103 protein-coding genes, 4 tRNA genes, 1 pseudogene and 1 riboswitch (1 of these 109 cut by a window edge) are annotated in these 113,542 nt (G+C 64.1%); of the genes and pseudogenes, 41 read left to right on the top strand and 67 right to left on the bottom strand.

Annotated features, from left to right (window positions below; genetic code table 11):
- The 10 genes in view from DVH29_RS07405 to DVH29_RS07360 are tightly spaced (at most 48 nt apart) and all read left to right on the top strand, a layout consistent with a single transcriptional unit that may run on beyond the window.
- Positions 1-723, top strand: partial view of a LysR family transcriptional regulator gene (locus DVH29_RS07405; protein WP_114645530.1) — the 3' portion only. It extends 252 nt beyond the left edge of the window; only the last 723 of its 975 coding nucleotides appear in the window; its start codon lies beyond the left edge, outside the window; it ends in the stop codon at positions 721-723.
- Complete coding sequence (locus tag DVH29_RS07400) at positions 720-2,183, top strand: NAD(P)-binding domain-containing protein (RefSeq protein WP_114645529.1); 1,464 nt, start codon at positions 720-722, stop codon at positions 2,181-2,183. Before DVH29_RS07405 ends, DVH29_RS07400 begins: the two co-directional genes overlap by 4 nt.
- Positions 2,180-3,022, top strand: a complete 843-nt coding sequence (locus DVH29_RS07395) for an alpha/beta fold hydrolase (RefSeq protein ID WP_114645528.1) — start codon at positions 2,180-2,182, stop codon at positions 3,020-3,022. Before DVH29_RS07400 ends, DVH29_RS07395 begins: the two co-directional genes overlap by 4 nt.
- Positions 3,019-3,939, top strand: a complete 921-nt coding sequence (locus DVH29_RS07390) for an ABC transporter permease (protein WP_114645527.1) — start codon at positions 3,019-3,021, stop codon at positions 3,937-3,939. Before DVH29_RS07395 ends, DVH29_RS07390 begins: the two co-directional genes overlap by 4 nt.
- A 1-nt stretch (position 3,940) precedes the next feature.
- The gene (locus DVH29_RS07385; RefSeq protein ID WP_114645526.1) at positions 3,941-4,798 is read left to right on the top strand and encodes an ABC transporter permease; all 858 of its coding nucleotides are present in this window, start codon (positions 3,941-3,943) and stop codon (positions 4,796-4,798) included.
- Positions 4,795-5,979 carry a M24 family metallopeptidase gene (locus DVH29_RS07380; RefSeq protein WP_114645525.1) on the top strand — a complete coding sequence of 395 codons (1,185 nt, stop codon included), beginning with the start codon at positions 4,795-4,797 and terminating at the stop codon, positions 5,977-5,979. Before DVH29_RS07385 ends, DVH29_RS07380 begins: the two co-directional genes overlap by 4 nt.
- A 2-nt stretch (positions 5,980-5,981) precedes the next feature.
- A complete protein-coding gene (locus DVH29_RS07375) occupies positions 5,982-6,989 on the top strand; it encodes an ABC transporter ATP-binding protein (RefSeq protein WP_114645524.1) in 1,008 nt (335 codons plus the stop codon).
- The gene (locus tag DVH29_RS07370; RefSeq protein ID WP_439331617.1) at positions 6,986-7,894 is read left to right on the top strand and encodes an ABC transporter ATP-binding protein; all 909 of its coding nucleotides are present in this window, start codon (positions 6,986-6,988) and stop codon (positions 7,892-7,894) included. The genes DVH29_RS07375 and DVH29_RS07370 overlap by 4 nt, the downstream gene beginning before the upstream one ends.
- A gap of 30 nt (positions 7,895-7,924) precedes the next feature.
- The gene (locus DVH29_RS07365; RefSeq protein ID WP_114645522.1) at positions 7,925-9,424 is read left to right on the top strand and encodes an ABC transporter substrate-binding protein; all 1,500 of its coding nucleotides are present in this window, start codon (positions 7,925-7,927) and stop codon (positions 9,422-9,424) included.
- Between the two features lie 48 nt (positions 9,425-9,472).
- Entirely contained in the window at positions 9,473-11,725 is a 2,253-nt protein-coding gene (locus tag DVH29_RS07360) for a molybdopterin-dependent oxidoreductase (RefSeq protein ID WP_114645521.1), read from the top strand.
- Here the strand turns inward: DVH29_RS07360 and DVH29_RS07355 are convergent.
- A complete protein-coding gene (locus DVH29_RS07355) occupies positions 11,711-12,823 on the bottom strand; it encodes a PLP-dependent cysteine synthase family protein (RefSeq protein ID WP_245944912.1) in 1,113 nt (370 codons plus the stop codon). The two genes, DVH29_RS07360 and DVH29_RS07355, sit on opposite strands and share 15 nt — an antisense overlap.
- Positions 12,824-12,922: 99 nt before the next feature.
- Between DVH29_RS07355 and DVH29_RS07350 the strand changes: the two genes are divergently transcribed.
- Positions 12,923-13,408 carry a CMD domain-containing protein gene (locus tag DVH29_RS07350; RefSeq protein ID WP_114645520.1) on the top strand — a complete coding sequence of 162 codons (486 nt, stop codon included), beginning with the start codon at positions 12,923-12,925 and terminating at the stop codon, positions 13,406-13,408.
- Positions 13,405-13,971, top strand: coding sequence for a peroxidase-related enzyme (locus DVH29_RS07345; RefSeq protein ID WP_114645519.1), 567 nt, complete (start codon positions 13,405-13,407; stop codon positions 13,969-13,971). The genes DVH29_RS07350 and DVH29_RS07345 overlap by 4 nt, the downstream gene beginning before the upstream one ends.
- 15 nt (positions 13,972-13,986) lie before the next feature.
- Here the strand turns inward: DVH29_RS07345 and DVH29_RS07340 are convergent, their stop codons facing one another.
- From DVH29_RS07340 to DVH29_RS07300, 9 genes are all read right to left on the bottom strand, one after another.
- Positions 13,987-14,289, bottom strand: a complete 303-nt coding sequence (locus DVH29_RS07340) for an alkylphosphonate utilization protein (RefSeq protein ID WP_147276032.1) — start codon at positions 14,287-14,289, stop codon at positions 13,987-13,989.
- Between the two features lie 68 nt (positions 14,290-14,357).
- Positions 14,358-14,433, bottom strand: a tRNA-Val gene (locus DVH29_RS07335).
- A gap of 143 nt (positions 14,434-14,576) precedes the next feature.
- A complete protein-coding gene (locus tag DVH29_RS07330; RefSeq protein ID WP_114645517.1) occupies positions 14,577-14,849 on the bottom strand; it encodes an HU family DNA-binding protein in 273 nt (90 codons plus the stop codon).
- A gap of 313 nt (positions 14,850-15,162) precedes the next feature.
- Complete coding sequence (lon, locus tag DVH29_RS07325) at positions 15,163-17,598, bottom strand: endopeptidase La (RefSeq protein ID WP_114645516.1); 2,436 nt, start codon at positions 17,596-17,598, stop codon at positions 15,163-15,165.
- A gap of 207 nt (positions 17,599-17,805) precedes the next feature.
- On the bottom strand, positions 17,806-18,222 hold the full coding sequence (locus DVH29_RS07320) for a hypothetical protein (protein WP_147276031.1): 417 nt from the start codon (positions 18,220-18,222) through the stop codon (positions 17,806-17,808).
- Entirely contained in the window at positions 18,206-18,592 is a 387-nt protein-coding gene (locus tag DVH29_RS07315) for a hypothetical protein (protein WP_147276030.1), read from the bottom strand. The genes DVH29_RS07320 and DVH29_RS07315 overlap by 17 nt, the downstream gene beginning before the upstream one ends.
- A 161-nt stretch (positions 18,593-18,753) precedes the next feature.
- Entirely contained in the window at positions 18,754-20,031 is a 1,278-nt protein-coding gene (gene clpX, locus DVH29_RS07310; protein WP_114645513.1) for an ATP-dependent Clp protease ATP-binding subunit ClpX, read from the bottom strand.
- Positions 20,032-20,203: 172 nt separating this feature from the next.
- Positions 20,204-20,833 (bottom strand): ATP-dependent Clp protease proteolytic subunit, encoded by a 630-nt coding sequence (locus DVH29_RS07305; protein ID WP_114645512.1) that lies wholly within the window; start codon positions 20,831-20,833, stop codon positions 20,204-20,206.
- Positions 20,834-20,994: 161 nt separating this feature from the next.
- Positions 20,995-21,222, bottom strand: a complete 228-nt coding sequence (locus tag DVH29_RS07300; RefSeq protein ID WP_114645511.1) for a hypothetical protein — start codon at positions 21,220-21,222, stop codon at positions 20,995-20,997.
- A gap of 131 nt (positions 21,223-21,353) precedes the next feature.
- Here DVH29_RS07300 and DVH29_RS07295 point away from each other — a divergent pair, with 131 nt between their 5' ends.
- Positions 21,354-22,607: a cytochrome P450 gene (locus DVH29_RS07295; protein WP_114645510.1), complete on the top strand. Its 1,254-nt coding sequence runs from the start codon at positions 21,354-21,356 to the stop codon at positions 22,605-22,607.
- Between the two features lie 11 nt (positions 22,608-22,618).
- Here the strand turns inward: DVH29_RS07295 and DVH29_RS07290 are convergent, their stop codons facing one another.
- From DVH29_RS07290 to DVH29_RS07275, 4 genes are all read right to left on the bottom strand, one after another.
- The gene (locus DVH29_RS07290) at positions 22,619-24,094 is read right to left on the bottom strand and encodes an NAD(P)H-hydrate dehydratase (protein ID WP_245944911.1); all 1,476 of its coding nucleotides are present in this window, start codon (positions 24,092-24,094) and stop codon (positions 22,619-22,621) included.
- 130 nt (positions 24,095-24,224) lie between these two features.
- A complete protein-coding gene (tig, locus tag DVH29_RS07285) occupies positions 24,225-25,613 on the bottom strand; it encodes a trigger factor (protein WP_114645588.1) in 1,389 nt (462 codons plus the stop codon).
- Between the two features lie 257 nt (positions 25,614-25,870).
- Positions 25,871-26,272: a hypothetical protein gene (locus tag DVH29_RS07280; RefSeq protein ID WP_147276029.1), complete on the bottom strand. Its 402-nt coding sequence runs from the start codon at positions 26,270-26,272 to the stop codon at positions 25,871-25,873.
- A gap of 22 nt (positions 26,273-26,294) precedes the next feature.
- A tRNA-Leu gene (locus DVH29_RS07275) sits at positions 26,295-26,379 on the bottom strand.
- Between the two features lie 388 nt (positions 26,380-26,767).
- Here DVH29_RS07275 and DVH29_RS07270 point away from each other — a divergent pair.
- Positions 26,768-27,106: a P-II family nitrogen regulator gene (locus DVH29_RS07270; protein ID WP_014130680.1), complete on the top strand. Its 339-nt coding sequence runs from the start codon at positions 26,768-26,770 to the stop codon at positions 27,104-27,106.
- Positions 27,107-27,161: 55 nt separating this feature from the next.
- The gene (glnA, locus tag DVH29_RS07265; protein ID WP_114645507.1) at positions 27,162-28,571 is read left to right on the top strand and encodes a type I glutamate--ammonia ligase; all 1,410 of its coding nucleotides are present in this window, start codon (positions 27,162-27,164) and stop codon (positions 28,569-28,571) included.
- A gap of 65 nt (positions 28,572-28,636) precedes the next feature.
- Here the strand turns inward: glnA and DVH29_RS07260 are convergent, their stop codons facing one another.
- Positions 28,637-29,530 (bottom strand): sulfotransferase domain-containing protein, encoded by an 894-nt coding sequence (locus DVH29_RS07260; protein WP_158541597.1) that lies wholly within the window; start codon positions 29,528-29,530, stop codon positions 28,637-28,639.
- A 513-nt stretch (positions 29,531-30,043) separates the two neighbouring features.
- Between DVH29_RS07260 and parE the strand changes: the two genes are divergently transcribed.
- Together parE and DVH29_RS07250 are read left to right on the top strand one after the other, a co-directional pair.
- Positions 30,044-32,053 (top strand): DNA topoisomerase IV subunit B, encoded by a 2,010-nt coding sequence (parE, locus tag DVH29_RS07255; RefSeq protein ID WP_114645505.1) that lies wholly within the window; start codon positions 30,044-30,046, stop codon positions 32,051-32,053.
- A 243-nt stretch (positions 32,054-32,296) separates the two neighbouring features.
- Positions 32,297-33,694: a DEAD/DEAH box helicase gene (locus DVH29_RS07250; RefSeq protein WP_439331616.1), complete on the top strand. Its 1,398-nt coding sequence runs from the start codon at positions 32,297-32,299 to the stop codon at positions 33,692-33,694.
- Positions 33,695-33,721: 27 nt separating this feature from the next.
- Here the strand turns inward: DVH29_RS07250 and sufA are convergent, their stop codons facing one another.
- The 9 genes from sufA to DVH29_RS07205 form a co-directional block, all read right to left on the bottom strand.
- Entirely contained in the window at positions 33,722-34,108 is a 387-nt protein-coding gene (sufA, locus tag DVH29_RS07245) for a Fe-S cluster assembly scaffold SufA (protein ID WP_114645504.1), read from the bottom strand.
- Between the two features lie 4 nt (positions 34,109-34,112).
- On the bottom strand, positions 34,113-34,478 hold the full coding sequence (locus tag DVH29_RS07240) for an SUF system Fe-S cluster assembly protein (RefSeq protein ID WP_114645503.1): 366 nt from the start codon (positions 34,476-34,478) through the stop codon (positions 34,113-34,115).
- A 12-nt stretch (positions 34,479-34,490) separates the two neighbouring features.
- The gene (locus DVH29_RS07235) at positions 34,491-35,708 is read right to left on the bottom strand and encodes a cysteine desulfurase (RefSeq protein ID WP_114645502.1); all 1,218 of its coding nucleotides are present in this window, start codon (positions 35,706-35,708) and stop codon (positions 34,491-34,493) included.
- The gene (gene sufD, locus DVH29_RS07230) at positions 35,708-36,919 is read right to left on the bottom strand and encodes a Fe-S cluster assembly protein SufD (RefSeq protein ID WP_114645501.1); all 1,212 of its coding nucleotides are present in this window, start codon (positions 36,917-36,919) and stop codon (positions 35,708-35,710) included. Before sufD ends, DVH29_RS07235 begins: the two co-directional genes overlap by 1 nt.
- A 12-nt stretch (positions 36,920-36,931) precedes the next feature.
- Positions 36,932-37,696, bottom strand: a complete 765-nt coding sequence (gene sufC / locus DVH29_RS07225; protein ID WP_114645500.1) for a Fe-S cluster assembly ATPase SufC — start codon at positions 37,694-37,696, stop codon at positions 36,932-36,934.
- Positions 37,693-38,211: a cupin domain-containing protein gene (locus DVH29_RS07220; protein ID WP_114645499.1), complete on the bottom strand. Its 519-nt coding sequence runs from the start codon at positions 38,209-38,211 to the stop codon at positions 37,693-37,695. Before DVH29_RS07220 ends, sufC begins: the two co-directional genes overlap by 4 nt.
- A complete protein-coding gene (locus DVH29_RS07215; RefSeq protein WP_114645498.1) occupies positions 38,208-38,723 on the bottom strand; it encodes a cupin domain-containing protein in 516 nt (171 codons plus the stop codon). The genes DVH29_RS07220 and DVH29_RS07215 overlap by 4 nt, the downstream gene beginning before the upstream one ends.
- 61 nt (positions 38,724-38,784) lie before the next feature.
- The gene (gene sufB, locus DVH29_RS07210; RefSeq protein ID WP_114645497.1) at positions 38,785-40,317 is read right to left on the bottom strand and encodes a Fe-S cluster assembly protein SufB; all 1,533 of its coding nucleotides are present in this window, start codon (positions 40,315-40,317) and stop codon (positions 38,785-38,787) included.
- A 16-nt stretch (positions 40,318-40,333) separates the two neighbouring features.
- Entirely contained in the window at positions 40,334-41,476 is a 1,143-nt protein-coding gene (locus DVH29_RS07205; RefSeq protein ID WP_158541596.1) for a cysteine desulfurase family protein, read from the bottom strand.
- 250 nt (positions 41,477-41,726) lie between these two features.
- Here DVH29_RS07205 and DVH29_RS07200 point away from each other — a divergent pair, with 250 nt between their 5' ends.
- A complete protein-coding gene (locus tag DVH29_RS07200; RefSeq protein ID WP_114645495.1) occupies positions 41,727-42,389 on the top strand; it encodes an alpha/beta hydrolase in 663 nt (220 codons plus the stop codon).
- Positions 42,390-42,533: 144 nt separating this feature from the next.
- Positions 42,534-43,787 (top strand): tyrosine--tRNA ligase, encoded by a 1,254-nt coding sequence (tyrS, locus tag DVH29_RS07195; protein ID WP_114645494.1) that lies wholly within the window; start codon positions 42,534-42,536, stop codon positions 43,785-43,787.
- Between the two features lie 45 nt (positions 43,788-43,832).
- Here the strand turns inward: tyrS and DVH29_RS07190 are convergent, their stop codons facing one another.
- A complete protein-coding gene (locus DVH29_RS07190) occupies positions 43,833-47,294 on the bottom strand; it encodes a hypothetical protein (protein WP_147276028.1) in 3,462 nt (1,153 codons plus the stop codon).
- Positions 47,295-47,445: 151 nt separating this feature from the next.
- On the opposite strand from DVH29_RS07190, the gene DVH29_RS07185 reads away from it, so the two are divergent.
- Both DVH29_RS07185 and DVH29_RS07180 read left to right on the top strand, forming a co-directional pair.
- On the top strand, positions 47,446-47,907 hold the full coding sequence (locus DVH29_RS07185) for a peroxiredoxin (protein ID WP_114645492.1): 462 nt from the start codon (positions 47,446-47,448) through the stop codon (positions 47,905-47,907).
- 143 nt (positions 47,908-48,050) lie between these two features.
- Positions 48,051-49,184, top strand: coding sequence for a M23 family metallopeptidase (locus tag DVH29_RS07180; protein ID WP_114645586.1), 1,134 nt, complete (start codon positions 48,051-48,053; stop codon positions 49,182-49,184).
- Here the strand turns inward: DVH29_RS07180 and prfB are convergent.
- The 3 genes from prfB to DVH29_RS07165 form a co-directional block, all read right to left on the bottom strand.
- A protein-coding gene (gene prfB, locus DVH29_RS07175; protein ID WP_114645491.1) for a peptide chain release factor 2 occupies positions 49,129-50,248 on the bottom strand; the annotation gives its coding sequence in 2 pieces (ribosomal slippage) (positions 49,129-50,178 and positions 50,180-50,248; 1,119 coding nt in all). The two genes, DVH29_RS07180 and prfB, sit on opposite strands and share 56 nt — an antisense overlap.
- A 73-nt stretch (positions 50,249-50,321) precedes the next feature.
- Positions 50,322-52,736: a penicillin-binding protein 1A gene (locus DVH29_RS07170; protein WP_114645490.1), complete on the bottom strand. Its 2,415-nt coding sequence runs from the start codon at positions 52,734-52,736 to the stop codon at positions 50,322-50,324.
- Positions 52,737-52,873: 137 nt separating this feature from the next.
- Positions 52,874-54,127: an N-acetylmuramoyl-L-alanine amidase gene (locus tag DVH29_RS07165; RefSeq protein WP_114645489.1), complete on the bottom strand. Its 1,254-nt coding sequence runs from the start codon at positions 54,125-54,127 to the stop codon at positions 52,874-52,876.
- Positions 54,128-54,651: 524 nt separating this feature from the next.
- Here DVH29_RS07165 and DVH29_RS07160 point away from each other — a divergent pair.
- Positions 54,652-57,339, top strand: coding sequence for an Rne/Rng family ribonuclease (locus tag DVH29_RS07160; RefSeq protein WP_114645488.1), 2,688 nt, complete (start codon positions 54,652-54,654; stop codon positions 57,337-57,339).
- A gap of 51 nt (positions 57,340-57,390) precedes the next feature.
- Here the strand turns inward: DVH29_RS07160 and DVH29_RS07155 are convergent, their stop codons facing one another.
- The gene (locus DVH29_RS07155; RefSeq protein ID WP_114645487.1) at positions 57,391-58,530 is read right to left on the bottom strand and encodes a pyridoxal phosphate-dependent aminotransferase; all 1,140 of its coding nucleotides are present in this window, start codon (positions 58,528-58,530) and stop codon (positions 57,391-57,393) included.
- 170 nt (positions 58,531-58,700) lie between these two features.
- Between DVH29_RS07155 and DVH29_RS07150 the strand changes: the two genes are divergently transcribed.
- From DVH29_RS07150 to aat, 5 genes are all read left to right on the top strand, one after another.
- Positions 58,701-59,567 carry a DsbA family protein gene (locus tag DVH29_RS07150; RefSeq protein ID WP_114645486.1) on the top strand — a complete coding sequence of 289 codons (867 nt, stop codon included), beginning with the start codon at positions 58,701-58,703 and terminating at the stop codon, positions 59,565-59,567.
- A 123-nt stretch (positions 59,568-59,690) separates the two neighbouring features.
- A complete protein-coding gene (gene aroQ, locus DVH29_RS07145; RefSeq protein ID WP_114645485.1) occupies positions 59,691-60,128 on the top strand; it encodes a type II 3-dehydroquinate dehydratase in 438 nt (145 codons plus the stop codon).
- Between the two features lie 38 nt (positions 60,129-60,166).
- Complete coding sequence (gene accB, locus DVH29_RS07140) at positions 60,167-60,652, top strand: acetyl-CoA carboxylase biotin carboxyl carrier protein (protein ID WP_114645484.1); 486 nt, start codon at positions 60,167-60,169, stop codon at positions 60,650-60,652.
- Between the two features lie 10 nt (positions 60,653-60,662).
- Entirely contained in the window at positions 60,663-62,009 is a 1,347-nt protein-coding gene (gene accC, locus DVH29_RS07135; RefSeq protein ID WP_114645483.1) for an acetyl-CoA carboxylase biotin carboxylase subunit, read from the top strand.
- A 41-nt stretch (positions 62,010-62,050) separates the two neighbouring features.
- Complete coding sequence (aat, locus tag DVH29_RS07130; protein WP_114645482.1) at positions 62,051-62,692, top strand: leucyl/phenylalanyl-tRNA--protein transferase; 642 nt, start codon at positions 62,051-62,053, stop codon at positions 62,690-62,692.
- On the opposite strand, the gene DVH29_RS07125 is transcribed toward aat, so the two are convergent.
- Genes DVH29_RS07125 through DVH29_RS07115 form a run of 3 tightly spaced genes read right to left on the bottom strand, consistent with a single transcriptional unit; the run spans position 62,693 to position 63,918 of the window.
- Positions 62,693-63,067 carry a hypothetical protein gene (locus tag DVH29_RS07125; RefSeq protein ID WP_147276027.1) on the bottom strand — a complete coding sequence of 125 codons (375 nt, stop codon included), beginning with the start codon at positions 63,065-63,067 and terminating at the stop codon, positions 62,693-62,695.
- Between the two features lie 19 nt (positions 63,068-63,086).
- Complete coding sequence (locus DVH29_RS07120; protein ID WP_114645480.1) at positions 63,087-63,506, bottom strand: DUF2155 domain-containing protein; 420 nt, start codon at positions 63,504-63,506, stop codon at positions 63,087-63,089.
- Positions 63,507-63,519: 13 nt separating this feature from the next.
- Complete coding sequence (locus DVH29_RS07115) at positions 63,520-63,918, bottom strand: NADH:ubiquinone oxidoreductase subunit NDUFA12 (RefSeq protein ID WP_245944910.1); 399 nt, start codon at positions 63,916-63,918, stop codon at positions 63,520-63,522.
- 602 nt (positions 63,919-64,520) lie between these two features.
- Between DVH29_RS07115 and DVH29_RS07110 the strand changes: the two genes are divergently transcribed.
- Positions 64,521-68,210 carry a vitamin B12-dependent ribonucleotide reductase gene (locus tag DVH29_RS07110; protein WP_114645478.1) on the top strand — a complete coding sequence of 1,230 codons (3,690 nt, stop codon included), beginning with the start codon at positions 64,521-64,523 and terminating at the stop codon, positions 68,208-68,210.
- A gap of 58 nt (positions 68,211-68,268) precedes the next feature.
- Here DVH29_RS07110 and DVH29_RS07105 read toward each other — a convergent pair whose 3' ends face one another.
- On the bottom strand, positions 68,269-69,489 hold the full coding sequence (locus tag DVH29_RS07105; protein ID WP_114645477.1) for a TIGR03862 family flavoprotein: 1,221 nt from the start codon (positions 69,487-69,489) through the stop codon (positions 68,269-68,271).
- 90 nt (positions 69,490-69,579) lie between these two features.
- On the opposite strand from DVH29_RS07105, the gene DVH29_RS07100 reads away from it, so the two are divergent.
- Positions 69,580-70,833, top strand: coding sequence for an aminopeptidase (locus DVH29_RS07100; protein ID WP_114645476.1), 1,254 nt, complete (start codon positions 69,580-69,582; stop codon positions 70,831-70,833).
- Between the two features lie 44 nt (positions 70,834-70,877).
- On the opposite strand, the gene DVH29_RS07095 is transcribed toward DVH29_RS07100, so the two are convergent.
- From DVH29_RS07095 to DVH29_RS06995, 21 genes are all read right to left on the bottom strand, one after another.
- Positions 70,878-71,123, bottom strand: coding sequence for a DUF1467 family protein (locus DVH29_RS07095; protein ID WP_114645475.1), 246 nt, complete (start codon positions 71,121-71,123; stop codon positions 70,878-70,880).
- 4 nt (positions 71,124-71,127) lie between these two features.
- Positions 71,128-72,780 (bottom strand): ribonuclease J, encoded by a 1,653-nt coding sequence (locus DVH29_RS07090; RefSeq protein ID WP_245944909.1) that lies wholly within the window; start codon positions 72,778-72,780, stop codon positions 71,128-71,130.
- 86 nt (positions 72,781-72,866) lie between these two features.
- Positions 72,867-73,700, bottom strand: a complete 834-nt coding sequence (locus DVH29_RS07085; protein WP_114645473.1) for a biotin--[acetyl-CoA-carboxylase] ligase — start codon at positions 73,698-73,700, stop codon at positions 72,867-72,869.
- Positions 73,701-73,759: 59 nt separating this feature from the next.
- Complete coding sequence (gene nuoN, locus DVH29_RS07080; RefSeq protein ID WP_114645472.1) at positions 73,760-75,205, bottom strand: NADH-quinone oxidoreductase subunit NuoN; 1,446 nt, start codon at positions 75,203-75,205, stop codon at positions 73,760-73,762.
- Between the two features lie 9 nt (positions 75,206-75,214).
- Positions 75,215-76,777: an NADH-quinone oxidoreductase subunit M gene (locus DVH29_RS07075; RefSeq protein WP_114645471.1), complete on the bottom strand. Its 1,563-nt coding sequence runs from the start codon at positions 76,775-76,777 to the stop codon at positions 75,215-75,217.
- Positions 76,774-78,732: an NADH-quinone oxidoreductase subunit L gene (gene nuoL / locus DVH29_RS07070; RefSeq protein WP_114645470.1), complete on the bottom strand. Its 1,959-nt coding sequence runs from the start codon at positions 78,730-78,732 to the stop codon at positions 76,774-76,776. Before nuoL ends, DVH29_RS07075 begins: the two co-directional genes overlap by 4 nt.
- Positions 78,733-78,739: 7 nt before the next feature.
- Positions 78,740-79,054 (bottom strand): NADH-quinone oxidoreductase subunit NuoK, encoded by a 315-nt coding sequence (nuoK, locus tag DVH29_RS07065; RefSeq protein ID WP_114645469.1) that lies wholly within the window; start codon positions 79,052-79,054, stop codon positions 78,740-78,742.
- Between the two features lie 10 nt (positions 79,055-79,064).
- Entirely contained in the window at positions 79,065-79,673 is a 609-nt protein-coding gene (locus DVH29_RS07060; protein WP_114645468.1) for an NADH-quinone oxidoreductase subunit J, read from the bottom strand.
- A 9-nt stretch (positions 79,674-79,682) separates the two neighbouring features.
- Complete coding sequence (gene nuoI / locus DVH29_RS07055) at positions 79,683-80,171, bottom strand: NADH-quinone oxidoreductase subunit NuoI (protein WP_114645467.1); 489 nt, start codon at positions 80,169-80,171, stop codon at positions 79,683-79,685.
- Between the two features lie 11 nt (positions 80,172-80,182).
- Positions 80,183-81,217: an NADH-quinone oxidoreductase subunit NuoH gene (gene nuoH, locus DVH29_RS07050; RefSeq protein ID WP_114645585.1), complete on the bottom strand. Its 1,035-nt coding sequence runs from the start codon at positions 81,215-81,217 to the stop codon at positions 80,183-80,185.
- 72 nt (positions 81,218-81,289) lie between these two features.
- Positions 81,290-83,383, bottom strand: coding sequence for an NADH-quinone oxidoreductase subunit NuoG (gene nuoG, locus DVH29_RS07045; protein ID WP_114645466.1), 2,094 nt, complete (start codon positions 83,381-83,383; stop codon positions 81,290-81,292).
- 4 nt (positions 83,384-83,387) lie between these two features.
- A complete protein-coding gene (locus tag DVH29_RS07040; protein ID WP_114645465.1) occupies positions 83,388-83,618 on the bottom strand; it encodes a hypothetical protein in 231 nt (76 codons plus the stop codon).
- Between the two features lie 6 nt (positions 83,619-83,624).
- Positions 83,625-84,932: an NADH-quinone oxidoreductase subunit NuoF gene (gene nuoF, locus DVH29_RS07035; RefSeq protein WP_114645464.1), complete on the bottom strand. Its 1,308-nt coding sequence runs from the start codon at positions 84,930-84,932 to the stop codon at positions 83,625-83,627.
- A 12-nt stretch (positions 84,933-84,944) separates the two neighbouring features.
- Positions 84,945-86,150, bottom strand: a complete 1,206-nt coding sequence (gene nuoE / locus DVH29_RS07030; RefSeq protein ID WP_114645463.1) for an NADH-quinone oxidoreductase subunit NuoE — start codon at positions 86,148-86,150, stop codon at positions 84,945-84,947.
- Complete coding sequence (locus DVH29_RS07025; RefSeq protein WP_114645462.1) at positions 86,150-87,352, bottom strand: NADH-quinone oxidoreductase subunit D; 1,203 nt, start codon at positions 87,350-87,352, stop codon at positions 86,150-86,152. The genes nuoE and DVH29_RS07025 overlap by 1 nt, the downstream gene beginning before the upstream one ends.
- A complete protein-coding gene (locus tag DVH29_RS07020; protein ID WP_114645461.1) occupies positions 87,349-87,951 on the bottom strand; it encodes an NADH-quinone oxidoreductase subunit C in 603 nt (200 codons plus the stop codon). The genes DVH29_RS07025 and DVH29_RS07020 overlap by 4 nt, the downstream gene beginning before the upstream one ends.
- Before the next feature lie 10 nt (positions 87,952-87,961).
- The gene (locus DVH29_RS07015; RefSeq protein ID WP_114645460.1) at positions 87,962-88,540 is read right to left on the bottom strand and encodes a NuoB/complex I 20 kDa subunit family protein; all 579 of its coding nucleotides are present in this window, start codon (positions 88,538-88,540) and stop codon (positions 87,962-87,964) included.
- A complete protein-coding gene (locus DVH29_RS07010; RefSeq protein WP_114645459.1) occupies positions 88,531-88,896 on the bottom strand; it encodes an NADH-quinone oxidoreductase subunit A in 366 nt (121 codons plus the stop codon). Before DVH29_RS07010 ends, DVH29_RS07015 begins: the two co-directional genes overlap by 10 nt.
- 435 nt (positions 88,897-89,331) lie before the next feature.
- Positions 89,332-89,835, bottom strand: coding sequence for a hypothetical protein (locus tag DVH29_RS07005; protein ID WP_147276026.1), 504 nt, complete (start codon positions 89,833-89,835; stop codon positions 89,332-89,334).
- A gap of 197 nt (positions 89,836-90,032) precedes the next feature.
- On the bottom strand, positions 90,033-90,584 hold the full coding sequence (locus DVH29_RS07000; protein ID WP_114645457.1) for an outer membrane protein: 552 nt from the start codon (positions 90,582-90,584) through the stop codon (positions 90,033-90,035).
- Between the two features lie 223 nt (positions 90,585-90,807).
- On the bottom strand, positions 90,808-91,374 hold the full coding sequence (locus DVH29_RS06995; protein WP_114645456.1) for an outer membrane protein: 567 nt from the start codon (positions 91,372-91,374) through the stop codon (positions 90,808-90,810).
- A 365-nt stretch (positions 91,375-91,739) separates the two neighbouring features.
- Here DVH29_RS06995 and DVH29_RS06990 point away from each other — a divergent pair, with 365 nt between their 5' ends.
- Both DVH29_RS06990 and DVH29_RS16365 read left to right on the top strand, forming a co-directional pair.
- A complete protein-coding gene (locus tag DVH29_RS06990) occupies positions 91,740-92,342 on the top strand; it encodes a helix-turn-helix domain-containing protein (protein ID WP_114645455.1) in 603 nt (200 codons plus the stop codon).
- Positions 92,343-92,628: 286 nt separating this feature from the next.
- Positions 92,629-92,892 carry a DUF2798 domain-containing protein gene (locus DVH29_RS16365; protein WP_158541595.1) on the top strand — a complete coding sequence of 88 codons (264 nt, stop codon included), beginning with the start codon at positions 92,629-92,631 and terminating at the stop codon, positions 92,890-92,892.
- 53 nt (positions 92,893-92,945) lie between these two features.
- Here DVH29_RS16365 and DVH29_RS16360 read toward each other — a convergent pair whose 3' ends face one another.
- From DVH29_RS16360 to DVH29_RS06975, 3 genes are all read right to left on the bottom strand, one after another.
- The gene (locus DVH29_RS16360; protein WP_158541594.1) at positions 92,946-93,104 is read right to left on the bottom strand and encodes a hypothetical protein; all 159 of its coding nucleotides are present in this window, start codon (positions 93,102-93,104) and stop codon (positions 92,946-92,948) included.
- A gap of 285 nt (positions 93,105-93,389) precedes the next feature.
- Positions 93,390-93,848, bottom strand: coding sequence for a GNAT family N-acetyltransferase (locus DVH29_RS06980; protein ID WP_147276025.1), 459 nt, complete (start codon positions 93,846-93,848; stop codon positions 93,390-93,392).
- Positions 93,849-94,309: 461 nt separating this feature from the next.
- A tRNA-Cys gene (locus DVH29_RS06975) sits at positions 94,310-94,383 on the bottom strand.
- 148 nt (positions 94,384-94,531) lie between these two features.
- Here DVH29_RS06975 and DVH29_RS06970 point away from each other — a divergent pair.
- From DVH29_RS06970 to metE, 4 genes and pseudogenes are all read left to right on the top strand, one after another.
- A complete protein-coding gene (locus DVH29_RS06970) occupies positions 94,532-94,813 on the top strand; it encodes a hypothetical protein (RefSeq protein WP_114645452.1) in 282 nt (93 codons plus the stop codon).
- 112 nt (positions 94,814-94,925) lie between these two features.
- The gene (gene mobA / locus DVH29_RS06965; RefSeq protein ID WP_114645451.1) at positions 94,926-95,543 is read left to right on the top strand and encodes a molybdenum cofactor guanylyltransferase; all 618 of its coding nucleotides are present in this window, start codon (positions 94,926-94,928) and stop codon (positions 95,541-95,543) included.
- 60 nt (positions 95,544-95,603) lie between these two features.
- A tRNA-Asn gene (locus DVH29_RS06960) sits at positions 95,604-95,678 on the top strand.
- 179 nt (positions 95,679-95,857) lie between these two features.
- Positions 95,858-96,047: riboswitch (cobalamin riboswitch) on the top strand.
- A gap of 192 nt (positions 96,048-96,239) precedes the next feature.
- A pseudogene (gene metE, locus DVH29_RS06955) lies at positions 96,240-98,512 on the top strand (5-methyltetrahydropteroyltriglutamate--homocysteine S-methyltransferase).
- 60 nt (positions 98,513-98,572) lie between these two features.
- Here the strand turns inward: metE and DVH29_RS06950 are convergent.
- Positions 98,573-99,022, bottom strand: a complete 450-nt coding sequence (locus DVH29_RS06950; RefSeq protein ID WP_114645450.1) for a universal stress protein — start codon at positions 99,020-99,022, stop codon at positions 98,573-98,575.
- 154 nt (positions 99,023-99,176) lie between these two features.
- Here DVH29_RS06950 and DVH29_RS06945 point away from each other — a divergent pair, with 154 nt between their 5' ends.
- On the top strand, positions 99,177-100,004 hold the full coding sequence (locus DVH29_RS06945; RefSeq protein ID WP_158541593.1) for a pentapeptide repeat-containing protein: 828 nt from the start codon (positions 99,177-99,179) through the stop codon (positions 100,002-100,004).
- A gap of 6 nt (positions 100,005-100,010) precedes the next feature.
- Here the strand turns inward: DVH29_RS06945 and DVH29_RS06940 are convergent, their stop codons facing one another.
- The 8 genes from DVH29_RS06940 to DVH29_RS06905 all read right to left on the bottom strand — a co-directional run bounded on the left by DVH29_RS06940 (position 100,011) and on the right by DVH29_RS06905 (position 108,782).
- Positions 100,011-100,715, bottom strand: coding sequence for a hypothetical protein (locus tag DVH29_RS06940; protein ID WP_114645448.1), 705 nt, complete (start codon positions 100,713-100,715; stop codon positions 100,011-100,013).
- Positions 100,712-102,316, bottom strand: coding sequence for an outer membrane protein assembly factor BamB family protein (locus tag DVH29_RS06935; protein ID WP_158541592.1), 1,605 nt, complete (start codon positions 102,314-102,316; stop codon positions 100,712-100,714). Before DVH29_RS06935 ends, DVH29_RS06940 begins: the two co-directional genes overlap by 4 nt.
- A 136-nt stretch (positions 102,317-102,452) precedes the next feature.
- On the bottom strand, positions 102,453-104,114 hold the full coding sequence (locus DVH29_RS06930; protein WP_114645446.1) for a PQQ-dependent dehydrogenase, methanol/ethanol family: 1,662 nt from the start codon (positions 104,112-104,114) through the stop codon (positions 102,453-102,455).
- A gap of 306 nt (positions 104,115-104,420) precedes the next feature.
- Positions 104,421-105,023 carry a QcrA and Rieske domain-containing protein gene (locus DVH29_RS06925; RefSeq protein ID WP_147276024.1) on the bottom strand — a complete coding sequence of 201 codons (603 nt, stop codon included), beginning with the start codon at positions 105,021-105,023 and terminating at the stop codon, positions 104,421-104,423.
- Between the two features lie 245 nt (positions 105,024-105,268).
- On the bottom strand, positions 105,269-106,144 hold the full coding sequence (locus tag DVH29_RS06920; RefSeq protein WP_439331615.1) for an ABC transporter permease: 876 nt from the start codon (positions 106,142-106,144) through the stop codon (positions 105,269-105,271).
- Positions 106,116-107,306 carry an ABC transporter substrate-binding protein gene (locus DVH29_RS06915; protein ID WP_114645444.1) on the bottom strand — a complete coding sequence of 397 codons (1,191 nt, stop codon included), beginning with the start codon at positions 107,304-107,306 and terminating at the stop codon, positions 106,116-106,118. The genes DVH29_RS06920 and DVH29_RS06915 overlap by 29 nt, the downstream gene beginning before the upstream one ends.
- Entirely contained in the window at positions 107,293-108,306 is a 1,014-nt protein-coding gene (locus DVH29_RS06910; protein ID WP_245944907.1) for a PQQ-dependent catabolism-associated beta-propeller protein, read from the bottom strand. The genes DVH29_RS06915 and DVH29_RS06910 overlap by 14 nt, the downstream gene beginning before the upstream one ends.
- Positions 108,307-108,356: 50 nt before the next feature.
- Complete coding sequence (locus DVH29_RS06905) at positions 108,357-108,782, bottom strand: cupredoxin domain-containing protein (RefSeq protein WP_114645443.1); 426 nt, start codon at positions 108,780-108,782, stop codon at positions 108,357-108,359.
- 126 nt (positions 108,783-108,908) lie between these two features.
- Between DVH29_RS06905 and DVH29_RS06900 the strand changes: the two genes are divergently transcribed.
- The 5 genes from DVH29_RS06900 (at position 108,909) to DVH29_RS06880 (ending at position 113,338) form a co-directional block, all read left to right on the top strand.
- On the top strand, positions 108,909-109,691 hold the full coding sequence (locus tag DVH29_RS06900) for an ABC transporter ATP-binding protein (RefSeq protein WP_114645582.1): 783 nt from the start codon (positions 108,909-108,911) through the stop codon (positions 109,689-109,691).
- A gap of 83 nt (positions 109,692-109,774) precedes the next feature.
- Positions 109,775-110,347, top strand: a complete 573-nt coding sequence (locus DVH29_RS06895; protein WP_114645442.1) for an NADPH-dependent FMN reductase — start codon at positions 109,775-109,777, stop codon at positions 110,345-110,347.
- 226 nt (positions 110,348-110,573) lie between these two features.
- The gene (locus tag DVH29_RS06890; RefSeq protein WP_114645441.1) at positions 110,574-111,611 is read left to right on the top strand and encodes a TerC family protein; all 1,038 of its coding nucleotides are present in this window, start codon (positions 110,574-110,576) and stop codon (positions 111,609-111,611) included.
- 92 nt (positions 111,612-111,703) lie between these two features.
- A complete protein-coding gene (locus DVH29_RS06885) occupies positions 111,704-112,900 on the top strand; it encodes an MFS transporter (protein ID WP_114645440.1) in 1,197 nt (398 codons plus the stop codon).
- 3 nt (positions 112,901-112,903) lie between these two features.
- A complete protein-coding gene (locus tag DVH29_RS06880; protein WP_114645439.1) occupies positions 112,904-113,338 on the top strand; it encodes an SRPBCC family protein in 435 nt (144 codons plus the stop codon).
- Positions 113,339-113,347: 9 nt separating this feature from the next.
- Here DVH29_RS06880 and DVH29_RS06875 read toward each other — a convergent pair.
- On the bottom strand, positions 113,348-113,542 hold a 195-nt coding region (locus DVH29_RS06875; RefSeq protein WP_114645438.1), incomplete at its 5' end, for an adenylyl-sulfate kinase.

The following is a 113,542-nucleotide window of genomic DNA, read 5'->3' as shown; positions in this document are numbered from 1 at the left end:
ATTGCCAATTCCGCGCCGCTGGCCATCGAGGTCGCCGCCATCCCGGCCCTCGCCACCGGGCTGCTGCCCCGCGCCTTTTCCTGCGTCCATGATAGCCTGATGCCGCAGACGGCCCATATCCGCTCTGCGCCCGCCGAACAGGTCGTGCAATCGGTCCTGGCGCGCAATGCCGACCTTGGGGTCGCCTCGCTGCCGCTCGATCACCCCGGCATCGAGATCATCCGCCTTTACAAGGCAAATTGCGTCGCCGCCATACCGGCCTCCCATCCGCTGGCCCGGCGCGATGTCATCGCCATCTCCGATCTGGGCGGCCTGACGCTGATCGGCATGGCCAACCCGTTCCGCCTGCGCCATAGGGTCGAAGCGGCCCTGGCGGAGGCATCGGTCAGCGTCGGACGGGTCATCAGTACCAACGCCACGGTCACCGCGCTCCAACTGGTCCGGAACGGGGTAGGCGTCGCCGTCGTCGAGCCGGTGACGGCCCTCGGCCTGCCGCTGGACGGCGTCGTCATCCGGCCGCTCGATGTCGGCATTCCCTTTCTCTGGGGGGCGGTCACCGCCCTTCACGCACCGCGCTCGGAAACCGTGTTCGCGCTGCTCGCCAGTCTCGATGCGGCGACGCGCGACCTGCTGCCCGATGCGGAAATCCTTGATCCCGGAAACGATCCGCAGCGCCTCGCCGAGGCGAGCGAAAGCGTTTCCCAACCCGCGAGCCGAAGATGACTTCAACCGCCGCAGGACTGTCTGCGCTCGAACACAAGCTCAACCACGACCTCAGCCTGCTTGAACTGCCGAGCAAGAGCTGGGTGCCCCAACGCATGGTGGACGGTCGCCCGGTCTATGACACGGTGGTGGTCGGGGGCGGCATGTGCGGCCTTGTCGCGCTCGCCTGCCTCAAACTGCTGGGAATCGATAACATCATCGCCTTCGACCGCGCCGAGGAAGGCCGGGAAGGCCCCTGGGTGACTTTTGCGCGCATGCGCACCCTGCGCTCTCCCAAGCAGCTCACCGGTCCGGCCCTGGGCCTGCCCGCTCTGACCTTCCGGGCCTGGTTCGAGGCCCAGTTCGGCGAGGAGGAGTGGGAAAAGCTCAACAAGATCCCCCGCATCATGTGGATGGATTATCTCGTCTGGTATCGCAAGGTGCTCGATCTGCCGGTGCAGAACCGCACCGAAGTGCTGTCGGTGACCCATCACGCCGAGGGTATTCTCGCCCTGCGGATTGCCCGCCATGGCCAGGACGGGGAAGAAACGGTCTATGCTCGCCACGTGGTTCTGGCGACCGGCCGCGACGGCCTCGGCGCGCCCTTCGTGCCGCCCTTCGTCCAGTCGGTCGACAGGAAGTTCTGGGCCCATTCGGCTGAAAACATCGACTTCGAAGCCCTCAAGGGCAAGCGCGTCGGCGTGGTCGGGGCCGGCGCATCGGCGATGGACAATGCCGCGACGGCGCTGGAAGCGGGCTGCGGCTCGCTCGACATGTTCGTCCGACGGGCCGATCTGCCGCGCATCAACAAGTTCACCGGCATTTCCAGCCAGGGTGTGGTCAACGGGTTCGCCGGCCTGCCGGACGAATGGAAGTGGCGTTTCCTGCACCATACGATCGGCGCGCAGACCCCGCCCCCGCGCGATTCGACCCTGCGCGTGTCGAGCCATGCCAATGCGCGCTTCCACCTGGCCAGCCCGGTGCTCGCATTCGAAGCGGCGGGGGACGAGGTCCAGCTCACCACCCCCAAGGGTACGTACACGCTCGATTTCGTGATCTTTGCCACGGGTTTTAACGTTTCGCTCGAAGCGCGGGCCGAACTTGAAAGTTTTGCCGACAACATCGCCTATTGGTCGGACCGCTACGCGCCGGAGCCGGGCACGGAAAATCTCGAACTGAGCAGCTCGCCCTATCTGGGGCCCGGATTCGAGTTCCAGGAAAAGGTGCCCGGAGCGACGCCCGGGCTGAACCATATCCATTCCTTCAACTATCCGGCGACGCTGAGCCATGGCAAGCTCTCGGGCGATATTCCGGCGGTCAGCGATGGTGGCAAGCGCCTGGCGCGCGCCATCGCGCGGAACCTGTTCGTGGAGGATCGGGAAATTCACTTCCAGAACCTGGTCGCCTATGACGTCCCCGAGCTTCAGGGGGATGAATGGGTCGATTTTGATGCATCAGCCGCCGAGGAGCAAAGCGCATGAAATCCATCCAGTTGAACGGCGCCGAGTTCGTCTACGACATCGCCGGCGAGGATCATGACCAGACGATCATCTGCCTGCATGGTGGACGCGGCATCGGCGACCATCGCGGCGATTTCGCGGTGTTCCGGCCCCTCGCCGACCGCTATCGGCTGATCGCCTACGATCAGCGCGGCTGCGGGTCGTCCTCGCTCACCCCGCCCTTTACCTTCGACCAGTTCGCCGACGATCTGGAGGCGTTTCGCCAGCATTTCCTGGGCGATCGCAAGCTGATCCTGATCGGCGGCTCGTTCGGCGGCATGATCGCCCTGACCTATGCGGTCAAATATGGCGACAAGCTCAGCCACCTGATCCTGCGCGGGACGGCCGCCAGCCACCATCACGAAGCCGAGGCGATCGCCAATTTCAACGCACGCATCCACAAGGCATCGTCGGCCTCGATCGGCATGATCGACAAGCTGTTTTCGGACAAGGTGGTCGATGATACCGAGCTGCGCCTCATCTGGCTGGCCCTGCAACCGCTCTACTACGAGGATTTCGACCCCGACGCGGCGCTGGAAAAGACCCGCACGCTCAAGCTGCACGCCGAGACCCACAATGCCCTCTTCAAGGACAAGAGCTATGATTTGCTCGACAAGCTCGAGGCCATAAAGGTTCCCACTTTCGTGGTGTGCGGCGGCAATGACTGGATCTGCCCACCCTCCCAGTCGCGCATTATCGCCGAGACCGTTCCGGGTGCCGAATATCTGGAGGTCGAGGGCGCCAACCATCCGGTGCACGCCGAAAAGCCGGAAATCGTGCTGCCGGCCATTCGCGACTTCATCGCGCGGAGAGCCCCATGATCCGCTTCATGGCCGGAAAGCTGCTGGAGGCGGCAATCGCCATCTGGGGCGTGGTCACCATCGTGTTCTTCGTCTCGCGCGTCCTTGGCGATCCGGCCGTGCTGCTGCTGCCGCTGGGCGCCACCGATGCCCAGCTCGAGGCGCTGCGTGCCTCGCTCGGGCTCGACCAGCCCATCCTCGTCCAGTATTTCTCGAGCCTGGGCGCCATGCTGCGCGGCGATTTCGGCATATCCTTCCAGCACATGCGCCCTGCCCTTGACGTTGTGCTCGAACGCATGCCCGCCACCGCCATACTGGCCTTCTCGGCCCTGGTGCTGGGGGTGCTGATCGGGGCCGTCGCCGGAACCATCGCCGCGCTCAATCGCGGCAAGCTGGCCGAGCTGATCGTCATGTCCGCCGCCCTGCTCGGCCAGGCCACGCCAGTCTTCTGGCTCGGGCTCATGCTGATCCTGTTCTTTTCGGTGCAACTGGGCTGGCTGCCCTCGGCAGGCTCGGGCACCTGGTGGCATCTCATCCTGCCCGCCATCACCCTCGCCGTCTTCGTTTCCGCCTCGATCGCGCGGCTGCTGCGCTCGTCGCTGCTGGAAATCCTCGGCGAGGACTATGTGCGCACCGCGCGGGCCAAGGGGCTCCTGCCGCAAACCATCTTTACCTGGCACGTGGCGCGCAACGCGCTCATCCCCGTCGTCACCATGATCGGCATCATCGCCGGCGAACTGCTGGGAGGCTCAGTGGTCACCGAAACCGTGTTCGGCTGGCCCGGCGTGGGCCGACTCATCGTGCAGGCCATCCAGAACCAGGATTTTCCGGTGATCCAGGCCGGCGTCGCGGTAGTGGCCATCATCTTCGTCTTCATCAATCTGGCGATCGACCTGCTCTACGGCGTCCTCGATCCACGCATCAGGGGGGAGCGCTGACATGGGAGACTTCTTCGCGTCGCTGGTCAAAAGCCGGTCGGGCCTGTTCGGCTTCGTGCTGCTGACGCTGCTGGTGCTCGTGGCGATCTTCGCGCCGCTGCTCGGCCTTGCTAGCCCCATTCGCGGCGACCTGCTGGCCCGCCTGTCGCCTCCCACATGGACCGGCCCGTTCAACCCGGGCCCGCACCCGCTGGGGACCGACGAAGTGGGCCGGGACGTGCTGTCCCGCATCGTCCATGGCAGCCGCCTGACGCTGATGATCGCCGCGACGGCGGTGGTGCTGGGCGGCGTCGTAGGCACGCTCCTGGGCATCGCGGCCGGCTTTTACGGCGGCATCGTCGATCGCGTGCTGATGCGCCTGGTCGACATCCAGCTCGCCCTGCCGCTCATGCTGCTGGCGCTGCTGGTCGTGGCGGCGCTTGGGCCCTCGTTCAACAATCTGATCATCGTCCTCGCGCTCACCAGCTGGATTCGCTATGCGCGCATCATCCGCGGGCAAGTGCTGTCGCTGCGCGAGCGCGAATTCGTGCAATCAGCGCATGCCATCGGCGCGTCGACCGTGCGCATCATGCTCCGGCACATCCTGCCCAACGTGCTCACGCCCGCGCTGGTCGTGGCCACGCTGGAGCTGGCCCGCATCATCATCATGGATGCGGCCCTGTCCTTCCTCGGCCTGGGGGTTCAGCCGCCCAGCCCGAGCTGGGGCCGCATGCTGGCCGATGGCCGCGTCTATATCTCCACGGCCTGGTGGATCGTCACCTTCCCCGGCCTCACCATCCTGCTCACCGTCCTGTCGGTAAACCTTCTGGGCGACTGGCTGCGGGATTATTTCGACCCGAAATTGAGGACTTCACGATGAACGCCGCCCGCCCCCTGCCCGACCGTGTCCGCCGCATCCAGGCCGAAATGGCCGAACGCGGCATCGACGCGACCATCGTCTTCAAGCCCGAGAACAGCTTCCTGCTGACGGGCTTCAACCCCATCATCTATTCGCACCCGGTCATCGCCATCGTGCCGGCCGAGGGCGAGCCGATGATGCTGGTCCACGCCCTGCGCGACGACCACGGGCGGGCCAGCGCCTTTGTCAGCGATATCCGCCTTTATGGTGCCTGGTCCACCAAGGTCACCATGGGCCCCAACTGGCTCGACGCACTGGTTTCGATCCTCGGCGAGCTCGGCGTCGCCTCCGGGCGGCTGGCGCTCGAAGAGGAATTCGTGCCGCTGCAGCGCTATCGCCAGATCACCGAGCGCCTTTCGGACGCCGATTTCGTCGATGCGAGTCATTTCATCGACACGGTGCGCCTGATCAAGGACCCCGACCAGATCGAAATGGCGCGGCTCGCCGCCAAGCTCGCCGATACGGGCATGGACGAAGCGGTGCGCCAGATCGCCCAGGGGGTCAGCGAGCGGGAAATCTCCATCCAGTCCATGCATGCGATGAACCGATACTGGACCGAGAACCTTCCCGATATCGAGGTGGCCGATTTCGGCACGCTGGAAGGCGGTGCCCAAAACGGGTTGTGGACCTGGACGCTGGTCGGCGACCGCATGTTCTTCAACTGCGACAACCCCACCCTGCGCAGACCGCAACGGGGAGAAGCCGTAAGCGTGTTCATCTGGGCCAATGCCAATGGCATCCATGCCGAGAACGAACGCACGGTGGCCTTCGGTCCGCTCCCCGATGTCAATCGCCGGGCCCTCGATACCATTCTCGACATCCGCGAGACCCTGCGCCCCATGCTGCGCCCGGGCACCCGCTATGCCGATCTGTTCCTGGCCACCAAGGCGGGGCTGGAAAAGGCGGGCTATCCCGACAATATCCCCGGCCGCATCGGCCACGGCATCGGGCTGGGCGCCCATGAGCACTCCTCGCTCGATGCGAAAAGCGAACTGGTGCTCGAGCCGGGCATGATGTTCACGCTCGAACCGAATCTGCGCGTGCCGGGGGTTTGCGCGACGCAGATCTCCGACACCATCCTGATCACGGACACGGGCTGCGAATATCTCACGCAATCCCGTGGCGGCTATATAGAGGTCTAGTCATGGCACCGCTGTTGCAGATCAGGAATCTGACGGTGGAATTTTCCACGCGGGCGGGCACGCTGCACGCGGTCAATGACGTGTCCTATGCGCTCGAGGCCGGGGAAACCCTCGGCATTGTGGGGGAGTCCGGCTCGGGCAAATCCGTCCATGCCCTGGCCATGGTCGGCCTCATCCCCACCCCACCGGGGCGGATCGTATCGGGCGAGGTCCTGTTCGAGGGCGTCGACCTGCTCAAGCTCCCCGAACGCGAGCTGCGCGACATCCGCGGCCGCAAGATCGGCTTTGTGTTCCAGGACCCGATGACCAGCCTCAATCCCGTCCTTACGGTCGGGCGGCAGATCATGGAGCCGCTGCGGCGGCATCTGGGGCTGTCGGCGGCCAAGGCACGGGCGCGGGCGATCGAACTGCTCGATCTGGTCGGCATCGTCGATCCGGCCCGCCGGATCGACCAGTTCCCCTTCGAATTCTCGGGCGGCATGCGCCAGCGGGTGATGATCGCCATCGGGATCGCCTGCGACCCGAAACTGCTCATCGCCGACGAGGCGACCACGGCGCTCGACGTCACCGTGCAGGCCCAGATCCTGGAACTGGTCCGCGACCTCAAGAAGAAGATCGGCACCACGGTGATCTGGATCACCCATGACATGGGCGTGGTGGCCGGGCTCGCCGACACCATCCAGGTCATGTATGGCGGGCGGATCATGGAACGCGGCCCGGTGCGCTCGGTCTTCAAGGACCCGCGCAGCGCCTATACATGGGGCCTGCTGCGCTCCCTCCCCGGCAAGCTCACCGCGGCGGACCAGCGACTTTACCAGATCCCGGGCAGTCCGCCCAACATGATCCATCCGCCGGCCGGAGACCCCTTCGCCCCGCGCAACGAATTCGCCACCGAACGTTGCCTGCGGGAGGTCCCTCCCTTGCTGCAGGTGGGAGCCGGCGCGCCCGGCCACATGGCCGCCGCCTGGTACGACCTGCCCGCCGCCCTCGAAAACAAGGGGTATGCATGATGAGCGCCACCACCCTGCTAAAGGTCAGCGACCTGCAAAAGACGTTCGGCGGCAAGGGCGGACTGCTGGGCCGGGGCCGCCCGGAGGTCCGGGCCGTGGACCATGTGAGTTTCGAGGTCCGGCAAGGCGAGACGCTGGGCCTTGTGGGCGAGTCGGGCTCGGGGAAAAGCACCACCGGCCGCGTATTGCTGCAACTCGAACACCCCACGGGAGGCGAAATCGAATTTGAGGGCAACCGGCTGACCGGATTGTCGAAATCGGCCCTGAAGCCCTTCCGCCGCAAGATGCAGATCATCTTCCAGGACCCCTATGCCTCGCTCAATCCGCGCATGACGGTCGGCGATTTCGTCGAGGAGCCGATGATCGTTCATCGGCTGGTCGGCGGCCGCGCCGAACGGCGGGCCCGGGTCGCCGAACTGTTCGACCTGGTGGGGCTCGACCCCAGCTTTGCCCGGCGCTACCCGCACGAATTCTCCGGTGGCCAGCGCCAGCGTATCAATATTGCCCGCGCCCTGGCGCTCGAACCGTCCTTCATCGTCGCGGACGAGCCCATCACCGCGCTCGACGTCTCGATCCAGGCGCAGATCGTCAACCTGTTCCAGGACCTGCAAGAGCGCCTGGGGCTGACCTATCTGTTCATCGCGCACGACCTGTCGATGATCCGCTATCTCTGCCACCGCGTGGCGGTGATGCTGCGGGGCAAGATCGTCGAGATCGGCCCGACCGAGGCGATTTTCGCCAATCCGCAACACGCCTATACGCGGGCCTTGCTGTCGGCCATTCCCGTTCCCGATCCGGATGTCGAGAGCCAGCGGCACGCCATCGCCTTCGACTACGAAACCCAGAAATCCCCCGATGGGGCCGAAATGCGCCCCGTCGGGCCAGATCACTACGTTCTGGCTTGATCAGCCATATCCACAGGAGGAACACTCAAAATGATGAAGCTCATGAAATCGGCGCTTGCCGGAACGACGGTCCTTGCAGGATTGTCCTTCTCGCTCGCCGCAAGTGCGGCCGATCTGACGATCGCGCTGTCCAATCCGGTCAATACCTTCGACCCGCATATGACGGCGTCGGTCGGCAGCGACCTTTCGGTCCTCAGCCATATCTATCCCTCGCTGATCCTGCGCGGGCCCGATCTCGCCCTGCAGGGCAATCTCGCCACCGAGTGGACCCTCGTTGACGACACCACCTGGCACTTCACCCTGCGCGAAGGGGCGACCTTCGCCAATGGCGAGGCGCTCGACGCCGAAGCGGTGAAGTGGAACCTCGACCGGGTGCGCGATCCCGAATTGCAGGCCCGCGTGGCGAGCTGGTTCTCGCTGGTGTCGGAGGTGAACGTCATTTCCCCGACCGAGCTCGAGGTCAAGACCAGTTCGCCCTATCCGGCCTTTGCCGACCAGCTCTCCATGTTCCTGCTGCTGCCGCCGCAATGGACCGAGGAGAACAACCCGGTGACCGCCACCATGGCCGGCGGCCCCTATCAGGTGCGCAACATCGTGCCCGGTGAATCGGTGATCCTCGAGCCCAATCCCGAATATTTCGGCGATCCGGCCGAATTCGACACTGTGACCTTCCAGGTCATCCCCGAGACCGGCGGGCGCATCGCCGCGCTTCTGGCCGGCGACGTCGATCTCGTGACCGGCATTCCGGTGACGGAAGTCGACCGCATCAACCAGTCGGGCAATGCCACGGCCGGTGCGGTGGATTCGACCCGCAACGTGATGATCAAGTTCAACACCACCGTCCCCCCGCTCGATAACGTCACCGTGCGGCAGGCGCTCAACTATGCCATCGACAAGGAGGGCATCGCCCAGGCCCTGTTCAACGGCCTCGCCCAGCCGGCCCAGTGCCAGGTGCTGTCGTCCAACTATTTCGGCTTCAATCCCGATCTCGAGCCCTATCCCTACGATCCGGAACGGGCCATCCAGTTGCTCGCGGAATCGGGCGCCGATCTCAGCCAGCCGATCGTCTTCGACGTCCCGGCAGGCGTCTATCTGCAGGGCACGGAAGTGGCGCAGGTCGTCGCGTCCCAGCTCACCGATATCGGACTCAACATTCAGATCACCGAACTCGAATTCTCGGTGTACATGAACAAATACCTCCAGTCCCGCGAACTGGCCCCCCTGTCGCTGCTGGCCCAGGCCTGGCCAACCATCGACGCCGATGGCCTGTTGACGCTCTTCGCCCCCGGCAACAACTACGCCTATTGGGACGATGCCGATTTCGGCGCGGCGCTCGACGAAGGGCGGTCGAGCACCGACCCTGCGGTGCGCGAGGCGGCCTACAAGACCGCCACGGAAGTCATGTGCGAGCAGGCTCCGGCGATCTTCCTCTATACCCAGCCGGCGACCTATGCCTATTCCAATGACGTGACCTGGACGCCGCGCGGCGACGACTGGGTGCGTGCATTCGATATGCACCCGGCCGAGTGATTACTTCAGGAGGGCGGTTCGCCGCCCTCCTTTCCCACGGGTCCGACAATGCATCTTTTTGCGAGCCATCTGGGCACTTTCGAGGTTGAATACGGCGCCGATGGCCCGCGGCTTCTTCCGTTCCGGCACGATCCCGACCCCTCTCCGGTCGGATTGGCCTATCTGGACCTGGTGCGTCACCCTGCCCGCGTGCTCTCCCCCATGGTGCGGGCGGGCTGGCTGGAAAATCCCCACGATCCGCAGGCGCGCCGCCTGCGCGGACGGGACCGGTTCGTCCCCATGCCGTGGCCCGAAGTCGCCAGCCTCATTGCCGATACCCTCGTCCGCACCCGCGACCAATACGGCAATCAGGGCATATTCGGCGGCTCCTATGGCTGGGCCAGCGCCGGCCGGTTCCACCACGCGCAAAGCCAGCTCAAGCGCCTGCTCAACCTCTCGGGCGGGTTCACCTCGGCGGTCAATACCTATAGCTACGGCGCCGCCGCGGTGCTGCTGCCCCATGTGCTCGGGCCCGACTACAAGGACGCCTGCGACACGGCACCGTCCTGGAGCGACATCGACCAGGGCTGCGAGCTGCTGGTGGGGTTTGGCGGCTTCCGGCTCAGCAACGCCCAGGTCGAGGCGGGCGGCACGGGCGCCCATCGCGCCGGCCCCGCCTTGCGGGCGATGGCGGCGAAGGGCAAGCGGATCGTGGTCTTCTCCCCCAGCGCCGCCGACGCCCCCGCCGGCCCCAATGTGACGCATCATTTCGTGCGCCCCAACACCGATGCGGCGGTGATGCTGGGCCTCTGCCACACCATTCTCGCCTCGGGCGCCCTCGATCGCGGCCTCGTCGACCGCTGCACCAGCGGCTTTGACGCATTTGCCGACTATCTCACCGGCTCGACGGATGGAATCGTCAAGTCGGCGGCCTGGGCCGCGGCGATCTCCGGCGTCTCCGAAGACGCCATTCAGGCCCTCGCCCGGTCGCTGGTCGCCAGCCCCAGCCTTGTCCATGTGAGCTGGTCGCTGCAGCGGGCCCGGTTCGGCGAACAGCCCTATTGGGCGGCGATCGCCCTTGGCTGCATGGCGGGGCATGTCGGCAAGCCCGGCTGCGGCTTTGCGTTCGGGCTCACCGCGGTCAATTCGGCCGGGCAGCCGGTGCGGCGCCTCAAGGGCCCGGCCTTCGACCAGGGCAGGAACCCCGTCCGCCACCATATCCCGGTGGCCCGCATCACCGAATTGCTAGAGGGCGAGCACGAGACGATGGATTATGACGGGCAAGTTCTGCTCCTGCCGAAAATCGGGCTGGTCTGGTGGGCGGGCGGCAATCCGTTCCACCATCATCAGGATCTCAATCGCCTCGCCGATGCGTTTCGCCGCCCCGAAACCATCATCGTCACCGATTCCCTGTGGACGGCGACGGCCCGGCACGCCGATATCGTGCTGCCCGCCGCCCTGCCCTTCGAGCGCAGCGATATCGCCGCCTCCTCGCGCGACAACTGGCTCATCCATTCGCGCCGGATCATGGCGCCTCCGCCGGGCGTCCTGACCGATCACGACGGCCTTCGTCATGTGGCAAGCGCAATGGGGCTGGACGCCGCCTTCACCGAAGGCCGCAGCGAAAGCGAATGGATCGCGCATCTCTATGAGGGCTATCGCGCCCGCTATCCGGAACTGCCCGATGCCGAGACCTTTTTCGAGTACGGCTATGCCGGGCTCGACCTCTTCGACGCCGCGCCGGCGCCGGCCGATCACTTCCGCGCCTTCGTCGCCGATCCCGCCGCCCATCCCCTGCGCACGCCTTCCGGGCGCATCGTGCTGAGCTCGCCGGCCATCGCGGGGTTCGGCTACAACGACCACCCCGGCCATCCGAGCTGGATGGAGCCTGAGGAATGCCTTCTGAGCGACGCCGCGGCGGCCTATCCCTTCCATCTGCTGTCGCCGCAACCGGCGACGCGCCTGCACAGCCAGCTCCAGCATGCCGGCCCCAGCCAGGGGAGCAAGCGCCATGGGCTCGAAGTGGTGGAGATCAATCCCGGCGACGCGGCTCACTACGGCATCGCGGACGGGGCAATCGTCGAAATCCACAATGAGCGCGGGCGTATCCTCGCCACGGCGCGCTTCGCTTCCCATCTGATGCGGAAGGTTCTGGTGCTGCCCACCGGCTCGTGGTTCGAGCCGCATGAGGACAATCGGGGCCGTGTGGATCGCGGCAGCAATCCCAATACGCTCACCTCCATCCGCCCCACATCGACCCTTTCCCAGGCCACGGCGCCCAATTCATGCCTCGTGGCCATCCGGCCGTCACTGGGCCCGTAAATGCTCCCGGAACGCGCCGCCTTTCAGGAAATCTTCGATCATCGCCTCGAAAGGGGCGATGTCGAGACCGTTCTCGATGAGCCAGGCGTCGTTGTAATAGGTCTGTTCATAGCGCTCGCCACTGTCGCAGATCAGGGTGACGAGCGAGCCGCTTTCGCCCCGAGCGCGCATGCCGTCGGCGGCCCAGCACATGCCGAAGAAATTGGTGCCGCTCGAGCCGCCCACGCGCCGGCCGAGCAGCCGCGAAAGCACCCGCATGGCGGCAAGCGAGGCCGCGTCCGGCACCTTGATCATTTCATCGACCACTTCCGGGACGAAGGATTTTTCCACCTGCGGGCGCCCGACCCCCTCGATGCGGGTCGGCGTCGGACAGCGGGCCTCGGCATTGCCCGATATCCAGCCCTCGAAAAAGGCCGAATGCTCCACGTCCGGCACCAGCAGGCGCGTCGCATAGCTGCGATAGCGGATATAGCGGCCGATGGTGGCCGAGGTTCCGCCGGTGCCGGCGCCGACCACGATCCAGCTCGGGGTATGGAAGGGCTCGCTCTCCATCTGCCGGAAGATCGACTCGGCGATGTTGTTGTTGCCGCGCCAATCGGTGGCACGCTCGGCGAAGGTGAACTGGTCGAGATAATAGCCGCCCGTCTCCGCCGCGATGCGGGCCGCCTCGTGATAGATGGTGGCGCCATCCTCGACGAAATGGCACGTGCCGCCCTGCTGCTCGATCGCCTCGATCTTGCTGCGGCTGGTCGTCGCCGGCAGCACCGCGACGAAGCGCAGACCCAGCAGCCGCGCGTAATAGGCCTCGCTCACCGCCGTCGACCCGGACGAGGCTTCCGTCAGGGTGATCCCTTCGGTAATCTTGCCGTTGCAGATGCCGTAGAGAAACAGCGACCGTGCCAGCCGGTGCTTGAGGCTGCCGGTCGGATGGGCCGATTCATCCTTGAAATAAAAGCCGAGGTCGGGAAAGGCCGGCATCGGCACGGACACCAGATGGGTGTCGGCGGAGCGCCGCCCTTCGGCTTCCAAAAGGGCAATCGCCCGCTGGGCCCAGCGCCGATCCGCCGAGCGGGTCCTGCAAGGTATCGCGCAGCTCATTCGCACCATCATTCTACATATTTGCCACATATGAGCATATCATGCTAAGTTTCAGCACAATAAAAGATCACAGTTCTATTATATGAGGAACAGTTAGAAATGGCAACCGATACGCTGAATGCGGTGCTGGAGGTGGGACCGGCGCTGGCCGAGCTTCGCGCCCGGCGCCCCGAATTCGTGGGCGGCACCGAGGACTGCCGCGCGGCGGTGCTAGCGCCGGAGGTCGATGTCGGCCTGGGCCGGCCCTTGCGCGCCGCCCTTGCGGCGCGGATGGCGCGGCTGAACGGCGACGAGCCGCTTGCCGCCCATTACCGCCAGCACCTCGCGGAAGCGGGCGGCAGCGATGATCTCGATCTGATCGTCGCCGGCGGATATCCCTCGGACGATCCCCGGCTGCGGGCCATCCTCAGGCATGTGGATTTCATCACCGTCGCCCCGCGCGCCTGCACCCGGGCCGACACGCTGCGGCTCAACGCGGCCGGGGTCAGCGTGCCCGAGGTGGTGGCTCTGTCCGAACTGATCGGATTCGTCAATTTCGAGGTTCGCATCGCCGCAACGCTGCGGCTGCTGGAGGCTGGACAATGAGCAAGGTCAGCAATTTCAAGGTCAAAACCCTGGTCTGGGAGCCCTATATGCCGCCGGTCGAACTGGCCGACGCAACCCCCGAGCAATTGGCCGCCATGCAGGTAACGCCGTCGAGCGGCAAGGTTTCCCCCTATGTCCGCACGCTGGCGCACGATCCGGATTCCTATGTGACGCGCACACGGCTGTTCAACGACATCATGTATGTCGAAGGCGGTCTCGACCGGGCGGAGCGGGAACTGGGCGCGCTGATCGCGTCGTGCATCAATGGCTGCGTTTATTGCGCCTCGGTCCATGCGCGGCGTTTCATCCAGTTGACCGGCAACAGCGACACGATAGAGCGCATCTATCGCTTCGGGCTGCACGAACCCGACAGCCCCAGGGTCCGGGCCATCATCGATTTCTGCGAGGCGCTGTCGATCACCCCGCCTTCGGCAACCCCCGAGCACGTGGCCGCCCTGCGCCGGGAAGGCCTGGACGATGCGCAGATTCTAGACCTCGCCCACTCCGCCGCCATTTTCGGCTGGGCCAATCGCCTCATGCACACGCTCGGTCATTCCCATTGACCGGGCGTGGGGGGCCTAACGCTTGCGGACAAACTCGGTGCGGAGGACCAGGCCCTTGATGGTGTCGTGGCGACAGTCGATCTCATCGGGATTGTCGGTGAGGCGGATAGACCGGATCACCGTGCCTTGCTTGAGGGTCTGACCCGCGCCCTTGACCTTGAGGTCCTTGATCAGAACAACCGAGTCGCCATCAGCGAGCACATTGCCCGACGCGTCGCGGACCTCGTTCCCGGCCGCGCTTTGCACAGCAAGTTCCGAAGCCGGACGCCACTCGCCGGTGGCGTCGTCGTACACATATTCATCATCTGAGTTTGCCATGCCCCCATATCGCAGGTAGGCGACGGCTTTGCAACCGCGGGCCGCCGAGGGCCACACAGCAGGAAAAATGGTGGGCGATGACAGACTCGAACTGCCGACATCCTCGGTGTAAACGAGGCGCTCTACCAACTGAGCTAATCGCCCTCGCACAGCCCAGCGTCAGGGTGCGAATGAGGGGCCTGATTAGGGGCAAACCTCGGCCCCGTCAATAGCAGGCCCGCCCCGAGGCCGGAAATGGAAAGACCCCGGATCCGATCCGGGGCCGGTCCGAAAACCAAGCAGAATGCTTAGTTCAAAGCATCCTTGAGACCCTTGCCGGCCTTGAACTTGGGCTGGGTCGAAGCCGGGATGTCGATTTCGGCGCCGGTTGCCGGGTTGCGACCTTTGGTGGCCTTGCGCTGGGAGGCAGCGAACGTGCCGAAACCCACCAGGCGCACTTCATCGCCATTCTTGAGTGCCGATGTGATGGCATCAAAAACCGCATCCACAGCCGCTGCCGCCTGGGCCTTGGTGAGATCGGCCTTCTCGGCGACAGCCGCGCTCAGATCGTTCTTGTTCATAGCGTTTCCTCACAATGATATGCCCATCCGGAAATAAGGGACGAGCGGAAGCGGCACCACCCTTTTACGATTCCGGCGCAAAAGCAAGGAAAACCGCCGGTTTTGCGCGGTTCCCCGTACCAAATTGGGGATAATTCCGCTCGCTGAAGGCAATTGCGGCGGCAATGAGTCCCCTTCGCCTTCTTTGACGATTCCACGCACGGCGCCCGCCGATATCCGGGGCGAATCAGCAGGCGATCCCCTGCAAACAAATACGGCGCCCCGAGGGGCGCCGTATGGTGTGAGCGTTCACGCGCTTGGGCGCTGCGCGCCGTCAGTGCGGCAGAGCCGCGCCGGCGTCGTCGCCTTCGGCAGGCTTTTCGGCCAGGGCCTTGGCGTCGGCTTCCTCGAAGTTCCATTCGATCGGCTCGGGCATTTCCACAAGGGCGTGCTTGAGCACCTCGCCCATGCGGCTCACCGGGACGATCTCCAGCCCCTGCTTGACGTTGTCGGGGATCTCCTTGAGATCCTTGACGTTCTCTTCGGGGATCAGGACCTTCTTGATCCCGCCGCGCAAAGCCGCCAGCAGCTTTTCCTTCAGCCCGCCGATGGGCAGCACCCTGCCCCGCAGCGTGATCTCGCCGGTCATGGCAACATCGTTGCGAACCGCGATGCCGGTCATCACCGAGACGATGGCCGTAGCCATCCCGATGCCGGCCGAGGGGCCGTCCTTGGGGGTCGCTCCCTCGGGAACGTGGACGTGAATGTCCCGCTTCTCGAACAGGGGCGGCTTGATGCCGAACTCGATGGCACGGGCGCGGACATAGGTCGCGGCCGCGGAAATCGACTCCTTCATCACGTCCTTGAGGTTGCCCGTGACGGTCATCTTGCCCTTGCCGGGGCTCATGATGCCTTCGATGGTCAACAACTCGCCCCCGACCGAGGTCCAGGCCAGCCCCGTGACGACGCCCACCTGCGGCTCGGTCTCGCTTTCGCCATAGCGGAAGCGTGGCGCACCGAGATAGTCTTCGACCACATCCTGGGTCACGACGATCTTCTTCTTGTCGGTCAGGAGGATCTCCTTGACCGCCTTGCGCATCAGATTGGCGATCTCGCGCTTGAGGCTGCGGACGCCCGCCTCACGCGTATAGCGCCGCGTGAGCAATTGCAGGCTTTCGTCCGGCAGTTCGAACTCCTCGGCGCGCAGACCGTGCTCCTTGAGGCTTTCCGGGATGAGGTGACGGCGGGCGATTTCCCACTTTTCCTCGTCCGTATAGCCCGAGAGACGGATGATCTCCATGCGGTCGAGCAACGGGCCCGGAATATTGAGCGTATTGGCCGTGGTCACGAACATCACGTCGGACAGGTCGAAATCGACCTCGAGGTAATGGTCGTTGAAGCTCGAATTCTGCTCGGGATCGAGCACTTCGAGCAACGCCGAAGACGGATCGCCACGGAAGTCCTGGCCCATCTTGTCGATCTCGTCGAGCAGGAACAGGGGATTGGCTTTGCCTGCCTTCTTGAGCGACTGGATGACCTTGCCGGGCATCGACCCGATATAGGTCCGCCGGTGGCCGCGGATTTCCGCTTCGTCCCGAACCCCGCCCAGGCTCATGCGCACATATTCGCGCCCGGTCGCCTTGGCGATCGAACGGGCCAGCGAGGTCTTGCCGACGCCCGGAGGGCCGACCAGGCACAGGATCGGGCCCTTGAGCTTGCCGGTGCGGCTCTGCACGGCGAGATACTCGATGATGCGCTCCTTGACCTTCTCGAGCCCGTAGTGATCGGTCTCGAGCACGTCCTCGGCATATTTGAGATCGCGCTTGACCTTGGTCTTCTTGCCCCAGGGCAGGTTGAGCATCCAGTCGAGATAGTTGCGCACCACGGTCGCTTCCGCCGACATGGGGCTCATCTGCTTGAGCTTCTTGAGCTCGGCATCGGCCTTGGTCCGGGCTTCCTTGGACAGCCGGGTCTTGGCGATGCGCTCCTCGAGCTCCTGCAGCTCGTTGGTGCCGTCCTCGCCGTCGCCCAGCTCCTTCTGGATCGCCTTCATCTGCTCGTTGAGGTAATATTCGCGCTGGGTCTTCTCCATCTGTCGCTTGACACGGCTGCGGATGCGCTTTTCCACCTGCAACACGCCGATCTCGCCTTCCATCAGGCCGAGCACGCGTTCCAGCCGCTCGGTCACCGAAGGCGTCGATAAAACGTCCTGCTTGTCGGCAATCTTCACCGCCAGATGGCTGGCGATGGTGTCGGCCAGCTTGGAATGATCCTCGATCTGGGTAACGGCCGCCACGACCTCGGACGAGATCTTCTTGTTGAGCTTGACGTAGTTTTCGAACTCGTTCATCGCCGAACGCGCCAAGGCCTCGGCCTCGACGGCATCGTGCCCCTCGACAGGCAGGGGCTCGGCCTGCGCCTCGAAATAGTTCTCGGTCTGAACGTATTGATCGATCCTGGCGCGATGCAGGCCCTCAACCAGAACCTTGACGGTCCCGTCCGGCAGCTTGAGGAGTTGGAGCACGGACGCGATGGTCCCGATCTCGTAGATGGCGTCAGGCGCCGGATCGTCTTCCTGGGCGTTCTTCTGGGTGACGACCAGAATATGCTTGTCCTCGCGCATGACCTCTTCGAGCGCCCGCACGGACTTTTCGCGGCCCACGAACAGCGGGACGATCATCGAGGGGAAAACCACGATGTCGCGAAGCGGCAGAACCGGATACACCTTTTCACGGTCAAATTCGACGGCCTGGTTGGGTGTCTCGGACATGTATTATCCTTTCGCGTTGCCGGAACGGGGGAGGAGGAGGCCGGCAACTCTAGTAGTGTTGTCGTTCAGTGTGCGCCCAGTCCGTTAGGGATTGGCTAACCGAAGCGACTCTTCGCTCTCTAAGATAGGGCAATATCGCTGCACCACAAGCTCGGCATCCCCGATTTCCTCCACCGAAGGCGGCAGAGGCGGCGCCTTGGCCTCGGGTCAGCTCTTGGGAGCGGGGGTCAGGTGGCCGTGTGCGTCCTCGCAGGCTTCGAGCTGGGCCAGGAAACCGGCCTCGTCGCTTTCGCTCAAGGCCATGGCGGCATCGTCGAAAATCGCCCAGGCCTCGTCGATCTCGGCCTCGCCGAGCCCGGCCTCCATGAGGCCGTCATGGAGGTCGTTTTCGAGGATATAGGCCAGATCGTCATAGTAATACGACCAGTCCGATCCCTCGTCGTGCCAGAACGACTCCTCGAAGAACAGCGCGCTACACCACATGGCGGCAATGGTCGGCTTGTCCAGCCCGCGGACGAGCTTGCTCTCGGGCTGGCCGAACGCGGCGGCGGGCCACGTCGCCCCGACAAGCAGGGCGGCCACGAGGATCGGGCGTGCTGCCTGCGGCCTAAAGCAGCGCGGCATAGCCATTCTCGCAGGTCTGCAACTGCGCGTCGAAGCTCGCCTGGTCGTCGACGTTGAGGGCATAGGCTCCGTCGTCGAACAGGGACCAGATCTCGTCGATCTCTTCCTTGCGGAGATTGTGATCGTCGCGCAATATGGTGTCGATGCGCTCCCCGAGATCGAAGGCCATGTCCTCATAATTGAGGGCTTCGTCGCTGCCTTCGTCAAAGAAGAACGAGTTCTCGAAGAACAGCGAGCTGCACCAGATTGCCTGGACGGTCTGCTTGTCGAGGCCCGACACCAGCTTGGACTGGGGCTGGGCCGCGATGGGAGATGCCGCTCCCATTGCCATTGCGAACACGAGAGGCAGCGTCACGGTCAAACGTCTCATCGATTTCCATCCCCTTTTGGCGCCCGGGCCTTTTCCAGCTTAGCAAGGGACGGGACGGCAAACAATGTGCAGAAGCGCCCTCGCCGCACCCGTTCCACATCCCGGCCGCAACAAAAAAGCCCGGCGTTTCCGCCGGGCCCCGTTTTTGCCGATCCGAAGCCTCAGGCTCCGGACTTCATGTCTTCCTTGGCGCGCTCGGAGTAGATGTAGAGCGGTCGCACGTCCCGGTTCTCGACCACTTCCTGGCTGATCACCACTTCCTCCACGCCTTCCAGCATGGGCAGGTCATACATGGTGTCGAGCAGGATGGCCTCGAGGATGGAACGCAATCCGCGCGCGCCGGTCTTGCGGGCGATCGCCTGGCGGGCGATAGCCTTGAGCGCGTCCTCGTGGAAGGTCAGCTTGACGTCTTCCATCTCGAACAGCCGGGCATACTGGCGCACCAGCGCGTTCTTGGGTTCGGACAGGATCTGCACCAGCGCATCCTCGTCGAGGTCTTCGAGGGTCGCGATCACCGGCAGGCGGCCGATGAATTCCGGGATCAGGCCGAAGCGGACCATGTCCTCGGGCTCGACCTCGGCCAGCACATCGCCCACGCGCCGGTCCTGCGGGTCCTTGACCGCCGCCGTAAAGCCGATGGACGACCCTTCACCGCGCGCGGCGATGACCTTTTCCAGCCCCGCGAACGCACCACCGCAGATGAAGAGGATATTGGTGGTGTCCACCTGCAGGAATTCCTGCTGCGGATGCTTGCGGCCGCCCTGGGGCGGAACCGAAGCGACGGTGCCTTCCATGATCTTCAGAAGCGCCTGCTGCACGCCCTCGCCCGACACGTCGCGGGTGATCGAGGGGTTGTCGGACTTGCGGGAAATCTTGTCGACCTCGTCGATATAGACGATGCCGCGCTGCGCCTTGTCCACATTGTAGTCGGCGGCCTGCAAGAGCTTCAATATGATGTTCTCGACATCCTCGCCGACATAGCCCGCTTCGGTGAGCGTCGTGGCGTCGGCCATGGTGAACGGCACGTCGAGGATGCGTGCCAGCGTCTGGGCCAGCAGCGTCTTGCCGCAGCCGGTCGGACCGATCAGCAGGATGTTGGACTTGGAGAGTTCCACATCCTGGTTCTTGGTCGCGTGGTGCAGGCGCTTGTAGTGATTGTGCACCGCCACCGAGAGCACCCGCTTGGCGCGGCGCTGGCCGATGACGTAATCGTCGAGCACTTTGCAGATATCGGCCGGGCTCGGCACGCCATCTGCGGACTTGACCATCGAGGTTTTGGATTCCTCGCGGATGATGTCCATGCAAAGTTCCACGCATTCATCGCAGATGAATACGGTGGGTCCGGCGATCAGCTTGCGGACTTCGTGTTGGGATTTCCCGCAGAACGAGCAGTAAAGCGTGTTCTTGGAGGATTCTCCGCTCGAATTTTCCTTGGACATCTAGCAACTCCAGAAGCGTTGCAAACGCTTGGTTCTTTTTCGCCGATTTCAAACGCTAGCCGAAGGCGCGTGAAAAAATTGTAATCCTCTTCGACCATAATGATCGATTCGCTAGCGTGCAATCGGCACGGGCGCTTGTCCAGCGCCCGCTTTTGCTTGCATTGGTATGGCGTTACGCGCCCGTATCGGGCACGTCCCGCTTCTCATGAACGTGGTCGATCAGGCCGAGTTCCTTGGCCTGTTGCGGGCTGAGGAACCGATCGCGTTCCAGCAGTTCCTCGACCTTGGCGTATTCCAGCCCGGTATGCTTCACGTAGATTTCATTGAGCCGGCGCTTGAGGTCTTCCGCCTCGCGGGCGTGGATCATGATGTCGGTCACCTGGCCCTGGTAGCCGCCCGAAGGCTGGTGCACCATGACGCGGGAATTGGGCAGGCATCCGCGCATATCCTTCTCGCCGGCCGCCAGCAGCAGCGAGCCCATCGACGCCGCCTGCCCCATGCACAAGGTCTGCACCTTGGGCCGGATAAACTGCATCGTGTCGTAGATCGAGAGGCCAGAAGTGACCACCCCGCCGGGCGAGTTGATGTACATGGCGATTTCCTTTTTCGGATTCTCCGATTCAAGGAACAGCAATTGCGCCACGATCACCGAGGCCATGTTGTCTTCGACCACCCCGGTGACGAAGATGATGCGCTCGCGCAACAGGCGCGAATAGATATCGAAGGCCCGCTCGCCCCGATTGGATTGCTCGACCACCATGGGCACGAGGGTATTCATGTACAGATCTACGGGATCCCGCATTGTTTTTCTCCCTCGGGGAATCGAATCATTTGGATCGATCAGATTGCAGGCGATCGCTGCTTAAAGGATGGTAAAGGCTCACATAGGCTTGGCGGCGTTCGCATTCAATAGCAAGCCCGGCATGGCCCAATTATGGCGCATGCTTAACGCCGAGGGGGCCGTCACACGAAGTCGACGGCCACGCCCTTCTTGCGGAAATAGGACTGCATGAGCTTGCGCCCCTGCCGGTTTGGCTGGGCGAGCTTGGCGTTTTCGAACTCGGCCACCTTGACGCCCTCGCGTGCCATCGCGGCCTTGAGATTGGCGATATGGAGGTCGAGTTCCTCATTGTCGTTGCGGATGGAAGTGTAGATGGCCTCGATGGCCTGGGGAACGGTCAAATCGCTCACGATGGCAAACTCCGGTTCTTCTGCGCCCTTCCCTAAAGAATTTTGGCGCGTGGGCAAGGCTCGACCATAGGCAGCACGATTTTCCCGACATAGGCTGGGCCGCGTCAAGACCATGTTGCGGGGCAGGACCAATGGCAGCCATTCTCCAGGTGAGACCGATAACCGGCGTCCCCGACGCCATGCGCGCCAGCGCCCGCCCGTCCGACCCCACCTTCTACCAGGACCCCTATCCCTTCTACGCCGAGCGCAACACCAGCCAGCCGGCCTTTTTCTGGGAGGAGTACGGCCATTGGTGCTTTGCCGATTTCGGGGCGGTGAGCGCGCTGCTGCGCGATCGCCGTTTCGGCCGCGACATCCTGCATGTGGCGACCCGCGAGGAGATCGGCCTGCCCGAGCCCAAGCCGCACACGGCCGATTTCGATCTCACCGAAAAATATTCCCTGCTCAATCTCGAGCCTCCGGCCCATACCCGCCTGCGGACCCTGGTCAATCGCGCCTTCGTGTCGCGGCAGGTCGAGCAGCTCCGGCCCCGCATCGCGATGCTGGCCAACGGGCTGATCGACAAATTCGAAAATGAGGGAGAAGCCGAGCTCATCAAATCCTATGCGGCGCCGCTCCCGGCCATCGTCATTGCCGAGATGATCGGCCTTCCGGCCGAAATGGCCCCGCAACTGCTCGACTGGTCGAACCGCATGGTGACCATGTACATGTTCAGCGTCACGCCCGAAACCGAGCGTGACGCCAACCAGGCCGCGGCCGATTTCACTGCCTATCTGCGCGCGGTGATCGCCGAACGGCGCCGGGCTCCGCGCGAGGACCTGCTCAGCCATATGCTGGGCGCCGAGCAGGATGGCCAGCGGCTGACGGAAGACGAGGTGCTGTCGACGGCCATTCTCCTGCTCAATGCCGGCCATGAAGCGACGGTCCACACCACCGGCAATGCCGTCAAGGCCGTTCTCGAAAGCGGCTTCGATCCGCGCAGCCTGTTCGGGTCGCCAGAGCAGACCGCGGCCACCGTGGAGGAGGCGCTGCGCTTCGACGGACCCCTGCACCTCTTCACCCGCTACGCCCTCGCCGATACCGAAATCGATGGCATCGCGCTGCGAAAAGGCGACGTGATCGGCCTCATGCTCGGGGCCGCCAATCGCGATCCCAAGCGCTTCCTCAACCCCAATACATTCGACCCGTTCCGGACCGATGGCGCACATGTGAGCTTTGGGGCCGGAATCCATTTCTGCATCGGCGCCCCGCTGGCGCGGATCGAGATGCAGATCGCGCTCGGGGTCCTGTTCGATCGCCTGCCCAAATTGCGCCTCGCGTCCAGGCCCCGCTATGCCGACGTCTATCATTTCCACGGCCTGGAGCGGCTCGACGTCGCCTGGTAGGCGGCGCCCGCTCAGTCGAAGGCCACGGCCAGGTCGGCGAGGATGGCCGGCACCATGGCCGGCAGGTCGTCGGCGATCATCCCCGGCCTGCCATGGGCCTGCGCGGCGCGCCCGTGAATGTAAGCGGCGGCGCATGCCGCCTCGAAGGCCGGCATGTGCTGCGCCAGCAATCCGCCGATGAGGCCGGCCAGCACATCCCCGGCTCCGGCCGTGGCCAGCAGGGGCGTGCCGGTGGTGTTGATCACCGCCCTGCCCTCGGGATGGGCGATCACCGTATCGGCCCCCTTGAGCAGAATGACGGCGCCCGAAATCCCTGCGGCCGAGATGGCCTTTTCCGTCTTGGCGCCGCCGCCCGCGCCGAACAGCCTGGCGAATTCGCCCATATGCGGGGTCATCACGGTGGAACGTCCGTCCCGCTGCCTTATGGCCTCGAAAAGCGCCGTCGGCCGTTCGGCGAAGCTGGTCAGGGCATCGGCGTCAAGCACAACCGCCGCCGCGCTCGCCAGCGCCGCGAGGACCATCTGCCGAGCCGGCTCACCGACCCCCAGCCCCGGCCCCAGCACCACGCAATTCTTGCGCCGGTCCTCCAGCATTTCGGCAAGCGCCGCGCCATCGTCGCATGTCTCGAGCATGATCGCCGTCACATGGGCCGCGTGAACCATGAGGGCCGGCGCGTTCCCGGCCAGCGTCACGAGGCCGGCACCGGCCCGCACGGCGCCCCAGGCGGAGAGGCGCGCGGCGCCCGTATGCAGATTGTCCCCCGAGATCACCACGCAATTGCCGGCATCGAATTTGTGCCCATCGGCGCGCCGGCGCGGCAGCGACCACAGATGCGGGTCGTTTTCGTGGAGCGTGATGTTGAGCTCGTCCAGCACACTGTCGGGAATGCCGATATCGGCCAATAGGACATCGCCGCAGAACCGGGCGCCGGGATAGAGAAGATGGCCCGGCTTGTGCCGGAAGAAGGTGACGGTGAGGTCGGCCTCGATCGCGGTTCCGCGCACGGCGCCGGTTTCGCCGTCGATCCCGCTGGGGATATCGATTGCCACCACGTGGCCCGCCGACGCATTGATGGCCGCCACCAGATCGGCCAGTTCGCCCTCGATGTCGCGGGACAGACCCGAGCCGAACAGGGCATCGACGATGATCCCGAAATCGCCCCAGGTCTCCGAGCCGATCCGTTCGACCGGGCCGGTCCACATGCGCGCCATCATGGCGGCATCGCCGGACAGGTCGGATTTGGCGCAGGTCGCCCCCACCCGCACCGGCCAGCCACGTTCGGACAGGAGGCGCGCCACCACGAACCCGTCGCCGCCATTGTTCCCCGGCCCGCACAGAACCAGAACCGGCTGCAGCGGGAAGCGCTGGGTCACCTCATAGGCAACGGCCTGCCCTGCATTTTCCATGAGGGTCAGGGATGCGATGCCGCCGTCCACGGCCAGCCTGTCGGCCAGCGCCATTTGCCTGGGGGTCAAGAGATCCTGCACCGGCCACTCCAAAACTGATCGTCCCGACGGAGCCCCCCCCCCGCGTCCCGCCAGGATAAAACAAAAAGGGTCCCGCAACGTTGCGGGACCCATTCAAATAATCAGGTCTGTGTCGATAACGTGGCCGTGATCAGTGCTCGTGATCGTTGTCGATATCGAAGCTGTCCTCGCCTTCGCGAACGAGCTTGACCAGGTCCTCGCGGCTGATGGGCTTCTCGGCCACATCGGCGAGTTCGACGACATAGTCGATGACCTTGTTTTCGAAGATCGGCGCGCGCAGGCCGGCAAGAGCGTTGGGGTTCTTGCGGTAGAAGTCGTAGACCTGCTGCTCCTGCCCCGGGAAGCGGCGCACTTCGGCGATCAGCGCCTGCTGATGCTCTTCGTCGCTGACATTGATCTCGTTCTTGTTGCCGATCTCGGCAACGACGAGCCCCAGGCGCACGCGGCGCTCGGCGATCTTCTGATAGTCCTCCCGGGCCTTTTCCTCGGTCGTGCCTTCGGATTCGAAGGTCTTGCCGTGGTGCTCGACCTCGTGCTTGACGCGATTCCAGATAGCATCGAACTCGGCGGTGACCAGCTTTTCGGGCACGTCGAACTTGTGGCCTTCATCCAGCGCATCGAGCACCAGGCGCTTGAGGCGCTGCTGGGACAGGTCCTTGTTCTGGGCTTCGATCTGGTCGCGGATCGCCTTCTTGAGGGCCGCGAGGTCTTCGAGACCCAGGGTCTTGGCGAACTCGTCATTGAGCTCGACATCCTTCTTGGGGCCGTCCACATGCAGCATCTTGACGTCGAACTCGGCTTCCTTGCCGGCCAGTTCGGCGTTCTGGTAGTCCTCGGGGAAGGTGACCTTGATGGTCTCTTCGCCGCCCTTCTCGATGCCGACGAGCTGTTCCTCGAAACCGGGAATGAACTGGCCCGATCCCACGACGAGGTGGGTGTGGTCGGCCGAACCGCCCTCGAAGGGCTCGCCGTCGATCTTGCCGACGAAGGAGAGGCCGACCCGATCGCCGTCCTCGACCTTGCCGCCGTCGCCCTTGTCCTCATAGCCGCGGTTCTGCTTGAAGAACTTCTCGACTTCTTCCTCGACCTGGGCGTCGGAGACTTCAACCACGGGCTTTTCGAGCTTGATGGTCTTGAAGTCCATCAGGTCAACCGGCGGCAGGATCTCATAGGAAACGGAGAACTGCAGGTCGCCTTCGCCGTCCAGCACGCGGTTGATCACCGCCTGATCCTCGGACAGATCGATCTCAGGCTGGGTCGCAGCCTTCTCGGAGCGGTCCTCGAGGGTCTTGGAGACGGTGTCGTTGATCGAGTCCTGAAGAACTTCGCTCATCAGCGACCGGCCATAGACCTTCTTGAGATGGCTGGTCGGCACTTTGCCCGGGCGGAAGCCCTTGAGCTGCACCTTGCCCCGAACCTCGTCGAGCTTTTCGTCGAGCCTGGATGCGAGCACCGTCGCCGGAATGGTCACATCGAGCTTGCGACGCAGCCCTTCGTTCAGAGTTTCAGTCACGTTCATTTGCTTGTCGATCCCGTCTTTCATAAAACATGTCTGGAATCCGGCGCGGAACTCTGGCCCGAAGGGGTGGAGTGCGTCTGGCACCCTGCCCCGTCGACCGCCATCGAATCAGCTGGTCCGGTTTGCGGTCCTGCGTGACATCCTCGAAAGATACCGGTCGCGCCGCTTTGGCGGCACTTCCTAAGGCATTTGCAGGTCCTAAACAACCCCGAATTGCCCGGCAGCGCGGCGGTTGCGGCCACAGGCGCTCCGGCGCCTCAGGCCCGCCCCTCCACGAACCCCGCACCTTCTTTGTCGGCAATGCCGCCCAGCGTCTCGACAAAGGCGGTCGGGCGCACGACCATGAAGGTATAGGTGGTGCCGTCGCGTTCGAGGATCAGGCGCTCCGAGGCCATCGCCTTACGCAGGCAAATCGTGAGATGCTGGTCGATCGGGACCGACACCGTTCCCCCATTGCGCCCCGAAAAGGTGAAGCGAAGCTCCTGGGCAAAGAGATGGATCGTGCCGCTGGCCCAGGTGCCCCCATTGCGCCTGATCATATAGGTCACCGCCGGCAACAGAATCCAGCGCCAGACGGCGAACTGATAGTCCTTCGGCAAGGGCCGCAATATGGCCGCGGGCAATGTGGCAAGGGGTTCGGCCGATCCTGAAGCGGTCATGAATCCTGCATCGCTGACAAAATGGTGCGGGTGAGAGGAGTCGAACCTCCACGCCTTGCGGCGCTGGAACCTAAATCCAGTGCGTCTACCAGTTCCGCCACACCCGCATACCAGGTAAGATACTGATTATCCTACCAATTTCAATTCTACCGTTCTAGTTCCCGATTGTCACGGTGACGGTGGCTTTGCCACAATTTGTCACCGCTTTCGTTACATCTTTCAGCACTAGATATTCAATTTCCCGCTTGCGCGGAACGCGTGCTCCCTAGCTCAAACCGGCCCGCCAGTCAAAGCGTAGTTGCGGGCGCAGGCGCGCGGCGCAATATTGACCGCCATGCCTAAATTTTAGACATCCACTCCGATGCCCCTCCCGGCGACGCCATGATCTCTACGCTCCAACCATATGAAATATATTCATATTTCTATTTTTCCCTCAAGTGGCACGCGCCGTGCTTTCCAATGCGCAGCCAGTCCCAACCATGAGGAGACATGGAGATGAAGAAGATCGAAGCCATCGTCAAACCGTTCAAGCTCGATGAGGTCAAGGAGGCCCTGCAGGAGGTCGGCTTGCAAGGCATTACGGTGACCGAAGCCAAGGGATTCGGCCGCCAGAAGGGGCACACCGAACTCTATCGCGGCGCCGAATATGTGGTGGATTTCCTTCCCAAGGTCAAAGTCGAGGTGGTCGTGCCCGACCAGTTGGCCGACAAGGCGATCGAAGCCATTCGCAACGCCGCCCAGACCGGCCGCATCGGGGATGGCAAGATTTTCGTCTCCACGGTCGAGCAGGCCATTCGCATCCGCACCGGCGAAAGCGGGGACGAGGCTCTCTAGAGCCCGTTTCCGGACGCCGTCAAAAATCCCAACACCATTATATGGACCCCCAGAAATGAATTCATCGGAAGACCTGATAAAGCGGATCAAGGACGAGGGCATCAGGTATGTGGACCTGCGCTTCACCGACATGCGCGGCAAGCTGCAGCACGTCACCATGGACGCATCGGTCGTCGATCTGGACATGTTCGAGGAAGGCGTCATGTTCGACGGCTCCTCGATCGCCGGCTGGAAGGCCATCAACGAATCCGACATGGTGCTGATGCCCGATACCGCCTCGGCCTATATCGATCCGTTCTTCTCGGCCCCGACCCTGTGCGTCAATTGCGACATTCTCGAACCGGCCGACTACCAGCCCTATAACCGCGACCCGCGCTCCATCGCCAAGAAGGCCGAGGCCTATGTCGGCACCTGTGGCGCTGGCGATTCCGTGGGCTTCGGTCCCGAACCCGAATTCTTCCTGTTCGACGACGTCCGCTATTCGACCTCGACCTACAAGGTCGGCTTCCAGGTCGATGCGTCCGAACTGGGCACCAATTCGGACTCCGAATATGAAGGCGGCAATAGCGGCCATCATATCCCGCTCAAGAAGGGGTATTTTCCGGTCCCGCCGATCGACAGCGCCCAGGATATCCGGGGTGAAATGCTCGAAGCGCTGGCCGCGATGGGCGTCGTCGTGGAAAAGCACCACCACGAGGTGGCGTCGGCCCAGCACGAACTCGGCATCAAGTTCGCGCCGATGATCACCGCCGCCGACCATGTGCTGCTCTACAAATACGGCGTGCAGCAGGTCGCCCAGTCCTATGGCAAGACGGCGACCTTCATGCCCAAGCCGGTCTATGGCGACAACGGATCGGGCATGCATGTGCACCAGTCGATCTGGAAGGACGGCAAGCCGCTCTTCGCCGGCGACGAATATGCCGGGCTCTCGATGGAATGCCTCTATTACATCGGCGGCGTCATCAAGCACGCCAAGGCCGTCAACGCCTTCACCAACCCGACCACCAATTCCTACAAGCGCCTGGTTCCCGGGTTCGAGGCGCCGGTGCTGCTGGCCTATTCGGCCCGCAATCGCTCGGCCTCATGCCGCATTCCGTTCGGCCAGAGCCCCAAGTCCAAGCGGGTGGAAGTCCGCTTCCCCGATCCGCTGGCCAATCCCTATCTCGCCTTTTCCGCCTTGCTGATGGCCGGTCTCGACGGGATCAAGAACAAGATCCATCCGGGCGAGCCCATGGACAAGGATCTCTATGAACTGCCCAAGGAAGAGCTCAAGAACATCCCGACCGTGGCCGCCTCGCTGCGCGAAGCGCTCGACAGCCTCGACAAGGACCGCGACTTCCTCAAGGCCGGCGGCGTGATGGACGACGATTTCATCGACGCCTATATCGCGGTCAAGATGGAGGAAGTGATCCGCTTCGAGCACACGCCGCACCCGGTCGAATACGAAATGTATTATTCGGCCTGAGACCGGCTCCATCCCATACGAAAAGGGGTCGCCTCGGCGACCCCTTTTTCACGTCTCCGGCCGGATCAGCTCGTCAGCCTCGGCGCATAGCGTTGCGCCAGGGTCAGCGCCGCCTCGCGATCGATATTGGCATAATCCAGCACCCGCTTGGTGAGATAGCCATGCGCGTCCATCTGCACCCCATGGGCCTCGATGATCGCCCGCGCATGGACGGGCTGCAGCGTGGCGCGATAGTCGCGCGGCGTCGTCGTGCGCGCCTGCTTCTTGTGGGTTTCGGCGAGCAGGCCGGCCGCCGTGGCGATGGCCTTGTCGCCGGCCGGAATGCGCATATGGGCCGCCAGCCCCTTGAACTGGCCGGCTGGATCGTCGCGCAGTTCCTCGAACCTGATCACATGCACCTGCGGTTGGCGCTGCGCCGTCCAACTCGCCACATTCTGGCTCCACGAGCCCTGCGGCTCGGACACGAAGGCCGGCCCGGCCTTGACGCGCCGGTCCACCGTCATCATCGCCTCAATGATCCGCATGGGCGGCAGTCCCGTCGCCTCGACCAGCGCCGCCGCCACGTCGAGCGGGGACCGCACGATATAGGTGCCGCCGGCCGAAACCTTGGTGTTGAACGTGGGATGGCCGTAAAACGTCCCGCGCACCGCGTGGGTCCGCACCACCGGAAAGCCCTTGGGATTGCGCGCCAGATATTCATGCACCTGGGGGCGCGCCGCCGCGATCTCTTCCTCATCGAGCGCCTTGGCGTCCTTGCCGGTCACCTCGGCATAGTAGCGTCCCATGGAATCGAGCGGGATGATGTTGTCGATATTGCGCATATCGATCTGCTTGGGCGGATTGGGCTGGCTCAGCGCCACCATCAGGAAAACGCCGGCCCGGACCCACTGGCTGCCCGAGCGCGGATAGGAGGCAACGAAATAGAGCGGGCGAATGGGTTTTTGCTGCGGGTCGGACACGCTGAGAACTCCGGCTTGGAGCGCTCTAGTTATCGCCCGGCGCCAGCCCGCGCAACCGCCCGAAAAGAGTTAGATGACGAAAAACAGGGCGGAGAGCAGGGAAACCATCAGGGGTTTCGGGAGCGAAAGGTGGGCAAGCCGGTACGCAGAACTCTTCAATCCGGCTTGCACCCACCTGAACGGGTCGCGAGAAGATCCAGCCCGGCAATACGCAGCCGAAACGTCCGGTATCTCGCGCATACGGCAACTCCAAACACATGAACCGTATGCACAAACCACTATCCCATGGCGTTTAAGAAAGTGCTGACGAGTGGCAAACCGAAGGTAAACCCCACCCCGCTCCATCCCGCCGCAACTGTTCCATATCGGGATCGCATTCGCCGCCGCCGCGCCGGGGTGCCCGCCCGGAACTATTGAAAAACCTTGGGTTCTGTGGTGTTTCGCGGCATACGGACATTCTATGATCGGCGCGGACGGCTTTCTGATTCGCGTCGGAAAAAAATTCAAGGTCATATGACAGACGATAGCGATCTCTTCGGCGACACCTCCCCCTCTGTGGCACGGCCCGCGCGGCCGGAGCCGGTGCGCGAGACCGTACAGCCGACAGGGTCGTATTCGGCGGCCGATATCGAAGTGCTGGAAGGCCTCGAGCCCGTTCGCCGCCGCCCCGGCATGTATATCGGCGGCACGGACATCAATGCGCTGCATCACCTCTTTGCCGAGGTCATCGACAATGCGATGGACGAGGCGATCGGCGGGCATGCCACGCGCATCGAGGTGCATCTGGGCGCCGACGGCTATGTCTCGGTGGCCGACAATGGCCGCGGCATCCCCGTCGACAGCCATCCCAAGCGGCCGCATCTTTCGGCGCTCGAAGTGATCATGACGACGCTGCATGCGGGCGGAAAGTTCGATTCCAAAGCCTATGAGACCTCGGGGGGCCTGCATGGGGTGGGCGTGTCGGTGGTCAACGCCCTCTCCGACGACCTGATCGTCGAGGTGGCCCTCGAACAGACGCTTTACCGGCAATCCTATTCGCGCGGAAAATCGGCGTCCGCGCTGGAAACTGTCGGCCGCGTCAACAACCGGCGCGGCACGACGGTGCGGTTCCATCCCGATCCGCAGATCTTTGGCACGGCCAAGTTCACCCCGGACCGGATTTTCCGCATGACGCGGGCCAAGGCCTATCTGTTCGGCGGGGTCGAGTTGCGCTGGTCCTGCGACGAGGAACTGGCCGGTGACGCGGTCCCGGCCAAGGCCGTCTTCCATTTCCCCGGCGGGCTCAAGGACTTCATCGAGCGCCGCATCGAGGGCAAGACCCGCGTCGTAGACGAGGTGTTCGCGGGCAAGACCGGACGCCCCGGGGGGCGCGGCTCGGTCGAATGGGCGATCTCCTGGTATCTGGGCGACAGCTTCACCTCCTCTTATTGCAACACCGTGCCCACGCCGGATGGCGGCACCCATGAGGCCGGGCTGCGCACCGCGCTTCTGCGCGGCCTCAAGAACTATGCCGACCTGGTCGGCAACAAGCGGGCCTCGGTGATCACCTCCGAGGACGTGCTGAGCTATTGCGGCGCCATGCTTTCGGTCTTCATCCGCGAGCCCGAATTCGTCGGCCAGACCAAGGACAAGCTGGCGTCCGGCGAAGCCACGCGCATCGTCGATACTGCCATCCGCGACGCCTTCGACCATTGGCTGACCGCGGCGCCCAACCAGGCCAACAAGCTGCTGGACTGGACGATCGAGCGCGCGGAAGAGCGCGTGCGTCGCCGCAAGGAAAAAGAGATCGACCGCAAGTCGGCGACCCGCAAGCTGCGCCTACCCGGCAAGCTCGCCGATTGCAGCCAGGGGGCCGCCCAGGGCGCCGAACTGTTCATCGTCGAAGGCGACAGCGCCGGCGGCAGCGCCAAGCAGGCCCGCGACCGCGCGAGCCAGGCCGTCCTCCCCTTGCGCGGCAAGGTGCTCAACGTGGCCGGGGCCAGCCGCGACAAGCTCGCCGCCAACCAGCAGATCGCCGATCTCGTGCAGGCCCTGGGCTGCGGCACCCGCGACAGGTATCGCGAGGACGATCTACGCTATGACAAGATCATCATCATGACCGACGCGGACGTCGACGGGGCCCATATCGCCTCGCTGCTGATGACCTTCTTCTTCCAGGAACTGCCGCAATTGATCGAGGGCGGGCATCTTTATCTCGCCCTGCCCCCGCTCTACCGCATCTCCCAGGGCGCCAAGACCGCCTACGCCATGGACGACGCGCACCGGATCAGGCTGCTCGAGGAGGAATTCACTGGCCGCGGCAAGGTGGAGATCACCCGCTTCAAGGGCCTGGGGGAAATGCCCCATGCCCACTTGAAAGAAACCACCATGAACCCCAAATCCAGGACATTGCTGCAGGTGCGCGTGGCCAGTGACCGGGGCGCGACGTCCGACACCGTCGACCGGCTGATGGGCAACAAACCTGAGGCGCGTTTCGAGTTCATCTCCGAAAAAGCAGCCTTCGTCACCGATGTGGACGTTTGAACCCTCTATTTGGCGGGCCCATTAATCTTTACGGCCAAATCGAGATTGACTCGAACCTTGAGTGGTTTATGGTCCCGCTCGTCAGAGGCCACCCTTTGCCGGATATCGATCACCGACCAACCGGCCCTAACAGTGTTTGGACTAGTCGCGTACCGAATATCGATTGGCGTTTCGACAGACCTCGATCATCGCGATCTGTCACCTGCACCAGAACTCTCTGACCAAAGATGATGGACATCTAATTTGACGATTGAATTTTCCCAGCTCGGCTTGGGCGACAAGGTAACCGATGCGGTCGCCGCGGCTGGCTATACGACACCTACCGAAATCCAGGCCCAGGCCATCCCCGAAGTCCTTCAGAAAAAGGACCTGATCGGCATCGCCCAGACCGGCACCGGCAAGACGGCCTCCTTCGTGCTGCCGATGCTGACGCTGCTGGAAAAGGGCCGGGCCCGCGCGCGCATGCCGCGCACGCTCATTCTCGAGCCCACCCGCGAACTCGCGGCGCAGGTGCATGAGAATTTCGAGAAATACGGCAAAAATCACCGGCTGACCGTCGCATTGCTGATCGGCGGCGTGTCCTTCGAGGACCAGAACAAGAAGCTCGATCGCGGCGCCGACGTGCTGATCGCCACGCCCGGGCGCCTGCTCGACCATTTCGAGCGCGGACGCCTGCTGCTCACCGGCGTCGACATCCTCGTCATCGACGAGGCCGACCGCATGCTCGACATGGGCTTCATTCCCGATATCGAGCGGATTTGCGGCCTGTTGCCGTCGCGGCGCCAGACGCTGTTCTTTTCCGCCACCATGCCGCCGGAAATCCAGAAGCTCACCAAGCGCTTCCTGCGCGATCCCGTGAAAGTGGAGGTCGCCCGGCAGAATTCGACCGCCGAGACCATCACCCAGGGTCTCCTGCGGGTCGGCAGGACACCGGCCGAGAAGCGGGCCGCCCTGCGCGACCAGATTCGCGCCGCCAGCGAGCTGAGGAACGCCATCGTGTTCTGCAATCGCAAGCGCGACGTGGCGACCGTGGCGCGCTCGCTCGAACGCCACGGCTTTTCCGCCGGTGCCCTGCATGGGGACATGGACCAAAAGAGCCGCATGGACACCCTCGACCGTTTCCGCGCCGGCGACCTTCCGATCCTCGTCGCTTCGGACGTGGCGGCGCGCGGCCTCGATATTCCGGCGGTGAGCCATGTGTTCAATTTCGACATACCCACCCATGCCGAGGACTATGTCCACCGCATCGGGCGCACCGGCCGCGCCGGCCGTTCGGGCGTCGCCGTCACCCTGGTGAGTTCGGGCGAGGACAAATATGTCGACGCCATCACCAAGCTGATCCAGCGCGATATCGAGTGGCTGAAATCCGAGACCGCCCCGGCGCAGAGCGCTGAAAAGGCGGAAAGCAATCGCGGCGGGAACCGCAGGCCAAGGCGCGAAAAGCCGTCAGAGCCGGAGGCCGCTCCCCAGCAGGCGGCGGCTCCCCAAGCAGCGGCGCCCAAAGCGCCCCGCCAGGAGAGAAAGCCCAGCCAGCCCCGTCAGGAACGCCGCCATTCGAGCCATGACGATGGTCCGGCGAGCTTTGAGAGCGAGGGGCATATCCCCGCCTTCCTGCTGCGCTCGGCCGTCAAGCGGGCCTGAAGTCCAGACCGGGCCCGGCGGGAGCGCTCAGGCGGTCGCTTCCGACCGCGCGCGCGCCAGTTCGGCGAGATCGGCGGGCTTGAGCTGCACGCTCTCGCCGCACCCGCAGGCGCCTTCCTGATTGGGATTGTTGAAGGTGAAGCCCGAGGACATCTTGGTTTCCTCGAAATCCATGACCGTCCCCAGAAGGAACAGGGTCGCCTTGGGCTCGACCCAGACATCGACGCCCTTGTCGCGCACATGGTCGTCGCCCGGCACGGGCTCGCTGACATAGTCGAGCGTATAGGCCATGCCGGCGCAGCCGGCGTTCTTGACGCCGACGCGCACGCCGGACACCGGCTTGTCGCTGTCTTCGATGATCTCCCTGATCCGTTCCGCCGCAGCGTCGGTCAGTTGCATGATCGCGAAAGCCATTCCGTCACCACCAGTTGAGCGCAACCTGCGCTTCCTCGCTCATCCGATCCGGTCCCCAGGGGGGATCGAACACCATATTGACGTCCACGTCCTGGATGCCTTCCACCGAGCGGGCGGCATTTTCCACCCAGCCGGGCATTTCGCCGGCCACCGGGCAACCGGGCGCGGTCAGCGTCATGTCGATCTTGAGGTTGCGGTCATCATCAAGATCGACCTTGTAGATCAGGCCGAGCTCGTAGATATCGACCGGGATTTCCGGGTCGTAGACCGTCTTGAACGCGGCGATCAGGTCGGCGGTGATGCGTTCGACCTCTTCGGGCGGCAATGCGCTGCCGCTCTCGACAAAGCCATTGGTTGCGGTATCAGTCATGACAGTCCCGTTTCAAAAGAATGAGCGCGCCTTTTCGATCGCCTCGACCAGCACGTCCACATCGTCCTTGCCACTATATAGGGCAAACGAAGCCCGACATGTAGAGCTCGCGCCAAATCTGTTGAGCAGCGGCATGGCGCAATGGGTCCCGGCCCGCACCGCAACTCCGTAGCGGTCCAGGATGGTCGCCACATCGTGGGCATGGGCGTTTTCGAGGGTGAACGAGAAGATGCCCCCCTTGCCCGCCGCATCGCCGATCAGCCGCAGGGAATTGATGGCCGACAGGCGCTCGAGCGCATAGGCCGCGACCTCGCGCTCATGGGCTTCGATCGCGCCGCGCCCAAGGCCCTCGACATAGTCGATCGCCGCGCCGAGCCCGATGGCCTGCACGATGGGCGGCGTTCCCGCCTCGAAGCGGTGCGGGGGCTCGTTATAGGTGACCATGTCCTCGGTCACCTCCTCGATCATCTCGCCGCCGCCCATATAGGGCTGCATCTCCGCCAGCAGATCATGCTTGCCGTACAGCACGCCGATGCCGGTGGGCCCATAGAGCTTGTGGCCGGTAAAGACGTAGAAATCGGCGCCGATCTCCTGCACGTCGACCCTGGTATGAACCGCTGCCTGGCTCCCGTCGAGGAGAACGGGGATGCCACGCGCATGGGCGATCTCGACGATCTCCCGGGCCGGATTGATCGTCCCCAGCACGTTGGACATATGCGTGATCGCCACCATGCGGGTGCGGTCGGAAAGCGCCGCGGCAAAGGCATCGAGATCGAAGGTGCCGTCCGGCTGGACGTCCACCCATTTGATGACGGCGCCCTTGCGCTCGCGGTGAAAATGCCAGGGCACGATATTGGAGTGATGCTCGGCGAGGGAGATGACGATCTCGTCCCCCTCCCCGATGCGCGGCCCGCCAAAGGCAGCGGCGACCAGATTCATCGCCTCGGTCGCCGAACGGGTGAAGATGATTTCCTCGACCCGCCGGGCGTTCAGAAAGGCCCTGACCTTCTCGCGCGCGCCTTCATAGGCCGCCGTCGCCCGGTTGGCGAGCGTATGCAGGCCGCGATGCACATTGGCATATTCATGCCGATAGGCGTGGTCCATCCGGTCCAGCACCTGCACCGGCTTTTGCGCCGAGGCACCGGAATCGAGATAGACCAGCCGCTGACCGTGGATGTCCTCACTGAGGATCGGAAAGTCGGCGCGGACCGTGGCGAGATCGAATGCCATCAGGCGCCTTTCTGCAGCCAGCGCTCGACGACCCCGGACAGGGCCTCGGCCACATATTCGTTCTCCACGGCCTCGGTGATCTCCTCGAGGAAGGCCCGGATCAGCAGCGTCTCGGCTTCCGCGCACGGAATGCCGCGGCTCATGAGGTAGAACAGCGAGCTCTCGTCGAGATCGCCGCAGGTCGCACCGTGGCCGCACACCACGTCGTCGGCAAAGATCTCAAGCTCCGGCTTGGCGAGAATTTCCGCCTCGTCCGACAGCATCAGACCCTGGGTCATCATCTTGGCGTCGGTCTTCTGCGCGTCCTGGGCGACATTGATCTTGCCCTGGAACACGGCCTTGCCGCGCCCGCGCGCGATCTGCTTGTAGAGCTCGGCCGAGGTCGTGTGGGGCACCCCGTGCGTCACGTCGAGGGTGATGTCGCGGTGCTCCTCCGTATCCACGACGTTGAGGCCGAGGAAATCGCCATGGGCGCCCTCGCCCACGAAATCGGCGAACACATTGACCCGCGCCAGATGCGCGCCGGCATTGACGACGATCGATTTCAGCCTGGCGTCAGCCGCGAGCCGATATTCGAGCGTGGCGAAATTGACCGCCTGGCGCGCCGAGAGATCGACCACGATATGGGTTACCTCGGCGCCGGCGCCCACGGACACATAGCTGCCGGCATTGCCGATATGGGCCGCATCGCTGCCCGAAATCGTCTCGATGATCGTGGCGGTCGTGCCGGATCCGATATTGATCTTGGCGCCCGACTGCACATGGGCACCGGGGCCTTCCATGCGCCGGTCCACATGGATCACCGGATCGACCGAGCCGGACAGTTCGAGATTGAGCGATTCCTTGACCAGTGCCGCGTTGAGACGCACCAGCACATCGTCGCGCGTCGTCAACACCGAACCGGTGGCCTTGCCCACGATGATGCCCGCCGGGGCCGTTCCCGCCGGCTGGACCACGCCATTGGCGATCACGATGCGGTAGGCGCCGGCAATATCGATGGCCGGGGCGCTGACGTCATTGGCCGGCGCCGCCAGCGGCGGCACGGCGCTCAGCAGCGTCTTGAGGTCGGTATAGTGATAGCTCTCGACCCGGCGGGTCGGCAGCCCGGCCACCCGCAACCGCTCTGCGGCGTCCCGGGCTCCGGCGTTTTCGAGCTGGGCGACGAGGCTTTCCTCGGCCGCGCTCAGCCGTACAGGAGTTTCAACATGCATGGATAACCGTCCTTATGCCGCGTGGGTCTCGTCGAAATCGGCATAGCCCTTGGCTTCCAGTTCCAGCGCCAGGGATTTGTCGCCGGTTTCCACCACCCGGCCGGCCGAGAACACGTGCACCACGTCGGGCACGATATAGTTGAGCAGGCGCTGGTAGTGCGTGATGACCAGCATGGAGCGATCCGCCGAGCGCAGCTTGTTGACGCCCTCGGACACCACCTTGAGCGCATCGATATCGAGGCCGGAATCGGTCTCGTCGAGGATGCAGAGCTGCGGCTCGAGCAGCGCCATCTGCAGGATTTCGGCGCGCTTCTTCTCGCCACCGGAGAACCCGACATTGAGCGGACGCCGCAGGAATTCCTGCTTGATCTCAAGCAGGTTGGACGCGTCCTTGACGGCCTTCATGAACTCGGGCGTCGTCAATTCCGCTTCGCCGCGCGCCTTGCGCTGGGCATTCATCGCCGCCTTGAGGAAGGTCATGGTGGCGACGCCGGGGATTTCGATGGGATACTGGAAGGCAAGGAACAGCCCGGCCGCGGCGCGCTCGTCGGGGCCCATCTCCAGCAGGTCCTCGCCGTTGAACAGCACCTGTCCTTCGGTCACTTCATAGTCTTCCTTGCCGGCCAGCACGTAGGACAGGGTCGACTTGCCAGAGCCGTTGCGTCCCATGATGGCGTGCACTTCACCGCGATTGAGCGTCAGGTTCACGCCCTTGAGGATTTCATTGTCCTCGACGCGAACGTGCAGGTTCTTGATCTCAAGCAACGGAGTGCTCATGTCTCGTCTCCAATATTTTCGCCGTCGAGATAATCGAGGCTCGTTTCTTCTCTTCCGATATAGCGCAGGCGGTGCCGCGCTGTGCCTTGGACCGGACGGCTCGACACCATGAACTTCCCGCTATCGGGATATTCGCAGACGTCGATGTCCGCCTTGGACGAAAACACCAGATATTTCAGCGTTTCCGTCCCCGTATTGATCAATTGGTGGGCATAGGCGGGGCCGCCCACCGGTGCGCCGAGCACGTCGCCGCCCCGCACCTTGTATGTCTTGTCCCCGAACCGGTAGTCGCCCTCGCCCGAGAGGATCACCAGCATTTCGTCCTCGCCGTGGTGCACATGGTGCGGGCAGGCGGTCTTGCCCGGGGCAACCTCGGTATAAGAGCACCCCAGCCGGGTGAGCTGGAGGATGTTGCCGACATAGGCGTCGTAGGATTCGAACCAGCCGCGATCGGCATTGCGGTCGAGCGCGGCGTCCGACAGCCGTAGAACGGGATTGTAGTGCGCTTGCGTCATGGGCGGCGCTCCGTGACTTCCCCGTCGTAATCATCGGCCATGTCGGCCGTGCGACCCTTGAAGAAGAAGCGCGACCTGGCCGTCCCGGGGATCAGCCGGCTCGAGACGAGGAACTTGCCGCTGTCGGGAAATTCCAGGACGTCGAGATCGGCCTTGGAGGACACCACGAGATATTTCAGCGTCTCCGGCCCGGTATTGAACAGTTGGTGCGCATAGTCCGGCCCGCCCAGCGGCGCCCCCAGCACGTCCCCCGCCCGCACCGCATGCAGGCGTCCGCCGAACCGGTATTCACCTTCGCCGGCCAGAATGACCAGCACTTCGTCCTCGGCATGGTGCACGTGATAGGGACAGGCGGTCTCGCCCGGTGCCACCTCGGTATAGACGCAGCCCAATCGCGTGAGCTGCAACAGGGTGCCGATCGCTGCATCCATCGACGCCATCCCGCCCTCGCTGGACGGCTCCAGCGCGAGTTCGGAAATCCGGGCGACGGGAGTGTAGGAAATGTCGGTCATTCCTCTTCTCCGTGCCCGAGATTCTCGGCGTTGTTGACGATGGAACGCAGCGGGAAATTCATCAGCCGACGCTGCCTTCGAGCGAAATGTTGATGAGCTTCTGCGTCTCGACCATGAATTCCATGGGCAGGTGCTGCAGCACGTCCCGCACGAAACCGTTGACGATCAGCGCCACGGCTTCTTCGTCCGACAATCCGCGCTGCAGGCAGTAGAACATCTGGTCGTCGGAAATCTTCGAGGTGGTCGCCTCGTGCTCGAACACCGCCGAGGAATTGCGGCTCTCGATATAGGGGATGGTGTGCGCGCCGCAGCGGTCGCCGATCAGCAGGCTGTCGCACTGGGTGAAATTGCGCGCATTGGTGGCCCGGCGGTGCGCCGAGACCTGGCCGCGATAGGTGTTGTCGGACCGGCCGGCGGCGATGCCCTTGGCGATGATCCGCGAGGACGTGTTCTTGCCCAGATGGATCATCTTGGTGCCGGAATCGACCTGCTGCTTGCCGTTGGAAATGGCAATCGAATAGAACTCGCCACGCGAGCCGTCGCCGCGCAGGATGCAGCTCGGATATTTCCAGGTGATCGCCGAGCCGGTCTCGACCTGGGTCCAGGAGATCTTGGAATTCTTGCCGCGGCAATCGCCACGCTTGGTGACGAAATTGTAGATGCCGCCCTTGCCGTCCTTGTCGCCCGGATACCAGTTCTGCACCGTCGAATACTTGATCTCGGCGTCGTCGAGCGCGATCAGTTCCACCACGGCGGCGTGGAGCTGGTGCTCGTCGCGCATGGGCGCCGTGCAGCCCTCGAGATAGCTCACATAGGAGCCTTCCTCGGCGATGATCAGCGTGCGCTCGAACTGGCCGGTATTGCGCTCATTGATGCGGAAATAGGTGGAGAGCTCCATCGGGCAACGCACGCCCTTGGGAATATAGACGAACGAACCGTCGGTGAAGACCGCCGAATTGAGCGTGGCGTAGAAGTTATCGGTCACCGGAACCACGGTGCCCAGATACTTCTTCACCAGTTCGGGATGCTCACGCACCGCTTCGGAAATCGAGCAGAAGATGATGCCGTACTTGGCCAATTCCTCGCGGAAGGTCGTGACGACCGAGACCGAGTCGAACACGGCATCGACGGCGACATTGCCGCTGAACGGGGTTCCCGTTGCGCTGTCCTCGTCCTGGACGCCGGCCAGGATCTTCTGTTCCGAGAGGGGAATGCCCAGCTTCTCATAGGTGCGCAGCAGTTCGGGATCGACCTCGTCGAGCGACTTGGGGCCGGTGACGTTCTTGGGCGCGGCATAATAATGCTGGTCCTGGAAATCGATGGCAGGATAGGAGACGCGCGCCCAGGTAGGCTCCTGCAGCGTCTGCCAGCGCCGGAAGGCTTCCAGCCGCCATTCGAGCATCCATTCCGGCTCGTTCTTCTTGGCTGAGATGAACCGGACGGTATCCTCGTCCAGGCCCTTGGGCGCCTTTTCGGTTTCGATCACCGTCTCGAAGCCGTATTTGTACTTATCGACGTCGAGCGCCCGTACCTTGTCGACCGTTGCGCGGTCGATATTTTCCTTCAGCGTCGGGATGTCGGCATAATCTGACATGGTCGTCTCCAAAACTCTAAGCAGCCGCGCCTTTGCGGCGGTGGCGACTCAGCACCGTTTCATAGGCCTCGAAAAAGGCATCGATATCCCGGGCGGTGGAACTCCAGCCCAGGCTGACCCGAAGGCCGCATTCACTTAAGTCGGGCGCGACGCCCATCGCGGCAAGCACGTGAGAGCGTCCCACCTTGCCCGAGGAGCACGCCGAACCCGACGAAACCGCGATCCCCGCCAGGTCGAGGCTCATCATCGCGACAGTGTTCCTGATCCCCGGAACCGCGAAATTGACCACCGTGCCGATCCGTTCCGCACCCTGGGAGAAAACCACCACATCGGGAGCCAGCGCCCGCAGTCGCGTTTCGAAATCGCTGGCCAGCGCGCATGCACCCTTGAAATCCAGCGCCCTGCCGATCTCGGCGCATGCCGCGCCGAAGCCTGCAATCAGGGCCGCCGATTCGGTGCCGCCCCGCCGGCCCTGCTCCTGCCCGCCACCGGGCACGAGCCGCACGACATCGGCGTGCCCCTTGACCAGCAGCGCGCCGATTCCGGCCGGGCCACCGATCTTGTGGGCGGACACCGCCATCATATCGGTAGCCGAAGCGGCAAAGTCCAGACTGCGCTTGCCGAAAGCCTGCACCGCATCGATGACGAGAATATGAGGCGTCGGCCCCACCATCGCCTCGATCCGCGCGCGCGGCTGCACCAGCCCCGTCTCATTGTTGACCCAGGAGACGGCCACCAGCAGCTTTTCGCCGGCCTCGCCGGCCCTGTCGATCTGCTGCCGCAGGACGTCCAGATCGATCGTTCCCTGCGCATCGACCCCGATCACCTGCACGGGAACCCCGCTGGCGTCCGCCGCCTTGAGGGTCGCGGCGTGGTCGGTGGCGCACACCAGCACGCGGTCGATGCCGAAGGCCTTGACCCCGCCGACGATCGCCTGGGTGATCGCCTCGGTCGCCGAACCGGTAAACACCACCTGCCTGGCTTCGGCCCCGGCCAGGGCCGCCACCTGTTCGCGGGCGCCATCGATCACGGCGCGCAGCGCCCGGCCCTGGCCATGCACCGAAGACGGGTTGCCAACCAGATCCAGCGCGTGCAGGATCGCATCCCGCGCTTGCGGGAGAAGCGGCGCCGAAGCGTTATGATCGAGGTAAACCGTCATCGATCCGTCAACTCGCATTGGCAAGACCCAGGCGGGGCCCTGCCGAAGCAAACAATCCTTGAAATCCGACTCGCTCCTTAAGTAAAAGGAGCGCTCACAAGCCGGGCCAGAACCCGGCAAACCCGTTTGGAATTATTCTAAACTGGTTTATTGGTCAGTTTTATGGACACCCGGACCATTCGTCAAGCCGGGCTCCCCGCTTGCATGGCACCCATGCGTTGCGCGATTTCAAGTGTAAAGGTCTGTGTCGATGCCTGAAGTGATTTTCAATGGTCCCGAAGGGCGGATCGAGGGACGCTACCAGCCCGGCAAGGAACCCAACGCTCCGGTGGCGATCGTTCTGCATCCTCATCCCCAGTTCGGCGGGACGATGAACAATCAGATCGTCTACAATCTCTTTTACATGTTCGTGCAGCGCGGCTTCGCCGTGCTCCGCTTCAACTCGCGCGGGGTCGGACGGTCCCAGGGCGTGTTCGACCATGGCATTGGCGAGCTTTCGGACGCCGCCGCCGCGCTCGACTGGCTGCAGGCGCTCAACCGCGAGAGCAAGGGCTGCTGGATCGCGGGCTTTTCGTTCGGCGCCTGGATCGGCATGCAGCTCCTGATGCGCCGGCCGGAAGTCGAGGGCTTCATTTCGGTTTCCCCTCCGGAAAACCTCTACGATTTCTCCTTCCTCGCCCCCTGCCCCTCCTCGGGCCTCATCATTCACGGCGACCGCGATCGCGTGGCGCCCCCTGAATCGGTGCAGAAGCTCGTGGACAAGCTCAAGACCCAGAAGGGCATCACCATCGAGCAGCAGATCGTCGAGGGTGCCAACCATTTCTATGAGAACAAGGTGGACGAATTGATCGAGGCCTGCGGCGAATATCTCGACCGTCGCCGGGCCGAGATCGCCGCCGGCGGCGGACGTTAACCCTTGCGATCGATCCGGAGGCGGTCGAGCCAGCCTCCGGCGAAGCTCATCCTGGGCGTCAAGGGCGCCTGCACAACGGGATGATTTCGAGCCAAGCCTGCCCGGTTCCGGCCGGGTCGTTTCATCGCTCTGGAATCAAGACCAATGACTCAGTTCAAATCCGAATTCCTCCACACGCTCTCCGAGCGCGGCTTCATCCATCAGATTTCCGACCCCGAGAGGCTGGACAAGAAGTTCTCCACCGAGATCGTCTCGGGCTATATCGGCTACGATCCCACGGCCGCGAGCCTGCATGTGGGGCATCTGATGCAGATCATGATGCTGCACTGGATGCAGAAGACCGGCCATCGGCCCATCACCCTGATGGGCGGCGGAACCGGCATGATCGGCGATCCCTCCTTCAAGGACGAGGCGCGCAAGCTGCTGACCGTCGAGGGCATCGCAGCCAATATCGAGGGCATCAAGCAGAAGTTCTCGAACTTCCTCACCTTCGGGGACGGTCCGCAGGACGCCGTGATGGCCAACAACGCCGATTGGCTGCTCGAGCTGGGCTATATCGCCTTCCTGCGCGACGTGGGCCGGCATTTCTCCGTCAACCGCATGCTCAGCTTCGATTCGGTGAAGCTGCGGCTGGATCGCGAACAGTCGCTGTCCTTCCTCGAATTCAACTACATGATCCTGCAGGCCTACGACTTCGTCGAGCTCAACCAGCGCTATGGCTGCACGCTGCAGATGGGCGGTTCGGATCAGTGGGGCAATATCGTCAACGGGCTCGATCTCGGGCACCGCATGCTCGATACCCAGTTCTATGCCCTCACCTCGCCGCTGCTCACCACGGCGTCCGGTCAGAAGATGGGCAAGTCGGCCACCGGTGCCGTCTGGCTCAATGCCGACATGCTCTCGGTCTATGATTTCTGGCAGTACTGGCGCAACACCGAGGATGCGGACGTCGAGCGCTTCTTCAAGCTCTTCACCACCCTGCCGCTGGACGAGATCGCCCGGATCGTGGCGGGCAATGGCTCGGATATCAACGAGGCCAAGAAGATCCTCGCCACCGAAGTCACCGCCATCGTCCATGGCCGCGAAGCGGCCCAGGACGCCGCCGCGACGGCCGTTGCGGTGTTCGAGGCCGGCCAGATCGACCTTTCGCTGCCCACCATCCAGATCGGCTGGTCGGCGCTGCGCGGGGGGCTGGGCATCCTCGCCGCCACCGTCACGGCCGGGCTGGCCGGCTCGAACGGCGAAGCCCGCCGCCACATCCAGGCCGGCGCCCTCAAGGTCAATGACGAGACCGTCACCGACGAAAAGCTCAGCCTGGGCGAAGCCGACGTGCTGTCCGAAGGGGTGATCAAGCTCTCCATCGGCAAGAAGCGCCACGTCCTGCTCAAGCCGGTCTGACCCCGGAAAACCGAAGCCGCGGCGCGTCCCGCGGCTTCGGCCTCCTCAATTGGCCTGGTTCTGCGCCTTGTACTCGAACAGGGTGCGGAACACGCCGGGCGCGAGGATCGACACGGGGTTGATGAGGAGGTCCGGCTTGTCCAGCGGCCCACGCACCGCGAAGGTGACGCCGATCAGCCCTTCCCCCTCACGCCCGCCGAAAATGGGCCCCAGCAGGGGAATCTGCTGAAAGAAATTATTGAGCCCGAACAGCGGCACATAGGTGCCGGCCAGATCGTAGCGCCCGCCCTCGGTCAGCACATTGCCGCGAATCGTGCCCCCCACCGTATCGCCATAGACGGCGGCCTCCACCACTTCGACCCGATCGGGATAGCGGATGAACTCGGCGCGGCCATAATCGAATTCGAGGGTCGATGCGCTGCCGACCAAGCGCCGGGACTGTTCGTGCTCGCCGACGATCGCCTCGAGGTTCTGCTCGTCCGCAACGGCGAAATTGCGCACCTCGAACACGCCGGTATCGCTGCCGCTCCCCTCGTCATAGCGCATGACCATGCTGCCCGTGCCGCCCAGCAGCCGGGGATAGATGCCAATGAACCGCAGCATGGCGCCCAGATCGTTGGTGGCGTAGGTGATGACCCGGCCCGAAGGCAGGGCGTTCGTGGTCGCCGATGCCGAGCGGTTGCCGGCAAACTGCGCCGAGAGGTCGACGGTCTGGAGCTGGTCGCCGCGCACCGCAAGGTCGAGATCGAGGTTGAGAATCGCCTCGCCGTAATAGCCCATGGCCCGGTCGAGATTGACGCTGACGGCGAAAAGCTGGTTCTGCAGGTCCTCGCTCGCGCCGCTGCTGGAATCGCCTTCGAGATTGAAGAAGCGCTTGAGGACCGGCTTGATATCGAGCTGGCGGCCGGTGACGGCAAAGGCGTATCCGCCCTCGATCGGGGTCATCGAAACCCGGGCGTCGTCGCCATTGCTGATGCGGAAGGTCGAAAAATCCGCCGAGCGGACCTCTCCTCCCGGCGCAAGGCTCATGGCGCCGGCCAGTTGCACGGTGCCGAAGGCAAGCTGGATATCGGACACCGCCACCCCCTCTTCGCCCATGGCGACATTCGCCGTCAGCAGGCCCGGCGCCCCCTGCGCCTTGGTAATGCCGATATCGCGAATGGTCAATGCCGCGTCGGTGAGATCGGTATTGATGGCGAACGTGCCATCCGTGCCCGGCCGGGCCGCCACCCGCACCGTGCCCTCCACGAATTCCGACAGGTCGATGCCGAATCGCGCCGCATCGGCCACCCCCAGCGTGGCCCCGACGAGGATTTCCGGATCGCGGCCGCGTGCCTGGATGGCCTGCACATTGACGTCGATGTCCTCGACCGCGCCGCTGCCCAGCACCCGGAATCCTTCCTGCGAGGCGGTGAAACTGACCGTGCCGCCGGCGAGGTTGAGCCCGGCGATCGGCTTTTTCGTCGCCAGGTCACCGATCGAGCCGTTGAGGACATAGTCGGTCCGGGCCAGGTCTCCCGCCTCGTCGGTGGCGATGGTCGCGATGACCGTGGTCTCCACCCGCCCGTCGATCGCCGTGACGATCTCATCGAGGTCGATGCCGAAATCGACGTCCTCCAGAAGGTTCAGCGCCTCGCTGTCCGCCAGCCGCAAAAGGGCGTCGGCGCTGCCGGTCACGTCGCCGGAAATCTCGAAGATCTGCGCTTCCGCCGAAGTGTCCTGGTTGATATAGGCCGCGTTCTCGATGGCGATCTCACCGAATTCGGGCAGATGGGCCCGTTCGGCCGCGACGGTCAATTGGTTGTCGCGCATGGTGAGGCGGGTCTGGCCCTCGACCTGGAATTCCGGCAACCCATCGAACGCCAGCATTTCCACGCTGTCCCCGACGAGGTCGATGGTCAGCGCGCCTTCGGGCACCGGGCCCGGCGCTCCGGCCATGTCAATGCTGCCGACCGGGAAAGCGAGATGCATCTCGGCGGTCGAGACGCTGCCATCGTTCACATAGTGCGTAAACCAGTCGCGGCCTTCGGGCGCGAACAGATAGGGCCAGAGCCGCTTGATGTCGTCGGCCGACGCGCCGCGGCCCGAGACGTGCATATCGAGGCCTATGCCTTCGCGCACCATGTCGAGCCGTCCCCGCATGAGTACCGAGACGCCGTCGCGCCCACCCACTAGGCGGTCGATGCCCACGGCGCCATAAAGCGGCGCCGACCAGCCGTCGAAGCTGAAGTCGAAGGGCTCGGTCGGCGCGTCGAGATCGTCGGGATGCAGCCACACCTCCTCGGCGCGGATCGAGAGGCCCAGGGTCGGACCGAACTGCTCGTCGAAACCCATGACGATATCGCCGCTCAGGGCGCCCCGGCTCTGGCCGATGGTCACTTCGGCATTGGCGATGGAGAAACGCGATTGCGACGGAATCCAGTCGACGATGATGGGCTCGGCGGCTATAGCGAAGCGGTCCTCGTTGAGGCGAAGATAGGTGCCGGCGAGATCGACCGAGAACGCGCCGCTTTCCACCCGCCCGGTCGCGCTGTCGAGGGTCACGGCCAGTTTCAGCGCTCCCCGGCCTCGCAGGGCGGCAATACCCGTCGCGTCGTCGAGAAAGGGAACGATGGTCGAGAAATCGATATTGTCGATATCGGCCTCGATCCGCGCCGCGTCGTCCTCGATCTGGCGCACGATGGAGCCGGTCATGGTCTCGCCGGCGATGGTCGCGGAAAAATCGGCGGCGACCCGGCCATTCAGCCGCCCCGACCGCACCTCGAGGTCGACCGAATCGAACGATTTGTAGAGCCCGTAGACGGTATCGAGCACGTCCACCGTGCCGTCGCGGATTTCGAGGCGGCGCACCTGCCCGCGAATCGCCTGGTCGGCCAATTGGGCGAGCGCCTGGTCCAAGGCCTCGATATTGAGCACCATCCAGTCATTGTCCGACCGCAGCCCGATGGCGGTGCCGCCGGCCTCCGATCCGAGGGACAGCCCGTCGTCGCCGATCCGCACATTGTGCGCGGCCGTCTCGCCTTCGAAGATGTGGACCACGGTTTCCCCGGTGCCTTCGGCCTCGATGAACTGGAATCGCGCCAGCCTCGGGCCCAGCAGGTCCTGCAGCATGCGGATTTCCGGACGGATCAGGACGACGCGCGCGTCGGGCCGTCCCACCAGGGCGCTGAACGGGGAGACGCCGATTTCCAGCGCTTCCATGGTGATCGCCGCATTGGCGGCGCGATCGGTGAGGGTGACGTCGGAAAGGTGGAAGCCGAGGCTGACGGGGCCGGTCAGTGACAGGCCGAAATCGGTCCAGGCGATGTCGTAGCTGTCCTCGACGATCCCCGCCACCGCCGCCTGAGCGCGCTCGGAAAGGAAATTGAGCGATATGGGTCCGAACAGCAGACGCACGTAAAAGAGCGCCAACAGGACGAGCACGCCGAGGCCCACCCAGGCGAAGAGGCGGACGGCCAGACGTTTCGTCCGGCTCCCGGACGCCTTGGACGGCGGCGTATCAGTCACAGTTTGTCGCGGGTCCCATGCAAGCGCCGTGCGTCCACAAGGTTGAGAATCGGCTATAGGCGATGTCTGTTGCCGACCATATCGGCTGGAATATGGCACCAAAACCGGTTTCGGCGTCTGCGTCGGCGGTTGGTTCAGCAAAGGTTGCCCAATGGCAGTTCTCAAGATCGGAGACCCCGCACCGGATTTCACGCTGAGCGACGATAGGGACGAAGCGTTTACATTGTCCAACTATCGCGGGCGCCGGGTGCTGCTTTATTTCTACCCCCAGGCCGATACGCCGGCCTGCACCGATCAGAACCTCGCCTTCACCGCCAATGCGGCCTGGTTCGAGGCCAAGGGCATCACTCTGGTCGGCATCAGCCCCGACAGCATCGAAAAGCTCGCCAGGTTCCGCTCAAAGTACGATCTGAGCCCCATCCTGCTTTCCGATCCGGACCACAAGGCGATCGGTCCCTATGGCGCCTGGGGCGAAAAGCGCAATTACGGCCGCACCTATATGGGCCTGATCCGCAGCACCATCGTGGTCGAGCCCGATGGCACCATCGGCCAGGTCTGGCCCAATATCCGCGCCAAAGGGCACGTCGAACGGGTGATGAAAGCCCTCGGTTAGCCGCGCATTAACCATGACCGGCCATACTTGCTCCATTGATAGTGTATCTTGGGGGCAAAGCGGTGCAGGCGAGCGAAAGCGCCATTTCGCTGGGAAGGCGGGCGAATTCGCGCCCTGCCCGGCATCCGCGTACCGCCATCGCCATGCTCTTTTGCGTCGTCGGCCTCTTGCTGGCCAGCAATGTCACGACCGGGATCGCGCTTTATTTCGCGCCTGAGATCAATTCGCTGTTCCGCGAGGACAATGGCACGCTGGTGACTGCCTATGAGCAGCGCATCACGCAATTGCGCCTGGAAGTGGATCGCCTGCATTCGCGCCAATATGCGCAAATGGGCGACATGAACCTGCAAATGCATGATCTGGTCAATCAGCAGGAAGTGCTGTTCGAGCAGCACGAATATGTGCGTGCCCTCACCGAAATGGCGCGCGAACTGGGCATTACCCAGCACGCCGAGACCGATCCGCTGGTGACCTCGAGCATCTCCTCGGCCCCCGCCACGCCCCCGACCGACACCGCGCAACTGGCCGCCTCGCTTCTCGCCATGCAGGAGGAAACGAGGATGGCGCTGGTTTCGCTGTCCGACGCGGCAACCCTCTCGGCCAATGAAATCGCCGCCGAACTCGACACCATCGGCATCGCCGCTCCCCTGGAATCAAGCGGGATCGGCGGTCCCTTCCTTCCGGCGCGCGGCTCCGGCATCTCCATCGTCGAGGAAGCCAACGCCGTCGCCGATGCCCTGGGCCGCTACCAGACGGCGCGGCAGATCCTGCTGACGGCTCCCGTTCGCTCCCCGATCGCCGGGGCCTCCAGCGTTTCGTCGAACTTCGGCAATCGCATGGACCCGTTTCTCAAACGCACCGCGTTTCATTCGGGTATGGATTTCCGCGCAACCACAGGCACGGCCGTCCTTTCGGCCGCGCATGGCGTCGTCACCTTCGCCGGCACCAATGGCGGCTATGGCAAGATGGTCGAAATCGACCATGGCGGCGGGCTGATCACCCGCTATGCCCATCTCAGCCAGATCCTCGTCGGCAAGGGCCAGAAGGTCACTGGCGGCGAACGGGTCGGGCTTTCGGGCTCGACGGGGCGGTCCACCGGCCCGCATCTGCATTTCGAGGTGCGCCGCAACGGGGCGGCCATAGAGCCGGCCCACTTTCTCAGCGCGGGCCGGGCTCTGTCACGCTACCTGCAACAGCCGGAAGCGCGACAAAGCATGCGTTCTAGGCGTCGTCTGCCGTCTCGGCCCCGACACGCTGGGAGAGCGAGGCTTCCATGAAGGCATCGAGATCGCCGTCGAGCACATCGGAGGGTGCGGTGCTTTCCACCTGGGTGCGCAGGTCCTTCACGAGCTGATAGGGCTGCAGGACGTAGGAGCGGATTTGATGGCCCCAGCCGATATCGGTCTTGGAGGCCGCCTCGGCATTGGCCGCTTCCTCGCGCTTTTGCAGCTCGAGCTCGTAGAGACGCGCCCGCAGCATGTCCCAGGCCTGGGCCCGGTTCTTGTGCTGGGAGCGTTCGTTCTGGCACTGCACCACGATCCCGGTCGCGATATGGGTGATGCGCACCGCGGAATCGGTGGTGTTGACGTGCTGCCCGCCCGCGCCGGAGGCGCGATAGGTGTCGATGCGGACATCGGATTCGCTGACATCGATGTCGATCGAATCGTCGATCATCGGATAGACCCAGACGCTCGAAAAGCTCGTATGGCGGCGAGCCTGGCTGTCATAGGGCGAAATCCGCACCAGCCGGTGCACGCCGCTTTCGGTCTTGAGCCAGCCATAGGCGTTATGGCCCTTGACCAGAATGGTCGCGCCCTTGATCCCGGCCTCTTCGCCGGCGCTGTATTCAATGGTCTCGACCTTGAACCCGCGCCGCTCGGCCCACCGCGTATACATGCGGAACAGCATCTGCGCCCAGTCCTGGCTCTCGGTGCCCCCGGCCCCGGAATGGACTTCGAGATAGCAATCGTTGGAATCGGCCTCGCCGGACAGCAGCGTCTCGATCCGCTGGCGGGCCGCGCTCGCCTTGAGTTCGGTCAGTGCCTCCACCGCCTCGGCGACGATCTCGTCATCGCCTTCGGCTTCGCCCAGTTCGATCAGTTCGAGATTGTCGGCCAGCCCGCCCTCGAGGGTGCGCACGGCGACGATCGCGTCTTCAAGCGCCTGGCGCTCGCTCATCACCTTGCGCGCCGCTTCGGGATCGTTCCACAGATCCCCCGACTCGGACTGGGCGTTTAGAGCGTCGAGGCGTCTTTCGGCTGTATCCCAGTCAAAGATGCCTCCTCAGCAGGCTTAGGGCCTGCTTGATTTCGTCAACCGTCTTCTGAACGTCTGCGCGCATAACTCTCTTGGCTCATTGTTCTTTCTTGGCGCTGACTTAAAGGCATTGGCCGCCACAATCAACTGCCGGCTGCTCAGAACAGCCCTCCGGTGCCGAAGCTGGGCTGCCCGGTCGCCCCGGTCTGGATATTGTCGAAGGCTGCCGAATCGAGGCCGATCACCGATGTCCTGGCATTGGGGCCGGTCCCCGGCTTGAAGGCCTCCTGGATGCCCGACCCGCCGGCGACGATCTCGACGCCAGAGCGCGGATCGATCCAGTCCCGGTGCATGCCCTGCGGCATGGTGAACTGCGAGGCCGGCACTCCTTCGAGCGCCGCAGCGAGGAAATCGGCCACGACGGGCGCCGCCAGTTCGCCCCCGGTCGAGGAACTGCCCATGGAGCGCGGCGTATCGTAGCCGACATAGACGCCCACCGCCAGTTCGGGGGTGAACCCCACGAACCATGCGTCCTTGTAGTCGTTGGTGGTGCCGGTCTTGCCCGCCACCGGGCGTCCCAGGGCCCGCAGGGCGGTGCCGGTGCCGCGCTGGACGACGCCTTCCATCATCGAGGTGATCTGATAGGCCGTCATTGGATCGAGAACCTGCTGGCGGCTGTCGATCAGCAGAGGCGCCCCCTGCCCGTGCCAATCGGGCTGGTCGCAGCCATCGCATATGCGCTCGTCATGGCGATAGATGGTGTCCCCATAGCGGTCCTGGATGCGGTCGATCAGCGTGGGGGTGATCCTGCGCCCGCCATTGGCCATGGTCGCATAGGCGGCGGTGAGGCGGAGCACGGTGGTTTCCCCCGCCCCCAGCGCCATGGCGAGCACGTGGGGCATGTCTTCATAAACCCCGAACAGGCGCGCATATTCCTCGATCATCGGCATGCCCAGGTCCTGGGCCAGCCGCACCGTCATCACGTTGCGCGACAATTCGATGCCGCGCCGCAGGGTCTGCGGGCCATAGAACTGCCGGGCATAGTTTTCCGGCTGCCACACCGAGCCGTCCGCATTGACCACCCGGAGCGGGGCGTCGAGCACCACCGAGGCCGGGGTATAGCCATTGTCGAGCGCGGCGGCATAGACCAGCGGCTTGAAGGCCGAGCCCGGCTGGCGCATGGCCTGGGTGGCGCGGTTGAATTCGCTTTCGGCAAAGGAAAACCCCCCGACCAGCGCGAGGACGCGGCCGGTGCGCGGGTCCATGGCGACGATGCCGCCCTCGATCTCGGGCACCTGGCGCAGGGTATAGATGCCCTCCTGCCCGGCCACCGGCTCGACATAGACCACGTCGCCGACGCTCAGCACCTGCCCGAGCGGCTGGCTGATCCATGAGACGGCGGAACCGGGCACCTGACCCGTTATCCGCGCGCTGTCGACGCGTCCATCGACATCGATGATCGGCCGCAGGCCGATGCGGGCGCTGTTGCTTTCCGTCGCCAGTATGACGGCGAGGGTCCATTCGGGCACGTCGGTGAGCGGCTGGATCTGCGCCAGGTTCAGCCCCCAGTCCTCGCCCAGTTCGATGGTCGCCTCGACGCCATGGAAGCCCCGGCGCTGGTCGAAGGCGATCAGCCCCTCCATCAGCGCCCGGCGCGCATGAAGCTGCATCTGGGGATCGAGCGAGGTCCGCACCGACAGCCCGCCCTCATAGAGTTCGCTGCTGCCATAGAGCGAGGCGATCTGGCGGCGCACTTCCTCGGTGAAATATTCCGCCGAATAGAGTTGCGAGCCCGCCTGCCGGGGGATGACGTTGAGGTTTTCCGCCTTGTAGGCGCTCGCCGCCTGGGCGGTCAGCGCGCCCGTCTCCACCATGCGGTCGAGCACCCAGTTGCGCCGCTCGATCGCCGCTTCAGGGCGGCGGAAAGGATGGTAGTTGGTCGGCCCCTTGGGCAGGGCGGCGAGATAGGCGATCTCGGCATAGTCGAGCTCGTAAAGCGCCTTGTCGAAATAGTTGAGCGCCGCCGCCGCGACGCCGTAGGACCCCATGCCGAGATAGATCTCGTTGAGATAGAGCTCGAGAATCTCGTCCTTGGACAGCGTGTCCTCGATGCGCAGCGCCAGGATGGCTTCGCGAATCTTGCGATCCCAGGTCTGGTCGGAGGTGAGGAGGAAGTTCTTGGCCACCTGCTGGGTGATGGTCGACGCGCCCACCAGCCCCGAGCCGCCATCGACCGCCTCGAGGACGTTATCGCGCATGGCGCGCACCACGCCGCCCAGATCGATCCCGAAATGGTCGTAGAAATTGGCGTCTTCCGCGGCGAGGAAGGCATCGATCACCTTGGGCGGGATGGTTCCGATGGGCTGGAACAGGCGGCGCTCGATCGCATATTCCGCCAGCAGCGTGCCATCGGCCGCATGCACGCGCGTGGTGACGGCGGGCTGGTAATCCTGCAGCACCGTGTAGTCGGGCAGATCGCGGCTGACCATCCAGACATAATAGGACACGCCACCCAATGCGACGAGGCCCGCAAAGGCGCCGAGACCGAACAGCCAGCTCAGTAGTCGAAACATAAAGGTCTCACCTTGCCGAGACGCCCCGCCGCGAAGTGAATCTGCCGAATCCTGAAAATAGCAGACTTGGCGCCGATTGTGGCGGCAAACCCGCTTCGCCGTGTCAAAACGCCGTGTGCCGGCGCTGCGCCGGCCTTCTAGCTCTGTCCGTCGACGTAAACCGCGATGCCGCGCGCCAGCGCCGCCGCCACCCGGTCGAGCCAGGCGTCGGTGGTGAGGTTTTCGGTATCGTCGGCGTTGGAAAGGAAACCGAGCTCGATCAGCACCGAGGGCACATCAGGCGAATTGAGCACGAAGAAATCCGCCTGGCGCAGCGGGAACCGGCGCAATTGCACCGAAGGTTCGAGCTGGTCGATGAGGGCCTGGCCGGCCAGATAGGACTGCCGCCGCGTCGTGCGGCTCATGAGATCGAGCAGCGCGCTGACGGCCGCCGCCTCCTCGGGCGGATTGAAGCCCGCGATGAGGTCGGCGCGGTTCTCGTTTTCGGCCAGAACCCGATCGATCTCGCTAGTTGCCAGGTCGCCGCGCGTATAGATGCTCGCGCCGCGTACGTCCGGCTGGTCGAAGGAATCCGCATGCAGCGAGATGAAGAGATCGGCCCGGTTCTGCCGCGCCAGGCTGACCCTTTCCGAGAGGGTCAGGAAAACATCGGTGTCCCGGGTCAGGGCCACGTCGAACTGTCCGGTCTCCACCAGCAGGCTCTGGAGTTTCAGGGCGAAGGCGAGGACGATATTTTTTTCTTCCAGCCCGTTGGAGGCCCGCGCGCCACCATCCACCCCACCATGCCCCGGATCGATGACGATGAGCGGCCGCACATCGGAGGCCGCCGTGGTCGTCTCCCCGGGCGCAGTCTCGGGGGTCGCCAGTTCCGCCGTCGACACTGTGGTCTCCGCGTCGGGCCGCTGCACATTGGCGAGGAAGTTCGCCTCGCTATCGGGCACGAGATCGATCACCAGCCGCGCCGGCTGGTCCTCGAAGGCCTCCAGGATATAGGATTGCTGCACCTGGACCGGGGCGGCGAGGGCCAGTTCCACCCGCACGCGATCGGTGCCAGCGGGGCCTTTCGAATAGCCCGAGACCAGCCCCTCGCCGCTGGGCGCGGTCGGGGTGGCGTCATCCTCGCTCTGCGCCCGCAACTCGACGACGACCCGCATGGGATCGGCAAGTGTGTGCACGCCGAACTCGGTTGTCCCCGTGAGATCGAGCACCAGCCTTGCCCGGTCCTGCGTCGTCGTCACGCGCGAGTCGAGCAGCGTGGGGATGTCGCCGGCCTCCACCAGAGTCGCCTCGGGCTCGGGCGGAACCTCCTGGGCCGCGGCGAGGCCAGCGGTCAGGAAAACCACGATCAGGAATGGCACGATCAGCCGGGCGCGGGCAGCCAGAAAGGTCATCGAATACTCCAGTTGTCGCGCACCTTATGCGATTCTTGGGCGAAAATAGGCAAGGGACAGCTTGAACTTATAGAGGACGCCCGCCACATCTGCGGCACGGTGGGTCTGCGACATTGACTCTTGCCAAGTCCTGGCAACACTCGTAAGGACTGTAATGCGGTGCTCTTTAGAGTCTGCGGCGATGTCCACCCGGCCCTTTGGAAACGGCCAGCGGTGACAAGGACACATGACGCGCGACTGCACCGACTAGGAATCTTCGGATCACCGCGTTTTCGGCGATCCGATTGGACGCGGCGACAGCGCGCGTCCGCAAGGACGAGGTCGAATGGGTTCTTCTCTGACAAGCGGCAGCATGGATCGTCCGGCACGCCGCGGGTTGGGCAGCAATCTCCTCTCGGCCCCTTTCCCCTCCGTACCCGACGCCTGCGGCGTCGATCCCATACTGTCATTCGCCTCGCATGGCGCTGGCCAACCGCCCGAATGGCGGTTCGGACGCGGCGCGCGAGTGCGCGGAGTAATTTTTTATGGCCACAAAAAGAATGTTGGTGGATGCCACCCACCCGGAAGAAACACGGATCGTTGTCACTAGCGGCAACAAACTCGAGGAATTCGATTTCGAATCCGCCGAACGGCGGCAATTGCGGGGGAATATCTATCTCGCCAAGGTGACGCGGGTCGAGCCCTCATTGCAGGCCGCCTTCGTCGAATATGGCGGCAACCGCCACGGCTTCCTCGCCTTCTCCGAAATCCATCCCGACTACTACCAGATCCCTGTCGCCGACCGCGAGGCCCTGATGCGCGCCGAAGAAGAGGCGCAGATGGAAGAGGCCGAGGAGGAAGAGCAGGAGGACAGCGCCCTCGACGATTCCGCCGATGGCGAGGACGAGGACGGCGAAGACAACGGCGATAACGGTGACAATGGCGCGCCGCGCGAGACCAAGAAGGTCGAGCAGATCGGCGAGGGCGATGCCCTCGAAGACCTGCAGGAGCGCCCGCGCCGCAATCAGCGCCGCTACAAGATCCAGGAAGTGATCAAGCGCCGCCAGGTGCTGCTGGTCCAGGTCGTCAAGGAAGAACGCGGCAACAAGGGCGCCGCGCTCACCACCTATCTGTCTCTGGCCGGCCGCTATTCGGTGCTGATGCCCAACACCGCCCGGGGCGGCGGCATTTCGCGCAAGATCACCAGCGCCGCCGACCGCAAGCGGCTGCGGGAAATCGCCACCGACCTCGAGGTGCCGCAGGGCATGGGCGTCATCCTGCGCACGGCCGGCGCCTCGCGCACCAAGGCCGAGGTCAAGCGCGACTTCGAATATCTGATGCGCCTGTGGGAGAACGTGCGCACGCTGACGCTGGAATCCTCTGCCCCCTGCCTCGTTTATGAGGAAGGCAGCCTGATCAAGCGCACGATCCGCGATCTCTACAACAAGGACATCAACGAAGTTCTCGTCGCCGGCGATGCTGGGTATCGCGAAGCCAAGGACTTCATGCGCATGATCATGCCGAGCCATTCCAAGAATGTGCAGGCTTATCGCGATGATGCGCCGATCTTCTCGCGCTTCAATGTCGAATCCCAGCTCGATTCGATGTTCCATCCGCAGGTCACCCTGCCCTCGGGCGGCTATATCGTGATCAATCCGACCGAGGCCCTGGTCTCCATCGACGTGAACTCGGGCCGCGCCACCAAGGAACACAATATCGAGGACACCGCGCTCCAGACCAACCTGGAAGCGGCGGAGGAAATCTCGCGCCAGTTGCGCCTGCGCGACCTCGCCGGCCTCATCGTTATCGACTTCATCGACATGGAGGAGAAGCGCAACAACAGGGCGGTGGAGCGCAAGCTCAAGGATTGCCTCAAGAACGACCGCGCGCGCATCCAGGTCGGCCATATCAGCCATTTCGGCCTCTTGGAAATGAGCCGCCAGCGCATCCGTTTCGGCGTTCTGGAAAGCTCGACCCATACCTGCCCCACCTGCGCGGGCACGGGGCTGGTGCGTTCGGTTTCCTCTCTGGCGCTGATGATCATGCGCGCCGTCGAGGATCATGTGCTTCGCAAGCCCGGCCAGTCGATCAACGTCAACATGCCGACCGATGTGGCGCTCTATATCCTCAACACCAAGCGCGATACGCTGACGGCGCTCGAAGCCAAATACGGGCTGTCGATCACCGTTTCGGCGCAGTCGGGATTGGTGGGCAACCAGTTCAATATCGAGCGTGGCGAGACGCGCGCGCCGGTCGTTGCAGCGCCGGTCCAGCATATTCGCGCCGACGCCGCCTCGATGGACGATTATGACGAGCCCGAAGTCGAGGTGGAAGAAGAGGAAGCCGATTCCGAACCCGAAACCGTAGAGGAGGCATCGGGCGAGCGCGAGAACGGACGCAACAGGCGCCGCCGGCGCCGGCGGCGGGGCGGCAATGGCAGCGAGCAGCCGGTGGAAGCCAGCGAAGTCGCGACGCCGGATGCGGAATCGGGCGATACCGAGGACGAGTTGCACGCCGATGCCACCGCCGAGTCCGAGGATGACGACGACCAGCCGCGCAAGCGCAGGCGGCGTGGGCGCCGCGGCGGCCGCCGCAACAAGCGCCCGCAGGACATGGTCGAAGCCGGCGCCGAGGCGGACGAATCCGACAGCGAAAGCGCCGACGATGTCGCTGTCAGCGATACCGATGCCATGACGGCGGTCGAGGAAAGCGCGCCCGAAGCTCCGGCCGAGGCAGCGGCCATCGAAGCCGAGCCGGTTGCGTCCGAGCCAGAGGCCGTTATTGCGGACGCGCCCGAGCCCGAGGAAAAACCGCGCCGGCGCCGCACCCGCAAACCCGCCGCCGCCAAGGAGGTCGAAGCGGAAGCCGTGAGCGAAGCGCCGGCCCAGTCCGAGCCGGAGAAGGCCGAGGAAACCGAAGCCAAGGCTCCGGTCAAGCGGACCCGCGCGCCGCGCAAGAAGGTGGTCAAGGCCGAGCCCGAAGCCATAGCGGAGGCCATCCCTGCCGCGCCGGCCGAGCCCGAGCCGGCCCCTGCCCCCGAAGCGGCTGCTGCCGTCGAACCCGCGCCTGCGGCAGACAGCACCGTCGCCGAGCCGGAGCCCGAAGCCGCCCCCGCACGGGCCAAGAAATCCGTGCCGGCCGACGAGATCGTGGTTTCGTCGTCGGGCGAGCAGGAAGGCGAGGCCAAGCCCAAGAAGGCCGGCTGGTGGCAGAGGCGGCTCGGCCTGGGCTGAGTTGCGCGCCCATAGCGAACAAGGAAAAGGCGGCCCGTGAGCCGCCTTTTTTCATGCCTTGAGGAATGCGCCCAGGCGCTCGAGGCCGCGTTCGATGGTCTCGCGCGTTCCCGCATAGGAAAACCGCACATATTTGTGCCCGTCGGTGCGGTCGAAATCGATGCCGGGAGTGGCGGCGACGCCGGCGGAATCGAGCATGCGGAAACAGAAATCCATCGTGTCATTGGTGAAGGCCGACGCATCGACATAGGCGTAGAAGGCCCCGTCCGCAGGCTGGGCGGCCTTGAAGCCGAGGGCCTGCAGGCCTTCTGCGAGGATCAGCCGGTTGGTGGCATACTCATCGCGGCGCGCATCGTAATCGGCGCGGGCATCGAGCGCCGCCAGGGCGGCGTATTGGGAAACGCTCGAGGCGGAGATGAACAGGCTCTGCGCCATCATCTCGGCCCTACGGATCAGGTCCTCGGGCATTACCAGCCAACCGATGCGCCAGCCGGTCATGCAGTAATATTTCGAGAACGAGTTGATGACGATATGGCCGTCGCTGAATTCGAGCGCGCTGGCGTCCCCGCCGACATAGTTGAGGTTGTGATAGATCTCGTCGGAAATGAACCGCACGCCCAGGCGGTCGCAGCAGGCGATGATCGCCGCCAGGTCCTCGCGCGCCAGCACCGCCCCGGTGGGATTGGCCGGGCTGGCCAGCAACAGGCCGTCGAAAGGTGCCCTGGCATGAGCCGCCTCGATGTCGCCCACAGTCAGCCGCCAGCCATTGGCGGGGGAAACGGGGATTTCGACGCTGGCGAGGTTGAGCGAGGCGAGGATATTGAGATAGGCGGGATAGCCCGGACGCGTCACCGCGATCCGCGCGCCCGGCCCGAACCCGGCCAGGAAGCTGAGGATGAAGCCCGACGAGGAGCCCATGGTGACCATGATGCGCTCGGGGGATAGCTCCACCCCGTGCTGCTCGGCATAATAGCGCGCCAGCCGCTGGCGCAGTTCGGGCATGCCCTTGGCGGAGGTATAACCCATGGGGCGCTCGAGACAGTCGGCGACCGCTGCGAGCACCCGAGGGGCCGGGCGACCACCCGGCTCGCCGATTTCGAGATGACACACCTCGCGCCCCTGGGCCTCCAGCGCTTGCGCGCGGGCAAGGATTTCCATGGCATAGAAAGGCTGGATGGCGTCGGAGCTCATTGCGATCCCGTTCGAATTCTCATGGCGTCGACGGGCTTATATCGACCTTCTCCCGAAAAGGCCAAAGCGTGAGTCCATAAATAGGCCACGCCATCGTCGTTGCAGAATGCCGCACTGGCCGCGCTCCCTGGAGTGCGCTACACCCGATCCATCGCGAATCGGAGTGAGAAATGCAAAAGGCCATCAATATCGCTCTTGGTCTGGCGGTCGTGGTGCTGGCCGCCGGCCTTGGCTATGCCATTGCGACGCGCCCTGCCCCCGGCCCCGACGCGGCGCAAATCCGCAGCCTTGTCGCACAGGCCATGGCCGACACCGCCGTCGCGCAAACCGCCGGGACGGCTACGGCCCAGTTTGATGGCGCAACGCTCGGCCCGATGATCAAGGACTATCTGCTTGCCAATCCGGGCCTGCTCGAAACCATGTCGATCGCGCTTGAAACCGAGCGGCGGACCGAGGAGGCGGAGCGGTCGCGCATAGCGCTCGACGCCTTGCATGACGATATCTACAACGACCCCTTCAATGTCGTTCTCGGCAATCCCGATGGGGATGTGACGCTGGTCGAGATGTTCGACTACAATTGCGGCTATTGCCGCCAGGTGGTCGCCGATGTCATGGCGCTTGTGGACGAAGATCCAAACCTGCGGGTCATCCTCAAGGAATTCCCCATTCTTTCGCAAGCGTCGATCGACGCCGCCCGCATCGGCATTCTGGTCAATCGCGAGGATGCCGACTACCAGGCATTCCATACCGCGCTCTATTCGGGCCGCGGCACCGTGGATACGGAAGCGGCGCTGGCCGCCGCCGAGTCGGTGGGGCTCAATCGCGTCCTCCTCGAACTCGACATGAACGCCCAGGACGTGACGGCTGCCCTCCAGCGCACCTACCAGATCGCCCAGGGCCTCGGGGTGTCGGGCACGCCGACCTTCATCATCGGCAATGAGGTGATCCCCGGCGCGGTGCCGAAGGCGGAGCTGACCCGCCGCATCGCCAGCATGCGCGAATGCGGATCGACGGTTTGCGGGCCCGAGGAGGGCTGATGGCCGGAAACGCACGCATCGCCGACAGCACCCCATAACCGCCATCTTTCTTTGCGTTTTCGGTGCAATTCGTATAACGCCAGCTTGCGCCCCCCACCCCCTTGTGGAAAACCTTGAAAGACCATGGCCAAACGCGTACTGATCCTCAACGGACCAAACCTCAATCTCCTGGGCACGCGGGAGAAGAGCATCTATGGCGCCGACACCCTCGCCGATATCGAGGCCCTCTGCCGCGCCGCCTGTGAGAAGGCCGGTCTCGCCTGCGATTTCCGCCAGTCCAATCACGAGGGCGAGCTGGTCGACTGGATTCAGTCGGCGCGCCGCACCGCCGATGCCATCATCATCAACCCGGCCGCCTATTCCCACACCTCGGTGGCCATCCACGATGCGCTGCGCGCGGCGGAAAAGCCGGTCGTCGAGGTGCATCTGTCCAATATTCACCAGCGCGAGGCCTTCCGGCACCATTCCTATGTGTCGGCGGTGGCCGTGGGCGTCATTTGCGGCTTCGGCCCCAAGGGTTATACACTGGCCATCGAGGCCGCAGCCGACATCCTGAATTGAGAAAAATGGGCCTGCCGGCCCGTGGAGACACGATAACAATGGCAAAGATTTCCCAGGTCGATCAGGACCTGATCCGCACCATCGCCGAATTGGTCAACGACGCCAATCTGGCCGAAATCGAACTCGAACAGGATGATTTCCGCATCCGGGTCACGCGGACCTTTGCCAAGGACGTCGTGCATGTGGCCGCGCCCGGCTATGCCGCCGCGCCGGCGCCAGCCGCGCCCGTCCCGGCCGCCGCGCCCGTCGCTACGCCTGCTGCTGCGGCCCCCGAGGACCTGGCCGCCAACCCCAATACGCTCACCTCGCCCATGGTCGGCACCGCCTATCTGGCGCCCGAACCCGGCGCGCGGCCCTTCGTCGAGGTCGGCGCCAGGATCGCCGAGGGCCAGACGGTGCTGATCGTCGAAGCCATGAAGACCATGAACCAGATCCCGGCGCACAAATCGGGTACCGTCACCCGCATTCTGGTCGATGACGCCTCGCCGGTCGAATACGGCGAACCCCTCGTCGTCATCGAATAAGGCCAGAGCGATGTTCTCCAAGGTCCTCATAGCCAATCGTGGCGAAATCGCACTGCGCATCCTGCGCGCCTGCAAGGAGCTGGGCATCCAGACGGTTGCCATCCATTCCCAGGCCGACGCCAATGCCATGCATGTGCGCCTGGCCGATGAGAGCGTCTGCGTGGGGCCGAACGCGGCCAAGGACAGCTATCTCAACATTCCCTCGATTCTCGCCGCCTGCGAGATCACGGGCGCCGAGGCGGTGCATCCGGGCTATGGGTTCCTCTCCGAGAACGCCCGCTTCGCCCGCATCCTCGCCGAGCACAAGATCGCCTTTATCGGCCCCTCCGCCCATCACATCGAAATCATGGGCGACAAGATCCAGGCCAAGAAGACTGCGCTGGAACTGGGCATTCCCTGCGTTCCCGGCTCGCCCGGCGCCGTCACAAGCGAGGCCGACGCCAAGCGGATCGCCGCCGATATCGGCTACCCGGTGCTCATCAAGGCCGCGGCGGGGGGCGGCGGACGCGGCATGAAGGTCGCCAAGTCCGAAGCCGATCTCTCGGTCGCCTTCTCGACCGCCCGCACCGAAGCCAAGGCCGCCTTTGGCGACGATGCAGTCTATATGGAAAAATATCTCGGCAAGCCGCGCCATATCGAGGTGCAGGTGATCGGCGACGGCCAGGGCAATGCGGTGCATCTGGGCACGCGCGATTGCTCGCTGCAGCGCCGGCACCAGAAGGTCTGGGAAGAAGCCGCAGCGCCCACCGTGCCCATGGACAAGCAGAACGAGATCGGCGAGATCTGCGCCGCCGCCATGCGCAAGCTCAAATATTCCGGCGCCGGCACGGTCGAATTCCTCTACGAGGACGGCGAGTTCTATTTCATCGAGATGAACACCCGCCTGCAGGTCGAGCACCCGGTCACCGAGCGCATCACCAATTTCGACATCGTTTATGAGCAGATCCGCGTCGCGGCGGGCGAAAAGCTCTCGCTCACCCAGGACGAGGTCAAGTTCTACGGCCATGCCATCGAGGTGCGCATCAACGCCGAGGACCCGCAGACCTTCGCCCCCTCGCCCGGCAGGATCACCTATTACCATCCGGCCGGCGGCGTGGGCGTGCGCGTCGATTCCGCCGTCTATCAGGGCTATAATATCCCGCCCTATTACGACAGCCTGATCGGCAAGCTGATCGTCCATGGGCGCACGCGGCCCGAATGCCTGCAGCGCCTCAACCGGGCGCTCGACGAATTCATCGTCGATGGCATCAAGACCACGCTGCCGCTCTTCCGGCGCCTGATCAAGGAGCCCGATATCCAGTCGGGCAACTACGACATCCACTGGCTCGAGCACTATCTCGAAACCAACAAGCAATAGACAAGGGCGGCCGTTGCGGCCGCCTTTCCATTTCGGCACCCATGGCCCGCAAGACCGACCCCTTCGACATCGAACTGACGCCGGACCTGATCCTGCGCGCCTATCGCGCCGGGATATTCCCCATGTCGGAAAGCGCCGAGGACCCGGAGATCTTCTGGGTCAGCCCGCAATTGCGCGGGGTGATCCCGCTCGATGGATTTCATATCTCCAAAAGCCTCGCCAAGCGCTTGAAGAAGAATCCCTTTTCGATCGCGGTGGACAGGGATTTCGAGGCGGTGATCGCAGGCTGCGCCACCGCCGGCAGCGACCGCGACAGCACCTGGATCAATCCCACCATCCGCGCCCTTTATGGCGAGCTGTTCGCCATGGGCTTCTGCCACACGGTGGAGGTCTATGAGGGCGACGCATTGGTCGGGGGCCTGTACGGCCTCGCCATCGGCGGGGCGTTTTTCGGGGAATCCATGTTCCACCGCCGGACCGATGCTTCGAAGATCGCCCTTGCCCATCTGGTCGAAAGGCTGCGGGTCGGCGGCTATGTGCTGCTCGACACCCAGTTCCTCACCGACCACCTCGCCTCGCTCGGCGCCATCGAGATTCCCCGCGCCATCTACGAGATCAGGCTTTCGGGCGCGCTGGAAATCGAAGGCGATTTCCATGCCTATGACCGGCTGAAGGCAGGGTGATCAGGCCCGGTTTTTCGCTTCCCGGGCCCGCTGCGCCACGATGAAGCCCCTGCCCCCGGCCAGCCGGTCGGAGCCCGGCCGTTGGGTATCGACCACGCGCCAGAACGGCACCGCATCGGGGTCGCGCAGGGTCACCGCCGAATGGGCGATGACGGCGATGACCTTAAGGTGGCGTTCGGCGGTCGTCATGCACATGCTGTCGGCCCCGTGCTCGCGGGCCAGTTCGGCCCCGATCGCGGCAAGGTCGCGAAAGGCGGCCGGCGCAACCGCCCGGATCTGTCGTTCCAGCATAGGGAGGCTGGGAATCAGCACGCGCTGGGTCTTTCCGCCATCGGCTTGGAGCGAACGCTCGACGATTTCGGCCTCTGCTGTCACGGCACCCCTGCCCTGTTTTCTAGCGTTGACTGGGTGGCGGCACGTCGGACGTCTGGCGGCAATCGAGCAGCCATATATCGTAGACCGCGTTGTCGATGGCGTTGAGCGCCGGGGAATCGGCGAACATCCAGCCCGAGAACGCCCGGGTCAGCGTCGCCTGCAAGGAAACCTCGTCGACCTGGATGAAGGCAACCGCGCTCTGGGCCCCGCTGGCCGGACGCGTGTGGCAGGCGCGCGGGGTCAGTTGCAGCGAGCCGAATTGCACCGTCTCGTCGATATAGACGTCGAATACGGTGATCCGCCCAGTGATCTTGTCGAGCCCGGAAAAGACCGCGACCGGATTGGCGATCGATTGCTGGGCCAGGCCGGGCCCGGCAGTGCCCACAAGGCAGACAAGGGCGCCCAGGGCCGCCGCGACGCCCCGCAGCAGGCGAGCCATGGCCAAGCGCGGTCTATTCAGGCGACCAGGCGTCGTAATCGCCGGTCACCCGCGGCCGCGTCTGGGGATTGAGGATCGATCCGTCCGGGCGATAGGCCATGGCCGTGCCGGTGAGGTTGGGCTGGTGCCCGGTCTCCCAGGCACGCGGCGTGTAGCCCGTCTGGGTCGGGGGCACGTCGGTGCGGCGATGCATCCAGCCGTGCCAGCCCGGCGGAATGGCGGACGCTTCGGCCGGACCATTGTAGATCACCCAGCGGCGGCCGTTCTTCTTGCTTTCGTAATAGACATTGCCCAATTCGTCCTCGCCCACGCGCCGACCGCGCAGGGCGGTAAAGATGCGTGTCGAAAAGGTTTGGCCGTGCCACCAGCCGAAAAGCTCGAAAACCAATTGCTTGAAGCCGCCGTTTGCCACGTCGAAATCCCGGGAACTGCACTCGATCGGTTGGGCTTTAGCACACATGCCGAGGAAAAGCCTAGCGCGACAGGGGCAAAAGGAGCAGAATGTTCCCGCGCAATTGCCGCACGCTGCTTGTGCCTCCGCAGGGTGGCCCACACCACATCTTGTGCAGTCCATCCGGCTGGGGAAATTCGCCGCCGCCCCCAAAATAACGTACTTGACACGGTTCGGGAAGAGTCGGGCGATTCCGGTCCGGCGCGCAAAGCCAGTGTCCACGGGCACTTAGCACCGCAAGCGGCAACAAGACTTCATTAACCCTGCGGCCATCGGGCTCTGTGACGCCCTCGTGACCCACATCGAGTTTTTTGCACGATATCCTCGCTATCCACAGCGAAAACCACTATATTTAGCCTGTGATGAATTCTTGAGCACTAGGGATAGTCGATTTCGCCCGATTGACGGTTCGCATGAGAATCGAAAAAAGTCGGCTTCAACGGGCCGCATGCGTCCCGGTCACACTCATGATCGGCAATCCACTTGCAAGGCAGCAATGCGCGGGCATCGACTCGCGAGGGCATCGAGCCGGCGCAAGACTCCAGTTTGGGGATAGAAAACCAATGCACTTTGAACGGCGCTTCACCACGGCTGGCCAATCAGCCTACGAAGGCATCGAATTCCGCTCGGCCACGAGCGAAATCCGCAACCCAGACGGATCAGTCGTCTTCAAGCTCGAGGACATCGCCGTGCCGGCCCAGTGGAGCCAGGTCGCCGCCGACATCATCGCCCAGAAATATTTCCGCAAGGCCGGCGTGGCCAGGGCCTTCAAGAAGGTCGAGGAAAACGACGTCCCCTCCTGGCTGTGGCGTTCGGTTCCCGACGAGAAGGCCCTCGCCAAATTGCCCGAGGACGAGCGCTACGGCTCGGAGATGGATTCGCGGCAGGTCTTCGACCGGCTGGCCGGCACCTGGACCTATTGGGGCTGGAAGGGCGGCTATTTCACCTCCGAGGACGACGCCCGCACCTTCTATGACGAATTGCGCTACATGCTGGCCACCCAGCGCGTCGCCCCCAATTCCCCGCAATGGTTCAACACGGGCCTGCATTGGGCCTATGGCATCGACGGCCCCGGCCAGGGCCATTTCTATGTCGATCCCTTCACCGGCAAGCTCGTCCAGTCCAAATCGGCCTATGAGCACCCCCAGCCCCATGCCTGCTTCATCCAGTCGGTCGATGACGACCTCGTCAACGAGAACGGCATCATGGATCTGTGGGTCCGCGAGGCGCGCCTGTTCAAGTACGGTTCGGGCACCGGCACCAATTTCTCCGCGCTGCGAGGCGCCGGTGAACGGCTCTCAGGCGGCGGCAAGTCCTCGGGGCTGATGAGCTTTCTCAAGATCGGCGACCGGGCGGCCGGCGCCATCAAGTCCGGCGGCACCACCCGCCGCGCCGCCAAGATGGTGGTGATCGATATCGACCATCCCGATGTCGAGGAATATATCAACTGGAAGGTCAAGGAAGAGCAGAAGGTCGCCGCGCTGGTCACCGGCTCCAAGACCGTGTCCCGCCACCTCAAGCTGATCATGAAGGCCGCCGTAAATTGCGAGGGCCATGGGGACGACTGCTTCGATCCCAACAAGAATCCCGCGCTCAAGCGCGAAGTGAAGGCCGCCAAGAAGGCGCTGGTGCCGGAGAACTACATCTTCCGCGTCATCCAGTTCGCGCGGCAGGGCTACACCGACATCGACTTCCCGGTCTACGACACCGATTGGGACAGCGAGGCCTATCTCACGGTTTCGGGCCAGAATTCGAACAATTCGGTGCGCGTCACCGATGATTTCCTGCGCGCCGTGGAAACCGATGGCGAGTGGAACCTGACCGCCCGGCAGACCGGCAAAATCACCAGGACCCTCCAGGCCCGTGATCTCTGGGAGCAGGTCGGCTATGCCGCCTGGGCGTCGGCGGACCCCGGCATCCAGTACCACACGACGATCAATGAGTGGCACACCTCCCCGGCGGCCGGCCCGATCAACGCGTCGAACCCGTGCTCGGAATACATGTTCCTCGACGATACGGCCTGCAATCTGGCCTCGATCAACCTCCTGCCCTATCGCGGCAAGGACGGGGCGTTCAACACCGCCGATTACGAGCACACCGTCCGCCTCTGGACCCTGGTTCTCGAAATCTCGGTGATGATGGCCCAGTTCCCCAGCCGCGCCATCGCCGAGCGGTCCTATGAATACCGCACTCTGGGCCTCGGCTACGCCAATATCGGCGGGCTGCTGATGACCTCGGGCATCCCCTATGATTCCGAGGAAGGCCGGGCCATCGCCGGCGCTCTGACCGCCATCATGACCGGCGTATCCTACGCCACCTCGGCCGAGATCGCCTCCGAGCTTGGGGCATTCAAGGACTACAAGCGCAACGCCAAGCACATGCTGCGCGTCATCCGCAATCACCGCAATGCCGCCCATGGCAAGGCCGATGGCTATGAAGGGCTCTCGATTGCCCCGGTGCCCCTCGACCATGCCGCCTGCCCCGATCAGAACCTCGTCGCCCGCGCCATAGCGGCCTGGGACGCGGCGCTCGAACTTGGCGAGAAGCACGGCTATCGCAACGCGCAGGTGTCGGTGATCGCCCCCACGGGCACCATTGGCCTCGTCATGGATTGCGACACGACCGGCATCGAACCGGACTTCGCGCTGGTCAAGTTCAAGAAGCTGGCCGGCGGCGGCTACTTCAAGATCATCAACCGCGCCGTGCCGCAGGCCCTGCGCACGCTGGGCTATTCGGAGGACCAGATCGCCGAGATCGAGGCCTATGCGGTCGGCCATGGCAATATGAACCAGGCGCCCGGGGTCAATCCGGCCACCCTTTCCGCCAAGGGCTTCCCCGCCGACAAGATCGGCGCGCTCAACGCGGCGATGAAATCGGCCTTCGACATCAAGTTCGTCTTCAACCAGTGGACGCTGGGTGCTGATTTCCTTAAGGAACTCGGCGTCACCGACCAGCAGCTTTCCGACCCGGCCTTCGAGCTCCTGCCGTTCCTCGGCTTCTCGAAGAAGGAGATCGAGGCGGCCAATATCCATGTCTGCGGTGCCATGACCCTGGAGGGCGCCCCGTTCCTCAAGGCCGAGCATCTGCCGGTCTTCGATTGCGCCACTCCCTGCGGCAAGCTGGGCAAGCGCTATCTTTCGGTGGAATCGCACATCCGCATGATGGCCGCGGCGCAGCCCTTCATTTCGGGCGCCATTTCCAAGACCATCAACATGCCCAACGACGCCACCGTCGAGGACGCCAAGCAGGCCTATATGCTGTCCTGGAAGCTGGCCCTCAAGGCCAATGCGCTTTATCGCGACGGCTCCAAGCTCAGCCAGCCCCTCAACGCCTCCCTCCTTGCCGATGAGGATGACGAGGACGATCTGGTCGAGGAACTCGCCGCCGCCCCGCTCACCGAGCGCGTGCCGGCCGTAGCCGAGAAGATCGTCGAGCGCATCGTCGAAAGGGTGACTCGCGACCGCGAGCGCATGCCCGACCGTCGCAAGGGCTATACCCAGAAGGCCATCGTGGGCGGCCACAAGGTCTATATCCACACCGGCGAATATGGCGACGGGCGCCTGGGCGAGATCTTCATCGACATGCACAAGGAAGGCGCCGCCTTCCGCGCCATGATGAACAATTTCGCCATCGCCATCTCGATCGGCCTGCAATATGGCGTGCCGCTCGATGAATTCGTCGAGGCCTTCACCTTTACCCGCTTCGAGCCGGCCGGCCTCGTCATGGGCAATGACCACATCAAGAACGCGACCTCGATCCTCGACTATGTGTTCCGTGAACTGGCCATTTCCTATCTCGACCGCACCGATCTGGCCCATGTCACTCCCGATGCCGGCGCCACCTCGATCGGCAAGGGCGTCTCCGAGGACAATGCCGTCAAGGAGCGCACCGCCCCTGCTCCCATGCCCGCCGACACCTTCGTCTCGCGCGGCATGACCCGGGGGCGGGTGAAGGACAAGAACCTCATGCTGGTCTCCTCGCCCGACTACAAGGCCGCTAGCCCCGTTCAGGCCCTTCAGGCGCAGACGGTAACCGCGCTGCGTCAGGGCACGGCCCTCAAGGCCCAGCCGGAAATCGAAGCCGCCAGGCTGGTGGACGAGGCCCAGGCCAAGGACACCACCACCCTGCGGCTCGAAGCGCAGATGAAGGGCTATGTGGGCGAGTCCTGCTCGGAGTGCCAGAATTTCACGCTGGTGCGCAACGGCACCTGCCTCAAATGCGACACCTGCGGCTCGACCACCGGCTGCAGCTGATCGTCGTCTGACCGAAAAAGAGAAAGGCCCGTCACCGACGGGCCTTTTTCGTGTCGGGTCAGGCCGGGTGCGCCGCCTGCGCCTTCACCCATTCCGCTGCCCCGGCGCCGGCGCGTTTGCCCGTCGCCAGGCACGCGGTCAGCAGATAGCCCCCGGTCGGCGCCTCCCAGTCGAGCATTTCGCCGGCCACGAACACGCCGGGAAGCCGGGTCAGCATCAGGCCGGCATCCACCCCGCTCCAGCACACGCCGCCGGCCGACGAGATCGCCTCGGCGATGGGGCGCGGACGCACAAGCGGCACGGCGAGCGCCTTGATGGCCCCCGCCAGGGCCAGCGGGTCCCGCCGCACCGCTTCGGTGGTCAGCTCCCGCACCAGCCCGGCCTTGACGCCATCCAGCCCAGCTCCCTTGCGCAGCCGATTGGCAAAGCTGGCCTTGCCCGGCTGCCGCCCGAGATCGCGTTCGAGGCGGTCGCGGCTGCGATCGGGAGCGAGGTCCAGCACCAGCGCGGTCGGGCCGCGCTCCAGCCCGTCGCGCAGCGCCGCCGCATGGGCATAGACCAGCGAGCCTTCGATGCCCTGCCGCGACACGACGAATTCGCCGCGAATGGTTCCCGCATCCGAATGTGCCGCAATCGCCTTCACGGGCTGGCCGGCGAATCGCGCGATGAACGGCGCGCTCCAGGCGACCTCGAAGCCACAATTGGCCGGGCGGAACGGCGCGATTTCCACGCCCTTAGCAGCCAGCCAGGGCATGAAGGCCGCGTCGGACCCCAGCCTCGGCCAACTTGCGCCGCCCAGGGCCAGCACCACGGCGTCGAAGCGATCGGTGCGGCGTCCATCCGGCGTCTCGAAGACCAACGCGTCCTCGTCGAACCCCATCCAGCGATGCCGCGTGCGGATGGTGACGCCCTGCCCGTCCAGACGGGCGATCCAGGCCCGCAACAACGGCGAGGCCTTCATCGCCATGGGAAAGACCCGGCCGGACGAGCCGACAAAGGTCAGGCTCCCCAGCCCCTCGGCCCAGGCCCGCACGGCGCGGTTGTCAAATTGCCGGAGGCTCGGTTCCAGCCGCTCGCGCGCCGCGCCAAACCGGGGGAGGAAATCCTCCATGGGTTCGGCATGGGTCAGGTTGAGCCCGGATTTACCCGCCATCAGCAATTTGCGCCCCAGGGTCGGCATGCCCTCATACACCGTCACAGCGCAGCCCGCCGCCGAGATGGTTTCGGCGGCCATAAGCCCGGCGGGTCCGCCCCCGATGATCGCGATACGCTTGGTCATGGCCTGCCCCGAACACCCTTTCGCACCGGCTGTCAAACCGATAGATTCGCCGTTCATCCGAGTCCTTGTCGAAAGCAAAGAAGTTCCATCATGTCCGACTCATCCTCCGCCGCTCCGATCAACGCCGAAAAGCTCGACAAGCTGGCCCAGTTGGCCGTCCAGACCGGTCTCGGCCTCCGGCCCGGACAGGACCTGATCATGACTGCTCCCCTCACGGCCCTGCCGCTGGTGCGCAAGATCACCGAGCACGCCTACAAGGCCGGGGCGGGTCTCGTCACCACCATCTATTCGGATGAGCAGACCACCCTCTCCCGCTATCGCCACGGCAATGACGAGGCCTTCGACCACGCGGCCGATTGGCTGTTCGAGGGCATGGCCAAAGCCTTCAGCAACAATACGGCCCGCCTCGCCATCGCCGGGGACAATCCGATGATGTTGGCCGAGGAAGACCCCGACAGGGTGTCCCGCGCCCAGCGCGCCACCTCCAGGGCCTATAAGCCCGCCTCCAAGAAGATCACCAGCTTCGAAACCAACTGGAACATCGTGGCCTATCCCACGCCCAAATGGGCCACGCTGGTTTTCCCCGATCTGAGCGAGGACGCGGCCGTCGCAAAGCTCTCCGAGGCGATCTTTGCCGCCTCGCGTTCCGACAATGCCGATCCGGTCGCGGCCTGGACGGCCCATAATGCCGACATCCATGCCCGCCGCGACTGGCTCAACGCCAAAAATTTCCGCGACCTGCATTTCACCGGCCCGGGCACCGACCTGGTGATCGGGCTGGCCGACGATCACAAATGGGCCGGCGGGGCCTCACTGGCCAAGAACGGCATCACCTGCAATCCCAATATCCCGAGCGAGGAAGTGTTCACGACCCCGCATGCCCGCCGCGTCGACGGCCATGTGCGCGCCACCAAGCCCCTCGCCCATAACGGCTCGGTGATCGAGAACATCGAAATGGTGTTCAAGGATGGCCTCGCGGTCGAAGTGCGCGCCTCCAGGGGCGAGGAGATCTGGAACAAGGTGCTCGATACCGACGAGGGCGGCCGCCGGCTGGGCGAAGTGGCCCTGGTGCCCAATTCCTCGCCGATCAGCCAGTCGGGCATCCTCTTTTACAACACCCTGTTCGACGAGAACGCCGCCTGCCACATCGCCATGGGCCAGTGCTACAGCGAATGCATCGCGGGTGGCGACAAGCTCACCGAGGAGCAGATCGCCGAAAAGGGCGGCAATGCCAGCCTGATCCATATCGACTGGATGATCGGGTCCGCCGAAATCGATATCGACGGCATCACCCATGACGGCGACCGCGTCCCGGTGTTCCGCAAGGGCGAATGGGCCTTCTGATCCAGCGCAAAAAAGAGGCCGGGGTTTCCCGGCCTCTTTCGTTCTCAGCTCCAGTAGGCCTGCAGCCAGGGATTGGACATGCCGATCCCAATCAGGACCGTTACGATGGCCGCGAGGATGGTGGTCGCGATCAATTTGGGCACCAGATGCGCCTTGACCGGCGCGCCCGGGTCGGTGCCGTCGGTCACCTCTCCGTCCTCGTGCTGCCCGCGCACCCCGAAGGGGAGCGTGATGAAGAGCACCGTCCACCAGACGACGAAATAGACGGCGGCATAGGTGAAAAGCTGCATCGGTTCAAACCTTGTGAACGAACACCTTGACCAGCGGCTTGCGGCCCCAGGCCGCATTGAGCTCGGAGCGCACGGCCCTGCGGATCGCCTCGCCGAAACGGCCGGTATCGGTGCGGCGCTTTTCCGGGAAACTCTTGATCGCTCCCTGGGCGGCGGAATGGGCGACCGCGCTCAACGGATCGTCATCGTCGGCCAAATCCGGGATACCGTCCAGATCGAACACCGGGCCTGAGACGATCTGTCCCTTGCCGTTGACCACCAGCGAGACGATCACTACCCCGCCAAAGGCCAGCCGGCGCCGGTCGCGGACATTGGATTCCTCGGGCGTGCACAGCAGGTTGCCATCAAGATAGAGCACGCCGGTGCGCACCTCGCCCGGCATGTGCCTGGGCTGGGGATAGAGCTGCACCATGTCGCCATTGCGGATGGAGAACACCGTCTCGATGCCCTTTTCGCGCCCGAAGGTGGCGTGCGCTTCCAGGTGCATGGGCTCGCCATGCACGGGGATGAGCACGTCGGGCTTGAGCCAGTCATAGAGCTGCGCCAGTTCATGGCGGCGGGGATGGCCGGAAACGTGGATCATCTCCTCGCGCCCGGTCACCACGACCACGCCCTTGTCGACCAGCTTGTTCTGGATGTCGAGCACGGCCTTTTCATTGCCCGGAATCGCCCAGGAGGAAAAGATCGCCATATCGCCCGGCGAGAGGTCGATGACCGGATGGCTGCCATCGGCGATGCGGGCCATGGCGGCCCGCGACTCGCCTTGGCTGCCTGTGCAGATCAGCACCACCTTCTCGCGCGGCAGATAGCCAAAGGCGTCCTGATCGAGGAAATCAGGAACGCCCTCCATGAGGCCGAGCTCCCGCGCGATGCCGGCGATCCGGTGCACGGCGCGGCCCGCGGCCACCACCTGCCGGTCGGCCTTGGCCGCCGCGCGGGCAATCGAGATCATGCGGCCCAGATTGGAGGCGAAGATCGTCACCGCGACCCGGTGCTTGGCCGTGGCGATCAGGCGCTCGAGATTGACGCCCACTTCGGTTTCCGAGGGGCTGTCGCCTTCCTTCATGGCGTTGGTGGAGTCGCAGATAAGGGTCAGTGGCTTGTCGTCCGCGCCCAGTTCCTTGAAGCGCTGGATATTGGTGGCCGGAGTGCCGACCGGCGAGGGATCGATCTTCCAGTCGCCGGTGTGGAGCACGCGCCCGGCCGGGGTCTCGATCAGCAATGCGTTGGATTCGGGGATCGAGTGGGACACCTCGATGGCCTCGACCTTGAAGGGTCCTGCGTGGAACGGCACGCCGGGCTCGAAGAGCTGGATCTCCACATCGTCCTCGATATGGTTGGAGATCCGCTTGGCCTTGAGCATCGCCGCTCCGAACCGGCCGGCGAATACCGGCCTGTCGAAGGTCGGCCAGAGATCGAGGATGGCGCCATAATGGTCTTCATGGGCGTGGGTCAACACCAGCCCCACCACGTTCTCGGCCTGGTCCTCGAGGAAATAGGGGTCGGGCATGACCAGTTCGATGCCGGGCAGTTCCGGCCCGCCGAAGCTCACCCCGCAATCGACGACCAGCCATTTGCGGCCATGCTCGGGACCATAGCCATACAGCCCCATATTCATGCCGATTTCTCCCACCCCGCCCAGGGGGACGAAGACCATCTGATCGCTTGTCGTGCTTTTCGCCATAGATCATTTGCGCCGGCGGCCTGCCGCGGCGTACTCCCAGCTCTGTCCGGCCCGCCCTCTCAGCGCAGCGTTGCCGTGGTTCCAAAATGGACGTCGCCCGCCGTGATGGCGATCCGATGCCCTTCGTCATCGCGGACTATCAGATGGCCCGCATCATCAATCGTTTCGAATATGCCGCGCAGCACGCCGCCGGGCCGCTGCACCGCGACCTCGGCACCGACGCCGGCCGCGTTCTCCCGCCAGCGCTCGATCACACGTGGCGTCCCCTGCCCGCCGTTCCAGATTTCGTACCACTCAACCCAGCTTTCGGCCAGTGCCTCGAATACGGTTGCCGCGTCGATGGCCGGATTGAAGGCCGACAGCGCCGAGGCGGGATAGGGCAGCCCTTCGGGCGCCGCCACCACATTGACGCCGATGCCGATGATGATCGCCGTGCCCCCGGCCGGCCGCGGAAAGGCCTCGAGCAGGATGCCGGCGATCTTGGCGCCATCGGCCAGAAGATCATTGGGCCATTTCAGCGCGATGCGGGCGCGCTGCCCGTCGCTGGTGCCGTCCGCCCCGTCGATTCCCGAGCGCAGGGCCAGATCGGGCAGCAGCCGGGCCAGCGCCGCGTCGAACGCCACGCCGGCCACGAAGCCGAGCCCTGGCAGCGCCGAGGCCGGGGCGTCGGGGACGATCATCAGCGAAGCGGCGAGATTGCCATAGGGGCTTTCCCAGGCCCGGCCACGCCGCCCGCGCCCTTCGGTCTGCTGCAAGGCGGCAAACCACACCTTTCCCCCATCGCCGGCCTTTGCGGCGTCGATGGCCAGCGCATTGGTCGAGCCGACGCTATCGAAGCCGATAACGCGATAGCCGGCCGCGGCGGCGCGTGGAGGAAGCGGAAAGGCTACCACAAGCCCGCCGCCCGTCCCGTGATCGTCAAGGCTCCTGCCATGGGCGTTCCCTTCCGCGCCTAGAACAGGGAATTGGCCGCCATATGCGCCCAGGCGGTCAGCGGGGCACCGATGGTGAAATAATAGCTCAGGATCAGAAAGCCGGTTACGGCGAGGACGATATTGAGCTCGATGGCGGGCGCGGCATAGGAGTTCACCGGCTCGTCGAAATACATCACCTTGATGATCCGCAGGTAGTAGAACGCGCTCACGGCGCTCGCCAGCATGCCGATCACCGCGAGGACGAACAATTGCGCCTCCATGGCGGCGAGGAACACCTGCCATTTGGCAAAGAACCCGGCCAGCGGCGGCAGGCCGACCAGCGAGAACATGAACAGCGCCATGATGGCGGCGACGAAGGGCCGGTTTTTGGCGAGCCCGGCCAGGTCGTCGATGGTTTCGACATAGCCGTCATCGTTCTTGAGCGCCAGGATGCAGGCAAAGGTGCCGATGGTCATGAAGAGATAGATCGCCATATAGATGGCAACGCCCTCGACGCCGACGAGATTGCCCGCCGACAGCCCGACCAGCGCGAAGCCCACATGGCCGATGGAGGAATAGGCGAGGAGGCGCTTGAGGTTGTTCTGGCCGATGGCCGCGAAGGAGGCCAGCACCATGGAGGCGATCGAGATGAAGATCACCACCTGCTGCCAGTCGCGGGCGATGGGCTCGAAGGCGTCGAACACCACGCGGATCAGCAGCGCCATGGCGGCGACCTTGGGCGCCGAGGCGAAAAAGGCGGTCACCGGGGTCGGCGCGCCCTCATAGACGTCCGGCGTCCACATATGGAAGGGCACGGCGGAAATCTTGAAGGCGATGCCGGCCAGGAGGAAGACCAGCCCGAAGATGATGCCCGGATTGCGGTCCGTCAGCGCCACGGCCTGGGCGATCTGGTCGAGCTGGGTGTGGCCGGTAAAGCCATAGACCAGCGAGGCGCCATAAAGCAGCATGCCTGAGGAGAGTGCGCCGAGGACGAAATATTTGAGCCCCGCTTCGGTCGCCTTGACGCTGTCGCGCCGAAAGGCGGCCACCACATAGAGCGCCAGCGACTGCAATTCGAGGCCGACATAAAGGCTCATGAGATCGTTGGCCGAAACCATCATCATCATGCCCAGCGTCGCGAGGACGACCAGCACCGGATATTCGAACTTGTTCAGCCCGTGATCGGCGGAATTGGACACGGCAAGGATGAGCGCGAAGGCCGATCCGGTGATCACCAGCACCTTCATGAAGCGGGCGAAGCCGTCATTGATGAAGCCGCCGGCAAAGATCACGCCCTCATTGGGCTGGGCGACGATCAGCACCGCCGCAACCACCATCAGCCCGATGGCGATGCCCGTGACCGCGGTTGAGATTTCCTTTCGGGCCAGAACGCCGATCAGCAGCAGCACCAGCGCGCCGACCGCGACCAGCATTTCGGGATAGGCAGGCGCCAGCGAGGCGAAGCCGGCAAATTCGGTTACCATATTCACCTCCTAGTGACTGGCCGCAGCGGATGCTGCCGCCTGGACATTGCCGGCCGTTCCCAGGTCGATCAGCGCCGACATGGGTTCGAGCCCGACCGCCGCCTGATAGTGGTCGACCAGCGCCTGCACCGAAACCGCCATCGCATCCATCAGCGGCGCGGGATAGACGCCGAAGAAGATGGTCAGGACGACCAGGGGAACGATGGTCACCATTTCGCGGGTGTTGAGATCGAGGATCGACTTGAGGCTCTCCTTTTCCAGCGCGCCCCAGATGATCTTGCGATAGAGCCACAGCGCATAGCAGGCCGACAGGATGACCCCGGTCGTTGCCAGCACGGCGAACCAGGTATTGACCTGATACATGGCGAACAGCGTCAGGAATTCGCCCACGAAGCCCGAGGTTCCCGGCAGGCCGACATTGGCCATCGTGAACACCATGAAGGCGAAGGCATAGCGCGGCATGCGCTCGACGAGGCCGCCATAGGCGTTGATGTCGCGGGTGTGCATGCGGTCGTAGATGACGCCGATCGAAAGGAACAGCGCACCCGATACGATGCCGTGGCTGATCATCTGGAAAATGGCGCCCTGCACGCCATAGACGTTGCCGGCGAAGATCCCCATGGTGACGAAGCCCATATGGGCCACCGAGGAATAGGCGATCAGCTTCTTGATGTCGGTCTGCACGAACGCCACCAGCGAGGTGATGATGATCGCCGCGACCGAGAGGAAGAACACGAAGTTGGAGAAATAGGCCGATGCATCGGGAAACATGGGCAGCGAGAAGCGCAGGAAGCCGTAGCCGCCCAGCTTCAGGAGGATCGCCGCCAGGATCACCGAGCCGGCGGTCGGCGCTTCCACGTGCGCCTCGGGCAGCCAGCGGTGCAGCGGCCACATGGGCATCTTGACTGCCAGCGAGGCGAAGAAGGCCAGCCACAGCCAGAACTGCGCATCCTCGGAGAATTCGAAACTGAGCAGCCGGGCGATGTCGAGGGTTCCGGCCTGCCAGTACATCGCCATGATGGCCAGCAGCATCAGCACCGAGCCGGTGAAGGTGTAGAAGAAGAATTTGTAGCTCGCCTGGATGCGCCGCTGGCCGCCCCAGATGCCGATGATGAGGAACATCGGCAGCAGCGTGCCTTCGAAGAAGACGTAGAACATGGCGAGGTCCAGCGTCGCGAACACGCCGATCATCAGCATTTCGAGGACGAGGAACAGCAGCATGTATTCGCGCACGCGATAGGTGATCGATTCCCAGCTCGCGAGAATGCACATGGGCATCAACAGGCCCGTGAGGACGATGAACAGCACCGAAATGCCGTCGACGCCCATGCGGTAGCCGATCACGTCACCCAGCCAGAGCTGGTTCTGCACGAACTGGAAGTCGGCGGTGCTGGGGTCGAACATCGCCCACATGACCAGCGTGAAGGCGAAGGTGACCAGCGTGGTCGCCAGCGCGATCCAGCGGATATTGCGCGCCGCGGTCTCGTCCCGCCCGGGAGTCAGCAGAATGAAAAGAGCCCCGACCAGCGGCAGAAACGTCACGATGGTCAGGATGTTGTTTGTCAGGATCATCCCAGAAGTCCCCCGGCGGCGATGGCCCAGGTGATGAGAGCGGCCACGCCGATGAGCATGGCGAAGGCGTAGTGATAGAGGTAGCCCGATTGCAGGCGGGTGGCGAAGCCGGTCACCTGCCGGACCCTGCGGCCCAGCCCCTCGACGAGGGTTTCATCGACCAGCCAGTCATCGAACCCCTTCCACAGGGCGGTCCCGATCCAGCGCGCCGGCCGCACGAAGATGCGGTCGTAGAGCTCGTCGAAATACCACTTGTTGAGGAGGAACTGGTACAGGCCGCGATGCTCGGCCGCCAACTGCTTGGGGGCGTCGGGGTTGCGGATATACATGTACCAGGCGGTCACGAAACCGAGCAGCATCGCGATGGTCGCCGACCATTTCACCCAGGTCGGCACGTGGTGCGCCGCGTCGATGATCGCCGCATCGACCACGACCGAGCCCTGGAAGAAGTGCTCCACATGCTCGGCATGGCCGAAGAAGGAATCGTAGAAGATGACGCCGGCCACCACGGCCCCGATGGCCAGGACGTAGAGCGGGATCAGCATCACGTTCGGGCTCTCATGGGCGTGCTCGAACGTGTGGGGATCGGCGCGGGTCGGGCCGTGGAAGGTCAGGTGCACCAGGCGCCAGGAATAGAAGCTCGTGAACATGGCGGCGATGACCAGCAGCCAGAAGGCCAACGAGCCGGCGGTGCCGCCAAAGGCATAGGCGGCCTCGACGATGGCATCCTTGGAAAAGAAGCCGGCAAAGCCCAGCGAGGTCCCCGGAATGCCGACGCCGGTCAGCGCCAGCGTCCCGATCATCATCATGGCATAGGTGATCGGCACCTTCTTGCGGATGCCGCCCATATTGCGCATGTCCTGCTCGTGGTGCATGGCGTGGATCACCGAGCCGGCGCCAAGGAACAACAGGGCCTTGAAGAAGGCGTGGGTGAAGAGGTGGAACACGCCCGCCGAATAGGCCCCTACCCCCAGCGCCACGAACATGTAGCCGAGCTGCGAGCAGGTCGAATAGGCGATGACGCGCTTGATGTCGTTCTGGACCAGGCCGACCGTCGCGGCGAAGAAGGCCGTGATGGCGCCGATATAGATGATGAACAGCGTCGCCGTCTCGCTCAGCTCGAACATGGGCGAGAGGCGGGCCACCATGAAGACCCCGGCGGTGACCATGGTCGCGGCGTGGATGAGGGCCGAGACCGGGGTCGGGCCCTCCATGGCGTCGGGCAGCCAGGTGTGGAGCAGGAACTGCGCCGACTTGCCCATGGCCCCCATGAAGAGGAGGAGGCAGATCACCGTCAGGGCGTGGGCCTGCCAGCCGAGGAACGGCATGGTGGCGTCGGCCACGCCCGGCAGGGCCGCGAAGGTCTCGTCGAAGCCCAGCGTGCCGATGAGGAAGAAGGTCCCGAAAATGCCCAAGAGGAAGCCGAAATCGCCGACCCGGTTGACGACGAAGGCCTTCATCGCCGCGGCACGCGCCGATTCCTTTTGATACCAGAAGCCGATCAGCAGGTAGGATGCGAGGCCCACCCCTTCCCAGCCGAAGAACATCTGGATGAAATTGTCGGCCGTCACCAGCATGAGCATGGCGAAGGTGAACAGCGAGAGGTAGGCGAAGAACCGCGCCCGGTGCGGGTCCTCGTGCATGTAGCCGATCGAATAGAGATGGACGAGCGAGGAGACGGTGTTGACCACCACCAGCATGATCGCCGTCAGCGTATCGACCCGCAGCACCCAGTCCAGTTGCAGGTCGCCCGCATGGATCCAGCTCAGCACCGAGACCTTATAGGCTTCGCCATCGCCGAGAAAGAAGGGGAGGAACACCACCCAGGACAGGGCGGCGGCGGCGATCAGAAGCGCCGTGGTGAGGACTTCCGCGGGCTTGTGGCCGATGACGCGGCCGAAAAGGCCAGCCACCAGCGCGCCGATCAGCGGCAGGAATACGATTGCCTGGATCATGGCTGCCCTAGCCCTTCATCATGTTGACGTCGTCGACCGCGATGGAGCCGCGGTTACGGAAGAAGACCACGAGGATGGCCAGCCCGATGGCCGCTTCCGCCGCCGCCACCGTCAGGATCAGCAACGCGAATATCTGGCCCACCAGGTCCCCCAGATGGGACGAGAACGCCACGAGGTTGATGTTGACGGCGAGCAGGATCAGCTCCACCGACATCAGGATGATGATGATGTTCTTGCGATTGAGAAAAATCCCGAACACCCCGATGGTGAACAGAATGGCCGCGACGGTCAGGAAGTGACCGAGCCCGATAACCGGTGTCATCATAATCCCCTTACAGCCCTTTTCCGCTCTCGACCTTGACGATCTCGACGCCCGTTGCCTTGGTGCGCGCCACCTGGGCGGCAACGTCCTGGCGCTTGACATTGGGCTTGTGGCGCAGGGTCAGGACGATCGCCCCGATCATCGCCACCAGAAGCACGAGGCCGCACGCCTGGAACAGATAGATGTAGCGCGTATAGAGCACCCGCCCGATGGCGCGGATATTGTCGACGTCGCCGGAAATCGGCAGCGCCCCCGATCCGGCGGCCTCTGGAACCAGCCAGGCCGATCCGGCCACCAGCAGCAATTCGAGCAGCAGGATGAGCCCGACCACGATGCCGATCGGCGCATATTGCAGCATGCCGCGCCGCAATTCGCCGAAATCCACGTCGAGCATCATGACGACGAACAGGAACAGCACGGCCACGGCGCCCACATAGACGACGATCAGGATCAGCGCCAGGAATTCGGCTCCCGCCAGCATGAAGATGCCGGCGGCGTTGACGAAGGCGAGGATCAGGAACAGCACCGAATGCACGGGGTTGCGCGAGGAAATCACCATGATCGCCGAGGCGATCACTATGGCCGAGAACAGGTAGAAGAAAAATAGCGGCAAGGTCACCTGTCGCTCCTAGCGGTACGGCGCGTCGAGCGCGATGTTGGCGGCAAGCTCGCGCTCCCAGCGGTCGCCATTGGCGAGCAGGCGCTCCTTGGAGAAATAGAGTTCCTCGCGCGTCTCGGTTGCAAATTCGAAGTTCGGACCCTCGACGATGGCATCGACCGGGCAGGCTTCCTGGCAGAAGCCGCAATAGATGCATTTGACCATGTCGATATCGTAACGGACCGTGCGCCGCGTGCCGTCGTTCTGGCGCGGGCCGGCCTCGATGGTGATGGCCTGGGCCGGGCAGATCGCCTCGCACAGCTTGCACGCGATGCAGCGCTCCTCGCCATTGGGATAACGGCGCAGGGCGTGCTCGCCGCGAAAGCGCGGGCTCACCGGCCCCTTCTCGAAGGGATAGTTGATGGTGGGCTTGGGCGCGAAGAAATAGCGCATCGCCAGGAACATGGTCGACACGAATTCGCGCAGCAGCATTGCATCGAGAAACCGCAGGGCTTTCATCGGTTCTCTCCTTAAGCCATGCCGCCATGCCAGCCCCAGCCCGTGAGCTGGAGGACGGCGGCGACGATGACCACCATGGCGAGCGAGAGCGGCAGGAAGACTTTCCAGCCCAGCCGCATCAGCTGGTCATAGCGGTAACGGGGGACGATGGCCTTGACCATGGCGAACATGAAAAAGACCAGGCTGAGTTTGAGCACGAACCAGACCACGCCCGGAATCCAGGTGAAGGGCGGCAAGTCGATCGGCGCCGTCCAGCCGCCCAGGAACAGGATGGTGGTCAGCGCGCACATCAGGATGATCGCGACATACTCGCCGAGCATGAACATCATGTACGGCGTCGAGCCATATTCCACCATGAAGCCGGCCACCAGCTCGGATTCGGCCTCCGGAAGGTCGAAGGGCGGCCGGTTGGTTTCGGCCAGGGCCGAGATGAAGAACACGATGAACATGGGAAACAGCGGCAGCCAGTACCAGTTGAGGATGGTCAGCCACGGCACGCCCAGCATGTGGGCCAGCCCCCCCTGCTCCTGCGCCTGCACGATATGGGTCAGGTTGAGCGAACCCACGCAGAGCAGCACGGTGATGATCACGAGGCCGATGGACACCTCGTAGGAGACCATCTGCGCCGCCGAGCGCAGCGCCCCGAGGAAGGGGTATTTCGAGTTCGACGCCCAGCCGCCCATGATGATGCCATAGACGCCGAGCGAGGAGATCGCGAATATATAGAGGATGCCGATATTGATGTCGGCCATGGCCCAGCCCTCGGCCACCGGCACCACGGCCCAGGCGGAAAGCGCCAGCAGCACGGTCACCAGCGGGGCGAGCAGGAACACCGCCTTGTCGGCCCCGGCCGGGATCACCGGCTCCTTGAAGACGAATTTCAGGAGGTCGGCAAAGCTCTGCAACAGGCCGAAGGCGCCCACCACGTTGGGGCCACGGCGGATCTGCACGGCGGCCCAGATCTTGCGGTCGGCAAGCAGGATAAAGGCGGTGAAGACCAAGAGGGTCACCAGCAGCAGCAGCGCCTTCCAGACGAATCCCACCATGGTCCCCAATCCAAGGATCGGGGCCCCGATGAGATAGTCCAGCGCGTAAACAAACCCATCCATATCGCTGCCTTACTCTGCGGCCTCTTTGAGTCCCGACATCATCTGCGAACATTCGGCCATGACGGCCGAGGCGCGCGCGATCGGGTTGGTGAGATAGAAATCGGCGACCGGGGAGACGAGCCCGTAGGAGGCCTTGGGCGCCGTATCGCCGGCCAGGGCCCTGATGTCGGCGGCCTTGCCGGGCTCGATGGCATCGATCCGCGACAGATGCGGATGGCGCCCATAGAGCTCGGCGCGCAAGCCACTGAGGGAATCGAAGGGCAAAGCCGCGCCCAGCACCCCCGACAGCGCCCGGAAAATCGCCCAGTCTTCCTTGGCCTCGCCGGGAGGGAACACCGCCCGGTTGGTCATCTGCACCCGGCCCTCGGTATTGACGTAAGTGGCGGACTTTTCCGTATAGGCGGCGCCGGGCAGGATGACGTCGGCGCGATGGGCGCCGCGGTCGCCATGGCTGCCGATATAGATGACCTGAGTATCGCCCAGTCCGGCCATCTCGATCTCGTCGGCGCCGAGCACGAACAGCACGTCGAGCTTGCCCGAACCGGCCGCCTTGATCATGCCGGCGGTGTCCAGCCCGCCGCGTCCGGGGACGAAGCCGATATCGAGCGCACCGACGCGGGACGCGCCATTGTGCAGCACGGCAAAGCCGTTCCAGCCCTCGGCCAGCGCACCGGCCGAAACCGCGACCTGTGCGGCCAGCGCCAGCACGTCCTTGGCCGAAGCGCCGGTCACCGCGCCTTCGCCGAGGATGATCATCGGGCGCTCGGCCGCGGCCAGCACTTTGGCGAAATCGTTGCGGCCCGCAGCGAGATCGACCAGCGTATCGATGCCGGCGCCAAGATAAGCGTAATCATATGTCAGGTCCGCCGCTTCCCCGACAAGGCCGATGGCGACATCGCCGGCGCGCCAGGCCTTGCGGATGCGGGCGTTGAGCACACTCGCTTCCCGGCGCGGATTGGCGCCAATGATGAGGATGGCGTCGGCCTGTTCGATGCCCGCAATGGTCGGGTTGAAGAGATAGGATGCCCTGCCCTTTTTCGGGTCCAGCGCCGAACCGGCCGGACGCGCGTCGATATTGGGCGAGCCGAGCCCGGTCATCAGGGCCTTGAGCGCATAGAGCTCCTCGACCCCCGCCAGATCGCCGGCAATGGCGCCGATACGCTTGGGGTCGGCATCCTTGAGCAGCGCCGCGATGGCGGCGAAGGCCTCACCCCAATTGACGGCCTGCAGCTTCCGGCCCTTGCGGACATAGGGGCGGTCGAGGCGCTGGGTGCGCAGCCCGTCCCAGACGAAGCGCGTCTTGTCGGAAATCCATTCCTCGTTCACGCCTTCATGGATGCGCGGCAGGATGCGCATGACTTCCTTGCCGCGCGCGTCGACGCGGATATTGGAGCCGATGGCGTCCATGACGTCGATGGATTCGGTCTTGTTCAACTCCCACGGGCGCGCCTGGAAGGCATAGGGCTTGGAGGTCAGCGCCCCAACCGGACACAAATCGATGACGTTGCCCTGCAATTCGCTGGTCAGCGCCTTTTCGAGATAGGTGGTGATCTCCATGTCCTCGCCGCGCCCGGTGGCGCCGAGCTCGGCAGTGCCCCCCACTTCTGTGATGAAGCGCACGCAGCGGGTGCATTGGATGCAGCGGGTCATCACCGTCTTGACCAGCGGCCCCATATACTTGTCCTCGACGGCGCGCTTGTTCTCCCAGAAGCGCGAGCTGTCGACACCATAGGCCATGGCCTGGTCCTGCAGGTCGCATTCGCCGCCCTGGTCGCAGATGGGGCAATCGAGCGGATGGTTGATCAGCAGGAATTCCATCACGCCTTCGCGGGCCTTCTTGACCATGGGCGTGTTGGTGAACATTTCCGGCGGCTCGCCATTGGGGCCGGGGCGCAGGTCGCGCACGCTCATGGCGCAGCTCGCCTGGGGCTTTGGAGGCCCGCCCTTCACCTCGACGAGGCACATGCGGCAATTGCCCGCCACCGACAGACGCTCATGATAGCAGAAGCGCGGGATTTCCGCGCCCGCCGCCTCGGCGGCCTGCATCAGCGTGAAGTGATCGGGAACTTCGATCAGCTCGCCATCGACCTTGATTTGCGCCATCGGTTTACTCCCCGGCTCCCACCAGATCGATACGCTTCTCGATCCGAGCTATCCGGTCTTCCAATCTGTCCATGCGGCGGTCGAGACTGCTCATGCGCTCTTCCTGAGCGGTCATACGTACCTTTATCTCATGCATATCGAACTCGATGTGATCGAGCCGCTGGTCGATTCGCGTCAACCGATCATCGATGCGTCGCAGCATTTCCAGAACAAGGTTCTGAGGTTCGTCGGCCATGTCGCCTCACTCCGCCGCGACGGACGGCACGGCGCCGTCCGAGGTGGACTTGTAGGTATAAGCGTCGATCCGCTCTTCGATCACGTGGCGGAAATTCTTGATCAGGCCCTGGATCGGCCAGGCCGCCGCGTCGCCGAGCGCGCAGATGGTGTGCCCTTCGACCTGCTTGGTCACGGCGAACAGCATGTCGATCTCGCGCTTTTGCGCTTCGCCGCGCACCATGCGCTCCATCACCCGCATCATCCAGCCGGTGCCTTCGCGGCAGGGCGTGCACTGGCCGCAGCTTTCGTGCTTGTAGAAGGCCGACAGGCGCCAGATGGCCTTGATGATGTCGGTGGACTTGTCCATGACAATCACCGCCGCCGTGCCCAGCGAGGAGCCCACTTCGCGCAGGCCGTCGAAATCCATATGCGCCGAGCGGATGGTCTCGCCGGGGACGCAAGGGACCGAGGAACCGCCCGGGATCACCGCGAGCAGATTGTCCCAGCCGCCGCGAATGCCGCCGCAATGCTTTTCGATCAGCGTCTCGAAGGGCGTGCCCATCTCTTCCTCGAAGGTCGCGGGCTGGTTGACGTGTCCGGAAACGCAGAACAGCTTGGTGCCGGTGTTGTTCTCCCGCCCGAGGCCGGCGAACCAGGCCGCGCCGCGCCGCAGGATTTCCGGCACCACGGCGATGGATTCGACATTGTTGACCGTGGTCGGGCAGCCATAAAGGCCCATGCCGGCCGGGAACGGCGGCTTGAGGCGGGGCTGGCCCTTCTTGCCCTCGAGCGATTCCAGCAGGGCGGTTTCCTCGCCGCAGATATAGGCGCCGGCCCCATGGTGGACGATGACGTCGAAATCCCAGCCATGGATATTGTTCTTGCCGATCAGCCGCGCGTCATAGGCCTGCTGCACGGCGGCTTCGAGCCGGTGGCGCTCGCGCATGAATTCGCCGCGCACATAGATATAGGCGGCATGGGCATCCATGGCGCGCCCGGCGATCAGGCACCCCTCGATCAGGTGATGGGGATCGTGCCGCAGGATTTCGCGGTCCTTGCAGGTGCCCGGCTCGGATTCGTCGGCGTTGACCACGAGATAATGCGGACGCCCGTCATTGACCTTGGGCATGAACGACCATTTGAGGCCGGTCGAGAAGCCCGCGCCGCCACGCCCGCGCAGGCCGGAGGCCTTGACCTCATTGGTCAGCCAGTCCCGTCCCTTGTCGAGCAAGTCCTTGGTGCCGTGCCAGGAGCCGCGCTTGCGCGCTCCTTCGAGGCCCCAATCGTTCTGGCCGTAGAGATTTGTGAAAATGCGGTCTTGATCGCTCAGCATCGTTCAAATCCCCTATCGCGGCTTCTTGCCGAAGACGCGGACATATCCATCGACCCCGCCCTCGGCGAGCGCCTTGGCCTGGCCGGCCCAGTTGTCGCGGTCCATGCGGCCCCTGAAATTGAGCACGGCCTCGACCCGTTCCCGGTCCGTGGCGGAAAGGCCAGCGATCTGGGCGTATTGCGTGATGCCCAGGGCGTTGAGCTTGGCCTCGATCCCCGGCCCGATCCCGGAAATGAGCTTGAGATCGTCGGGCACGCCCTCCGGCCGCGCGAACATGGGCGCGTCGCCGGCCTCGGGCGTCCGGATCTCATCAGCGCTGCGGCCGGTGGTCTTGGTCTTCTCGCCGGTCTTGCTGGCGGTCTTTTCGATCGCGGGCGATTCCGCGCCGGTGGCCCCTTCCCGTCCGGCTTGCGACGGCTTGCGCGTGGCAGGTCCGGCCGCCTTGCGGTGCTCGGCTTCCGCCTCGGCCTGCGAAACCTTGCCGTCTTCCGAGGGCCCCTTGATGGCGGGGGCAGCCTCTTCGGTCACCTCGCGCTTGCGGCCGGGCGCAGTCGCATCGGCATCGCCCTCCACCGGGCCGCTCTCGGGGGCGGCGTGGCGCGGCCTGGGGTCTTCGAGCAGCGTCGTCCGGCCTTCGACCGGGGCCGAGAAGCGCCGCCCGTTCTGCGGGCCGGGCGCGATGGTGTCGCCCTTGCCGTCGCGGAAGGCGACAAGGATTTCCTCGAAGCGCTGCGGGGTCAGGTCTTCATAGGTGTCGAAGCCGATGGTCACCATGGGGGCGTTGACGCAGGCGCCGGCGCATTCGACCTCCTCCCAGCTCATCGTCCCCTCTTCATTGAGGTGATGGGGCTCGGGGTGGATGTGCTTCTGACACACGGCGCGGATGTCCTCGGCCCCGCGCAGCATGCAGGGGGTCGTGCCGCAGACCTGGATATGGGCGCGCGTTCCTACCGGCTGGAGCTGGAACTGGCTGTAGAAGGTCGCCACTTCCAGAACGCGGATATAGGGCATGCCGAGCATGTCGGCGACCGACTCGATCGTCGCCCGCGATACCCAGCCATCCTGCTCCTGCGCCCGCATCAGCAGCGGGATGACCGCCGATTGCTGGCGGCCTTCTGGATACATGGCGATGCGCTTTTCCGCCCAGGCCGCGTTCTCCTCGGAAAACGCGAAGCTGGCGGGTTGGACGCTCTCATCTGCAAGGCGACGCACGCTCATCAGCGATCAACCTCTCCGAACACGATGTCGAGGGAGCCAAGAATAGCGGCCACGTCGGCCAGCATATGCCCCCGAGTGAGCACATCCATGGCCTGGAGGTGCGCGAAACCTGGCGCGCGTATCTTGCAGCGATACGGCTTGTTGCTGCCGTCCGATACCAGATAGACGCCGAACTCGCCCTTGGGCGCTTCGACCGCGGCGTAAACTTCACCCGCCGGCACGCGATAGCCCTCGGTGTAGAGCTTGAAATGATGGATCAGCGCTTCCATCGAGCGCTTCATTTCGGCTCGCCTGGGCGGCGCGATCTTGCCGTCGGTTGTCGAAACCGGGCCCTTGCCCTCCGGCGAATTGAGCAGATCGATGCACTGGCGGATGATGTGAACCGACTGGCGCATCTCTTCCATGCGCACGAGATAGCGGTCATAGCAATCGCCGTGCTTGCCGACCGGAATGTCGAAATCGAAACGGTCATAGCACTCATAGGGCTGGCTCTTGCGCAGATCCCACGCAATGCCCGAACCGCGCACCATGACGCCGGAGAAACCGCGCGCCCAAACCTCGTCGGCAGTCACGACCCCGATATCGGCATTGCGCTGTTTGAAGATGCGATTTTCGGTCAGCAGCGCATCGATATCGTCGAGTGCCTTGAGAAACGTGCCGCAAAACGTGCCGATGTCGTCGATCATATCCTGCGGCAGGTCCTGATGCACGCCGCCGGGACGGAAATAGGCCGCGTGCATGCGCGAGCCCGATGCGCGCTCATAAAATATCATGAGGCTTTCGCGCTGCTCCAGCCCCCAGAGCGGCGGCGTCAACGCACCGATGTCCATGGCCTGGGTCGTGACGTTGAGAATGTGGTTGGAAATGCGCCCGATTTCGGAGAACAGCACGCGGATCAACTGGCCGCGCATGGGAACGGTGATGCCCAACAGCTTTTCGACGGCGAGCGCGAAGGCATGTTCCTGATTCATCGGAGCGACATAATCGAGCCGGTCGAAATAAGGCACCGCCTGGAGGTATGTCTTATGCTCGATCAGCTTTTCGGTGCCGCGGTGCAGCAGTCCGATATGGGGGTCGACGCGCTCGACGATCTCGCCGTCGAGTTCGAGCACCAGACGCAGAACCCCGTGCGCCGAAGGGTGCACAGGACCAAAATTGACTGTGAAGGTCCTGACGTCGACTTCAGAAACAGCTTGCGTCATTGCTTGGCCTTTTCATCGCCCGGCAACACATAGTCCGTGCCTTCCCAGGGCGAGAGATAATCGAAATTCCGGAACTCCTGAGCGAGTTGGACCGGCTCGTAGACCACGCGCTGCCGCTCATTGTCGTAACGGACTTCGACAAAGCCCGTCAGCGGGAAATCCTTGCGCAGCGGATGGCCGTCAAAACCGTAATCGGTGAGGATACGGCGCAGATCAGGATGACCGGAGAACAGGATTCCATAAAGGTCATACGCCTCGCGCTCGAACCAGTCCGCGCCGGAGAAGACGCCGCAGATCGAGGGTACCGGCGTCATTTCATCGGTTACGATGCGCACGCGAATACGCGTGTTCTGGGTGGGGCTGAGCAGGTGGTAGACAATGTCGAAGCGCTGTGCCCTGTCGGGATAGTCCACGCCACATGCATCGATGAAGCATACGAACTGACAGCGGGGATCGTCCCGCAATACGCGCATGACATTGACGATCGCATCAGGCTTGGCATCGAGAGTCAATTCGCCATAGGCGACGTTGAACCCGTCGACCGCTTCACCCAGCTTGAGCGCAATATACTCGCCGAGTTCGGAAAGAGCGTTGTCCATCTCTTGGGCCTTATCGCTCGATGGTGCCGGTTCGCCGGATTTTCTTCTGCAGGAGCAGGATGCCGTACAGAAGCGCTTCGGCGGTCGGCGGGCAGCCGGGCACATAGACATCGACCGGCAAGATGCGGTCGCAACCACGCACCACGGAATAGGAATAGTGATAGTAACCGCCTCCATTGGCACAGCTGCCCATGGAAATGACGTAGCGCGGTTCCGGCATCTGATCGTAAACCTTGCGCAATGCCGGGGCCATCTTGTTGGTCAGCGTGCCGGCGACGATCAGGACGTCGGACGTCCGCGGGGAGGCACGCGGCGCGGTTCCGAAGCGCTCGATGTCATAGCGCGGCATCGACATCTGCATCATCTCGACGGCGCAGCAGGCCAGACCGGTCTGCATCCACATCAGGGACCCCGTGCGGGCCCAGTTGATAAGCTCGTCGGTCGCCGTGACCAGAAAACCCTTGTCGGCAAGCTGGTTGTTGACGTCGACGAAATACGGGTCGGTGGCGCCGATCGGCAAGCCGGTCGCGGAATCGACGGCGCCCACTGGTGCAGGGGCGACGAGAGGGCCAGACTGACTCAATCCCATTCGAGTGCTCCCTTACGCCATTCATAGATGAAGCCGATGGTGAGGATGCCCAGAAACACCGTCATGGACCAGAAGCCGTACCAACCCAGCTCCCCGAACGCCACGGCCCAGGGGAACAGGAAGGCCACTTCCAGATCGAAAATGATGAAGAGGATCGCCACCAGATAGAATCTGACGTCGAACTTCATCCGCGAATCCTCGAAGGGCTCGAACCCGCATTCGAATGCCGAGACTTTTTCAGGATCGGGACGCCGGATGGCGATGAGGAAGGGAGCGACGAGCAGCGCCAGGCCGATCACACCGGCCAGACCGACAAAAATCAGAATGGGCAGATAGTCGCTGAGCAGTTGGTTCATAAGACAGCCATGCCTTGTTCGGCCCGATGGTTGCCGGGCGAGAGGACTCGCGGCGAGGCGCGGGTCCAAGAGTCGGGACAGGGCTTAAACCAGCCCCCCCGTGGTTTCAAGGGGGCATAAACATGACTGATCCGCTCAGGTAAGCAGGCTGTCTGCGACCTGCTCCCAGGATATCGAACAACCACCAGTTATCCGCGCCGATTTCGACGAAAAAGGGGCCTGGCGCGCACCGATACGCACCCGGCCCCTGCTCTCTTTCGCCACAACACATGCCCGTGATCCCGGCCCGCCGGCGGGCGCTGCCGTCACAATGGAATCAGAAGCGACGGTCCGGATGCGCGCCGCGCCTCCGAGCGGTGTTCACTTTTGCCCGAAGTCCTTGTTTTGTCGCGTTTCCGAACCGGATAAGTGGTGCCCACTTATCCTGGAAACACTCTAGAGGTGCAGGGCAAGGCCGGCGGCCAGCCTCAGATCGTTCATCCCTGCCCCCCATTTGCCGGTGCCCAGGGCTTCGCCGCGCACGGTGAGATAGTCGGTCATGCCGTATTCGACACCGCCGCCCAAGGCGTAGCCCATGGACCCCGAGACGAGGCCCGTACCGGCCGTCGCGTAAGCCAGCGCCTGCCCGAACGACATGCCGCCCTTGCCCAGGATCAGGGCATCGAGGCTGGGGGACGCCGCAAAGTCCGCCCCGAGCTGGGCTTCGACGCCGAACACCGCGCTGTCGATGGCGACATTGACGCCGGTGAAGATGCCCGCACTGGCCGATGTCGTCCCGAGCGGAACGCCGCCGCCATAGACGCCGGCGTAAAACCCGTTCCAGTCGAACCCATAGCCCGTGCCGCCATAGCCATATGGCCCATAATCCTGGGCGGCCGCCGGGAACGTCAAGCCTGCGGCCGCGACGACGACTGCCGCGATGCGCGTAGCTGCCCACATGAACGTCACTCCATTAAGGTTAATTGACGCCCATTATTGGCCCAAGCCGTGCGAGCTCAAGCGAAGCTTACCAACGTGGATAAGACTTTACTAAAATTGCGCCCATCGGCGGCGCATAAAAAAGCGGCCCCGCAATGCGGAGCCGCCCTTGAGATCGTTCAAATTCGGCCGCACCCCCGATTGGCCGAAGTCCGATCTTAGAAGTGGAAGTTCGCGCCGATGGTGAACTTGTGGATGTCGCCGGCGTTGACCGAACCGCTGCCCTGCTCCCAGCCATGGACATAGCGGGCGTCCAGCGACACGCTGTCGGCAACGGCGAATTCGGCGCCGAGACCGGCCAGGATGTGATCGCCCGAACCAACGCTGTCGAGGTCCGAACCGTAACCGACGGTGCCGTAGAGCAGCACTTGGGGGGCCAGGGCCACACCGGCGCGGACGGTGCCTTCGACATAGGCGAAGTCAGAGGTCGCGAAGAGATAGTCGACGGCCAGCTCGCCACCGAGGACGAACATGTCGAAAGCGGCGTTGGCACCGATTTCGAGACCCACGAGGCCATAGCTGTCGGTGGTGGCGGTGTTGTTTTCGACGCCGACGCGGACACCGGCATAGAGGCCGTTCCAATCGAAGATGGACGGAGCCGGAGCGACCGGGGTGACCGGCACGGGCATGATCGGGTCGGCGGCCTGGGCGGCGGACGCGACGGCCACCGTTGCGGCGGCAGCGAGAAGAGTGGTCTTCAGGAAGTTCATAACAGCACCTCAAATGCGCGGGGGGTTAGCTTGGAATCCATATTGCCCAAGTCTCGACCGATTCCAATCCCCTCCTCGCCATAATTGCACAATGCTGCCTTAAATGGGCATCCCGTGTGACTTTTGGAACACAGGTTTATCGCCTAACCCTTGGAAACCCATACGCGAAAAGGGCGGCTCCCCGGTTGGGAAGCCGCCCCGAAGGCAAATTCGCCGGGCGCGATCAGAAGTGGAAGTTCGCGCCGATGGTGAACTTGTGAACGTCGCTGGCACCGGCGGCGCCGCTCTGTTCCCAACCATAGAGGTACTGGCCGCGGACCGAGACGTCGTCGGTGGCCGCGAATTCGAGACCGCCGCCAGCGAGGACGTGGTCGCCCGGGCCGGTGGCCGCATCAAAGTCCGTGCCGTAGCCGATGGCGCCATAGGCGAGCAGTTCGTCGGTCACGAGAACACCGCCACGGGCCAGAGCCGAACCGTAGGCATAGGTGTCGGGATCATCGAAGACGCCTTCGATGGAGACTTCAGCACCGACCAGGAAGAAGTCGAACTGGCTGTTCACACCGGCCTGGGCGCCGAGGGCCCAGCTGGTGTCGCCCGGCACGGTTTCGTTCTGCACGCCACCGCTGATACCGGCATAAAAGCCGTTCCAGTCGAAGCCGCTGCCCATGTCGACGACGGGAGCAGGCGGAATGATGGGAGCGGGGACGCCAATGGCGTCGGCAGCGAGGGCACCACCGGCGGCGGCAGTGGAAACGGCGGCGGCAAGGGCCAGCGTCTTGAGGGTTTTCATCGTATTCTCCTTTTTACCGGCTGGTGTGCAACAAATGGATGCCGGTGTGCATCGGTTCCGGGCCGCTACGCAGCCAGGGCCGGGAGTGTTGCCCTGCTGCCACAACGCGTGTCGGACGGAACGATACCGATGCGATGAGCCGGACAATCGGTTCCGACTGCGGACGAAGTGGGGCCGGCAAGTGGCAGGAATGCGGCAAGGGAAATATGTTGCTCAAATGCCACGCAATCATGGTTAAGCCATGGTAAATTCTATCGAATTCCAAACCGAAGCAAAGCCGTTCCCGAGCCTTCACAGCGGGGTTGGAGATTGAAAACGGACTGGATAAACTCGCCCCCTTGGCAGAGCGGCAAAGGGGACCGGCCATGGGTGATGCGGACACGATGGCAGAGTCTCTCGATGAGGCCAAAGTGGGCGCGTTGATTCGGGCACGGCGGCACAATCTGCGGCTGACCCTGCAGTCGCTGGGCGATCTTTCCGGCGTTTCGGTGGGCTATCTCAGCCAGGTCGAGCGGGACCAGGCCTCGCCTTCGCTGAGCACCCTGACCGCCATTGCGCGCGCCCTCGATGTGGGGGTGGATTATTTCATCGCCGCGCCCAGGGCCCAGGATGCGCTGACCCGCGCCGGCCGGCGCATGCGGTTTTCGGTGGACCGCTCGTCGGTGTCCTATGAGCGGCTGCATGCGGAGTTTCCCGGCAGCGTGCTCTCCGCCTTCCTCATCACCATCGGTCCCGGCTATCGCTCGGAGACCGCCCATCACGAGGGCGAGGAGATCGTCTATGTGCTCGAAGGCCGGCTGACCGTGCGCATCGAGGACGAGGTCACCGTGCTGGGCGCCGGCGACAGTTTCCATTTCCGCGGCAATCGCAGCCATAGCTGGTCGAACGAAAGCGCCGATCCGGTCAAGCTGATGTGGTCGGGCACGCTGACCATGTTCCGCTCCGGCCCCGAGCCGGTCGCCCAATAGAATCGTGTCGGTTGCGATCTTCATCGTTGGCTGGCGATCGGTAAATAAAGGCAACCGCTGCGAACGAAACATCGCTCGATAGTAATTTGCGCTCTATGCATACTTAAATTTTCGCATGGCTGACATTCCAATCGGCCTGTTGCGCTTAGCGAGAGATTCACAGCTACTTAGCGCCAAGCCGATAAGAGGTGGCCGGTTGGTATCCCGGCGCCATAGCTCCAGCTTTGGTACTCGTCGCTCTCGCGTCCCATCGGCACCAATCGCAATTTGCGCGGATGGTGCTGGCGTGGACGTGGTGTCCGCCAGCCTTCGCGCCATGGAGGCCGCCTTGCCGAAAAAGACCACCCTCGTTCTTCAGATCGCCATGACTTTCATGATGGCTCTCGCCATGTCCGGCACGCTCGGGTTCATCAGCCTTGGCTGGGAGTTTGGAGGGCTGTGGCTGCAGACATTCCTCATCGCCTGGCCCATTGCCTTCATTTATACCCGCATCATTAACCCGATCGCCTTCAAGATCGCTTTCAAAATTGCGCCGCCTCACCGAGGATGAGAGCCCGGGGTTCGCCTGTCTGCCTGCAGCTTCCAATCGAGCGTGAACATGGCTCACCCGAACGCAATCATTAGCCCAGCAATGGGCGAGAACAGCGCCGCCAAAAACACAATCAGCCACACGCGACCGTCCAGCGGCTCGGCCCAGCAGGCAAAGCTGATGAACACGACGAGGGCCACAGCGAAGTATGCGGCTACGATCCACCAGATCATCACCTTCTCCTGCGATTGCTCCTCGAATTAACACCCTTGCCTCTTTGGGCCACCTAGCCTATCGCTGTCGGCATTCCTTGGTCTCGCCGATCAGGGGATTTGGCCCGGTCGGAGTTTCCACCTCCTGGCCGGGCCATTCATTTCCAGCAGCATCCGCCCCGAACGTGACTGACATGAAAAAGCCCGCTCGAAAGCGGGCAGCGCATGCGTTCTCTTTATTCTCTCAGTGCTAGCAGGAAAAGTTTGGTTGCTTCTCGACCTCTGTCAGCTCCTCTGATACAGGATTCAAGCGGCGTACTTTGGAACTACCGCTAGATTGTACCTGAACGGTTGCGCATTGAGGTTCTGGTTCATCTTCTTCAGCAACCCCCTCATTGGCGAGTTATCTTGCTTCACGTGTAGGCTGAAATCGCTACTTCTCACGTTCACGGCCATAGCTATCGCAGATCGCATTAGCTGCTCGGCGACGCCCTTTCGGCGGTGTTCGGGAAGAACGTAGAGAACATTCACCATGAATGCGGGGGGAATGTCATCCTCCCCCAAAATGTAGGTCAGGAACCCGACAAGATCCGCAGGATCTCTCCCCTGGCCGGAGAAAGCAAGCAGCGCTCGGGTGCGGCCGGGATAAATCGAATGCGCGCTGAACTGCCCTTCGCGTTCAGCCGTTTTCATTACGCTGAACAAGTGATCGGCCCACGCGCTGTTCAAAATCTTGTCGACGACGACACTTGGATTGCCCGCCACACCTGCCCTCTCCGGCCGTTTCTGTTTGTCGGTGATATCGCGGCGGCGTCATGTGGGCCAGTTAGTCGAAGGTCCCCATAGACAGGCCGCTAGCGGCTGGCAGGTCGAGGATATCCTGGTCGGTCTGAATAGTGCGGACCTGGCCACGTTCGATCGTATATACGTGCGATGTCTCGACCGCGCTCAGCCCTTCGATCTGAAGGCCGTGGTTTGGATACCGGCTGCTCTTCGGGATGAGGATTTTTATTTGTTCCGGTTTTCGACCAACGCCTTGGCGCGAAAAAGAGCGGGCGAGGCGAGAAGACCTTCCTCTATCTGCTCTGGCGTCAGGAGAGATTAGGGGCCGAGACCTTGATCCATTTTTTGTCGCGTCGATGCGCGTTGCGCCCACTCGTGACAAGAAAAAGGCTTCACCAGAACACTGATGAAGCCCTAACCTTTGATATCAAAGGCAAATTCGATGGAGGCGTCGACCGGAATCGAACCGGTATACACGGATTTGCAATCCGCTGCGTAACCACTCCGCCACGACGCCTCTGGCGCGGTTTCTCCTAGGTTCGGCCTCTTCTGTCAAGGGATCGTTTTGCGCGCAGACAGCCGTTCCGCCGCTTCAAGCACGATACTGACGAAGCCCGCGCGATGAGCTATTCTTGCTTCCGGGACTCAACAAGGAGGGGATGCCCATGGATATCACGGCAATAATCGCACAACTTATCGGCGGGGCGGCGGGGGGCGCCGGTTCCGGCAAGGCCATCAAGGACGCCGATATGGGCACCGTCGTCAACGCCATTGTCGGCGCAATCGGCGGGCTCGGCGGCGGCGGCATCACCGGAGCGCTGCTGGGCGGCGCGGCCGGGAGTGGCGATATCGGCGCGCTGGCCGCTCAACTGGTCGGCGGCGGCGTCGGTGGCGTCGTTCTTCAAGTGATCGTCGGCTTCATCAAGAACAAGATGGTGGCGAAATAGCCCGAAGGGGGGCAGTCACGGCTGCCTCCCTTTTTCATCGGCGCGCAGCGCCCGGGGGATTGATGCACGATTCGACGTTTCCATCCCGCCTCGGCCATCCCATGGCTACCCGATGAACGCGCCCCGACCGATCGGCCTCATCCTCGCGGGCGGCGCGGGCCGGCGCCTGGGGCGCGTGCGCAAGGATCAGCTGCGCCTCGGCAACATTGCCCTTCTCGATCGGGTTCGGGCCATCCTCGAACCGGGCTGCGCGGCGGTGATCGTCTCCACCGGCGCCGACGCCCTGTTTGCCGCCGATCTCCCCAACCTTCCCGACGACCCCGCCGCCGTGCAGGGGCCGGCCGCCGGGCTTTTGGCCGGCGCGCGCTGGTGCACGGTGCAATTCCCCGGGGCGCCCATGGTTTCGGTGCCGGTCGATTCCCCCTTCTTTCCAGCCGATTTCCCGATTCGGGCGGCGGCCCTTCTCGCGGACGGCATCGGGTGCGTCACCGGGGCCTATGAGGGGCGCGATTACCCCACCAGCGCGCTGTGGAACCCCGCGGCGCTGCGGCAGGCCCTCGAGGCCCTGCCCCATGCCCCCCGCGGCCCGCGGGTGCGCGATATCCAGCAGGCGCTGGGAGTCCGTCATCTCGATTATGCGAATCTGACGCCGCTGAATCCCTTTGCCGGCATCAACACCCTGCCCGAGCTTCTGAGCCGGGCGCGGGAACTGGATCGGCGACGCAATTAGGGGTTGGCAAGCGCCGTCAAATTGGCTAGATGATCGCCACCTGCCGAGCAGGCTACACGTTCCCCGGTAGCTCAGTGGTAGAGCAACCGGCTGTTAACCGGTTGGTCGCTGGTTCGAATCCGGCCCGGGGAGCCATTCCTGCCTGAAGCGCAGGACATCCAACACAATCAACATTTTCACCCGCTCAAGCGTCACACCCGCAGTCTCTGCGCGGTGCGCGCGTGGCCGCGTATATGATCATGGCCGCCGCAACGCGTCCGCAAAAGACATAAAGATATCTTTATATCCCCGTTGACATGGTGCGGCGATTGCGGCAGTCTGCCCTCGTCCACGGTCCCCGCGAGGGGATAACAGGGAATCCGGCAAGGGTCTTGGCCCCAGTCCGGAGCTGCCCCCGCAACTGTAGGCGGTGATGGGCGCCCAAAGGCCACTGGAATGTTCCGGGAAGGCGGGCGCCTCGTTCGAACCGCGAGCCAGGAGACCTACCGTGGATGGTGTTTTCCCTTTTGGCCGATCGGGGTGGATCGGTTCGAGGACATGATGATGATCGACGCACGCTCCCTCCTTTCGCGCCCTCATTGCCGCATGCGAATGCGCGTGGCCTGACTGCAGGCCCTTCATTTCCCACGCATTTCCCGTTTCTGTCTGCGCCGCCTTACGCCAGGCGCGCGGCCCGTTTCCGCATGAGGCAAATCCATGACCGTTTCCGCCAATCTCGGCTTTCCCCGCATCGGCGCGCATCGCGAGCTCAAATTCGCGCTTGAATCCTGCTGGAAGGACGCGACGCCCAAATCCGACCTTCTGGCGACCGCCGCGCAATTGCGCGCCCGCCACTGGCAGCTGCAACAGGCCGCCGGCATCGATGTCATCCCCTCCAACGACTTCACCCTTTACGACCACGTCCTCGACATGGCCCTCGCCTTGGGCGTGATTCCCGAGCGTTTCGCCGATCTGCGCGGGGGCGATCCGCTCGATCTCTATTTCGCCTGCGCGCGCGGCACCGACACCGCCCCGGCCATGGAGATGACCAAGTGGTTCGATACCAATTATCACTATATCGTCCCTGAATTCGCCCCCGATCAGGCCTTCAGCTTGTCCTCGACCAAGATCATCGACGAGTTCCGCGAGGCTCAGGCGCTCGGCATCGCAACGCGGCCCGTGCTGCTCGGCCCGGTCACCCTGCTCTCGCTGGGCAAGGCCAAGGGCGATGTCTCGCCCATAGCGCTGATCGACAAGGTCCTTCCGGTCTATGCGGAAATCCTCGCCACGCTCAAGGCCATCGGCGCCCAATGGGTGCAGATCGACGAACCCGTTCTGGTGCTCGATCTGGACGAGCGGCAGAAGGCGGCGCTGGAATTTTCGCTTCGCACGCCGGCGCCCATTGCGCCCAGCATCATGCTCACCAGCTATTTCGGTGCGCTTGGCGACAATCTCGACCTCGCCGCCGGGCTGCCGGTGGCCGGGCTGCATGTCGATCTGGTGCGCGCGCCGGAACAGTTCGAGCCCGTGCTGGCGGCTTTGCGCGACAAGCCGACCCACATCTCGCTGGGGCTGATCGATGGCCGCAACATCTGGCGCGCTGATCTGGCGGCAAAATTCGCCTTTGTGCGCCGCGCCTGGGACCTTGTCGGCCCCGACCGCCTGCAGATCGCGCCCTCCTGCTCGCTGCTGCACACCCCGATCGATCTCGACTTCGAAACCGATCTCGATCCGGAACTGAAATCCTGGCTCGCCTTTTCCCGGCAGAAACTCGAAGAGGTCCAGGCCCTCACCCTCGCCATTCAACATGGCGAAGGCGCGGCTCGCGAGGCCTTCACGGCAAGCAGCAAGGCCCTCGCGAGCCGCAAAGCCTCCGAACGCACCCACAATGCCCATGTGCGCGAACGGGTCGCCTCCATCACCCCCGACCAGCTCGAGCGCACCAGCTCTTTTGCGGTCCGCGATGCCATTCAGAAGAAGCGGTTCAACCTGCCGCTCTTTCCCACCACCACCATCGGCTCGTTCCCCCAGACCAGGGATGTGCGCCAGGCCCGCGCCGCCAGCAAGCGCGGCGACCTCGATGCCGCCGGTTACGATGCCTTCCTCAAGGACAAGACCAGGGAATGCGTCGCCATTCAGGAGGAATTGGGCCTCGACGTGCTCGTCCATGGCGAGTTCGAGCGCAACGACATGGTGGAATATTTCGGCGAGCAATTGGAGGGGTTTGCCTTCACCCGCAATGGCTGGGTGCAGTCCTATGGCTCGCGCTGCGTCAAGCCGCCGGTGATCTTCGGCGACGTCTCCCGCCCCGGCCCATGACGGTGGCATGGTCCGCCTACGCCCAGTCGCTGACCGACAAACCCATGAAAGGCATGCTCACCGGCCCGGTCACCATCCTGCAATGGAGCTTCGTGCGCGACGACCAGCAGCGCGCCGAAACCTGCCGTCAGATCGCGCTGGCGATCCGCGACGAGGTGCTCGACCTCGAAAATTCCGGCATCGGCATGATCCAGATCGACGAGCCGGCCCTGCGCGAGGGCCTGCCGCTGCGCAAGGCCGATTGGGCCGCCTATCTCGCCTGGGCCGTCGATTGCTTCAGGCTTTCGGCCGCCGGCGTCTCCGACCGGACGCAGATCCACACCCATATGTGCTATGCCGAATTCAACGACATCATGGACGCGATCGCCGCCCTCGACGCCGACGTGATCTCCATCGAGACTTCGCGCTCGGACATGGAGCTGCTCGAAGCCTTCGGCACCTTCAATTATCCCAACGCCATCGGCCCCGGCGTCTGGGATATCCACTCGCCCCGGGTGCCGGACACCCAGGCCATGCGGGCCCTGCTGGACAAGGCGCTGGAAACCATTCCTGCCCAGCGCCTCTGGATCAATCCCGATTGCGGCCTCAAGACCCGCGACTGGCCGGAGACCAGGGCGTCGCTGGTCCAGCTCGTGGATGCAGCACGGCAATTGCGGGCCGTAAGCCCCTGATCCTCCAGCCGTTGGCTACCCCCTCGGCCCGAAGCAGGGCCCAGGGGGAAAGCCTCCGGCCTAGCGGATGACCAGCACGGGGATCTTGCTGGTGGCCACCACTTCGGCCGTCTGGCTGCCCAGCATCAGGCGCTGGATGCCGCGGCGGCCATGCGAGGACATGATGATCAGGTCGGCCTGGTTTTCCGTCGCGGCCTCGATGATTCCCTCGGCCGGCGGGCGTTCGGCGACGTGCTCGGTCCTGATCGTCACCCCGGCCGTACGAGCCTTCTCGCTCGCCGATTCGAGGATGCGGTTCGCCTCCTTTTCCATGGCGGCGCGGAACGTCTCGAAAGGATTGTGGCCCCGGTTCACCTCTTCGGCGATCTCGCGATAGGACATGAGTTCATTGGCGGTCACCGTGACCACGGTCACCGCGGCGCCCAGGCTCTTGGCGAGGGCGAGGCCGTGATCGAGCCCTTTTTGCGCGAGTTCGGATCCATCGGTGGCGATGAGAATGTGCTTGTACATGTTTCCTCCAAAACCAGACCGGGCAATATTGCAGGATGGCGATGGCGGAGTCCATGACGGCGCGCCCGACTTCGCCATGTGCAAACCGGGCCCGCCGCTTGAACCCCATACCGGCATGCGGCATAGTCAGGGGACCTTTCCGCCGGAGAGCACGATGATCAGGCTCGCAAGACTTTTCGCGTTCTGTGCGGTGGTCGGCGTTGCGTCCCCCGCCGTCGCCCAGCCCCTGATGCAGCTTTGCCGCCCCGTGGTTACGGGCGCCTCCGTCGCCCTGCCCGCCGCCTATGTGCCCGGAGACCTGCCGCAGGGGGATGCGGCGGCGTTCCTCGCCGGTGAGACCGATGATTGCCCGCAATGCGACCTCAAGGGCGCGCAATTGCAGCGGCGCGACCTGTCGGGGGCCGATCTGCGCGGGGCCGATCTTTCCGGCGCCTCGCTGCATCGCGCCCGCCTGCTCGAGACGCAGCTCGACGGCGCCAACCTTGCGGGTGCCAATCTCAACCTCGCCGATCTCAAGGGGGCGTCCCTCCTCGCCGCCGATCTGCGCGGGGCGCTGCTCTATCGCGCCGATCTCAGCCGCGCCCATCTGGGCGACGCGGACCTCAGCGGGGCGCGGTTGCAGAACGCCCGCCTCGGCCAGGCCGAGATGTGGCGCACGCGGTTCACCGGCGCGCTGGCCATGGCCACCAATCTCTCGGCCGCCAATCTGCGCGGCGCCGATCTGCAACTGGCCAATTTCCAGGGCGCCGATTTCCAGCGCAGCGACCTGCGCGACGCCAGCCTCACCAATGGCGGCTTCATCGGCGCAAATTTCTCCTCGGCCAATCTCGCGCAGGTTTCGGCCTTCAACGCCGACTTCCTCGACGCCGATTTCCTCAATGCGCGCATGGCCAATGCCGATCTGCGCAATGTCCGCTTCGACGGCGCGATCCTCACCTGCGTCGAGTTCCAGAACGCCATCCTGGGCCGGGTGCAGTTCTAACAAGGACTATTTTCGGATCATCTCGAAATAGGCATCGCTGACGAACAGCCCCGGCTGCACCACGTCGAAATCGTCGACGAAGGCCTGACCGATGCGATGGTGATAATGCTGGCGGATGGTCATTTCGACCCCATCGGCCGAGAGCACGCATTCCTGGTCCGGCTGGAAGCTGCCGACCGGGGTGCTGCCGGGGCCGAGCGCCAGCGGGCTGCATTCCCAATCGCCGGGAAAGTGCCGGCGCAGCATATTGCCCAGGGCCCAATGGTCGTCGCGCTGGGCCGGCTCGGTGCCGCGCGGGTCCGAGACGATCCGTATCCCCTGCACCGTGCCGCCTTCGTCCAGCAGCACCGAGGCCACGACGGGAATGCCGAACACCTGCGTGCCCTCGCACATGGCGATGCGGCGCTGCTGTTCCAGCGCGCGGGCGACGAATTCCTCTTCGTCGTCATAGCGGAAATAGACTTCGTGCCAGCCGCGCTGATCGGGGTTGCATTGCAGGTAATCGCCGAACCCCTGCAACGGACGGCCCGGCGGGCCGCCATTGCTGCCGCAGGCATAGTCCCCGAAGCCGGTGGGCAAGTCCGACACCGCCGCGCCGAGGGAAATATCCCAGACGGTCGGCCGGCCGGCACACGCCATGGCGGCCTCGGCGCCGATGGCGGCGAAAAGGCCCAGGGACAGGGCGGCGATGCGCGCGAAACGCGTTGTCATGAGCGAAGCCCCAGAACCACGAGCACGAAAATCGGCTCGGAAATGCCCATTTCCGGCGGCCGGTAGGAGAGGTCCGGCGTAAAGGCATTGCCGCCGACCACGATGGCGATGCGCTGCTGGCCGTCGACCTCGAAGGTCACCGGCGGGATCGGGGCGAGCGAACCGAATTTGCGGCTCCATACCGGTTCGAGGGTTTCCTCGTCCAGCGCGTGGAGCGTTCCCTCGGCAGTCATGGCGAAGACAAGCCCGCCCGCCGTGGCGAGCGCGCCGCCATGCACGGGGAAATCGAACAGGCGCTGCGCCACGAGGGCCCCGGTCTGCGGATCGATGGCCGAGAGCATGCCCAGATTGCCCGCCGCGCCGGCATAATAGGCCCCGAGCCAGCCGGGGGCCGAATAGGTCTTGATGACGGGCAGGTTTTCCGTGAGGCATCCATCGGCGCCGGCGCCATAGGCCAGGCCGGTGCGCGGGCTGAACGCCGCGACATAGGCCGGATCGCCGAGGATATTGGGGCAATCGGCCCGGTTGGCCCAGGCGGTGTCCAGTCCGCCCCCCTCGCCCGTCTCCGGCCGGCCGTCGAGCGGATCGACCCCCGGCCAGAGCGGGCCGAGCACATGGCCGGTGGCGCTGCGCAAGCTGCCATCCGCCATATCGAGGGCATAGGCATAGCCATTATTGCCGAAATGCATGAGGACGGGATCGGCGCCGTCGAGAGCGGCCAATTGATGCGTTCCGGCCTCGGAAAAGCCGTTCGGATCGCTCCCGGGCACATATTGGAAGTGCCAGCGGACCGCGCCCGTCTCGACGTCGATGGCGATGGCGCTGTTGGATCGGCTCGCCCCGGCATCGCCTGCAAAGGGGGCGAAGCGCGGGACCGGAGCCCCCGTCCCCCACACGGTCAGCCCGGTGGCGGGGTCATAGACCCCGGTCTGGAAAATCGTGCCGCCGCCGATCGGGCCGGGCGCGCCACCCTCGGCGAGGGTATCGACCCGCCACAGATGGTCGCCGGTCTCCGCGTCGATGGCGTCGATGCGGCCGGCAGCGCCGCGATCAAAGCCCCCGCCCCCGACGATGATGCGGTCGCCGGCCACCAGCGGCGGCGCGACGATGGTATAGCCCTCGGTCGGATCGCCGATAGCGACCGAGCGGGCCGTCTCGCCCGTCTCCTTGTCGATCCAGTGCAGGTGCCCGTCGGCGGAGGTGGCGATCACGTAATCGCCGTGGAAGGCCAGTCCCCGGCTGGGCTCGAGCCAGCTGTCGAGGTCGCGCTGGCCGGCATCGTTGCGCCAGACCACCGCGCCGCGCCGATGGGCATCGAGCTTGTTCACCCGCCCATTGCCGTCCACGATATAGAGGAAGCCGTCCTCGACCAGCGGGCTGATGGGCAGGGCATCCTGGAAACTGCCGCCGCCCTGCAACAGCCCGCCCAGGGGCACGCTGTAGAGCTCGACCAGTTGCGAGACGGTTTCGGCATTGATGGCGTCGAGCCCGGAATAGCGCGCGCCGTCATAGGAGCCCAGATGCATGAGCCAGTTCTGCGGCTCGTCCCGGGCATGAAGGAGCCGGTCGGCCGTCACCTCGCGGGCCCCTGCGTTCGCCACGGCCGCGCACAGCACAATAGCAAGTCCAAGGCACCGCACAGGAGCGGGGAGTGAAACCATGCTGCGCGTCTTTCGGCTGCGAACGATCATGCGCCGCCTCCGGGAAAACCGAAGGCGGCGCATGCACTATACCATATTAGGAGTCAGGAAGCGCGAACACCCAGATCACGCCGCCGGTGGGAACGGTATCGCCGGGGGCGAACCGATCCGGATAGGAGGCTGCGAGCCGGCTCTGCATGCCCGCCGCGTCGATGCCCCAGCCGGCCTGGACGGCGATATACTGCTTGCCGTCGACCGCGAACGAGCTCGGCACGCCGATCACGCCGGAATTGAGCCGCTGCTCCCAGACCACGTCGCCGGTTTCGGCGTCGAAGGCGCGGAACATGGAGTCATTGGTGCCGCCGCCGAACACGAGACCGCCGGCCGTAGCCATCAGCGGGCCCCAGTTCTGCGAGTCGGGGAACTCGTGGCTCCAGACCTGCTCGCCAGTCGAGAGGTCCCAGGCCTGCACTTCACCGATATGGGTCGCACCCTCGACCATATAGAGCTCGGATACGTCGCCCTGCGTGCCGCGCGTGAAGCTGGCGCCCGGCTGGTATTCAACGACCGTGCCGCCCTGCATGCGGGTGCACAGATTCTCGTTGGCAGGGATGTAGACGTAATTGGTGTCGGGGCTGTAGGCGATCGGAGGCCAGTCCTTGCCGCCCCAGAAGGACGGACAGAAATCGCCCATGATGCCGGTGCCCGGCTTGGTGCCTTCGGCGTATTCCACATAGCCGGTGTCCGGATCCATATTGCCGATCCAGTTTTCGGCCACATAGGGCGTGCCCTTGATGAAGTTGATCGGGCCTTCGGCCGTGCGCTCGAGCTCCCACAGCACGCCGTTGCGCGCCGCATGCACGAGGCCCGGCACCAGTTCGCCGTCCCGTCCGGGCAGGTCGACGAGAATGGGCGCCGCCACTTCGTCCCAGTCGAAGGAGTCGTTGGGATGATACTGGAAGTGCCCCTTGATCTCGCCGGTTTCCGGATCGAGCGCCACGACCGAGGTGACATAGAGGTTGTCGCCGGGCCGCTGGTCGCCCATCCATGGGCCGCCATTGCCGGTGCCCCAATAGATGAGATTGGTCTCGGGGTCGTACTGGCCGGTGACCCAGCTCGATGCACCGCCGGTTATCCAGGCGTCCTCGAACTCGTCGCCCGGCTGCGGCCAGGTTTCCGAACCCGGCTCGCCGGGAGCGGGAACGAGATGGGTCCGCCAGGCCTCTTCGCCAGTCTCGGCGTCATAGGCGGCGATATAGCCGCGAATGCCGCGTTCACCGCCCGAGGTGCCCACGACCACCTTGCCATCCACCACCAGCGGGGCGAGGTTGGCATAATAGCCGTTGCGGTAGTTCTCCATGGTGGCGCTCCAGACTTCCGAACCGGAAGCCGCGTCGATCGCCACCAGCACGGAATCGCGCGAGATGAAGTAGATCTTGTCGTCCCAGAAGCCCACGCCACGGTTGGTGGGGTGGGAACCGAGCATGTCGGCGGGCAGCGGACGCTGATAGCGCCACAGGATTTCGCCCGACGCCGCGTCGATGGCGAGCACCTGGTTGCCGGCCGTCGAGACGAACATCTTGCCGTCGATGACCATGGGCGGCGCTTCGTGGCCTTCGGCGTATCCGGTCGAGATGGTCCAGACGGGCTGAAGCTCCTGCACGTTTTCGGCCGTGACCTGGTCGAGCGGGCTGTAGCCCCAGCCGTCATAGGTGCGGCGATAGCCGGGCCAGTCCTCGGGCGCGGGGTTGGTCAGCATTTCGGCGGTTACCGGCGTATAGTCGGAAATGACCACCGGCTTGGCCGGGGCCTGGGGAGCGCCGGCTGCGGTCGGCGCCGCGGATGGAGCGGCAGGAGGTCCCGGAGGTGCGGCCGGCCCCGCCGGGGCCTGCGCCAGGCTGGTCGAGGCCAGCAAAGCGGCAATACCCATGCCGATCAGATGAGATGCAGCCAATTTTCTTAACACGGCAAAAATCCTCCTCTTGCCTCATTGCGCATATGATCTGCGCGTATGAACCGCATGAACCCCTGACGCTGGCCCTATAGGCCGCGCCCGTTCCGGGCCCTATGCGGTGTCGCCGCCCACTCTCCCGTCGAATGGTGCCTTCACCACGATTCTCCCGTCTTCCATCGCCAGCGCGAGGGCCGGCAATTTGCGGGTGGCGGGGCCTTGAATGACGGCCCCGTTCTGGCGCGGATCGAAGCGCGAGAAATGGCAGGGACATTCCATATGGAAAGAGTCGGCGATCCAGTCGGTCACTTCGCAGGCGGCATGGGTGCAGATGGCGGTCTGCGCCACCACGCCCTCGGCGGCGTATTCCTGCCCCTCGGGGCTGAGCACCGCCGGGTCCCACCGCGTCAGGACCAGAAGATTGTAAAGCGTCCCGTTGCGCACCGTATCGGTGGCCGGGTCCACGGGCCATGCCTGCACCTGGCCCGCATTGGGCACGAGGCTGTCCGGGGTCAGGGGCGTCGTGCGATCCTCCCCGCCGGCAAAGACCAGATAGTCGCCCGGTGCGGGAGGCGCCGTCGCAATATCGTCCTGGGCGGATGCAGGCAGGACGGAAAGACCGGCCAGCCCGGCCATGCCGCCGAGAACAGTCCGCCTGTCGACCTGGAAGCGGCACAGGACGGGTGAAGATTGTGAGGAATCGGAATTCTTTTTCAACTGAACTGATCCTGGTTTCGTGTTGGGTGAGGTCGCCTTTTTGTGGCGCCAACGGGGCAGTTTTCGTGACTTGCTCCCTCAGCTCGACAACACGCTATACCTCTCCCAAATGGCGGGCAAGCCAATTTGCTAAAACTTTTCTAGCTGCCTATTTGCTGACTACTTTCCTCATGTTTATAGAGATCCGGCCGCAACTTGGCGTCTGCTTGCAACCGACGGTTTACGGGGGCTTGCAGCTGTTCGGATCAGGGCCGCGCGCGGCGGCGGATGAAGCCGCGCTGCGGGTCATAGGCCCGCGCGGCCAGCAGAAAACAGACGATCGCCGTCCCGATGACCACGAGCAGCGCCGTGCCGTTGAACTTGCCATAGGCGGCATAGCGCACCAGTTCCACCGCATGGGTGAAGGGGTTACCGTTCGACAGCACGTAGAGATAGCTCGCCCCGCTCTCGCGCAGGCGCCACAGGGGGTAGAGCGCCGAGGAGAGGAAGAACATGGGGAAGATGACGAAGTTCATCGTCCCGGCGAAATTTTCCAGCTGCCGCACGGCGATCGAGAGCAGCAGGCCGATCGAGCCCAGCATCAGCCCCGAGATCAGCAGCGCCGGCAGCATATAGAGCCAGCCGCTCCACGGGATGGAGATGCCCATCATATGCGCCACCGCGAGGAAGGCGTAGCATTGCACGATCGAGAGCAGCGTCCCGGCGATCAGCTTGCACAGCAGCAGATACCATCGCGGCAGCGGCGCGGTCAGCAGCAGCCGCATGGTGCCCACCTCGCGGTCATAGACCAGCGACAGCGAGGACTGCATCCCGTTGAACAGCAGCACGATGCCCAGCAGGCCCGGCACGATATAGACCTGATAGGGGATATAGGTGTTGTAGGGCTCGATGGGCGAGACGCCGAACAGGTTCTGCATGCCGGCGGCGAACACCACCAGCCACAGGGCCGGCCGCACCACCGCCGAGGCCAGCCGTCCGTATTGATGCAGGAACTTGGTCAGCTCGCGAAAGACGATGCCGCGCATGGCCCGCGCGGCATGCATTATCGTTCCGGCCCGCGCCGTCCGGTTGGCGTGGGGGGTCGGCACGAGGTCAGAACTGGCATTGGGAGCGCGGCTCATCGACGCCCAGCGTATCCAGATCGTTGGTCTCGTGCAGGAAGCCCTCGATGGGCGCCAGTTCGACCACCACATTACCGGCCGCCAGCAGCATGCCCTGGCGCAATTGATGGTCCCAGGGGCGCACGCTCATGGGATTGCCCTTGGAGCCGTCGAGATTCATGCGCTCGCCGAGGAGATAGTCGCGCACCGGCTCGTATTCGGTCGATTCCGAGCGCAGCACCGATTGGGTCACCGCCCGCACCGCGGCCCAGGCCGCCCAATCGAAGCGGTGCATGTAGCGGTCGGCCATGGCCTCGAAACGGGCATTGACCTGCGGTGCGCCCTGGCGCCACCACGCCCAGTGCCAGGCCTCGCCGACCAGCCCTGCCCCGCCGACCACCGGCCGGGGCAGATTGGTGTGATAAGGCACGTCGTGAGCGAATTCGCCGGAACTGTCGGCGACGAACACCGCGTCGTAATTGCCGCCCTCGGTCATCAGCGCCACATTGTTCTGCTCGCGCATCCGGGGATCGGCGCCGAGGACGAAGGGGCGGACATCGACGATATTGGCGCCGAAAAAGCCCGCCGATTCCCGCACCGCGTCGGCGATCGCCGCGTCGTCGGCAAGCGGGCCCTGCAGGACGAGGATATTGGTCCAGCGCTTGGAGACCAGGTATTGCACCACGGCGTCGGTCATCATGCGGTAGCTGGGGATGGTGTGCACCACGTTGAACCTGCACTGCTCGGCCCGGAGGCTGTCCTGTTCCGCCGAGACGTTGAACAGCGTCACCGGCTGCCCCTCCACCGCGTCGGCCAGCGCCACCAGCATGTCGGCCGGCAGGTCCGCGACGACGAAATGCACGCCCTCCTCCACCCAGCCCCCGACCGTATCGGCGAGGCTTTCTACGGAATCGCCGCTCGCTTCGCGCAGGGTGAAGTCGACATTGATCACCCGCCCGATTTGCTCGGCATCGACGATGCCCAGTTGCGCGCCGTCGATGCTGCGGCCCCAGGGCCGGGCCGGCACGAGGAAGCGCGCCAGGGTGAGGTCGTAGCGCGGGTCCTCCGCGAGGTCGAGATAGCCGATGGCCATCTCGGCCGGGGCCGCGTCCTGGGCAAGGACCGGCACCGGCACCGGCGCCACGGCCAGCATCAGGGCCAGGGTGAGGTTACGCGGGGTCATAATCCACCACGATCGAATGCGGAACCCGTCCGGTCTGGATCGATCTTATATTGGTGCGGGTGTCCAGGTCGATGATCGACATATCGTCGCTCAGCCCGTTGGTGACGTAGAGCTGGGTGCCGTCGGCGCTGAGCGCCAGGCTCCACGCGCGGGCCCCCACCAGCGTATAGCCCTCGATCTCCCGCGTCGCGACATTGACATAGGCGATGTGGTTGGCGCGGCCCAGCGTCACATACATGGTGCTGCCGTCTTCCGAGAGCAGGATGCCCACCGGGGTGACGTCCACGGCGCGGAAGCCGGGCGGCAGGAATTCGAGCTGGTCGATGACCATGTTGGTCTCGCGGTCGATGATGGTCACCGAGCCGGAAAGCTCGTCGCTCACCCACAGCTCGGCCCCGTCCGCCGCGATCTCGAAGCGGCGCGGGCGTGTGCCGACGATCACATTGTCCACCACCGTGCCCGAGACCGTATCGATGACATGCACCATGTCGGCGATTTCCGAGGTCACGTAGAGGGTCTGCTCGTCATCGGTCAGCAGCACGCCTTCCGGCTCGGCCCCGGTCGGGATTTCGTGCACGATGACCTTGGTCTCGACGTCGATGATCTGGGCCGTCGAATTTTCTTCGTTGGACACGTAGATCAGCGATTCATCGGCGTTGAGGACGAACATTTCCGGGCTGCGGCCGGTGGGGATGTAGTCCACCACGCTGAGCGTCGCGATGTCGATGACGTCGATGACGTCGTCCTGCCCGCAGGCCACATAGAGCAGGGTATGGTCCGCGTTGAGCTTCATGTCGCGCGGACGGCTCGATGTGGGAATTTCCGAGATCAGCTCGAAATCGCGGGCCGGATCGAACACGAGGATATTGTTGCTGCGCTCATTGCTGACGAAGACATAGCCCGTACCGGCCGCTTCGGCCGGGGCCGTGAAGGCCAGCGCAAGCGCCAGCCCTGCCGCCGCAGACGACAGCATGTATCTGTTGAGCCTTTGAACGACCATGACGGTTCTCCCAAGTCAAATGGACCGACGCGCCCCGAAAGGCGCGAAACTCAACGCACCACGAACGTGCCCGAGAGGCCCCTGTCCTGGAAGCCCGGCGCGAAGAACTGGTAGTTGCCCGGACGAATGGGAACGAAAGAAATGGCCAGCGTGCCCTCGTCGTCGAACTCGACGCCGTAGATGGCGCCGGAGGTGTGCACTTCCAGATCGTTGATCACCACCTGGTTGATCCAGGAATTGCGGAACAGGTCCGGCGCCTGGATCATCACTTCCTCCAGGCCGTCATGGGTGATTTCCCAGATATAATATTTGCCGGTTTCCAGCTGGAATTCGGTGTTGGAAAAACTCAGGTCGCGGGAATCGATGGAGAGTTCGAGCCGCTCGGGTTGCGAGGCCAGATTGCCTTCGGCCTGAACGCTGGCCACGCTCCCAAGCACCATACCTGCCGCACAGGCGGCCACGAGCCAATTTCGCATGAAAATGTCCTCCCCATTTCTGCTATAATTGCCAAAACTTGAGTAGCACGATAATTCGAGCGAGACAATCAAGTCACGGATCGGGCATCGTTTCTTGAGAACGGCGCGGGAAGGACCTGGATGGACATGAGTCATTTCGAAACCGCGCTCCTCGTGGAAAACGTCAGCAAATCCTATGGCGAGGTGAAAGCCCTCCAAGACGTTTCCCTCTCGGTGCGACGCGGGGAATTCGTGGCGCTTCTGGGGCCGAACGGGGCCGGAAAATCCACCCTGCTGCAATTGCTCACCGGGCTTTTCGTCCCCGATAGCGGCCATATCGCCGTGCTCGGCAAGGACATGAGCCGGCAGGCGACTCAGGCGCTGGCAGATATCGGGGTGGTCTTCCAGCAGCAGACCCTCGACCTCGAACTGACCGTGCGGGCCAATCTGCTGTTTCACGCCGACCTGCACGGCCTTGGCCGCGCGCTGGCCCGGGAGCGCATTGCCGCCATTCTCGAGGAATACGGGCTGAGTGACGTCGCCTCGGCGCGGGCCCGCACCCTGAGCGGGGGCAATCGCCGGCGCGTCGAACTGGCCCGCGCCCGCCTCCACCGCCCCAGCGTGCTGCTCATGGATGAGGCGACGGTGGGGCTCGATCCCAACAGCCGGCGCGCGCTGCTCGAAGAAGTGAAGCGCCTCACCACCGAGGAACGGATCAGCGTCCTGTGGACGACGCATCTGATCGACGAGGTGCAGCACGCCGACCGCATGGTGATGCTGGACAAGGGCCGCGTCATCTATGACGGCACCGCCGCCGCCCTGCTCGAACGCGAGGGCAGCGACGACCTCACCCAGACCATCCTCGCCATGATGGGCGGCAAGGGCCCGGAAGTGGTGCTTTCCCGCCCGGCCCATGACGGGCTCGCCTGACCGGCCGCTGGAACCAAGACGCCCTCGCCGCTGTTTAGCGGATTCGGGGGCGCTTCCCCCGATCACCGCGACAGGAGCAGACCATGACCACGCACAAGGTCGGTTATTTTATCGGCAGCCTCGCCAAGGAGTCCATCAACCGCAAGCTCGCCCAGGCGCTGGTACGGCTGGCGCCGCCCGAACTCGACATGGAGGAGATTCCCTTCCGGGACCTTCCCCTCTACAGCTATGACTATGACGCCGACTATCCGCCGGCCGCCCGCGCGCTCAAGCACGCCATCGCCTCGGTCGATGCGGTTCTGTTCGTCACCCCCGAATATAATCGCTCGATCCCCGGCGGGCTCAAGAACGCCATCGACTGGGCCAGCCGGCCCTGGGGGCAGAATTCCTTCGCCCGCAAGCCGTCGGCGGTGATCGGGGCCTCGATCGGCGCCATCGGCACCGCGGTGGCCCAGCAGAGCCTGCGCAGCGTGCTCAGCTTCTGCAATTCGCCGCAGATGAACGCGCCGGAAGCCTATATCCATTTCACGCCCGATCTCATCACCGACAGCGGCGAAGTGACCGTGGCCTCGACCGAGGAGTTCCTGCGCAACTACATGGCGGAGTTCAAGATCTTCATCGCCCGCGTGCTGCAGGTCCTGCCGCGGGACGCCTGAGGAGTGTTTCCAGGATAAGTGGGCACCACTTATCCGGTTCGGAAACGCGACAAGACAAGAACACAGGCGCTGCGCCAAATTTGATTCAGAGTTTTCTCCCAGCCCCTTTGCATCGCCGATAGCAATACCTATATATCGTCGCGCAGTCCGGGCCCCTCTGGCGCAGCGCTCTTGATCGCTACGTGATGTCGGAACTGTTCCAACTTAACATGGAGAAGGTCCGGCGATGGATTTCGCATCATTTCTGTTCTCAGAGTTTCTGGACACGCCTGTCTGGTTCTGGCTCGCCTTTATCGGCGTCGTCACCGCAATCCTGGTGTTCGATCTCGGCTTTCTGCACAAGGAGCAGAAAGAGATCAGCGCCCGGGAGAGCTTCCTGCTCTACGGCATGTACGTGCTCGTGGCCTGTGCGTTCGGCGCCTGGGTCTGGTTCGTGCGCGGCGCCGAGTCGGGGCTCGAATTCTTTACCGGCTACATCATCGAGCAGTCGCTCGCGATGGACAACATCTTCGTCATCGCGACCATCTTCGCCTTTCTGGGCGTGCCGCGGCTCTATCAGTACCGCGTGCTGTTCTGGGGCATTATCGGCGTTCTGGTGTTCCGCGCCATCCTGATCGGCGCGGGCGTGGCCCTGGTCAACGCCTTCGAGCCGATCCTCTTCGTTTTCGGCGCCTTCCTCATCTTCACCGGCATCCGCATGTTCCGCAAGGTCGACGAGGACGACGACATCGAGAACAACAAGATCCTCAAATTCCTGCGCAAGCGCTTCCGCATAACGCCGCAGTTCCACGGCACCAAGTTCCTGGTGCAGCAGCCCCATCCCCAGACCGGCAAGCTGGTCCTGTGGCTGACCCCGCTGGCCGTTGCGCTGATCATGGTCGAGATCGTCGACGTGATCTTCGCGGTCGATTCCGTGCCGGCGATCTTCGCCATCACCCAGGACCCGTTCATCGTCTACACGTCCAACGTGTTTGCCGTGCTCGGCCTGCGGGCGCTGTTCTTCGCCCTTTCCGCCGCCATGGCGCGCTTCCGCTATCTGCAGACCGCGCTGGCCATCATCTTGGTCTATGTGGGCATCAAGATCTCGCTGGTGCCGCTCGGCATCCATATCGACACGCTGCTGTCGCTGATCTTCACCATCGGCACGCTGGTCCTGGGGGTGCTCTATTCCCTCTGGAAGACCCGCAACGATCCGCCGCTGGAGGTGCAGGACAAGCCCGTCGCGGCCAAGGATCTCGAGAGCACCGACGCGCCGCATCCCTGACGGCGGCTTGACGGGTCCGTAAGCCGGACGTACATCTGGAAAACTCAGCGCGGCGCAGGCTTCTGCGCCGCGTCTATTTTTTAGAGTATGTCATGACTTCCACCGCCACAGCGACTCCCCAACCTGTCCGGCAGGCGACCTCCCTTTGGGTGCTGTTCGCCGTCAGCTTCTCCCATCTGCTCAACGACCTGATGCAGGCCCTGCTGCCGGCGGTCTATCCGCTGCTGCGCGAACTCTATGCCCTCGATTTCACCCAAATCGGGCTCATCACCCTGGTCAACCAGCTGACGGCGTCGTTTTTCCAGCCGCTGGTCGGGCTCTATACCGACAAATACCCAAAACCCTTCTCGCTGCCGATCGCCATGTGCTCGACCCTGGCCGGTCTTTTGCTGCTGTCGGTTGCCGACAGCTTTCCCATGCTGCTGGTCGCCGCGGCGCTGATCGGCCTCGGCTCGTCGATCTTCCACCCCGAGGCGTCGCGGGTCTCGCGCATGGCGTCGGGCGGCCGTCTGGGCTTTGCGCAATCGCTGTTCCAGGTGGGCGGCAATGTGGGGACGGCCATCGGGCCGCTGCTCGCCGCCTTCATCATCCTGCCGCGCGGCCAGGGCCCGGTGGCCTGGTTCGCGGGCGTCGCCATCCTGGCCATCGCCGTCCTGCTCGCGGTCAGCACCTGGTACGCCGGGCAGAATGCCAATGCCGGCCCGGCCCCGGTCCTGCGGCGCAGCGCGGCGATCTCGCGCCAGCGCCTCGTCGGCGCCTTCGCGGTCATCGCCGTGCTGATCATGAGCAAGAACGTCTATATGGCCACGATGACGAGCTTTTACGCCTTCTTTCTCATCGAACGCTTCAGCCTCGACGCCTCGACGGCGCAGCTCTATCTCTTCGTCTTCCTCGGCGCGGCGGCGGCCGGCACCTTTATCGGCGGGCCGATCGGCGACCGCGTGGGGCGCAAGATGGTGATCTGGGTTTCCATTCTCGGTCCCCTGCCCTTCACCCTGGCCCTGCCCTATGTGGGTCTGGAGACGGCGATCGTCTTCACCGCGCTGATCGGCTTCATCCTCGCCTCGGCCTTCTCGGCCATCGTGGTCTATGCGCAGGAATTGCTGCCGGGCCGGGTCGGCATGATCGCCGGGCTGATGTTCGGCTTCGCCTTCGGGATCGGCGCGCTCGGCGCTTCGCTGATGGGGGTGGTCGCCGACCGCACCAGCATCGAATTCGTGTTCCGGCTCTGCGCCTTCCTGCCGCTGGCCGGGCTGCTGACCGCTCTGCTTCCCGATACCGGAGACTGACCGATGTCCGACGCGACCGAAAACACCATCACCCTCGCCCGCACCATCGATGCGCCGGTCGAGGAGATTTTCGCGGCCTGGACCGATCCGGCGCTGCTCGAGCAATGGCAGGCCGACCATGTGGAGTTCGAGCCCTTCGAGGGCGGCAGCTTCCGCTTAGAAACCGAGGACGACGCGCAGCCGGGCCGGTCCCTGGTGGTCACCGGCACCGTGGTGAGCTTCGAAGAGGACCATAAGCTGGTCGAGCTCTGGCACCCGGAAGGGGGCGCGCCGGACGAGGACAGCACGCTCATCGTCACCTTCGAATCCCTGGGCGCCGCGCGGACGCGCCTGTCGCTGGTCGAGATCGCCGCCGCCCATGCCGATCCGCAATCGCGGATTTTCGCCATGGAAGCCTGGGACGCCGCGCTCGGAGAACTCGCCGACCTGCTGGAATAGGGCGCGACCCTAAAGCGTGAGGCGCGCGTAAAGGCTTTCGGCCATCTGCTCGGGCTTTTCCGTTTCCCCATGCAGGGTGATGGCGGCGCGCTCGGGCGCTTCGAAGGGGCTGTCGATGCCGGTGAAGTTGGTGATCTGGCCGGCCCGGGCTTTTGCATAGAGCCCCTTGGGGTCCCGCGCCTCGCAGATCGCCAGCGGGGTGTC

It is taken from the genome of Pelagibacterium lacus, assembly GCF_003345525.1.
Lineage (GTDB): Bacteria > Pseudomonadota > Alphaproteobacteria > Rhizobiales > Devosiaceae > Pelagibacterium > Pelagibacterium lacus.
Note: the sequence above shows the minus strand (reverse complement) of the source record. Positions and strands in the feature narration are given on the sequence as shown.

What these genes read in the sequence shown, in the direction of transcription:
- DVH29_RS07330 (WP_114645517.1), bottom strand. Translation starts at nt 14,849, where the DNA reads ATGAACAAGAACGATCTGAGCGCGGCTGTCGCCGAGAAGGCCGATCTC.
- nuoI (WP_114645467.1), bottom strand. Translation starts at nt 80,171, where the DNA reads ATGAAAGCCCTGCGGTTTCTCGATGCAATGCTGCTGCGCGAATTCGTG.
- DVH29_RS07365 (WP_114645522.1), top strand. Translation starts at nt 7,925, where the DNA reads ATGATGAAGCTCATGAAATCGGCGCTTGCCGGAACGACGGTCCTTGCA.
- DVH29_RS06900 (WP_114645582.1), top strand. Translation starts at nt 108,909, where the DNA reads ATGAGTCATTTCGAAACCGCGCTCCTCGTGGAAAACGTCAGCAAATCC.
- DVH29_RS06940 (WP_114645448.1), bottom strand. Translation starts at nt 100,715, where the DNA reads ATGACAACGCGTTTCGCGCGCATCGCCGCCCTGTCCCTGGGCCTTTTC.
- DVH29_RS07205 (WP_158541596.1), bottom strand. Translation starts at nt 41,476, where the DNA reads ATGACGGTTTACCTCGATCATAACGCTTCGGCGCCGCTTCTCCCGCAA.
- DVH29_RS07000 (WP_114645457.1), bottom strand. Translation starts at nt 90,584, where the DNA reads ATGAACTTCCTGAAGACCACTCTTCTCGCTGCCGCCGCAACGGTGGCC.
- DVH29_RS07155 (WP_114645487.1), bottom strand. Translation starts at nt 58,530, where the DNA reads ATGAGCTCCGACGCCATCCAGCCTTTCTATGCCATGGAAATCCTTGCC.
- DVH29_RS07315 (WP_147276030.1), bottom strand. Translation starts at nt 18,592, where the DNA reads ATGAGACGTTTGACCGTGACGCTGCCTCTCGTGTTCGCAATGGCAATG.
- nuoH (WP_114645585.1), bottom strand. Translation starts at nt 81,217, where the DNA reads ATGGTGGGATTCGTCTGGAAGGCGCTGCTGCTGCTGGTGACCCTCTTG.
- DVH29_RS07320 (WP_147276031.1), bottom strand. Translation starts at nt 18,222, where the DNA reads ATGCCGCGCTGCTTTAGGCCGCAGGCAGCACGCCCGATCCTCGTGGCC.
- tyrS (WP_114645494.1), top strand. Translation starts at nt 42,534, where the DNA reads ATGACTCAGTTCAAATCCGAATTCCTCCACACGCTCTCCGAGCGCGGC.
- DVH29_RS07220 (WP_114645499.1), bottom strand. Translation starts at nt 38,211, where the DNA reads ATGACGCAAGCGCACTACAATCCCGTTCTACGGCTGTCGGACGCCGCG.
- nuoK (WP_114645469.1), bottom strand. Translation starts at nt 79,054, where the DNA reads ATGACACCGGTTATCGGGCTCGGTCACTTCCTGACCGTCGCGGCCATT.
- DVH29_RS07345 (WP_114645519.1), top strand. Translation starts at nt 13,405, where the DNA reads ATGAGCAAGGTCAGCAATTTCAAGGTCAAAACCCTGGTCTGGGAGCCC.
- DVH29_RS07090 (WP_245944909.1), bottom strand. Translation starts at nt 72,780, where the DNA reads ATGGTCTTCGTCCCCCTGGGCGGGGTGGGAGAAATCGGCATGAATATG.
- DVH29_RS16360 (WP_158541594.1), bottom strand. Translation starts at nt 93,104, where the DNA reads ATGATCTGGTGGATCGTAGCCGCATACTTCGCTGTGGCCCTCGTCGTG.
- DVH29_RS06970 (WP_114645452.1), top strand. Translation starts at nt 94,532, where the DNA reads ATGGATATCACGGCAATAATCGCACAACTTATCGGCGGGGCGGCGGGG.
- DVH29_RS07075 (WP_114645471.1), bottom strand. Translation starts at nt 76,777, where the DNA reads ATGATCCTGACAAACAACATCCTGACCATCGTGACGTTTCTGCCGCTG.
- DVH29_RS07400 (WP_114645529.1), top strand. Translation starts at nt 720, where the DNA reads ATGACTTCAACCGCCGCAGGACTGTCTGCGCTCGAACACAAGCTCAAC.
- DVH29_RS06945 (WP_158541593.1), top strand. Translation starts at nt 99,177, where the DNA reads ATGATCAGGCTCGCAAGACTTTTCGCGTTCTGTGCGGTGGTCGGCGTT.
- DVH29_RS07040 (WP_114645465.1), bottom strand. Translation starts at nt 83,618, where the DNA reads ATGGCCGACGAACCTCAGAACCTTGTTCTGGAAATGCTGCGACGCATC.
- nuoN (WP_114645472.1), bottom strand. Translation starts at nt 75,205, where the DNA reads ATGGTAACCGAATTTGCCGGCTTCGCCTCGCTGGCGCCTGCCTATCCC.
- lon (WP_114645516.1), bottom strand. Translation starts at nt 17,598, where the DNA reads ATGTCCGAGACACCCAACCAGGCCGTCGAATTTGACCGTGAAAAGGTG.
- DVH29_RS06895 (WP_114645442.1), top strand. Translation starts at nt 109,775, where the DNA reads ATGACCACGCACAAGGTCGGTTATTTTATCGGCAGCCTCGCCAAGGAG.
- DVH29_RS07395 (WP_114645528.1), top strand. Translation starts at nt 2,180, where the DNA reads ATGAAATCCATCCAGTTGAACGGCGCCGAGTTCGTCTACGACATCGCC.
- DVH29_RS07165 (WP_114645489.1), bottom strand. Translation starts at nt 54,127, where the DNA reads ATGACCTTTCTGGCTGCCCGCGCCCGGCTGATCGTGCCATTCCTGATC.
- nuoL (WP_114645470.1), bottom strand. Translation starts at nt 78,732, where the DNA reads ATGATCCAGGCAATCGTATTCCTGCCGCTGATCGGCGCGCTGGTGGCT.
- DVH29_RS06995 (WP_114645456.1), bottom strand. Translation starts at nt 91,374, where the DNA reads ATGAAAACCCTCAAGACGCTGGCCCTTGCCGCCGCCGTTTCCACTGCC.
- parE (WP_114645505.1), top strand. Translation starts at nt 30,044, where the DNA reads ATGACAGACGATAGCGATCTCTTCGGCGACACCTCCCCCTCTGTGGCA.
- sufA (WP_114645504.1), bottom strand. Translation starts at nt 34,108, where the DNA reads ATGGCTTTCGCGATCATGCAACTGACCGACGCTGCGGCGGAACGGATC.
- DVH29_RS07305 (WP_114645512.1), bottom strand. Translation starts at nt 20,833, where the DNA reads ATGCGGGATCCCGTAGATCTGTACATGAATACCCTCGTGCCCATGGTG.
- mobA (WP_114645451.1), top strand. Translation starts at nt 94,926, where the DNA reads ATGAACGCGCCCCGACCGATCGGCCTCATCCTCGCGGGCGGCGCGGGC.
- aat (WP_114645482.1), top strand. Translation starts at nt 62,051, where the DNA reads ATGGCCCGCAAGACCGACCCCTTCGACATCGAACTGACGCCGGACCTG.
- DVH29_RS07010 (WP_114645459.1), bottom strand. Translation starts at nt 88,896, where the DNA reads ATGAACCAACTGCTCAGCGACTATCTGCCCATTCTGATTTTTGTCGGT.
- DVH29_RS07020 (WP_114645461.1), bottom strand. Translation starts at nt 87,951, where the DNA reads ATGGACAACGCTCTTTCCGAACTCGGCGAGTATATTGCGCTCAAGCTG.
- DVH29_RS07215 (WP_114645498.1), bottom strand. Translation starts at nt 38,723, where the DNA reads ATGACCGACATTTCCTACACTCCCGTCGCCCGGATTTCCGAACTCGCG.
- DVH29_RS06990 (WP_114645455.1), top strand. Translation starts at nt 91,740, where the DNA reads ATGGGTGATGCGGACACGATGGCAGAGTCTCTCGATGAGGCCAAAGTG.
- DVH29_RS06885 (WP_114645440.1), top strand. Translation starts at nt 111,704, where the DNA reads ATGACTTCCACCGCCACAGCGACTCCCCAACCTGTCCGGCAGGCGACC.
- DVH29_RS07170 (WP_114645490.1), bottom strand. Translation starts at nt 52,736, where the DNA reads ATGTTTCGACTACTGAGCTGGCTGTTCGGTCTCGGCGCCTTTGCGGGC.
- DVH29_RS07185 (WP_114645492.1), top strand. Translation starts at nt 47,446, where the DNA reads ATGGCAGTTCTCAAGATCGGAGACCCCGCACCGGATTTCACGCTGAGC.
- DVH29_RS07375 (WP_114645524.1), top strand. Translation starts at nt 5,982, where the DNA reads ATGGCACCGCTGTTGCAGATCAGGAATCTGACGGTGGAATTTTCCACG.
- sufD (WP_114645501.1), bottom strand. Translation starts at nt 36,919, where the DNA reads ATGCATGTTGAAACTCCTGTACGGCTGAGCGCGGCCGAGGAAAGCCTC.
- DVH29_RS07235 (WP_114645502.1), bottom strand. Translation starts at nt 35,708, where the DNA reads ATGGCATTCGATCTCGCCACGGTCCGCGCCGACTTTCCGATCCTCAGT.
- DVH29_RS07355 (WP_245944912.1), bottom strand. Translation starts at nt 12,823, where the DNA reads ATGAGCTGCGCGATACCTTGCAGGACCCGCTCGGCGGATCGGCGCTGG.
- DVH29_RS06910 (WP_245944907.1), bottom strand. Translation starts at nt 108,306, where the DNA reads ATGGTCGTTCAAAGGCTCAACAGATACATGCTGTCGTCTGCGGCGGCA.
- DVH29_RS07095 (WP_114645475.1), bottom strand. Translation starts at nt 71,123, where the DNA reads ATGCAGCTTTTCACCTATGCCGCCGTCTATTTCGTCGTCTGGTGGACG.
- DVH29_RS07380 (WP_114645525.1), top strand. Translation starts at nt 4,795, where the DNA reads ATGAACGCCGCCCGCCCCCTGCCCGACCGTGTCCGCCGCATCCAGGCC.
- DVH29_RS07005 (WP_147276026.1), bottom strand. Translation starts at nt 89,835, where the DNA reads ATGTGGGCAGCTACGCGCATCGCGGCAGTCGTCGTCGCGGCCGCAGGC.
- DVH29_RS07160 (WP_114645488.1), top strand. Translation starts at nt 54,652, where the DNA reads ATGGCCACAAAAAGAATGTTGGTGGATGCCACCCACCCGGAAGAAACA.
- DVH29_RS07385 (WP_114645526.1), top strand. Translation starts at nt 3,941, where the DNA reads ATGGGAGACTTCTTCGCGTCGCTGGTCAAAAGCCGGTCGGGCCTGTTC.
- DVH29_RS07295 (WP_114645510.1), top strand. Translation starts at nt 21,354, where the DNA reads ATGGCAGCCATTCTCCAGGTGAGACCGATAACCGGCGTCCCCGACGCC.
- DVH29_RS06880 (WP_114645439.1), top strand. Translation starts at nt 112,904, where the DNA reads ATGTCCGACGCGACCGAAAACACCATCACCCTCGCCCGCACCATCGAT.
- sufB (WP_114645497.1), bottom strand. Translation starts at nt 40,317, where the DNA reads ATGTCAGATTATGCCGACATCCCGACGCTGAAGGAAAATATCGACCGC.
- sufC (WP_114645500.1), bottom strand. Translation starts at nt 37,696, where the DNA reads ATGAGCACTCCGTTGCTTGAGATCAAGAACCTGCACGTTCGCGTCGAG.
- DVH29_RS06950 (WP_114645450.1), bottom strand. Translation starts at nt 99,022, where the DNA reads ATGTACAAGCACATTCTCATCGCCACCGATGGATCCGAACTCGCGCAA.
- DVH29_RS07120 (WP_114645480.1), bottom strand. Translation starts at nt 63,506, where the DNA reads ATGGCTCGCCTGCTGCGGGGCGTCGCGGCGGCCCTGGGCGCCCTTGTC.
- DVH29_RS07340 (WP_147276032.1), bottom strand. Translation starts at nt 14,289, where the DNA reads ATGGCAAACTCAGATGATGAATATGTGTACGACGACGCCACCGGCGAG.
- nuoE (WP_114645463.1), bottom strand. Translation starts at nt 86,150, where the DNA reads ATGAGCGTGCGTCGCCTTGCAGATGAGAGCGTCCAACCCGCCAGCTTC.
- nuoG (WP_114645466.1), bottom strand. Translation starts at nt 83,383, where the DNA reads ATGGCGCAAATCAAGGTCGATGGCGAGCTGATCGAAGTTCCCGATCAC.
- DVH29_RS06920 (WP_439331615.1), bottom strand. Translation starts at nt 106,144, where the DNA reads ATGAGCCGCGCTCCCAATGCCAGTTCTGACCTCGTGCCGACCCCCCAC.
- DVH29_RS07390 (WP_114645527.1), top strand. Translation starts at nt 3,019, where the DNA reads ATGATCCGCTTCATGGCCGGAAAGCTGCTGGAGGCGGCAATCGCCATC.
- DVH29_RS06930 (WP_114645446.1), bottom strand. Translation starts at nt 104,114, where the DNA reads ATGCTGACCAACCCCGCGCCCGAGGACTGGCCCGGCTATCGCCGCACC.
- DVH29_RS07240 (WP_114645503.1), bottom strand. Translation starts at nt 34,478, where the DNA reads ATGACTGATACCGCAACCAATGGCTTTGTCGAGAGCGGCAGCGCATTG.
- DVH29_RS07270 (WP_014130680.1), top strand. Translation starts at nt 26,768, where the DNA reads ATGAAGAAGATCGAAGCCATCGTCAAACCGTTCAAGCTCGATGAGGTC.
- DVH29_RS07180 (WP_114645586.1), top strand. Translation starts at nt 48,051, where the DNA reads ATGCTCTTTTGCGTCGTCGGCCTCTTGCTGGCCAGCAATGTCACGACC.
- DVH29_RS07370 (WP_439331617.1), top strand. Translation starts at nt 6,986, where the DNA reads ATGATGAGCGCCACCACCCTGCTAAAGGTCAGCGACCTGCAAAAGACG.
- DVH29_RS06905 (WP_114645443.1), bottom strand. Translation starts at nt 108,782, where the DNA reads ATGCGAAATTGGCTCGTGGCCGCCTGTGCGGCAGGTATGGTGCTTGGG.
- clpX (WP_114645513.1), bottom strand. Translation starts at nt 20,031, where the DNA reads ATGTCCAAGGAAAATTCGAGCGGAGAATCCTCCAAGAACACGCTTTAC.
- DVH29_RS07360 (WP_114645521.1), top strand. Translation starts at nt 9,473, where the DNA reads ATGCATCTTTTTGCGAGCCATCTGGGCACTTTCGAGGTTGAATACGGC.
- DVH29_RS07100 (WP_114645476.1), top strand. Translation starts at nt 69,580, where the DNA reads ATGTCCGACTCATCCTCCGCCGCTCCGATCAACGCCGAAAAGCTCGAC.
- accB (WP_114645484.1), top strand. Translation starts at nt 60,167, where the DNA reads ATGGCAAAGATTTCCCAGGTCGATCAGGACCTGATCCGCACCATCGCC.
- DVH29_RS06890 (WP_114645441.1), top strand. Translation starts at nt 110,574, where the DNA reads ATGGATTTCGCATCATTTCTGTTCTCAGAGTTTCTGGACACGCCTGTC.
- DVH29_RS06915 (WP_114645444.1), bottom strand. Translation starts at nt 107,306, where the DNA reads ATGACCCCGCGTAACCTCACCCTGGCCCTGATGCTGGCCGTGGCGCCG.
- DVH29_RS07105 (WP_114645477.1), bottom strand. Translation starts at nt 69,489, where the DNA reads ATGACCAAGCGTATCGCGATCATCGGGGGCGGACCCGCCGGGCTTATG.
- DVH29_RS07200 (WP_114645495.1), top strand. Translation starts at nt 41,727, where the DNA reads ATGCCTGAAGTGATTTTCAATGGTCCCGAAGGGCGGATCGAGGGACGC.
- glnA (WP_114645507.1), top strand. Translation starts at nt 27,162, where the DNA reads ATGAATTCATCGGAAGACCTGATAAAGCGGATCAAGGACGAGGGCATC.
- DVH29_RS07025 (WP_114645462.1), bottom strand. Translation starts at nt 87,352, where the DNA reads ATGACGCAAGCTGTTTCTGAAGTCGACGTCAGGACCTTCACAGTCAAT.
- DVH29_RS07150 (WP_114645486.1), top strand. Translation starts at nt 58,701, where the DNA reads ATGCAAAAGGCCATCAATATCGCTCTTGGTCTGGCGGTCGTGGTGCTG.
- DVH29_RS07350 (WP_114645520.1), top strand. Translation starts at nt 12,923, where the DNA reads ATGGCAACCGATACGCTGAATGCGGTGCTGGAGGTGGGACCGGCGCTG.
- DVH29_RS07110 (WP_114645478.1), top strand. Translation starts at nt 64,521, where the DNA reads ATGCACTTTGAACGGCGCTTCACCACGGCTGGCCAATCAGCCTACGAA.
- accC (WP_114645483.1), top strand. Translation starts at nt 60,663, where the DNA reads ATGTTCTCCAAGGTCCTCATAGCCAATCGTGGCGAAATCGCACTGCGC.
- tig (WP_114645588.1), bottom strand. Translation starts at nt 25,613, where the DNA reads ATGAACGTGACTGAAACTCTGAACGAAGGGCTGCGTCGCAAGCTCGAT.
- nuoF (WP_114645464.1), bottom strand. Translation starts at nt 84,932, where the DNA reads ATGCTGAGCGATCAAGACCGCATTTTCACAAATCTCTACGGCCAGAAC.
- aroQ (WP_114645485.1), top strand. Translation starts at nt 59,691, where the DNA reads ATGGCCAAACGCGTACTGATCCTCAACGGACCAAACCTCAATCTCCTG.
- DVH29_RS07280 (WP_147276029.1), bottom strand. Translation starts at nt 26,272, where the DNA reads ATGACCGCTTCAGGATCGGCCGAACCCCTTGCCACATTGCCCGCGGCC.
- DVH29_RS07015 (WP_114645460.1), bottom strand. Translation starts at nt 88,540, where the DNA reads ATGGGATTGAGTCAGTCTGGCCCTCTCGTCGCCCCTGCACCAGTGGGC.